The sequence below is a fragment of the Streptomyces sp. NPDC001219 genome (assembly GCF_053597915.1).
Window position 1 is genome coordinate 1 of record NZ_JBSFJF010000019.1, and the last position, 113,921, is coordinate 113,921.

Annotated in this window: 99 protein-coding genes and 3 pseudogenes (1 of these 102 running past the window's edge); 48 read left to right on the plus strand and 54 right to left on the minus strand. The window is 71.1% G+C overall.

Annotated elements, in window-relative coordinates:
* Positions 1-388, plus strand: a 388-nt coding sequence (locus ACWC9R_RS14810; protein ID WP_450731697.1) for an anthrone oxygenase family protein, incomplete at its 5' end; no start/stop codon positions are given.
* Positions 389-702: 314 nt separating this feature from the next.
* On the opposite strand, the gene ACWC9R_RS14815 is transcribed toward ACWC9R_RS14810, so the two are convergent.
* The 3 genes from ACWC9R_RS14815 to ACWC9R_RS14825 all read right to left on the minus strand — a co-directional run bounded on the left by ACWC9R_RS14815 (position 703) and on the right by ACWC9R_RS14825 (position 2,699).
* A complete protein-coding gene (locus ACWC9R_RS14815; RefSeq protein WP_450731699.1) occupies positions 703-1,287 on the minus strand; it encodes a hypothetical protein in 585 nt (194 codons plus the stop codon).
* Positions 1,284-1,661, minus strand: coding sequence for a PadR family transcriptional regulator (locus tag ACWC9R_RS14820; protein WP_450731701.1), 378 nt, complete (start codon positions 1,659-1,661; stop codon positions 1,284-1,286). The genes ACWC9R_RS14815 and ACWC9R_RS14820 overlap by 4 nt, the downstream gene beginning before the upstream one ends.
* A gap of 123 nt (positions 1,662-1,784) precedes the next feature.
* The gene (locus ACWC9R_RS14825) at positions 1,785-2,699 is read right to left on the minus strand and encodes a LysR substrate-binding domain-containing protein (RefSeq protein WP_450731703.1); all 915 of its coding nucleotides are present in this window, start codon (positions 2,697-2,699) and stop codon (positions 1,785-1,787) included.
* A gap of 182 nt (positions 2,700-2,881) precedes the next feature.
* On the opposite strand from ACWC9R_RS14825, the gene ACWC9R_RS14830 reads away from it, so the two are divergent.
* The 4 genes from ACWC9R_RS14830 (at position 2,882) to ACWC9R_RS14845 (ending at position 9,211) form a co-directional block, all read left to right on the plus strand.
* Positions 2,882-4,051 carry an NAD(P)/FAD-dependent oxidoreductase gene (locus ACWC9R_RS14830; protein ID WP_450731868.1) on the plus strand — a complete coding sequence of 390 codons (1,170 nt, stop codon included), beginning with the start codon at positions 2,882-2,884 and terminating at the stop codon, positions 4,049-4,051.
* A gap of 29 nt (positions 4,052-4,080) precedes the next feature.
* Positions 4,081-5,472, plus strand: a complete 1,392-nt coding sequence (gene hglS, locus ACWC9R_RS14835) for a 2-oxoadipate dioxygenase/decarboxylase (protein ID WP_450731704.1) — start codon at positions 4,081-4,083, stop codon at positions 5,470-5,472.
* 44 nt (positions 5,473-5,516) lie between these two features.
* Entirely contained in the window at positions 5,517-7,046 is a 1,530-nt protein-coding gene (gene amaB, locus ACWC9R_RS14840) for an L-piperidine-6-carboxylate dehydrogenase (RefSeq protein WP_450731706.1), read from the plus strand.
* A gap of 377 nt (positions 7,047-7,423) precedes the next feature.
* On the plus strand, positions 7,424-9,211 hold the full coding sequence (locus tag ACWC9R_RS14845) for a M28 family peptidase (protein ID WP_450731707.1): 1,788 nt from the start codon (positions 7,424-7,426) through the stop codon (positions 9,209-9,211).
* A 112-nt stretch (positions 9,212-9,323) separates the two neighbouring features.
* Here ACWC9R_RS14845 and ACWC9R_RS14850 read toward each other — a convergent pair whose 3' ends face one another.
* The 5 genes from ACWC9R_RS14850 to ACWC9R_RS14870 all read right to left on the minus strand — a co-directional run bounded on the left by ACWC9R_RS14850 (position 9,324) and on the right by ACWC9R_RS14870 (position 13,613).
* Entirely contained in the window at positions 9,324-9,650 is a 327-nt protein-coding gene (locus ACWC9R_RS14850; protein ID WP_450731709.1) for a hypothetical protein, read from the minus strand.
* Between the two features lie 170 nt (positions 9,651-9,820).
* Entirely contained in the window at positions 9,821-10,663 is an 843-nt protein-coding gene (locus ACWC9R_RS14855; protein ID WP_450731710.1) for a DUF1206 domain-containing protein, read from the minus strand.
* Positions 10,664-10,835: 172 nt separating this feature from the next.
* On the minus strand, positions 10,836-12,125 hold the full coding sequence (locus ACWC9R_RS14860) for a PP2C family protein-serine/threonine phosphatase (RefSeq protein ID WP_450731870.1): 1,290 nt from the start codon (positions 12,123-12,125) through the stop codon (positions 10,836-10,838).
* Positions 12,126-12,472: 347 nt separating this feature from the next.
* Complete coding sequence (locus ACWC9R_RS14865) at positions 12,473-13,366, minus strand: Vgb family protein (RefSeq protein WP_450731712.1); 894 nt, start codon at positions 13,364-13,366, stop codon at positions 12,473-12,475.
* A 97-nt stretch (positions 13,367-13,463) separates the two neighbouring features.
* Positions 13,464-13,613, minus strand: a complete 150-nt coding sequence (locus ACWC9R_RS14870; protein ID WP_450731714.1) for a hypothetical protein — start codon at positions 13,611-13,613, stop codon at positions 13,464-13,466.
* Positions 13,614-13,723: 110 nt separating this feature from the next.
* On the opposite strand from ACWC9R_RS14870, the gene ACWC9R_RS14875 reads away from it, so the two are divergent.
* Positions 13,724-14,581, plus strand: coding sequence for a SigB/SigF/SigG family RNA polymerase sigma factor (locus ACWC9R_RS14875; protein WP_450731872.1), 858 nt, complete (start codon positions 13,724-13,726; stop codon positions 14,579-14,581).
* Between the two features lie 41 nt (positions 14,582-14,622).
* Here ACWC9R_RS14875 and ACWC9R_RS14880 read toward each other — a convergent pair whose 3' ends face one another.
* The 3 genes from ACWC9R_RS14880 to ACWC9R_RS14890 all read right to left on the minus strand — a co-directional run bounded on the left by ACWC9R_RS14880 (position 14,623) and on the right by ACWC9R_RS14890 (position 17,214).
* Positions 14,623-14,949: a hypothetical protein gene (locus tag ACWC9R_RS14880; protein ID WP_450731716.1), complete on the minus strand. Its 327-nt coding sequence runs from the start codon at positions 14,947-14,949 to the stop codon at positions 14,623-14,625.
* Between the two features lie 167 nt (positions 14,950-15,116).
* A complete protein-coding gene (locus ACWC9R_RS14885) occupies positions 15,117-16,382 on the minus strand; it encodes a PP2C family protein-serine/threonine phosphatase (protein ID WP_450731717.1) in 1,266 nt (421 codons plus the stop codon).
* A 73-nt stretch (positions 16,383-16,455) separates the two neighbouring features.
* Positions 16,456-17,214 carry an IclR family transcriptional regulator gene (locus tag ACWC9R_RS14890; protein ID WP_450731719.1) on the minus strand — a complete coding sequence of 253 codons (759 nt, stop codon included), beginning with the start codon at positions 17,212-17,214 and terminating at the stop codon, positions 16,456-16,458.
* Positions 17,215-17,363: 149 nt separating this feature from the next.
* On the opposite strand from ACWC9R_RS14890, the gene ACWC9R_RS14895 reads away from it, so the two are divergent.
* A complete protein-coding gene (locus tag ACWC9R_RS14895) occupies positions 17,364-17,990 on the plus strand; it encodes an alpha-ketoglutarate-dependent dioxygenase AlkB (RefSeq protein WP_450731720.1) in 627 nt (208 codons plus the stop codon).
* A gap of 618 nt (positions 17,991-18,608) precedes the next feature.
* Here ACWC9R_RS14895 and ACWC9R_RS14900 read toward each other — a convergent pair.
* Complete coding sequence (locus tag ACWC9R_RS14900) at positions 18,609-19,373, minus strand: ankyrin repeat domain-containing protein (protein WP_450731722.1); 765 nt, start codon at positions 19,371-19,373, stop codon at positions 18,609-18,611.
* Between the two features lie 273 nt (positions 19,374-19,646).
* Between ACWC9R_RS14900 and ACWC9R_RS14905 the strand changes: the two genes are divergently transcribed.
* Positions 19,647-20,384: a VOC family protein gene (locus tag ACWC9R_RS14905; protein ID WP_450731723.1), complete on the plus strand. Its 738-nt coding sequence runs from the start codon at positions 19,647-19,649 to the stop codon at positions 20,382-20,384.
* 180 nt (positions 20,385-20,564) lie between these two features.
* Entirely contained in the window at positions 20,565-20,996 is a 432-nt protein-coding gene (locus tag ACWC9R_RS14910; RefSeq protein WP_450731724.1) for a hypothetical protein, read from the plus strand.
* 186 nt (positions 20,997-21,182) lie between these two features.
* On the opposite strand, the gene ACWC9R_RS14915 is transcribed toward ACWC9R_RS14910, so the two are convergent.
* The 3 genes from ACWC9R_RS14915 to ACWC9R_RS14925 form a co-directional block, all read right to left on the minus strand.
* Entirely contained in the window at positions 21,183-22,445 is a 1,263-nt protein-coding gene (locus ACWC9R_RS14915) for a glycosyltransferase (RefSeq protein WP_450731726.1), read from the minus strand.
* A 132-nt stretch (positions 22,446-22,577) separates the two neighbouring features.
* Positions 22,578-23,639, minus strand: a complete 1,062-nt coding sequence (locus tag ACWC9R_RS14920; RefSeq protein ID WP_450731728.1) for a class I SAM-dependent methyltransferase — start codon at positions 23,637-23,639, stop codon at positions 22,578-22,580.
* A gap of 232 nt (positions 23,640-23,871) precedes the next feature.
* Positions 23,872-24,951 (minus strand): acyltransferase family protein, encoded by a 1,080-nt coding sequence (locus tag ACWC9R_RS14925; protein WP_450731730.1) that lies wholly within the window; start codon positions 24,949-24,951, stop codon positions 23,872-23,874.
* Between the two features lie 552 nt (positions 24,952-25,503).
* On the opposite strand from ACWC9R_RS14925, the gene ACWC9R_RS14930 reads away from it, so the two are divergent.
* Both ACWC9R_RS14930 and murJ read left to right on the plus strand, forming a co-directional pair.
* Complete coding sequence (locus ACWC9R_RS14930) at positions 25,504-26,586, plus strand: S1 family peptidase (RefSeq protein ID WP_450731731.1); 1,083 nt, start codon at positions 25,504-25,506, stop codon at positions 26,584-26,586.
* A gap of 175 nt (positions 26,587-26,761) precedes the next feature.
* Positions 26,762-28,615: a murein biosynthesis integral membrane protein MurJ gene (murJ, locus tag ACWC9R_RS14935; RefSeq protein ID WP_450731733.1), complete on the plus strand. Its 1,854-nt coding sequence runs from the start codon at positions 26,762-26,764 to the stop codon at positions 28,613-28,615.
* Positions 28,616-28,660: 45 nt separating this feature from the next.
* Here the strand turns inward: murJ and ACWC9R_RS14940 are convergent, their stop codons facing one another.
* The gene (locus tag ACWC9R_RS14940) at positions 28,661-29,092 is read right to left on the minus strand and encodes a protein-tyrosine phosphatase family protein (RefSeq protein WP_450731735.1); all 432 of its coding nucleotides are present in this window, start codon (positions 29,090-29,092) and stop codon (positions 28,661-28,663) included.
* A gap of 454 nt (positions 29,093-29,546) precedes the next feature.
* Here ACWC9R_RS14940 and ACWC9R_RS14945 point away from each other — a divergent pair, with 454 nt between their 5' ends.
* From ACWC9R_RS14945 to ACWC9R_RS14965, 5 genes and pseudogenes are all read left to right on the plus strand, one after another.
* Entirely contained in the window at positions 29,547-30,221 is a 675-nt protein-coding gene (locus tag ACWC9R_RS14945) for a hypothetical protein (RefSeq protein WP_362607193.1), read from the plus strand.
* Between the two features lie 121 nt (positions 30,222-30,342).
* Entirely contained in the window at positions 30,343-31,095 is a 753-nt protein-coding gene (locus ACWC9R_RS14950) for an IPT/TIG domain-containing protein (RefSeq protein ID WP_450731737.1), read from the plus strand.
* A gap of 162 nt (positions 31,096-31,257) precedes the next feature.
* Positions 31,258-32,247, plus strand: a pseudogene (locus ACWC9R_RS14955) (IPT/TIG domain-containing protein); the annotation flags it as partial.
* Positions 32,248-32,292: 45 nt separating this feature from the next.
* Positions 32,293-33,327: an IPT/TIG domain-containing protein gene (locus ACWC9R_RS14960; protein WP_450731874.1), complete on the plus strand. Its 1,035-nt coding sequence runs from the start codon at positions 32,293-32,295 to the stop codon at positions 33,325-33,327.
* Between the two features lie 181 nt (positions 33,328-33,508).
* On the plus strand, positions 33,509-34,141 hold the full coding sequence (locus ACWC9R_RS14965) for a GNAT family N-acetyltransferase (protein ID WP_450731739.1): 633 nt from the start codon (positions 33,509-33,511) through the stop codon (positions 34,139-34,141).
* A gap of 33 nt (positions 34,142-34,174) precedes the next feature.
* Here the strand turns inward: ACWC9R_RS14965 and ACWC9R_RS14970 are convergent, their stop codons facing one another.
* Positions 34,175-35,332 carry a serine hydrolase domain-containing protein gene (locus ACWC9R_RS14970; protein ID WP_450731740.1) on the minus strand — a complete coding sequence of 386 codons (1,158 nt, stop codon included), beginning with the start codon at positions 35,330-35,332 and terminating at the stop codon, positions 34,175-34,177.
* Between the two features lie 294 nt (positions 35,333-35,626).
* Here ACWC9R_RS14970 and ACWC9R_RS14975 point away from each other — a divergent pair, with 294 nt between their 5' ends.
* From ACWC9R_RS14975 to ACWC9R_RS14985, 3 genes are all read left to right on the plus strand, one after another.
* The gene (locus tag ACWC9R_RS14975; RefSeq protein WP_450731742.1) at positions 35,627-36,190 is read left to right on the plus strand and encodes a GNAT family N-acetyltransferase; all 564 of its coding nucleotides are present in this window, start codon (positions 35,627-35,629) and stop codon (positions 36,188-36,190) included.
* Between the two features lie 183 nt (positions 36,191-36,373).
* Complete coding sequence (locus ACWC9R_RS14980) at positions 36,374-37,831, plus strand: MFS transporter (protein ID WP_450731744.1); 1,458 nt, start codon at positions 36,374-36,376, stop codon at positions 37,829-37,831.
* Between the two features lie 191 nt (positions 37,832-38,022).
* Positions 38,023-38,538, plus strand: a complete 516-nt coding sequence (locus tag ACWC9R_RS14985) for a hypothetical protein (protein WP_450731745.1) — start codon at positions 38,023-38,025, stop codon at positions 38,536-38,538.
* Positions 38,539-38,585: 47 nt separating this feature from the next.
* On the opposite strand, the gene ACWC9R_RS14990 is transcribed toward ACWC9R_RS14985, so the two are convergent.
* The 5 genes from ACWC9R_RS14990 to ACWC9R_RS15010 all read right to left on the minus strand — a co-directional run bounded on the left by ACWC9R_RS14990 (position 38,586) and on the right by ACWC9R_RS15010 (position 43,638).
* Positions 38,586-39,245, minus strand: a complete 660-nt coding sequence (locus tag ACWC9R_RS14990; RefSeq protein ID WP_450731747.1) for a hypothetical protein — start codon at positions 39,243-39,245, stop codon at positions 38,586-38,588.
* A gap of 152 nt (positions 39,246-39,397) precedes the next feature.
* A complete protein-coding gene (locus ACWC9R_RS14995; protein ID WP_450731749.1) occupies positions 39,398-40,777 on the minus strand; it encodes a SufS family cysteine desulfurase in 1,380 nt (459 codons plus the stop codon).
* Complete coding sequence (locus ACWC9R_RS15000; RefSeq protein ID WP_450731750.1) at positions 40,764-42,146, minus strand: family 2B encapsulin nanocompartment shell protein; 1,383 nt, start codon at positions 42,144-42,146, stop codon at positions 40,764-40,766. The genes ACWC9R_RS14995 and ACWC9R_RS15000 overlap by 14 nt, the downstream gene beginning before the upstream one ends.
* 445 nt (positions 42,147-42,591) lie before the next feature.
* A complete protein-coding gene (locus ACWC9R_RS15005; protein ID WP_450731752.1) occupies positions 42,592-42,894 on the minus strand; it encodes a hypothetical protein in 303 nt (100 codons plus the stop codon).
* Between the two features lie 138 nt (positions 42,895-43,032).
* Positions 43,033-43,638, minus strand: a complete 606-nt coding sequence (locus ACWC9R_RS15010) for a TetR/AcrR family transcriptional regulator (protein WP_450731754.1) — start codon at positions 43,636-43,638, stop codon at positions 43,033-43,035.
* A gap of 182 nt (positions 43,639-43,820) precedes the next feature.
* Here ACWC9R_RS15010 and ACWC9R_RS15015 point away from each other — a divergent pair, with 182 nt between their 5' ends.
* The 3 genes from ACWC9R_RS15015 (at position 43,821) to ACWC9R_RS15025 (ending at position 46,266) form a co-directional block, all read left to right on the plus strand.
* Positions 43,821-44,543 (plus strand): YqeB family protein, encoded by a 723-nt coding sequence (locus ACWC9R_RS15015; RefSeq protein WP_450731756.1) that lies wholly within the window; start codon positions 43,821-43,823, stop codon positions 44,541-44,543.
* A gap of 307 nt (positions 44,544-44,850) precedes the next feature.
* Complete coding sequence (locus ACWC9R_RS15020) at positions 44,851-45,696, plus strand: S1 family peptidase (RefSeq protein WP_450731757.1); 846 nt, start codon at positions 44,851-44,853, stop codon at positions 45,694-45,696.
* Positions 45,697-45,909: 213 nt separating this feature from the next.
* Complete coding sequence (locus ACWC9R_RS15025) at positions 45,910-46,266, plus strand: hypothetical protein (RefSeq protein ID WP_362611985.1); 357 nt, start codon at positions 45,910-45,912, stop codon at positions 46,264-46,266.
* Positions 46,267-46,366: 100 nt separating this feature from the next.
* Here the strand turns inward: ACWC9R_RS15025 and ACWC9R_RS15030 are convergent, their stop codons facing one another.
* Both ACWC9R_RS15030 and ACWC9R_RS15035 read right to left on the minus strand, forming a co-directional pair.
* Entirely contained in the window at positions 46,367-46,627 is a 261-nt protein-coding gene (locus tag ACWC9R_RS15030) for a DUF6480 family protein (protein ID WP_450731759.1), read from the minus strand.
* Positions 46,628-46,885: 258 nt separating this feature from the next.
* On the minus strand, positions 46,886-48,475 hold the full coding sequence (locus ACWC9R_RS15035) for a sensor histidine kinase (protein ID WP_450731761.1): 1,590 nt from the start codon (positions 48,473-48,475) through the stop codon (positions 46,886-46,888).
* 384 nt (positions 48,476-48,859) lie between these two features.
* On the opposite strand from ACWC9R_RS15035, the gene ACWC9R_RS15040 reads away from it, so the two are divergent.
* Positions 48,860-49,807 (plus strand): hypothetical protein, encoded by a 948-nt coding sequence (locus ACWC9R_RS15040; RefSeq protein WP_450731763.1) that lies wholly within the window; start codon positions 48,860-48,862, stop codon positions 49,805-49,807.
* A gap of 205 nt (positions 49,808-50,012) precedes the next feature.
* On the opposite strand, the gene ACWC9R_RS15045 is transcribed toward ACWC9R_RS15040, so the two are convergent.
* Entirely contained in the window at positions 50,013-50,396 is a 384-nt protein-coding gene (locus ACWC9R_RS15045) for a peptidase inhibitor family I36 protein (RefSeq protein ID WP_450731765.1), read from the minus strand.
* Positions 50,397-50,876: 480 nt separating this feature from the next.
* Complete coding sequence (locus ACWC9R_RS15050; RefSeq protein ID WP_450731766.1) at positions 50,877-51,263, minus strand: VOC family protein; 387 nt, start codon at positions 51,261-51,263, stop codon at positions 50,877-50,879.
* Between the two features lie 63 nt (positions 51,264-51,326).
* On the opposite strand from ACWC9R_RS15050, the gene ACWC9R_RS15055 reads away from it, so the two are divergent.
* On the plus strand, positions 51,327-52,292 hold the full coding sequence (locus ACWC9R_RS15055; protein ID WP_450731768.1) for a helix-turn-helix transcriptional regulator: 966 nt from the start codon (positions 51,327-51,329) through the stop codon (positions 52,290-52,292).
* Between the two features lie 160 nt (positions 52,293-52,452).
* On the opposite strand, the gene ACWC9R_RS15060 is transcribed toward ACWC9R_RS15055, so the two are convergent.
* Complete coding sequence (locus ACWC9R_RS15060) at positions 52,453-52,956, minus strand: NUDIX hydrolase (RefSeq protein WP_450731770.1); 504 nt, start codon at positions 52,954-52,956, stop codon at positions 52,453-52,455.
* A gap of 195 nt (positions 52,957-53,151) precedes the next feature.
* Between ACWC9R_RS15060 and ACWC9R_RS15065 the strand changes: the two genes are divergently transcribed.
* Positions 53,152-53,424, plus strand: coding sequence for a hypothetical protein (locus ACWC9R_RS15065; RefSeq protein WP_362611999.1), 273 nt, complete (start codon positions 53,152-53,154; stop codon positions 53,422-53,424).
* A gap of 121 nt (positions 53,425-53,545) precedes the next feature.
* Here the strand turns inward: ACWC9R_RS15065 and ACWC9R_RS15070 are convergent, their stop codons facing one another.
* Positions 53,546-55,075: a PepSY-associated TM helix domain-containing protein gene (locus ACWC9R_RS15070; RefSeq protein ID WP_450731772.1), complete on the minus strand. Its 1,530-nt coding sequence runs from the start codon at positions 55,073-55,075 to the stop codon at positions 53,546-53,548.
* 372 nt (positions 55,076-55,447) lie between these two features.
* Between ACWC9R_RS15070 and ACWC9R_RS15075 the strand changes: the two genes are divergently transcribed.
* The 8 genes from ACWC9R_RS15075 to ACWC9R_RS15110 all read left to right on the plus strand — a co-directional run bounded on the left by ACWC9R_RS15075 (position 55,448) and on the right by ACWC9R_RS15110 (position 72,710).
* Entirely contained in the window at positions 55,448-56,536 is a 1,089-nt protein-coding gene (locus tag ACWC9R_RS15075; protein WP_450731774.1) for a chitinase, read from the plus strand.
* Between the two features lie 499 nt (positions 56,537-57,035).
* The gene (locus ACWC9R_RS15080) at positions 57,036-66,668 is read left to right on the plus strand and encodes an Ig-like domain repeat protein (protein WP_450731775.1); all 9,633 of its coding nucleotides are present in this window, start codon (positions 57,036-57,038) and stop codon (positions 66,666-66,668) included.
* Between the two features lie 247 nt (positions 66,669-66,915).
* Positions 66,916-68,070 carry an NAD(P)/FAD-dependent oxidoreductase gene (locus tag ACWC9R_RS15085; protein WP_450731776.1) on the plus strand — a complete coding sequence of 385 codons (1,155 nt, stop codon included), beginning with the start codon at positions 66,916-66,918 and terminating at the stop codon, positions 68,068-68,070.
* Positions 68,071-68,097: 27 nt separating this feature from the next.
* Positions 68,098-68,412 (plus strand): (2Fe-2S)-binding protein, encoded by a 315-nt coding sequence (locus ACWC9R_RS15090; RefSeq protein ID WP_450731777.1) that lies wholly within the window; start codon positions 68,098-68,100, stop codon positions 68,410-68,412.
* Positions 68,393-69,856 carry an FAD-dependent oxidoreductase gene (locus ACWC9R_RS15095; RefSeq protein WP_450731779.1) on the plus strand — a complete coding sequence of 488 codons (1,464 nt, stop codon included), beginning with the start codon at positions 68,393-68,395 and terminating at the stop codon, positions 69,854-69,856. The genes ACWC9R_RS15090 and ACWC9R_RS15095 overlap by 20 nt, the downstream gene beginning before the upstream one ends.
* A gap of 72 nt (positions 69,857-69,928) precedes the next feature.
* Entirely contained in the window at positions 69,929-70,837 is a 909-nt protein-coding gene (locus tag ACWC9R_RS15100) for a dihydrodipicolinate synthase family protein (RefSeq protein WP_450731781.1), read from the plus strand.
* A gap of 31 nt (positions 70,838-70,868) precedes the next feature.
* Positions 70,869-71,873 (plus strand): proline racemase family protein, encoded by a 1,005-nt coding sequence (locus ACWC9R_RS15105; protein WP_450731875.1) that lies wholly within the window; start codon positions 70,869-70,871, stop codon positions 71,871-71,873.
* A gap of 150 nt (positions 71,874-72,023) precedes the next feature.
* Entirely contained in the window at positions 72,024-72,710 is a 687-nt protein-coding gene (locus ACWC9R_RS15110; protein ID WP_450731783.1) for a GntR family transcriptional regulator, read from the plus strand.
* 138 nt (positions 72,711-72,848) lie between these two features.
* Here ACWC9R_RS15110 and ACWC9R_RS15115 read toward each other — a convergent pair whose 3' ends face one another.
* Positions 72,849-73,178 carry a hypothetical protein gene (locus tag ACWC9R_RS15115; protein ID WP_450731785.1) on the minus strand — a complete coding sequence of 110 codons (330 nt, stop codon included), beginning with the start codon at positions 73,176-73,178 and terminating at the stop codon, positions 72,849-72,851.
* A 271-nt stretch (positions 73,179-73,449) separates the two neighbouring features.
* On the opposite strand from ACWC9R_RS15115, the gene ACWC9R_RS15120 reads away from it, so the two are divergent.
* Positions 73,450-73,626: a hypothetical protein gene (locus ACWC9R_RS15120; RefSeq protein WP_450731787.1), complete on the plus strand. Its 177-nt coding sequence runs from the start codon at positions 73,450-73,452 to the stop codon at positions 73,624-73,626.
* Positions 73,627-73,804: 178 nt separating this feature from the next.
* Here ACWC9R_RS15120 and ACWC9R_RS15125 read toward each other — a convergent pair whose 3' ends face one another.
* Positions 73,805-74,092: a hypothetical protein gene (locus ACWC9R_RS15125; protein WP_450731789.1), complete on the minus strand. Its 288-nt coding sequence runs from the start codon at positions 74,090-74,092 to the stop codon at positions 73,805-73,807.
* 280 nt (positions 74,093-74,372) lie between these two features.
* Here ACWC9R_RS15125 and ACWC9R_RS15130 point away from each other — a divergent pair, with 280 nt between their 5' ends.
* Positions 74,373-75,134, plus strand: coding sequence for a MerR family transcriptional regulator (locus ACWC9R_RS15130; RefSeq protein ID WP_450731791.1), 762 nt, complete (start codon positions 74,373-74,375; stop codon positions 75,132-75,134).
* 77 nt (positions 75,135-75,211) lie between these two features.
* Here ACWC9R_RS15130 and ACWC9R_RS15135 read toward each other — a convergent pair whose 3' ends face one another.
* Positions 75,212-76,324 (minus strand): alkene reductase, encoded by a 1,113-nt coding sequence (locus ACWC9R_RS15135; protein WP_450731793.1) that lies wholly within the window; start codon positions 76,322-76,324, stop codon positions 75,212-75,214.
* A 66-nt stretch (positions 76,325-76,390) separates the two neighbouring features.
* Here ACWC9R_RS15135 and ACWC9R_RS15140 point away from each other — a divergent pair, with 66 nt between their 5' ends.
* Positions 76,391-76,852 carry a MerR family transcriptional regulator gene (locus ACWC9R_RS15140; RefSeq protein ID WP_450731795.1) on the plus strand — a complete coding sequence of 154 codons (462 nt, stop codon included), beginning with the start codon at positions 76,391-76,393 and terminating at the stop codon, positions 76,850-76,852.
* Positions 76,853-76,921: 69 nt separating this feature from the next.
* Here the strand turns inward: ACWC9R_RS15140 and ACWC9R_RS15145 are convergent, their stop codons facing one another.
* On the minus strand, positions 76,922-77,401 hold the full coding sequence (locus tag ACWC9R_RS15145) for a hypothetical protein (RefSeq protein ID WP_450731796.1): 480 nt from the start codon (positions 77,399-77,401) through the stop codon (positions 76,922-76,924).
* Between the two features lie 106 nt (positions 77,402-77,507).
* Positions 77,508-78,122 carry a CGNR zinc finger domain-containing protein gene (locus ACWC9R_RS15150; RefSeq protein WP_450731798.1) on the minus strand — a complete coding sequence of 205 codons (615 nt, stop codon included), beginning with the start codon at positions 78,120-78,122 and terminating at the stop codon, positions 77,508-77,510.
* 188 nt (positions 78,123-78,310) lie between these two features.
* Between ACWC9R_RS15150 and ACWC9R_RS15155 the strand changes: the two genes are divergently transcribed.
* Entirely contained in the window at positions 78,311-79,243 is a 933-nt protein-coding gene (locus tag ACWC9R_RS15155; RefSeq protein WP_450731800.1) for an alpha/beta fold hydrolase, read from the plus strand.
* Positions 79,244-79,359: 116 nt separating this feature from the next.
* Positions 79,360-80,718: a flavin monoamine oxidase family protein gene (locus ACWC9R_RS15160; RefSeq protein ID WP_450731802.1), complete on the plus strand. Its 1,359-nt coding sequence runs from the start codon at positions 79,360-79,362 to the stop codon at positions 80,716-80,718.
* 63 nt (positions 80,719-80,781) lie between these two features.
* On the opposite strand, the gene ACWC9R_RS15165 is transcribed toward ACWC9R_RS15160, so the two are convergent.
* Positions 80,782-80,976 (minus strand): hypothetical protein, encoded by a 195-nt coding sequence (locus tag ACWC9R_RS15165; RefSeq protein ID WP_450731803.1) that lies wholly within the window; start codon positions 80,974-80,976, stop codon positions 80,782-80,784.
* 363 nt (positions 80,977-81,339) lie between these two features.
* On the opposite strand from ACWC9R_RS15165, the gene ACWC9R_RS15170 reads away from it, so the two are divergent.
* Entirely contained in the window at positions 81,340-82,470 is a 1,131-nt protein-coding gene (locus ACWC9R_RS15170; RefSeq protein ID WP_450731805.1) for a hypothetical protein, read from the plus strand.
* A gap of 189 nt (positions 82,471-82,659) precedes the next feature.
* Positions 82,660-83,091 carry a GNAT family N-acetyltransferase gene (locus ACWC9R_RS15175; protein WP_450731807.1) on the plus strand — a complete coding sequence of 144 codons (432 nt, stop codon included), beginning with the start codon at positions 82,660-82,662 and terminating at the stop codon, positions 83,089-83,091.
* A gap of 69 nt (positions 83,092-83,160) precedes the next feature.
* Here the strand turns inward: ACWC9R_RS15175 and ACWC9R_RS15180 are convergent, their stop codons facing one another.
* The 3 genes from ACWC9R_RS15180 to ACWC9R_RS15190 form a co-directional block, all read right to left on the minus strand.
* Positions 83,161-85,551: an ATP-binding cassette domain-containing protein gene (locus ACWC9R_RS15180; protein ID WP_450731809.1), complete on the minus strand. Its 2,391-nt coding sequence runs from the start codon at positions 85,549-85,551 to the stop codon at positions 83,161-83,163.
* A 239-nt stretch (positions 85,552-85,790) separates the two neighbouring features.
* Entirely contained in the window at positions 85,791-86,201 is a 411-nt protein-coding gene (locus tag ACWC9R_RS15185) for a VOC family protein (protein ID WP_450731810.1), read from the minus strand.
* A 10-nt stretch (positions 86,202-86,211) separates the two neighbouring features.
* The gene (locus ACWC9R_RS15190) at positions 86,212-86,586 is read right to left on the minus strand and encodes a helix-turn-helix transcriptional regulator (RefSeq protein WP_450731877.1); all 375 of its coding nucleotides are present in this window, start codon (positions 86,584-86,586) and stop codon (positions 86,212-86,214) included.
* Positions 86,587-86,910: 324 nt separating this feature from the next.
* Here ACWC9R_RS15190 and ACWC9R_RS15195 point away from each other — a divergent pair, with 324 nt between their 5' ends.
* Both ACWC9R_RS15195 and ACWC9R_RS15200 read left to right on the plus strand, forming a co-directional pair.
* A complete protein-coding gene (locus tag ACWC9R_RS15195; RefSeq protein WP_450731811.1) occupies positions 86,911-87,282 on the plus strand; it encodes a nuclear transport factor 2 family protein in 372 nt (123 codons plus the stop codon).
* Positions 87,283-87,581: 299 nt separating this feature from the next.
* A complete protein-coding gene (locus tag ACWC9R_RS15200) occupies positions 87,582-89,741 on the plus strand; it encodes a SpoIIE family protein phosphatase (RefSeq protein WP_450731813.1) in 2,160 nt (719 codons plus the stop codon).
* A 31-nt stretch (positions 89,742-89,772) separates the two neighbouring features.
* Here the strand turns inward: ACWC9R_RS15200 and ACWC9R_RS15205 are convergent, their stop codons facing one another.
* A complete protein-coding gene (locus tag ACWC9R_RS15205; protein WP_450731815.1) occupies positions 89,773-90,744 on the minus strand; it encodes a LysR family transcriptional regulator in 972 nt (323 codons plus the stop codon).
* A 105-nt stretch (positions 90,745-90,849) separates the two neighbouring features.
* Here ACWC9R_RS15205 and ACWC9R_RS15210 point away from each other — a divergent pair, with 105 nt between their 5' ends.
* Positions 90,850-91,755 carry an EamA family transporter gene (locus ACWC9R_RS15210; RefSeq protein WP_450731817.1) on the plus strand — a complete coding sequence of 302 codons (906 nt, stop codon included), beginning with the start codon at positions 90,850-90,852 and terminating at the stop codon, positions 91,753-91,755.
* A 214-nt stretch (positions 91,756-91,969) separates the two neighbouring features.
* On the opposite strand, the gene katG is transcribed toward ACWC9R_RS15210, so the two are convergent.
* Entirely contained in the window at positions 91,970-94,201 is a 2,232-nt protein-coding gene (gene katG, locus ACWC9R_RS15215) for a catalase/peroxidase HPI (RefSeq protein ID WP_450731818.1), read from the minus strand.
* Between the two features lie 869 nt (positions 94,202-95,070).
* On the opposite strand from katG, the gene ACWC9R_RS15220 reads away from it, so the two are divergent.
* Positions 95,071-95,487, plus strand: a complete 417-nt coding sequence (locus ACWC9R_RS15220) for a Fur family transcriptional regulator (protein ID WP_362613220.1) — start codon at positions 95,071-95,073, stop codon at positions 95,485-95,487.
* A 110-nt stretch (positions 95,488-95,597) separates the two neighbouring features.
* Here ACWC9R_RS15220 and ACWC9R_RS15225 read toward each other — a convergent pair whose 3' ends face one another.
* The 6 genes from ACWC9R_RS15225 to ACWC9R_RS15250 form a co-directional block, all read right to left on the minus strand.
* Positions 95,598-96,485, minus strand: a complete 888-nt coding sequence (locus ACWC9R_RS15225) for a DMT family transporter (RefSeq protein ID WP_450731820.1) — start codon at positions 96,483-96,485, stop codon at positions 95,598-95,600.
* Positions 96,486-96,594: 109 nt separating this feature from the next.
* The gene (locus tag ACWC9R_RS15230; protein ID WP_450731822.1) at positions 96,595-97,425 is read right to left on the minus strand and encodes a DUF998 domain-containing protein; all 831 of its coding nucleotides are present in this window, start codon (positions 97,423-97,425) and stop codon (positions 96,595-96,597) included.
* 333 nt (positions 97,426-97,758) lie between these two features.
* Entirely contained in the window at positions 97,759-99,084 is a 1,326-nt protein-coding gene (locus ACWC9R_RS15235) for an eCIS core domain-containing protein (protein ID WP_450731824.1), read from the minus strand.
* Positions 99,085-99,648: 564 nt separating this feature from the next.
* The gene (locus ACWC9R_RS15240) at positions 99,649-100,482 is read right to left on the minus strand and encodes a DUF429 domain-containing protein (RefSeq protein WP_450731826.1); all 834 of its coding nucleotides are present in this window, start codon (positions 100,480-100,482) and stop codon (positions 99,649-99,651) included.
* Between the two features lie 321 nt (positions 100,483-100,803).
* Complete coding sequence (locus tag ACWC9R_RS15245; protein WP_450731828.1) at positions 100,804-102,576, minus strand: hypothetical protein; 1,773 nt, start codon at positions 102,574-102,576, stop codon at positions 100,804-100,806.
* Positions 102,577-103,238: 662 nt separating this feature from the next.
* Entirely contained in the window at positions 103,239-104,864 is a 1,626-nt protein-coding gene (locus tag ACWC9R_RS15250) for a class I adenylate-forming enzyme family protein (RefSeq protein ID WP_450731830.1), read from the minus strand.
* A gap of 493 nt (positions 104,865-105,357) precedes the next feature.
* On the opposite strand from ACWC9R_RS15250, the gene ACWC9R_RS15255 reads away from it, so the two are divergent.
* Positions 105,358-105,900, plus strand: a complete 543-nt coding sequence (locus ACWC9R_RS15255) for a GNAT family N-acetyltransferase (protein ID WP_450731832.1) — start codon at positions 105,358-105,360, stop codon at positions 105,898-105,900.
* A 403-nt stretch (positions 105,901-106,303) separates the two neighbouring features.
* Here ACWC9R_RS15255 and ACWC9R_RS15260 read toward each other — a convergent pair whose 3' ends face one another.
* Positions 106,304-106,639, minus strand: coding sequence for an ArsR/SmtB family transcription factor (locus tag ACWC9R_RS15260; protein WP_450731833.1), 336 nt, complete (start codon positions 106,637-106,639; stop codon positions 106,304-106,306).
* 179 nt (positions 106,640-106,818) lie between these two features.
* Between ACWC9R_RS15260 and ACWC9R_RS15265 the strand changes: the two genes are divergently transcribed.
* On the plus strand, positions 106,819-107,883 hold the full coding sequence (locus tag ACWC9R_RS15265; protein WP_450731835.1) for an EamA family transporter: 1,065 nt from the start codon (positions 106,819-106,821) through the stop codon (positions 107,881-107,883).
* Here the strand turns inward: ACWC9R_RS15265 and ACWC9R_RS15270 are convergent.
* From ACWC9R_RS15270 to ACWC9R_RS15290, 5 genes are all read right to left on the minus strand, one after another.
* A complete protein-coding gene (locus ACWC9R_RS15270; protein ID WP_450731836.1) occupies positions 107,880-108,386 on the minus strand; it encodes a DinB family protein in 507 nt (168 codons plus the stop codon). The two genes, ACWC9R_RS15265 and ACWC9R_RS15270, sit on opposite strands and share 4 nt — an antisense overlap.
* Before the next feature lie 451 nt (positions 108,387-108,837).
* A complete protein-coding gene (locus ACWC9R_RS15275; protein WP_362610882.1) occupies positions 108,838-109,056 on the minus strand; it encodes an EF-hand domain-containing protein in 219 nt (72 codons plus the stop codon).
* 272 nt (positions 109,057-109,328) lie between these two features.
* Positions 109,329-110,291 carry a phosphotransferase family protein gene (locus ACWC9R_RS15280; protein WP_450731838.1) on the minus strand — a complete coding sequence of 321 codons (963 nt, stop codon included), beginning with the start codon at positions 110,289-110,291 and terminating at the stop codon, positions 109,329-109,331.
* Entirely contained in the window at positions 110,288-110,542 is a 255-nt protein-coding gene (locus tag ACWC9R_RS15285) for a hypothetical protein (RefSeq protein ID WP_450731840.1), read from the minus strand. Before ACWC9R_RS15285 ends, ACWC9R_RS15280 begins: the two co-directional genes overlap by 4 nt.
* Complete coding sequence (locus ACWC9R_RS15290; RefSeq protein ID WP_450731842.1) at positions 110,539-110,664, minus strand: hypothetical protein; 126 nt, start codon at positions 110,662-110,664, stop codon at positions 110,539-110,541. The genes ACWC9R_RS15285 and ACWC9R_RS15290 overlap by 4 nt, the downstream gene beginning before the upstream one ends.
* 351 nt (positions 110,665-111,015) lie before the next feature.
* On the opposite strand from ACWC9R_RS15290, the pseudogene ACWC9R_RS15295 reads away from it, so the two are divergent.
* Positions 111,016-112,103, plus strand: a pseudogene (locus ACWC9R_RS15295) (MerR family transcriptional regulator).
* A 97-nt stretch (positions 112,104-112,200) separates the two neighbouring features.
* On the opposite strand, the pseudogene ACWC9R_RS15300 reads toward ACWC9R_RS15295, so the two are convergent.
* Positions 112,201-112,330, minus strand: a pseudogene (locus tag ACWC9R_RS15300) (IS21-like element helper ATPase IstB); the annotation flags it as partial.
* A 45-nt stretch (positions 112,331-112,375) separates the two neighbouring features.
* On the opposite strand from ACWC9R_RS15300, the gene ACWC9R_RS15305 reads away from it, so the two are divergent.
* Positions 112,376-112,609 carry a hypothetical protein gene (locus ACWC9R_RS15305; protein ID WP_450731844.1) on the plus strand — a complete coding sequence of 78 codons (234 nt, stop codon included), beginning with the start codon at positions 112,376-112,378 and terminating at the stop codon, positions 112,607-112,609.
* A 38-nt stretch (positions 112,610-112,647) separates the two neighbouring features.
* Here ACWC9R_RS15305 and ACWC9R_RS15310 read toward each other — a convergent pair whose 3' ends face one another.
* Both ACWC9R_RS15310 and ACWC9R_RS15315 read right to left on the minus strand, forming a co-directional pair.
* The gene (locus tag ACWC9R_RS15310) at positions 112,648-112,890 is read right to left on the minus strand and encodes a hypothetical protein (protein ID WP_450731845.1); all 243 of its coding nucleotides are present in this window, start codon (positions 112,888-112,890) and stop codon (positions 112,648-112,650) included.
* Positions 112,891-113,259: 369 nt separating this feature from the next.
* Positions 113,260-113,921, minus strand: the 3' portion of a protein-coding gene (locus ACWC9R_RS15315) for a vWA domain-containing protein (RefSeq protein WP_450731847.1). The gene runs 379 nt beyond the window's last position; the window shows 662 of its 1,041 coding nt (coding positions 380-1,041); its start codon lies beyond the right edge, outside the window — the gene reads right to left on this strand; it ends in the stop codon at positions 113,260-113,262.

Below are 113,921 nucleotides of genomic sequence, written 5' to 3' on the forward strand. Positions count from 1 at the left end.
CGGGGCCGTGATGCCGGTCTGGTACCTCACCTCGCTCATCCTCGTCGCGGTCTGGGCCATCGCCGGGTGGCACCACCACGGCACCGGCCTCGTCGTCACCGCCGGCGCGCTGCTGATCCTCAGCGTGATCATGTCGATCCTGCTGCTCGTCCCGATCAACAACCGGGGCAAGACATGCACCCCGGACAACCGGCCCGCCGACTGGAAGCAGCAGATGAACCGCTGGGACCGCCTCCACCACGTCCGCGTCGCCGTCATCATCGCCGCCTTCACCCTGCTGGTCGCCGCCGTCACGAGCGGAGAACCCGCTCATCGATCACGACCCGACACTCGCCCAGGGCGTTTCGGTTGGATCGTCCGGTCGCCGGCGCCGGGTGCCGTTGGCTGACGCGCAGTGGGTGCGGACTGAGCCGTTGTAGCCGGATCAGATGGCTCGCCAAATACGTGGTGGTGCACGGAACGTCGGCGGTAGGGGCCGGCCCGGACGGGCGAGCTTTCGTCAGGTGTGGCCAAGCGATTCAGCTGTGGAGGTGTCCCAGCGGTACGACGACGAGCCACGCGGTGATGAGGCGGAGACCGTCGCGTTCCTGGCCAAGCTCGCAGGGCAACAGAACGCCCTGGAACTCGCAGTGGGAACCGGCCGGGTCGCGTTGCCCCTCATGCGGGTGGGGGTACGGGCAGGCGGGAGTTTGACGACAGGTCCTAGTCGACGCCGGGCGCGGTGCTCTTCCTGCCCCGCGCATCGGCGACGGCGTACGGCAGTCCGGGAAGGAGCAGCACCGGGGCCGCCCACAGTGGCATGGTGAACAGTGCCCCGTCGCCACCCAGCCACAGGGAGAGCAGCACGGCGGCCAGGCCGGCGGCGAGGGCGACCGCCAGGTTCCTGCCGAGCCCCAGGCTGCCGCGCCGTAGCTCCCAGGCGACCGTGACCGCTGCGAGGACGGCCCAGAAGGCGACATCGTCCACGCGCACGACCCGTTCGGTGGTCCACCGGAGCAGGCACGTGATCAGTACCAGGCAGCCGATCACGAAGCAGACCATCGCCGCTGTGCGGAGCAGCCGGCGGGCGAACGGAGTGCGGGCCCGCGCCCAGGACGCGGCGAACTCCTTGACGTCGTCGCCCACGACGTCCTGGGGTGTGCGGCCTGCGGCCGCCGCGTCCTCCAGATGGGCGGAGAGTTCGTCGAGCATCTCCCGGACAGATCCGTCGTCGATGCCGCGGTACTCCCAGTTGCTGCGGCAGATCGCGAGTATCTGCTGGCTCGTCATGGTGCGCTGGTCCGTCATGGTGCGCTTTCCCCCGTGGATTCGGTGGCGTCCAGAATCCGCCCCACACGCCCGCTGAAGGCGTGCCACACGGCCCGGCCGCTCGCCAGTTCGGCACGTCCCGCTTCGGTCAGGCGGTAGTACTTGCGTGGGGCGCCACCGCTGGCCGACGGGGCGCGGTACGAGGAGATGACCCCTTCCCGCTCCAGCCGGGCGAGCAACGGATAGATACTGCCTTCGCTCACGAGATCGAGCCCGTTGTCGGCGAGTGCCGCCACGAACTCGAAGCCGTAGCACGGCCGTTCGGCGATCAGCGACAGCAGGCACAGATCGAGCACCCCGCGCAGCAGCTGACTACGACGCTGGTCACCGATGGCGGGCAGCCCCTTTGTCATGCGGTACAAGATAGTCAGGCATTGCCATGCGCCGCAAGATACTTGTGGCGCATGGCAATGAGTGCCTCCGAGGCTCAGGTACTCGCGGTAGGTCCGACTCCGGAACGGCCGGCCCGGACAGTCCTAGTCGGCCGGGGCGTTCCGCGCCCCGGACACCGCCCGCAGTACGTCGACCAGAGCCGTCACCGTGGGCCGGTGCTCGACGGAGGAGCGGAACATCACCACGATGTGCCGCTCGATCCGTTCCCGCAGCCGCACCACGTCCAGTCGGGAAGCCCGCAGGCCGAGCATCAGGTCCGTCACCGGGCTCACCCCGATCCCGGCCTCGACCAGTGCCAGGGTGGCCGCGGTGTCGGTGACCTCGTGCTGCACTCGCGGCTCGACGCCCGCCCTTCGGCAGGCGGTGCGGACCGCGCGCCCGTAGTAGCTGTCGGCCGACGGCAGAATCCAGCCGAGATCCTGGGTGTCCGCCAGGCTGGTCACCTCACGGCCCGCCATCGATCCGGCGGGCACCGCCAGCGAGAACCGCTCGCGGTACAGCCGCCGCACCCGCAGGGCGGGCTCACGCGGAATCGGCACGTCCGGGTAGTCCAGGCCGAGCGCCAGGTCCACCGCGCCGGACGCGACGGCGTCGTGCACCTCGTCGACATCCATGTCGCGGCTCTGCACCGTGAGCCCGGGATGGGCCCGCCGGGCCTCCTGCAGCGCCGGCGGCAGCAGCTCGGCGGCCGCCGTGGCGAACAGCCCCACCTGGAGGACGCCGGAGATCTCGTGCCGGGTGCGCTCCAGGGCCTCGACGGCCTCCGCCTCCGTGGACAGAATCCGCTCCGCGTGCCGCGACAGGGTCCGGCCGGCATCAGTCAGCTCCACCCGCCGCCCGACCCGCCGCAGCAGCTCCATGCCCGCGGCCTTCTCCAGCGCGGCGATCTGCTGCGAGACCCCGCCGGGCGTGTATCCCAGGGCCTGGGCCGCCGCGGTGATCGTGCCGCGCCGGGTCAGTTCCACCAGGGACCGCAGCTGGGCACTCGTCCAATCCATATAGAGATCCTAATAGATCAGACGCAGTAACTGTTCGTAGACGTCAACGGTCGGAGTCCTGCACGATGACGGGCAGCTAGCTGATCAGCTCTTCTCGCCATGCACTGACAGCCCAGCCCCGGTGCCGGACAGACGCCCACCGGCACCGGACCGGGCCCTCGGAAGGGATCGGCCTCTTGTCCATGTCATCCACCTCCCGTACCGTCCCGCCCACGGCCGACGTGGTGATCGTCGGCGGCGGTGTGATGGGCACCAGCATCGCGTTCCACCTGGCCGAGGCTGGGGTGCACAACATCGTCGTCGTCGAACGCGGTGAGCTGGGCAGCGGCAGCTCGGGCAAGCCGATCGGCGGTGTGCGGGCGCAGTTCTCCGACCCGCTCAACATCGCCCTGGGCAGCCGGAGTCTGCGCGCCTGGCAGGACTTCCCCCAGCGGCCCGGCGCCGACGTCCGGCTGGACGGCGTCGGCTATCTCTTCCTGCTGACCAGCGACCGGCAGGCCGCGGACTTCGAGAGCAGCGTCCACCTCCAGAACGAGCTGGGCGTCCCCAGCCGCATGATCGGCCCCCGCGAGGCACAGCAGCTGTGTCCCTACCTCAGCACCGACGGGCTGGTGGCCGCCGCCTACTCACCGACCGACGGCCACGCCCGGCCCGGACTCGCGGTCCAGGGCTATGCGCGCGCCGCCGCGCGGGCGGGCGTGGTCCTCGCCCCGCACACCACCGTCACCGGCCTCGACACCACCGGTGACCGGGTCACCGCCGTCCACACCGACCACGGCCGGATCACCTGCTCCACGGTCATCTGCGCCGCGGGCGCCTGGTCCGCACGGATCGGCGAGATGGCGGGCGTCCACCTCCCGGTGCGCCCGGTGCGCCGCCAGCTCGCCTTCACGGCGCCGCTCACCCCGGCCGCCCCGCGCATCCCCTTCACCATCGACTTCGCCTCCACGGCCTACTTCCACAACAGCGACGACGGCCTGCTCTTCGGCCTCGCCGACCCCGGCCAGGCCGACGGCTTCGACACCACCTGGACACCGGACTGGCTCCCGCTCTTCCGCGCCGCCGTCCGCCGCCGGGCCCCCGCCCTCGCCGGCATGGAGACCACCGACGGCTGGGCCGGACTGTACGAGGTCACCCCCGACCACAACGCGCTGATCGGACGCTCCGGCACACTGCCCAACTTCCTGTACGCCACCGGGTTCTCCGGCCACGGCTTCCTCCAGGCCCCCGCGGTCGGCGAGATCATGCGCGACCTCCACCTCGGCCGCGCCCCGTTCGTGGACGTCACCCCGCTCAGCGCCGACCGGTTCACGACCGGTGCCGACATCCGCCCCGAAGCACACGTGGTGTGAGTTCCCCCGACCGAAAGGCAGACCCGTCGATGTTCAGCCAGTGGCAACTGCGCGCCGCCTTCGCGCGGCGGCTCTCCGAGATGTACGGGCGGGAGGTGCCCGCCTACACCACGCTCGTGGACGTCTCCCGCGAGGTCAACGAGGACGTGCTGCGCGAGCAGGGCGCCGACGCCGAACGCCTCGGCTCCATCAGCCGGGTGACCGCGGAACGGCACGGCGCCATCCGGGTCGGCACACCCCGCGAACTCGAACAGGTCGCCCGCGTCTTCGGCGCCCTGGGCATGCACCCGGTCGGCTTCTACGACCTGCGGGAGGCCGCCGCCAGCGCGGTCCCCGTCGTGTCGACCGCCTTCCGTCCCGTCGACGGCGGGGAGCTGGCCCGGAACCCGTTCCGCGTCTTCACCTCCATGCTGACCCCGGCGGACCCCCGGTTCTTCGACCCCGAACTCCGTGCCCGGCTGGAGGACTTCCTCGCCGGACGCCAGCTGTTCCCCCCGGAGCTGCTGGCCCTCGCCGACCGCGCGGAGGACGCCGGGGAACTGTCCGACACCGACGCCGAACGGTTCCTGCACCTCGCCGTGCAGGCCTTCGAACTCTCCCCGGAGCCCGTCGACAAGGCCTGGTACGAAACCCTGGAACGGGTCTCCGCCGTCGCCGCTGACATCGGCGGCGTGCGCAGCACCCACATCAACCACCTCACCCCCCGCGTCCTCGACATCGACGCGCTCTACCGGCGGATGACCGAGCGCGGCATCGAGATGATCGACACCATTCAGGGGCCGCCCCGGTGGCAGGGCCCCGACGTCCTGCTGCGCCAGACCTCGTTCCGTGCGCTCGCCGAGCCGCGGGCCCTGCGCACCCCGGACGGCAGCGTGATCAGCGGCGCCCTGCGGGTGCGCTTCGGTGAGGTCGAGGCCCGCGGGATCGCCCTCACCCGCCAGGGCCGGGCCCGCTACGACGCGTTGCTCGCCCGGGTCGACGAACGCGCCGCCCGCGACCCGCAGGCCGACCGGGCCGACGTCGCCCGCGCCCTGTGGGCGGAGGCCTTCCCCGACACCGAGCGCGCCCTCGCCGCCCAGGGCCTGGCGCACTTCACCTACCACGTCGCGTCCGACCGCCCGGCCGACGGCAGCCGCCCGCCCGCCGGCCTCGACGCCCTGCTGGAACAGGGCTGGGTCCGGGCCGAACCCGTCGTCTACGAGGACTTCCTGCCGCGCTCCGCGGCCGGCATCTTCCAGTCCAACCTCAGCGACGAAGGCGCCAGGCACCACGACCGCACCGGCATCGCCTACGACAGCGCATGGCTCTCCGGCGCCATCGGCCGTGAGGTCCTGGACCCCTTCGACCTCTACGAGGAGCAGCAGAACCGCTCCCTCGGGCGGGTCGCCGGGGAACTCGCCCTGGACGGCCTGCCCGGCTGACCCGGCCGATCCGTCACCCCACCCCTCCCCACCCAAGGAGCATCATGACCGCCACCGCCCTCCCCACCACCGAGGACCTGCGCACCCGCGCCCTCGCCGCGCTCGGCCGCGTCGGCGTCACCGTCCCGGAAGGCGAGGACTTCCACGCCCGCAGCCCCATCACCGGGGAAGACCTCCTCGGCCTGCGGGCCGCCACCGCCGCCGACACCGAGGACGCCCTCGCCGCCTCCCGCGAGGCCTTCCTGACCTGGCGCACCACCCCGGCGCCCCGCCGCGGCGAACTCGTCCGGCGCCTGGGGGAGTTGCTGCGTGAGCACAAGAGCGAGCTGGCCGACCTCATCACCATCGAAGCGGGCAAGATCCGCTCCGAGGCGCTCGGCGAGGTCCAGGAAATGATCGACATCTGCGACTTCGCGGTGGGCCTGTCCCGCCAGCTCTACGGGCGCACGATCGCCTCCGAGCGCCCCGGGCACCGCCTCGCCGAGACCTGGCACCCGCTCGGGGTGGTCGGGGTGATCTCGGCCTTCAACTTCCCCGCCGCCGTCTGGTCGTGGAACACCGCCGTGGCCCTGGCCTGCGGCGACACCGTGATCTGGAAGCCCTCCGAGCTGACCCCGCTGATCTCGCTGGCCTGCGACCGGTTGCTGGACCGGGCCGCCGAGGAGACCGGTGCCCCGCGCGAGGTGCACCGCCTGCTGCTGGGCGACCGCGCCGTCGGCGAGAAGCTGGTGGACGACCCCCGGGTCGCGCTGGTCAGCGCCACCGGCTCGACCCGCATGGGTCGCGAGGTCGGCCCCCGCGTCGCCGCCCGCTTCGGCCGCACCCTGCTGGAACTCGGCGGCAACAACGCCGCCGTCGTCGCCCCCTCCGCCGACCTCGACCTCGCCGTCCAGGGCATCGTCTTCGCCGCGGCCGGCACCGCCGGGCAGCGCTGCACCACCCTGCGCCGCCTCATCGTCCACCAGGACATCGCCGACACCCTCCTCACCCGGCTGACCGCCGCGTACCGGAAGCTCCCCATCGGCGACCCCTTCGACGAGAACACCCTCGTCGGCCCCCTCATCACCCCGCAGGCCCTGGACACCATGCAGGACGCCCTCACCCGCGCCCAGTCGGAGGGCGGCAAGATCCTGGCCGGCGGCAACCGGCGCCTCACCGACGCCGCGCCCCGCGCCGGCTACGTCGAGCCGGTCATCGTCCGCGTCGACGAACAGACCGACGTCGTCCGCGAGGAGACCTTCGCCCCGATCCTGTACGTGCAGACCTACGAGACCCTGGAGGAGGCCATCGCCCTGCACAACGACGTCCCGCAGGGCCTCTCGTCCAGCATCTTCACCCGGGACCAGCAGGAGGCCGAACTCTTCCTGTCGGCTGAGGGCTCCGACTGCGGTATCGCCAACGTCAACATCGGCACCTCCGGCGCCGAGATCGGCGGCGCCTTCGGCGGGGAGAAGGAGACCGGCGGCGGCCGCGAGTCCGGCTCCGACGCCTGGCGCGCCTACATGCGCTCCGCCACCAACACCATCAACTACTCCAGCCGGCTCGCCCTCGCCCAGAACGTCAGCTTCCTTTAGGCACCGGCCGCTTGACGGCCCGCCGTCCGCATGAGCGGAACCCGTGCCCCCGCCCCGCTTCCGAGCAGGGGCGGGGGTTCGCCGTGTGCGCCGGAGGCCGGGCCGGCAGGGTCCGGCAGCGGCAACAGACGCCGGGAAGTGCCCGGATATCGGGCGCCGGCTGCCGTTTTCCGTCAAACACCGCTCCGTGCGGGGACATCCGTTGACGCCGGGGGTGCCGCGTGTGATGGTACGGCGGCTTGGGTCATGGACATGTCTTCTCCTGTCGCGCACCAGCCCCACCTGGTCGGCACCGGCCGGACGACACAAGGCGCTGCCACGGCCCGGCGCTCCACCAGAACCTCCGTCGGTAGCACTCCCTACCCCCTCAAGGAGCCATGGTGTTTCGAAGATTCGCGGTGGCCGGGATATCCCTCGCCGCCACCCTCGGAGCGGCCGCCCTGGCCGTAGCTCCCCCGGCCGCGGCCACCTCCCGGAACCACCCGACCGCGATCTCGGCCGACCGGGCCGCGAGCGCCGCGCCCGGTGCGGCGGCCCGCGGCCTCGCCGCCGCCCCGGACATCGATGTGGCCAAGGTCCAGGCACATCTCACCGAGCTGAACAACATCGCCACCCGCAACGGCGGCAACCGCAAGTCCAGCGGACAGGGCTACCGGGACTCCGTCGCCTACGCCAAGAGCAAGCTCCAGGCGGCCGGTTACACCGTCACCGAGCAGCCCTGCACCTCCGGCTGTGCCACCGGAGCCGGCCCCAACCTGATCGCCGAATGGCCGCAGGGCGACGCGAGCAAGGTCTATATGTTCGGCTCCCACCTCGACAGCGTCGGCGCCGGACCGGGCATCAACGACAACGGCTCCGGCTCGGCCGCGCTGCTGGAGACCGCGCTCACCCTCGCGGAGCAGCACCCCACCATGGCCTCCCGGGCCCGCTTCGCCTGGTGGACGGACGAGGAGCAGGGCCTCAACGGCTCCGACTTCTACGTCGGTTCGCTCTCCTCCGCCGAGCGGTCGAAGATCAAGGCGTACTACAACTTCGACATGATCGCCTCGACCAACGGCGGCTACTTCATCAACCACGTCACCTCCGCCGCGGCCCAGCCGATGAAGGCGTACTGGGACTCCCTCGGCCTCCAGCCCGAGGAGAACACCGAGGGCGCCGGCCGCTCCGACGACTACTCCTTCGAGCGGGCCGGCATCCCCACCTCCGGATACGCGATGGGCGCCAGCGCCCGGAAGACCTCGGCACAGGCGGCCAAGTGGGGCGGCACCGCCAACCGCGCCTACGACCCCTGCTACCACCAGTCCTGCGACACCACCAGCAACATCAACGTCACCGGACTGAACCGCGCCGTCGACGGCATCGCCGCCACCCTCTGGCAGGTCGCGGTCGGCGACTCCACCCCGGCGAACGACTTCTCGCTGGCCACCAGCCCGGCCGCCGGCAGCGTCGACCCGGGCGCCTCGGCCACCGCCACCGTCTCCACGGCGACCACCAGCGGATCAGCGCAGACCGTGAAGCTGTCGGCCACGGGCGCCCCGGCCGGAGTGACGGTGTCCTTCAACCCGGCCTCGGTGACCTCCGGCAGCAGCTCCACCATGACCGTCGCCACGACCTCCGGCGTGGCACCCGGCACCTACCCCCTCACGATCACCGGCACCGGGTCCGTCACCCACAGCGCGACCTACACCCTGACCGTCAAGGGGTCCGGCGGCTGCACCGGCCAACAGCTCCTGGCCAACGGCGGATTCGAGAGCGGCACCACACCCTGGACGGGTGACACCGGGGCCATCGGCGCCCACGCCGGCCAGTCCGCCCACAGCGGCAGCCGGTTCGCCTGGCTCGGCGGCTACGGTTCCTCCGCCTCCGACACCCTCAGCCAGACGGTGACCGTGCCCGAGGGTTGCGGCAAGGCCACCCTGTCCTACTGGCTGCACATCGACACCGACGAGAACGGGCGCGTCGCTTACGACACTTTCAAGGTCAAGGTGGGCAACACCACCCTGACCACCCTCTCCAACACCGACGCCGCCGGCGGCTACACCCAGCGCAGCGTGGACCTGAGCCCCTACATCGGCCAGCGCATCACCCTCACCTTCACCGCCACCGAGGACAGCAGCCTGCAGACCAGCTTCGTCGTCGACGACGCGACGCTCCAGACCGGCTGACCTGACGGCGCCGGAGGAGCGGGCTCTGTCGTGCCCCGCTCCTCCGGCGCCTCCGCACGTCTGCTGACTGTCCGCCACCGCGGGCGGGGCCGGCCCGTCCCGGCCGAGCGGGTCAGGCGGCAGTCTCGTCCGTCGGGAAGCAGGCGGCGGTGTGGTGGCCCCGCTCGCCGGTGGCCGTCCAGCCGCCGGTGCCGTGGTCCGGGTCGGTGAGGGCGAAGCCGTTCTCGCGTAGTTGCCCGCGGAGCGCGTCGGCGGGGAAGCCGGTGCCGTCGGGGGTGTCCTCGACGGGCCACAGCGTGACGAGCAGCGCCTCGGTGTCACCCCGTTCGGGCTCGCGGTCGAGGCTGGCGATCTCCAGGTGCCAGCGGCCGTTCCGGACGAAGGCCTCCGCGCGGAACGCGGCTCGCACCGTCCCGGCGTTCTCATGGGTCTCGGTCATACGGGGTGAACTCCTGTCGTGGGGCAAGGTGTCGTGGGGCAGGGGAGCGGTCGGTGTGCTGCGACGCTCTGGTGGGCGGTGGGCGGTGGGCGGTGGGCGGTGGGCGATGGGCGATGGGCGATGGGCCGTGGACGGCCGCGGAGCTGCGCCGTCGGCGGGGCGGGGCGCCGTCACATCGTGCGCCACCTGGCCATCGTGAACGAGAAGAGGCCGAACAGGGCGAGTCCCGTGGCGGTCGCGGCGAGCAGCCAGGGACCGGCCGAGGTGTCCGTGAAGGAGCGGAGCGTGTCATCCATGCCCTTGGCCCGATCGGGGTCGTAGGTCACCGCGGCCTTGACGACGAACACCCCGGCGACCGCGAACACCCCACCGCGGGCGAGGCCACCGGTGATACCGAGCACATCGACACCGCGCCGCTGCCGGGCCGACATGCCGCTCCGGTCGAGATGCTTGTGGAACTTCCGGAGGGCGGCGCGCACCGCGATCCAGGCCCCGGCGGCGGCGATGCCCACCCCCGCCGCCGCCACCAGCCAGGGGCCGCCGGGCAGGCCCAGCGCCTGGGCCGTGGCATCCCGGGACTGCTGGTCGCCGGCCCCGCTGCCGCTGCTCTTCTCCCCTGCGGCGAAGGACATGACGGAGAACGCCACCACGGCGTAGAACACGGCACGGGCGAACGACAGCAGCCGCGTACCGGCCTTGTGCCCGTCGGGCCCGGCCGCTCCGAAGCCCGCCTCGGACAGGCGCCACAGCGCCATGCCCGCCAGGCCCAGGCCGAGTGCCCAGATCAGCACGCCGCCGAACGGCCGGGCGGCGATCTCCGCCAGCGCCCCGCCCCGATCGGCCTGCTTGCCGGAGTCACCGAACGCGATCCGCAGCGCCAGCACCCCCACGAGCAGGTAGATCACGCCCCGCGCCACGAAACCACCACGGGCCGCGATCCGGACCGCCGAGCTGCGGGCGGCACGGCGGGCCGTGGCCCGTCCGGTGAGGGGTACCGCGGTGGTCGGGTGCATGGGGTGCCTCCAGAGGCTCTTCCGGTGCCGTCGAGGGTGCACACCGTTTGCCCCTGGCCAAGGAACGGAAACCACCGGGCCCGCCGCCCCCGGTCGCGCTGCGCGCCCCGGCTCGCCGTGACTCCGCACCGCCACGACGACGCCCCGGCGTCTGGCCCCGGGCACGGACGCCTCATCGGGCCTCCGTGTCGGGAGCCGCCCAGGCGGTGGGCAGAGCCGTGGCGGGAGTGGTGTGTTCGGGGAGACCGGCGAGGGCCTCGACACGGGCGGGGCGGTAGGGGGTGGGACCGCTCCATTCGAGCAGCAGCACGGTGGCGTCGTCCTCCAGCCGCCCGTCGTGGTACGCGAGATGACGGCGGATCAGCCGGCGCAGCGTCTCGGGCACGGGCAGTCCGTCGGCATGGTGCTGGAGGAGGAAGTCGGCGAAGCTCTCCAGGCCGAATTCCTGTCCGGTGTGGTCCCGGGCCTCGGTGATGCCGTCGGTGTAGAGCAACAGCCGGTCGCCGGGCTCCAGTTGGTCCCGGCAGAGCGTCGGCGGCACACCCAGGTCGGTGCCCATGGGAGGGGCGGGCGAGCAGGACAGGGTCAGGGCCGTGCGCCCGTTGCGGATGATGACCGGTGGCGGGTGTCCGAGGCTGGTCCAGGTCAGCACCCCGGTGCCGGCGTTGAGTTCGGCCAGGAGGCCGGTGGCGAAGCGGTGCGAGCCGAACTGCTCCACGAGGGCCCGCTCCACGGCCCCGGCGATCTCCAGGATGCCGCAGTCCCGCCGACGGTGGTTACGGCTGGCGGCGAGCGCGAGGTTCGCGGTCAGTCCGGCGGCCGTGTCGTGGCCCATGGCGTCGAAGAGCGCCAGGTGCACGGTCTCCTCGGCGATGGCGTAGTCGAAGACATCGCCGCTGACCTCGTAGGCGGGCTCCATCACCGCACTGATCAGCACCCGGTCGGTGGCGAAGGTCCGGGGCGGCATGACCCGCCACTCCATCTCGGCTGCCACGTTCATCCGCCGGCGCCGCACCAGCCGGGCGTACGTGTCGCTGCCCCCTCGCTTGCTGACCACCATCAAGGCGATGAGTCCGCCGAGGTTGCGCAGGTCCTGGGCCGCCTGGGCGTCCATCTCCGTGTCCGGGGCGCCGGTGGCGCGCAGCACCCCCAGCCGTTCGGTGCCGTCGAGCATCGGCACCCACCACTGGCCGCTCTCGGAAGTGGTGCCCGCGACGATGCCCCCGGTCTGGAATGCCCGGCCGGCGAGCGTGCCTTCCACCCGCACCACGTCCGGCGCCGGTTCCTGTCCTCCTTCGGGTCCGGTCGCCCGGCCCCGGAGCCGGCACAGGATCACCTGTTGGAGATCGGCGAGGTAGATCTGCACATCCAGCCAGCCGACCTTGGCCGCGTGCTTGGCGACCAGGTCCGGGATCTGCTCCAGGGTGACCACATGGCTCGCGGCGACAAGGTCACCCAGCATCCGCCCCCGGGCGGCTGGACTGCTCATGGCGGCACCTTTCCTCGGGCGTGGGCCCACCGGGCCGTCCGCCCGTGGGCTGTCCCTTAGCGACACCGCCGGCTGCCCTGCGGCCAGGGGCGATGCCCGTGCTGTCGATACCCGTGCTGTCGATACCTGTGCTGTCGATGGTGACACCCGGACGGAGCCCGCCGACAGCGACACCGCGGTGCGACACATGAGTGACCCCTCTGCGTGGCGGACGGTGGCCCTGAGTGACGGAACGCGGCATGGCGGAGAGCCGGCCCGCTCGCGAGCGATGCCCCTGAAACGCCGGCCGGGCCACCCCTGAAGCGTCAGCCAGGCCACCGCTACAGCGCCAGCCGGGCCACCGCCCCGATCTCCAGCGCCACGTAGAGGGCGCCGTCCGGCCCGAAGGCCAGACCGTGCGGTTCGGACGAGGCGACCGGCAGCTCGTGCTCCTCGATGCGGCCGTCGGGGGATATGCAGCCGATGCGGTTGGCTCCCCACTCGGTGAACCAGCAGTCACCCTGCGGTCCGGCGACGATCGCATGGGGCCGGGACGCCGGGTCCGGGAGGGGGAACTCATCGATCCGGCCGTCGATGGTGATCCGGCCGATCTGGCCGGCCCCTATCTCCACGAACCAGAGGGCGCCGTCCCCGCCGCAGGTGATGCCGACCGGTGCGGCGTTCGCGGTGGGGAGGGGGTGGAGGGTGATCTCGCCGTCGAAGCCGATGCGACCGATCGCATGGCCTTGATTGAGCGTGAACCACAGGGCGTCATCGGGACCGGTGGTGATCCCGGAGGGGAAGGCGCCACTGACCGGCAGTGGATACTCCGTCACCTGGCCGTCCGTGCCGATCCGGCCGATCCGGTCGCTGTGCAGCTGGGTGAACCACAGCGCGCCATCGGGGGCGGAGACGATACCGAAGGGGCCACTGCCCGGGGTGGGGAGCGGAAGCGAGGTTGCCTGGCCGGTCACGGTGATCCGTCCGATCCGGTGGTCCCGGTTTCGGGTGAACCACAGCGCACCGTCGGGCCCCGAGGTGATCACCGACGGTCCGCAGTTCGTGGAGTCGAGTGTGTAGTGGTCGAGTTGACCGTCCGGCGTGAGGCGGGCGATCTGCCCGGTGTGGACCAGGGTGCACCACAGGGCGCCATCGGGGCCGGTGGTGAGGGCGTACGGACCCGCGTCGGCATCGGAGACAGGGATCTGCCGGAACGCGGCGGAGCGTGGGGTCATTGCCGGGGAGGCTCCTTCGGTGGAGGAGGGGGGCGGGGCGAGCCCACCCGCGAGCCGCTATCGCTACATTAGTTGCATTAATGATGCTGTCATGGCGTCACCGCAGAAGCAAGAAGTTTTCTGCCGCGTCCTCCGCCTCCGCCTCCGCCTCCGCCTCCGCCTCCGTCTCCACCCCCGCCACCGCCTCCGTCTCCACCCCCGCCACCGGCCCATCAACAGCGCGCACTCCGCCGTCAGTTGCACCCATGAGAACCACCGGACATGCATGTGACACCGACGGGTAGGGGACCGTGCGACGGGGGCTCAGCAACAGGCAGGAGCCAGAGCATGAGGAGCAACAGCACCATGGCGGCGGGAATGGAGCCGGAGACCATGTCGAAGGTGTGTGCCGTTCCGGAGCCGACGGTGCTGCCGCGCGTCCCGGCTCCGCAACGCGTCGCCCCCGCCGACGCCCGCGAGTTGTCCAAGCTCTTCCTCCAGCGGCTGGAGGAGGTGGAGGAGGGCACGCAGGAGTACCAGTACGTGCGGAACACCCTCATCGAGATGAACCTCTCCCTGGTGCGCTACGTCGCCCGCCGCTTCTCCAGCCGCAGGGAGTCCATGGAGGACGTCCTGCAGGTCGGGACGATCGGCCTGATCAAGGCGATCGACCGCTACGACCCGTCCCGTGACGTGGAGTTCACGACACTGGCGGTCCCGTACATCCAGGGTGAGATCAAGCGGTTCTTCCGCGACACCACCTGGTCGGTGCGGGTTCCGCGGCGCCTTCAGGAGCTCCGGATCGACCTCTCCCGGGCCCGGGAGGAGCTGGAGGGGCAGGGCAGCCACGAGCCGTCCGTCGCGGAGCTGGCCGACCATCTCGGTATGACGGAGGACGAGGTGGCGGAGGGCCTGGTGGCCTGCAACGGCTACGACAGCGACTCCATCGACCGGCCCATCCAGGCCGGTGGCGGCGGCAAGCAGGAGACCGGACTCGTCGCCGACCTCATCGGCACCGAGGACCCCGCCCTCGCCCTGGCCGAGGACGTCCAGGCCCTCAAGCCCCACCTGGCCAAGCTGGAGGACCGTGACCGCACCCTCCTCCAGCTGCGCTTCGGGGCGGAGATGACACAGGCCGAGATCGGCGAGGAACTCGGCCTCTCCCAGATGCATGTCTCCCGCCTGCTGACCCGCGCCTGCACCACCCTGCGCAAGGGGCTGCTCGCCGAGGGATAGGGCGGCCCGCAGCGCCGATGGCGCAGCGGCTGCCCCCGTACTCAGCCCGCCTGGCTGCTGTCCTTCAGGCTGCCCCAGCCGTGCCAGCGGTCGATCTCGATCCACGCGCTGAAGCGACGGCGGTCCCGCTGCGGGTAGGGCTTGCCGAGGTAGTGCCGCGCCAGCCGGTCGATGTCGGCGAGTTCGTCGTCCTCGCGCAGGTCGGCGACGCGGCCGAGCAGGCTGAGGTGGGTGTACCAGTTGCCCTCGTCCAGCACGGTGCCCAGCAGGGCTACTGCCGCATCGGGAAGCGGTGGTTTCGCCTTCCGAGGTGCCCTCCACTGCGCCGCCGTCCGCAGGCCGGGACGTCCGGCGTGAACGATATGCACGACATGATCGACACGGACGACTGTACTCAGGCCTCCCACACGCTTCCTGCTGATCGGGGCGACCGTGGCAGACGCGCTGCCGGCCGCCTCCCCACCGCGGTTGACCAGCCCCCACGCTCCCGAGGGCGACTCGCACGGCAAAGCCTCCGCCCCGGTGACCCGTCGTCCTACTCCGCGGCCACCGGGCTGGACGGGCACAGGCCGGCCGGCTCGTCGAGGCCGTCCGGTGCCGCCGGGGCGACGGCCGGCTTGCGGAGCAGGAGCATCGCGGCGTCGTCATGGAGCTCTCCGCCCACATGCGTGAGCAGATCCTCATGGAGCGCGGCGAGGGTGCGCGACGGCTCCTCCGAGAGGTGCCGCGCCAGCCGTTCCCGCAGGGGATAGAACTCCCGCTGGTGGTCGCGGGCCTCCGTCACACCATCGGTGTAGAAGAGCAGCTGGTTCCCGTCGGTCAGCGTTACCTCCTGGAGTCCCGGGGCCTCCCCGGCGAGGGACCGCAGACCGAGCGGCGGGGCCGGCCGGGCGGGTTCCACGGGCAGCACGCCCGACTCCTGGACCAGCAGCGGTGCGGCATGCCCGCAGTTGACCAGCTCCATCCGGTCGGCTTCGGGGTATCCGGCGATCACCGCGGTGACGAAGTCGTCCGGGCCGAGGTTGCGGGCCAGGCTCCGTTCGATGCGGTGGACGACATCGAGGAGGTCCGGCTCGTCGTAGGCCGCCTCCCGGAAGACGCCCAGGACCAGGGCGGCGACCCCGACCGCCGGCAGCCCCTTGCCGCGTACGTCGCCGACGATCAGCCGGATGCCGAAAGGGGTGGGCACCAGCGCGTAGAGGTCACCGCCGATGCGTGCCTCGGCCGCGGCGGCGCTGTAGTGGACCGCCGCCTGGAAATGCCCCACGGTCGCGGGCACCGGCTTGAGGAAGGCGTGCTGGGCGGCCTCGGCGACCGAGCGGACCGCGGCCAGCACCTGTTCCCGGCGTCTGCGCAGGGCGCCGGCCAGACTGCTGGCCAAGGTCACGGCGGTCAGCGCGGACAGGACGATCGCCAGCTCACGATCCGGCGTGCCGGCGTGCACCCCGATGGCCGTGCCCAGCCCCACGGCCAGAGCGCCGATACGCAGCACACCCCACGGCCCACTGGTGGCGGCGGCCAGTGCGGGGCCGACGGCGAGCAGCGGCAGCCAGCTCATCCCGGTGCCGTCCGTCAGGGCCAGGCACGCGACGGCGGCGGTGAGCAGAAGCGGCACCGCGGCGGCGAAGTGCCGGAGGACGCCCGCACCGCCCGACGGAGCGTCGCCCCGGGCCCGGAGGGGGTGCCGGGCGGTCATCCGCAGAGCGGAGAGGCGATGCGCACGCGGCGACTGCGGCCGGTGGGCGTGGTGATGGATTCGGGCTGGGCGCATGTCCTCGTCCACCGCTCGCTTCCTACTCATGACACGTACGTGCCTAAATGTCCGTTTCATCTAGGAAACGGGGAGCGGGGCGGCGGCCGCAAGGAGCGGAATTTCAGATAGTGAGCGACAGTCCCCTGGTCACCCGGCCCGCTGCCGGGATCAGCCGGTTCCGGATCTCGTCGACACGGGCGACCCGGTCCGCCCGGAGTGACACACCGAGGGAGCCGAGCATCTCCCCGCTGTACACCGGCACCGCGACACAGAACGTCCCGAGCGCGTACTCCTCCATGTCCGTCACCGCCGGCGCCAGCGGTGACGTGCCCAGTCGCCGGAGGAGTTCGGTGCGGCCGGTGATGGTGCGCGGGGTGAGATCCGCGAGCGGGTGCAGTGAGAGGTAGTCGTCGCGGTCCTTGTCGTCCATCTCGCGCAGTACGCACTTGCCCAGCGCGGTGGCGTGCCCGGCGTCCTCGAACCCCACCCAGAGGTCCACCCGCGGCGCCCGGGGGCCGTCGACGATCTCGACGACCCGGATCTCGCCGTCCTCGTAGAAGGTCAGGTAGGCGGCCGCCGAGAGGTCGTCCCGCAGTGCCGCGAGCGCGGGCCGGATGCGGCTCAGCAGCGCCTGGCTCCGTCCTCCGGAGTGCAGCGTGGTCAGCTTCTCGCCCAGGACGAAACCGCCGTCGCCCAGCTTCCGGATGTACCCGTCGTGCGCCAGCGTGCGCAGCAGGTGATACGTGGTGGCAAGGGGCAGCCCCGTCTCCCGCGCCAGCTGCTTCGCCGGGGCACCGCCCTCGTGGGCGCCGACGGCCTCCATCAGCCGGAAGGCCCGCTGCACGGAAGCGATGAGAGTGGGGCCCTCTCCGTTGCCCATACGTTCAGCCTGCCCCCGCCGCCCCGGCCGGGCAAGGCCTGCACCCCGGTGAGTGCTTCGCCCGGCGAGACGTCTCCCCTCGCACCTCTCACCGCTCTCACCGTCCACACGTCAGAACACATATTCGATTCCGGGCGTACCCTGGCGGCATGGCCACGCACCTCCAGGGCTCGCTCTTCGACCAGACCGACGAGGTCCGGCTCGGTCCGCTGCGCGGGATACGCCGGTCCGCGCTCGGTGACGGGGCCTGGATCGATCTGCTGCCCGGGTGGCTGAGCGGCGCCGACGCCCTCTTCGAGCGGCTCGCCGCGGAGGTCCCCTGGCAGGCCGAGCGACGGCGGATGTATGAGCAGGTGGTGGACGTGCCGCGGCTGCTGGCCTTCTACCAGGCCGATGACGCGCTGCCGCACCCCGTCCTGGACGAGGCCAGGAACGCGCTCTCCGCCCACTACGCCACCGAACTCGGCGAACCGTTCACCACGGCCGGCCTCTGCTACTACCGGGACGGCCACGACAGCGTGGCCTGGCACGGCGACCGGATCGGCCGCGGCAGGCGGGAGGACACGATGGTCGCGATCCTGTCCGTGGGGGCGCCGCGCGATCTGCTGCTGCGCCCGCGGCGCGGCGGCAGCTCCGTACGGCACCCGCTCGGGCACGGCGATCTGCTCGTGATGGGCGGCTCCTGCCAGCGGACCTGGGAGCACGCGATCCCCAAGACCACCCGGGCGACGGGGCCGCGGATCAGCGTTCAGTTCCGGCCGCACGGCGTGCACTGAACACGGCCGCGACGGCCCGGCCGCGCAGCGCGGAGCCCCCGAACCGCAAGCGGCTCGGGGGCCCGGCAACTACTGGTGCGCCGTGATCAGTGTCTGTGGCACACGAGGTGGCCGCGGTGCCAGGTTCGGGTCCAGTGGCCCGGGTGGCGGTGACCGTCGCGGTCGCGCCAGCCCGGGTGCCAGACCCGGACCCAGTGACCGTGAACCATGTGACAGTGGCCCCGGTCCACGTGCCTCGTGGGCGAGTGGTCGCCGGGGTGCGACGGCGTGGCCGAGGCGGCTCCCGCCGAGGAGAAGGCGGCACCTCCGGCGAGGGCCAGTGTGGCGGCGCCGAGAGCGAAGGCGCGCTTGAACCCGTCAATCATTTCGGATCATGCCTTTCTGCGTTGCCGTGATGTGGGCTGCCCCGCCGTTGGCCGGGCAGGAATGACCATGCACCTGTGGCGCTCACTCCATCCCGGCAACGCCCATGGTTTTACACAATGCAGACAGAAGCCCGAGAAAAGCAGAAATCCTATGAATAGGGCCGAGGTTCGCTAAACCGCAGGATGCGGGCAGGTACCGGTCGTCCCGGCCGGGGCGTGCGAGGAATCCGGTGCGCCCCCGGGCCGGGCCGCCTCACTCCCGCGTGTTCTCCTCCAGCAGGGCCACGATCGCGGCGTGCCCCGTCTCCAGGTGGTATTCGGCGCCCGCCCTCCCGTCCGGCGCGCAGATGATGAGCTCGACCAGTTCGGTGCCCTCGGGGCGCGGGCTGCGGCGTACCTCGCACCGGGCGTCCGGGGCGGCGCCCAGCCTCCGGCGCAGCTCGCTCTCGATGTCCTTGCCGCTCTCGGCGTGGGCCAGGTGCCAGGCCGTCCGACCCTCCGCATCCGTGAGCCGCGGATCGGCGCCATGGCGCAACAGGGCCCGCACCACCGCGATCGACCCCCGCTCGGCCGCCGCCATCAACGGAGTGCGGCGGGGATGGCCCATGTCCGGGTCGGCCCCGCCGTCCAGCAGGAGCTGGGCGGTCCGGTGGTGGCCATTGGAGGCCGCCCACAGCAAGGCGGTGGACGAAGTGCCGTCGTCCTCCCTCAGGTTGGGGTCGGCGCCGTGTTCGAGCAGTGCGCGCACCGTCTCGTCATGGCCCCAGCAGGCCGCCGCACACAGGGGCAGCCCCTCACTTCCCGGTTCGCCCCTGCTCTCCGTATCGGGCGCGGCGCCCGCCTCGAGCAGCCGCCGCACGATGTCCGACCGCCCCGAGACCGCGGCCAGGTACAACGGCGTCTCCCCGTCGGAGTCCGGCGCGGACGGCGAGGCACCCTGCCGCAACAGCGCCGCCACCGTGTCCACCCGGTCCTCGTGAATGGCGGAGATCAATTGCAGGGTCAATGCCTCGGTCATGCAGGGTCCTTCCTCGGGAAAGCAGGCTTCGGCGCAGCGTAGGACGACCCCGTCCGAGGACGCGGCGGTCATGGCGCGCCTGGCGACGGCGGGCCGGGCGGGGCGGCGTGGCTCATCCGCGGCTCAGGAAGAGCCGACCCAGGCGGTGATGGCGGAGAACGTGGCGTCCCCCGGGAGCGCCGGCCGGCCAGGACGCTGGTGCCGCCATGCACCCAGCAGGACGAGCCGGAATTCGCATGCCTGCCCGATGAGAGATCACCTAGGGTGTGCGGAATGACGCTGCAACTTGTTCAGGTGAACTTCAAGGCCCGGGACGACTCGGCGCTCGGCCGGTTCTGGGCGGAGGCGCTCGGCTGGGATGTTTCCAGCGAAGGGCCCGGCGTCACCAACCTGGTACCCGTGGGCTTCGACTGGCCGGACCCGTCCGCCGTCTGCATCGATCTCGTCCGCGTCCCGGACCCGGAGACGGTGAAGTACCGCGTGCACCTCGAACTCGCCACCACCTCCGACGCCCATCAGGCGGAGTTGGTCGCACGCCTGAAGGAACTCGGGGCGACGCCCGCCGAGGGGGGCCAGGGCGGCGTGCCGTGGACGGTGATGGCCGACCCGGAAGGCAACGTGTTCAGCGTCCTGGAGCCCCGGGAGCTGTACCGGGACACCGGGCCGATGGCCGCCGTGGTCGTCGAGTGCGCCGACCCACGGGCCATGGTCGGGTTCTGGAGCGAGGCGATCGACTGGACCGTCCACGAACTGACCGACGACCGCGCCCTGTTGCGCTCCGTCAAGGGCGTCGGTCCGTACCTGGAGTTCCGCCGTACGCCCGACGAGGAGGTCGTGTGGAACCGCATCCACCTCGACGTGATGTCCGACCCCGTCGACGATCAGGCCAAGGAGGTCGCCCGGCTCGAAGGCCTCGGCGCGACACGGGCGGACGTGGGTCAGGGTGACGTCTCCTGGGTGGTCCTGGCCGACCCGGCGGGCAACGAGTTCTGCGTCCTCGGCCGCGGCTGACGCGGAACTCCGCCCGCGCCCACCGCATCCGCCGCCCCGCTCTCCCCTCACCGAGGCCGAACTGCGCGGTATCCGCACCCCGTTGCTCGTGCTGCGGCTCCAGCCGAGCCCACTCCTGATCCGGCAAATCCGCCGATCAGGGCGTGTCTCGGAAGTGAATGGTGCACATAGGGTGTCGACATGTCGCTGAGCCACATAGTCCTGTTGTCCGGTCGTTCGATCGAGCTCACCGAGCTGCGGATGTCTTCGACCTACGGGGGGATGCTGGAGGGCTATCCGTGCAAGCGCATGAACGACTTGATGGTCAGCGGTCTCCAGCAGCGGGCCGAACGCGCATTTTCTTCCACGCCGGTTCATCTCGTTCAGCCCACCCGCGCGTTCCCGGACCAGACTGCCGGCGCCTTCGGCCCTGTTGAGGTGCTGCCTTCCGTGGCTTGCATCGGTGTCTTCGGCTCGACAGCGGTCGACCCTGAGCTCGAACCCGTGCTGCACCGTTCCGCTCTCGTCGTGGCCTGGTTCCAGCCGGCCCCGGTTGTCCCGTCGGGCGAAGACGCTGATCTTGCGCTTCGTAGCATGCACTGGGAGGAACTGGCCCAGGATGAGGAGCTTTAGCGATGCGTGCTGGTCACAGCTGCTCATTGACGGCTGTCACGAGGAGGGTGGCCTCATGGTCGGTACACGGCCCATAGCCTGTCCGGCGGATGTTGCCGGACAGGAATCCGTGCGGCCAAGCGGGCCGAGACCGGGTTCCCGTCCGGTCGTCGCCGTCCCCCTCGGACCCGTAGAGAGCAACTTCCGTCACCGACCCGCCAGTTGCTCCACAGCCGTCAGGACCCGGCCGGCGCCGTCCTCCGCCCCGAGCAAGGTGGCGACCTGTCGGGCGCGGTGGCGGTAGCGGGGGTCGTGTACGGCCTTTCGGAGGGCTTCCGCCAGGTTCTCCGCGGTGAGTCGCCGGAAGGGGAGCCGTCCCGGGCTGACGCGGAGTGCGGTGAGGCGCGAGGCCCAGAAGGGCTGGTCCAGCATCATCGGTACCGGGACCGCCGGTACGCCCGCGCGCAGACCGGCTGCTGTGGTGCCGGCCCCCGCGTGATGCACGACGGCCGCCATCCGCGGGAACAGCCAGGCGTGCGGCACCTCGCCGACGGTCAGTACCTCGTCCCCGTCCACCGACAGGCCGGAGTCCACAGGAAGGCCGGACCGGCCCGCCTGGATGATGCCGCGTACTCCGGCGAGCTTCAGGGCGCGCGCCACCAGGCGTCCGAGCCGCTCCGGGTCGGTGGGCTCCATACTGCCGAACCCCACGTACACCGGTGGCGGACCGGAGTGCAGGAAGTCCGCGAGCCGGGGCTCCGGCGTCCAGTCGGCGGCGTCCGACGGCCACCAGTAGCCCGCCACGTCCATGCCCCGCCGCCAGTCGAGGGGGCGGGGGACCACCACCGGGCTGAAGCCGTGCTGGACCGGCCAGGTGGCCTGACGCCGTTCGAGGACGGCCTGCGGTACGCCCAGTTGGCGTTGCAGATGGCGCACGCCGGGGGCGAAAGCGCGGGCCAGCAGGGACTCGGCGCACCGTGCCGCGGCCCGGTTGGCGAACGGCCCCATCGACGGCATGTCGAAGATGACCGGCGGGAACTCCCGGGTGGGCGCGAGCGGTTGGAGGAAGACGCCCAGGCAGGGCAGCCTCAGCCCCGTCGCCGCCACGAGACCCAGCGGGGCCAGGCTGCTGGACAGCAGCACGACTTCCGGCCCCGACGCACAGGCCTCCGCCACCGCGTCCGCCATCTCCGGTGCCAACTCCCGTGCCAGCTTTATCTGTTCGACCTTGGAGAGACCGGCCCCGGCGGCCTTTCCCGGCCGGTTGTCCTGTGGGGCGGCCGCCGCTGCGGTGGCGTAGCGGTCGAGTGGAAGCGGACGGAAGCCGAGGCCGCTGCGGCGGACCATCTCGGCCGAGCGTGCGTGGGTGGCCACCACCACCCGGTGTCCGGCTTGCCGCAGCCGGGCACCGAGGCCAGTGTAGGGGGCCACGTCCCCGTGCGAACCCGCGGTAGCGATGAGGATGTGCATGGTCGGCAGTGTTCCGTTCCCTGAGTTCCGGCGATTCCGACCGCGCGGGGCTTCACCCGGGTGGGCTAGCCACCGCGGCGCCCCGGAGCCGGAAACGCTTGTGGTCGTGCGCCGTTGTGCAGACCGGCGCGGTCAGTCCCGGCGTGCGATCACCCGGTAGGCGTTGGACAGCCGGGTGCGCCGGGTGAGGGGCGCCAGCAGGATGTCGAGCCCGAAGAGGACGAGCAGGGCGGGCGCGGCGGCCAGCAGGGACAGCCCGCGGACCCAGCGGCTGACCGCTCCGGGCTTCCTGGGCAGCCAGGGCAGGTCCTCGCCCGGCAGCACGGAGTTGAGCACGTTCACGGCGGCGGAGGTCAGATCGGTGGGGATGTGGGGTTCCCGCCGGTCGGTGGCCTCCACGGTGAAGCCCTGCTCGGTCAGTGCGGCGCAGAGGTTGTCCAGCGGGATGAGGTGCAGGTGCTGGGGCTGGAGCCACGGCCCCCACCAGCGGCCCAGCAGCCGCGCGGCGGCGGACTGGGGGTCGGGGACCTCGATCAGGAGGTGCCCGCCCGGCCGGAGCGCCGTGTGCGCGGCGGCCAACTCCTGCCGTGGCGCCAGCGTGTGCTCCAGATAGTGGTACATGCTCACCACGTCGTACTGGCAGGTGAACTGGCCCGCCAGACCGGCGAAGGAGCCCCGGTAGGCACGGGAGATGCGCCCGTTGCGTGCGCCGATGTCGACGCCCTCGCCCCAGTCGAGCCCGTGGAATTCGGTCCGCGGGTGGATGCGCTGGGCCTCGGCGCAGAAGTGGCCGTGGCCGGTGCCCACGTCCAGCCAGCGTGCGGGGCGGCCGAACGGGAGCAGGGCCCGCGCGCGGGTCCGGTAGAGCTTGACCGCGAGGGGGGAGGCGGCCATCCGCGCCATCGTCGCCTCGCCCAGCCCGTCGTAGCAGTCGCGGTAGTAGAAATCCAGGCCGTCCGCGCTCAGCCGCGGGTTCTGGAAGACGTGCCCGCAGTTGCGGCACTGGTCGAGGACGAAGCTTCCCGGTTTGCGCTGGGGATGGTTGGTGGTGCGCAGCCGCCGGCGCAGGCGGGCGGAGTCGCACCACGGGCAGGTGGTGCGCTCCGGATCGAAGAACCGCTCCAGCCCGTGCGCCAACTCCTCCTGATAGCGGGGTCTGTGGGCGGCGATCCGCGCGCTTCGCTTGTTCGTCACGGGGAACTCCTCTCTCAGTTGTCGTCCTGGTGGCGCGGGCGTGGCCGTCGGATGTGGCGGTGCACGCGATACGCGAGGCCGGCCCTCCGCGGCCGCACCGCGAACCGGCCGAGCCGGACCAGCGGGCTGTGGCACGCGACGGCGGGCCGGGACGTCGTCGCGATCGCGCACCGTGGCGGGAAGGCCCCGCGCGGCGGCTGCGCCCGCCGCCGGCCCGGGCAGTGTCCGGCGCTCATGAGGCCGCGGCCGCACGGGCCCGGGCGCGGGCGCGCGAGGTGGAGAAGCGGCGCACACAGGGCCGCTCCACCCCGGCGTGCAGCAGCCACGACACCAGCAGGACGAACGGCAGGCCGAGCAGCACCACATCGAGGTTGCTCCAGCCGTGGCCTCTCAGCCCCAGGTACAGCAGCCCCAGCACCAGGAAGTGGACCAGGTACATGGCGTAGGAGAGTTCGCCGAGGAACACCACCGGCCGGGTGCGCAGCACCGAGCGCCGGTCGCGCAGATCCAGCTCCGCGGTCGCGTACACCAGCATGACGAGCGGGGCCACGGTCGACGCCGCGTACAGGAAGCGCTGCGGCAGTATCTCGGGGTTGATGACGACCGCGCCGATCACACCCAGCGCGGCCGGGATGACGCCGATCCGCGGAATCCGCAGACCGGACGCGGCGATCCGCGCCGCGATCATGCCGAGGACGAACTCGGGCAGCCGGGTGACCGGCAGCATGTACAGGAACCAGTACTCGGGGAACGACGCCCCGTCCGGGTTGACCACGAGCGCGCAGAACACCGGCCACGACCAGACCACCGCGAGCGCCGTTGCCGCGCCGATCAGCAGCCCGCGCGGCGACAGCCGTTTGATCCAGGGCAGCATGACGGGGAAGAGCAGGTAGAAGAAGACCTCGGCCGCGAGGGACCAGGAAACGGGGTTGCCCGCGGAGACGAAGAGATGGCTCGGCACCCAGGTGTGCACCAGGAAGAGGCTGGAGAGCCCGGCCGCGATCCCGGCCCCGCCGGTGAACGTCGACGCACCGGCACCGATGAGCGCGGCGATGATCACGCACCAGATGACGATGTGGTTGGGAAAGATCTTGACGGCCCGCCGCCGCCAGAAGGCGCGTGCGGTGTCGTCCGGGCGGGCGGAGTGCGTCAGCACATAGCCGCTCAGAATGAAGAAGAGCGACACCGCGCTGCCGCCCACCCACACTTCGGGCCCGAGGTTCTTGGCGAGATCCGGGTCGATCATGAGCATGCTGTGCGTATAGAGCACCGCGACCGCGGCGGCGAAGCGCAGACCGGTCAGTGAGGACAACCGCTTGGGGACGGGAGACGTACCGTGCGCGGCCGGGGGATGTGCGCCGCGTTGACCGCCAACGGTGTGTCCCGGCACGGCGGTTGGCTCGGAAGACGGACCGGAGAGATGGTGCACGAGAGGCCTCCTGCGGGGGAACGCCCGGGCCCGTGGCACCACTGATTGACGGATGGCTGCGCCGGTGGGTCGCCCGGGAACGGATGGGAAGGACTGGCTCCTTGCCCCGTGCGGAGGAATGGGCGGCCCGTCGCGCGGATAGCACGATTGACCCACCGTGGCACGCCCCCTGCATAGGGCGGTGAACCGATTTCACTCATACGGTCCAGCGCTCGGCGAGCCCGCCGAAACCGCCGCCGTACAGGTGATTCCCGCGGACCCGTGGCCGGGCGGGTGTGGTGCGCGGAGGGGGCAGGAATAGATACGTCCGCGCCGCGATGTCAGGCCCCCGGGCCGCGGGCGGTGCCGACAGCCCCTCCAGGTGGGGCAGGCGACGAAGCAACCGCATCCGGGCCCGACACCCTCGCCCGGTCCGACCCCACCCGAGGTCCCGAGTTGAAGCACACCCGCGTACCGATGTCCCGCACCGTCCGCACCGGTGCCGGTCTGATGGCGGCCCTGACCGCCGCCACCCTCACCCTGCAGACCGCCGATGCCGCCCCCGCCAAGGCGGCCCCCGACCCCCCGACGGCGAGCGCCGCCGGACAGCGCGCCAAGGGCATCAGCTCCACCCTCGGCGCCGACGGAGCCGGCGCCTACTACGACGCCGCGCGCCACACACTCGTCGTCAACGTGACCACCGAGAACGCCGCGGCCAAGGCACGGGCGGCCGGTGCCGAGGCCAGGGTCGTCAAGCACTCGCTCGCCTCCCTGGACGCCGCCCGCGCCACCCTCAAGAAGCAGGCCACCATCCCCGGCACCTCCTGGGGAATGGACCCCAGGACCAACCAGGTGGTCATCACCGCCGACCGCACGGTCCGGGGCGACAAGCTGGAGCGGCTCAAGCGGGTCGCCGCTTCGCTCGGTGACCGGGCCACCGTCCGGCAGTCGGCGGGCACCCTCCGGCCGCTGATCGCCGGCGGCGACGCCATCTGGGGGACCGCGGCGCGCTGCTCGCTCGCCTTCAACGTCACCAAGGGCGGACAGCCGTACTTCCTGACCGCGGGGCACTGCACCAACGCCGTACGGAGCTGGTCCGCGACACAGGGGGGCGACGAGATCGCGGTGACGGAGGCCGGGACCTTCCCCGGTGACGACTTCGGGATCGTGAAGTACACGGCCGCCGGCGTCACCCACCCCGGCGCGGTGGACCTCTACAACGGCAGCATGCAGGCCATTACCCGGGCGGGCGACCCGATCGTGGGCCAGAAGGTGCGGCGCAGCGGCGGCTCCACACACGTACGGGACGGTGACGTGGTCGCGCTCGACGTGACCGCCAACTACCAGGAGGGACCGGTCGACGGTCTGATCCAGACCACCGTGTGCGCGGAGGCCGGGGACAGCGGCGGCTCGCTCTTCGAGGGGGACACCGCCCTCGGCATCACCTCGGGCGGCAGGGGCGACTGCTCCTCGGGGGGTATGACGTACTACCAGCCCGTGCGCGAGGCCCTTGAGAAGACCGGAGCGCAGATCGACTGACCAGCTGTTCCTCCGGAGTGCACGACGGCTTCCGGAACCACGCCGCCCCAGAGCGTCCCAACTCCGCCCCTGCGCAGGCCGCATGAGGTGACCCCACCCGGTCAGTGAAAGAGTGTCCCGTCGAGCGAGAACGGGGCCCTTTCACGGGCCGGGGGCGGGACAAGGTGGGGACGTCATGAACGCGCAGGGGCAGGGGAACGACGGCCGGGAGGCGGGGGGCCGGCTCCTTCCGGATGACACGGTCCCGCTGCGGCCACGGCTGGGGAAGCAGGACCCGACCGAGCCGGGCGGGGCGCACGACGGCCCGGTGGCGGACGGAGGGCCGCCCGCAGCGGGGCCCCCGGCCCCCTCCGGTGAGCCGATACCCGAGCCGATACCCGAGCCGAAGCGCGGCGGCGCCTCGGGCCTGCTCAGGTCCAGTGCCGTCATGGCGGCGGGCACCCTCGTCTCCCGGGCCACCGGATTCCTCCGCACCCTCGTCATGGCCGCGGCGCTCGGCGTCGGCACCCTCAACGACTCCTACCAGGTCGCCAACGTCCTGCCCGCGATGATCTACTTCCTGGTCGGCGGCGGGGCGCTGAACGCCGTCTTCGTACCGCAGCTCGTGCGGGCCATGAAGGAGGACGAGGACGGTGGCGAGGCGTACGCCAACCGTCTGATCACCCTGGTCCTGGTGGTGCTGGCGGGCGTCACGGTGCTCTGTGTGCTGGCGGCTCCGCTGCTGGTGCACATGATGTCGCCGGGGATCGCCGCCGACCCGCGGCGGATGGCCGTCACCGTGGCCTTCGCCCGCTACTGCCTGCCCACCATGTTCTTCATGGGCGCCCACCTGGTGCTCGGACAGATCCTCAACGCCCGGGGCCGCTTCGGCGCGATGATGTGGACCCCGGTCCTCAACAACATCGTGATCATCGCGACGTTCGGGGCCTTCATCTGGGCCTTCGGCGGCATCACCGAGTCCGGCGTCAGCTCCTCCACCATCACCCCCGAAGGGGTACGGCTGCTCGGCCTCGGCACCCTCCTGGGCCTCGCCGTACAGGCGCTGGCGATGCTGCCCGGCTTGCGCGACGCTCGGTTCGCCCTCCGCCCGCAGTTCGACTTCCGCGGCCACGGTCTCGGCAGAGCCATGGGCCTGGCCAAATGGACGCTGCTCTTCGTGCTCGCCAACCAGCTCGGCCAGACCGTCGTCATCCAACTGGCCACGGAGGCCGGGTCCCTCGCCGAAGACGCCGGGCACACCGGCGCCGGCATCACCGCCTACAACTACGCCCAGCTGCTGTGGCAGATGCCGCAGGCCATCATCACCGTGTCGGTCATGACCGCGGTGCTGCCCCGGATGTCCCGCGCGGTCCAGGACGGGGACGCGACAGCGCTCCGCGAGGACATCTCCCACGGCCTGCGGACCTCCGCCGTCGCCATCGTGCCCTGCGCGTTCGCCTTCCTGGCGCTGGGCGTGCCGATGGCCACCCTGCTCTACGCCGGCAGCGACGCCGAGGGCGCCCGCGGCATCGGCTGGATGCTCATGGCGTTCGGCCCGGGGCTCATTCCCTACTCGGTGCAGTACGTCGTGCTGCGCGGCTTCTACGCCTACGAGGACACCAGGACCCCGTTCTTCAACACCGTCATCGTCGCCGCGGTGAACGCCGCCGCGTCCGGGGCGTGTTTCCTCCTCCTCCCGCCGCGTTGGGCCGTCGCCGGTATGGCCGCCTCCTACGGACTGGCCTACGCGGTCGGGGTCGGCACCGCCTGGCGCCGGCTGCGCAAGCGGCTGGGCGGTGACCTGGACGGGGCACGCGTCCTGCGGACCTATGCCCGGCTCATCGCCGCCGCGCTCCCCGCGGCACTGGCCGGCGGCGGTGTGGCCTACGCGGTCACCCGCGCCCTCGGCAGCGGCCTCCTGGGCTCCGGTGTGACGCTGCTGGCCGGCGGCGGTGTCCTGCTCGGTGTCTTCGCGCTCCTGGCGCACTGGATGAAGGTGACGGAAATCGGCGCCATGGTCGGCATGGTCCGCGGACGCCTCGGCCGCTGAGCGCGGACGGGCAGCCGGGCCGGTGCGCCCGACGGGCCGTCGCCGTCAGCCGGTGAAGCGGCGGACGTAGCGCTTCTGCCAGGGGGTTTCGACGGCCCGCGGATGGTAGGTGCGGCGTACGAAGTCCACTGCCTCGCCGGCCGGTACGCCGTCCAGCACCGCCAGACAGGCCAGCGCGGTGCCGGTCCGGCCGCGGCCACCGGCGCAGGCGAACTCGACACGTTCGGCCTCAGCGCGCTCCCAGGCCGTGCGGAGCACTTCCCGGGCCCGGTCAGGGCTGCTGGGCAGCCGGAAGTCGGGCCAGCGCAGCCAGACGGACTCCCAGGGGACCTCGGGCGGCTGCTTTCCGAGGAGATGGACGGCGAGGTCCGGCGCCGGGCCCGCCGGCAGCGGTCGGCTCAGGCCCCGGCCCCGGACCAGGCGACCGGAAGGAAGCCGCAGGGCCCCGGCATCGCTGGCGTTCCAGGTGTGGGTCATCCACTCACCGTAGTCGTCCGCCCGATCAAATACGGTCCTTTCAGTGGCAGTTGACGACATCCGTCGGCCCGGGACGGCCGGGTGGCCGGGTATGCGGCGCTCGGCGTATCAGGGGTGGCGCCGGGCGGCGGCGCCGGTGTTCTGCGACGTCGCGGATGCGCGCTCTGCCATTCGAGTGAGTGGGTGGCACGGCCCTTGCAGGCGCGCTCGCCCCGGTGGGTAACTGGTCATATTCCAATCCGGTGGGCTGCCCATTCCTCTCGGGGGAGTGGCAACTGGCCTGCCGTTCTGTCCGATTGAGCGTGCAGGCAGTGATGCAGCCCTGGCATCGCGGCAGGCGCGTCTCCCACGTCTGAGGAAGTGCATTCACCATCCGGTGCCCGCTCATGGGGACCGGCTGGTGCGGTAGCTCACGTCACCTCTTTCTGGGGGCGTCATGCGAACTGTCCGCACGTTGCGATCCATCCTCGGGATCTGTGCGCTGACCTTGGGAATGACCGCGGCACTGGCCGCGGCCCCGACCACGGCACACGCGCAGACCCCGGTGCTGTGCAGTGAGAACGCGCTGGTGAACGCGATCAACGCGGCCAATGCGGCCGGCGGGGACACCCTGGCCCTCGTCCCGTTCTGCACCATCCAGCTCACCAGTGCTCACGGCAGCTCGCCCCACGGGCCGGTGGGACTGCCGCCGATCACCACCCCGATCACCATGGTGGGGCTGGGAGTCACCATCACCCGTGCCTCCAACGCGCCGGCCTTCCGGATCATGCAGGTCGAGGGTGCGGCGAACGTGCCCGGCACCAACGGCCAGTTGAGTGCGGTGGGCATCACCCTCCGCGGCGGCAGCGCGGTGTCTCCCTATCCGGGAGGCGGCCTCTCGAACCTGGGCGGCACGGTCTCGCTGCTCTCCAGCGCCGTCACCGGCAACACCGCCGTCGCCGGGGGCGGACTCTACAACGACAACGGCAGCATCACGCTGACCACCAGCTCCGTGACCGGTAACCAGGCGACCTCCAGCGGGGGCGGCATCTACGTCAACTCCGGTGGTGTGTCGCTGCTGGGCACGGCGGTGCGCAACAACACCCCGGACAACTGTGCTCCGTCAGGCAGCGTCATGGGCTGCACCTGACGGTCCGGCCGAGGTCTCGGCCGACTGCTCCATCACGCAACCCCCCGACCGGCGACGGCGAACTGCCCTCCGGTCGTGGTTCAGCACCCCCTCTCACACACCTCATCAAAGGAGCATCACCATGCCCATCTCCCCCAACCAGGGATCGACCGGCGGCGGGACCACGGTCACCATCACCGGTACCAACCTCGGCGGAGCCACCGCCGTGAAGTTCGGCACCAAGAACGCCACCATCACCGCCAACACCCCCACCTCGGTCACCGTGACGTCGCCCTCCGGCTCGGGCACCGTACCGGTGACGGTGACCACACCCGGCGGTACCAGCAACCCGCTGCAGTTCTTCTACGTCGGCGCGCCGTTCAAGTCCACCCTGTCGCCGGTGAGTGGTGTCACGGCGGGCGGTAACACCGTCACCATCACAGGGACCGGACTGAGCTCCGCGACCTCGGTGTCGTTCGGCGGCACCACCGCGACCCCGACCGTGGTCAACGACGGTCAGCTGACCGTCACCGTTCCGGCGGGCGCGGCGGCGGGACCGGTCGGCGTCTCCGTCACCACGGCCGGCGGTACCAACAACGGCTTCTCGTACACCTACATCGACGCGCCCACGATCGGCACGCTGAACCCCAACTCGGGTCCGGCGAGTGGCGGCACGGTGGTGACCATCACCGGCACCAACCTCAGCACCACCCAGTCGGTCGCCTTCGGCGCCACGCTCGCACCGTTCTCCGTCATCAGTGACACCAGCCTCTCGGTCGTCACCCCGCCCACACCCGACGGTGCTCCGGGGCCTGCCGACGTCACCGTGACCACCAGTGGTGGCGCCGCCCTCGCCGCCGGTGCCTTCACCTACCTCGCCGGACCCGGTATCTGACCGGACCCCGAGCCGCCGCCGCCTGGTCCCGCGACCAGGCGGCGGCGGACCACCCGCCCGGGCAGGGGCCTTTCCCTGCCCGGGCCCTCTCCCCTCCCATGACGAGCCTCGGCCCGGCGCTACTGCTCAGGGCCGGCCGGGGCCCAATGCCCACGAAGGACCATGGCCGTGAATCGCTCCGCACACTCGCCCGCCCTCTCCGCCGCACTGTCCCTGGCCGCCAGCCCCACCGTCACCTCCGTGTCCCCCAACTCGGGTTCCACCGCGGGTGGCACGACGGTGACGGTGACCGGAACCGGCTTCACCGGCGCGACCGCCGTCCGCTTCGGCGCCACGCCGTCCCCGTCCTTCACCGTCAACTCCGACACCCAGATCACCGCCACCAGCCCGGTCGGCAGCGGCACGGTGCAGGTGACCGTGACCACCCCCAGCGGCACCAGCAACCAGTTCGTCACCTTCTCCTACGTCACCGCGCCTGTTCCGGTGTTGTCGTCGGTGAGTCCGAATTCGGGGCCGGCGTCGGGTGGGACGGTGGTGACGTTGTCGGGTTCGGGTTTCTCGGGTGCGACGGCGGTGCGGTTTGGTTCGGTGTCGGCTGCGTTTACGGTGAATTCGAGTTCGCAGATTACGGCGACGGCGCCGGCGGGTTCGGGGACTGTGCAGGTGACGGTGGTGACGCCGGGTGGTACGAGTAATGGTGTGGCGTTCACGTATGTGTCGGTGCCTGTTCCGGTGTTGTCGTCGGTGAGTCCGAATTCGGGGCCGGCGTCGGGTGGGACGGTGGTGACGTTGTCGGGTTCGGGTTTCTCGGGTGCGACGGCGGTGCGGTTTGGTTCGGTGTCGGCTGCGTTTACGGTGAATTCGAGTTCGCAGATTACGGCGACGGCGCCGGCGGGTTCGGGGACTGTGCAGGTGACGGTGGTGACGCCGGGTGGTACGAGTAATGGTGTGGCGTTCACGTATGTGTCGGTGCCTGTTCCGGTGTTGTCGTCGGTGAGTCCGAATTCGGGGCCGGCGTCGGGTGGGACGGTGGTGACGTTGTCGGGTTCGGGATTCTCGGGTGCGACGGCGGTGCGGTTCGGCTCGGTGTCGGCTGCGTTTACGGTGAATTCGAGTTCGCAGATTACGGCCACCGCGCCACCGGGTACGGGGACCGTGCAGGTGACGGTGGTGACACCGGGCGGTACGAGCAACGGCGTGGCGTTCACCTATGTCTCGGTGCCCGCCCCGGTCCTGACCTCGACGGTCCCCAACTCCGGTCCGACCGCGGGCGGGACGACCGTCACCCTCACCGGCACGGGACTGGCCACCACCACCGACGTACGGTTCGGCAGCACACCCGCGACCTCCTTCACCGTCGTCTCCGACACCCACATCACCGCCGTCGCCCCGGCCGGCACCGGCACCGTACAGATCACCGTCACGACGCCGAGCGGTACCAGCAACGGCCTCCCCTACACCTATGCCGGGGCCCCCACGCTGACCGGCATCAGCCCCAACTCCGGTCCGACCGCGGGCGGCAACACCGTCATCCTCACCGGCACCAATCTCACCGGGGCCACTTCGGTCACCTTCGGCGGCACCCCGGCGACCTCCGTGACGGTGATCTCCCCGACGCAGATCACCGCCGTGGTCCCGGCGGCCACCGCCGGGCCGGTCGATGTCACCGTCACCACCCCGGGCGGCACCAGCACCCTCCCGAAGGCCTACTTCTACGTCAGCGCCCCGGTCCTCGCCGCGGTCTTCCCGCTCTCCGGTCCGCTCGGGGGCGGGAACACCGTCACCCTCACCGGCACCCACCTCGTCGAGGCCACCGCGGTGCGCTTCGGGTCCACCCCCGCCACCTCGTTCACCGTGGTGTCGGACACCCAGATCACCGCCGTGGTCCCGGCGGGGGCCGCCGGACCGGTGGGGGTCACCGTCACCACGGTCGGCGGGACGAGCAACCCGGTCTCCTACACCTACCTGGCGGCGCCCACCATCACGACGCTCGCTCCGACCCAGGGCCCCACCTCCGGCGGCACCACCGTCACCCTCACCGGCACCAACTTCGCCCAGACCACCACGGTGCTCTTCGGCGGCGTGCCCACCGGGTTCACCGTCGTCTCCGACACCCATCTCGTCGCCGACGTCCTCGCCGGTCCCGCCGGTCCGGTCAACGTCACCGTCACCACCCCCGGCGGCACCAGCGCCCCGCAGGTCTACACCCGCGTCGCGTCCCCCGGCATCTGAGACGACCGCGGCACCGACAGTCCTTCTCCCACCGGCCGCAGAGACACCGGGCCGGCGGTGCGCCCTCTCCTCGCCTTCCCGTAGGCGGGTTCCGAGGGCGCACCGGAAAGGGGATGCTGCCCCACCGGACGATCACGTAATGTGCCCTCCCGTTGTGTGACACTTACTTCGGGAGGGTTCGATGATTCCGGAACTGGTCAGGACCTGGGTATCCGGCTGGGCCGTATCGCGGCGCACACCGAGGCCGGCCGAGCTGCCCTGGGGGCTGTACATCGAGGTGGGGCGGCCGGGCCAGGTGGGGCGCCATGTCCTGCCGGAGGCCCGTGAGTCCGCGGTGCGGGAGGCCGCCGCCTCGGTCACCGTGCCGCACACCTGGCTCAAGGTGCCCAGGGAGCCTGCCGAGGTCAACCGCTGGCTCCCCGCGGGCTGGGTGGTGGACAAGGAGGAGACCGGCCACCTGATGGCCACGGACCTGCGGGTCACGACCCCCACCGTGCCCGCGGGCCACACCGCGGACGTGACGACGCGCGACGGCGTCACCTACGTCCAAGTCCGCGACACCGCAGGGGAATTGGCGGCGAAGGGCCAGATGGCCGTCCTCGGACAGGCCGCCGTCATCGACTGCGTCACCACCGAGGCGGCCTATCGCCGTCGCGGCCTGGGCGCCTTCGTGATGCGGACCCTCGCCGATCACGCCGTGTCCGAAGGAGCGGCCCTCGGGGTGCTCGGCGCGACCGACGAGGGACGGGCGCTGTACGAAACGCTGGACTGGAAGGCGTACGCGCCGCTGGCGGCGTGCATCTACCGGCCGTAGCGGCGGCACCTTGACCGCGTGGGCCGAGGCCCCTCACCCCTCGGCCGCGCACCGCCAGAAGTCGCGCACCAGGGCGGGCGGTGTCGGGGCGGCCAGCTCCAACTGGCTGAGCAGGATGGTGACGGTGCCGGTGGACGGGGTGAGGTGCGCCGCCGTTCCGGTGCCGCCGATCCAGCCGTAGCGTCCCGGCACGTTCCACGGCTCGACGGCCTCGATGTCGACCGAGCCGCCGAAACCCCAGCCCTGGCCCTCCAGGAACAGCCTGCCGGCCTCGCGCTGGGCGGGTGTCAGCTGGTCGGTGGTCATCTGCCGCACCGAACCGGCCGACAACAACGGGCGGCCGTCGACGCTCCCGCCGGCGAGCAGCATCCGGGCGAAGGCGTGCCAGTCATCGACGGTCGAGACCAGGCCCCCGGCTCCGGACGGGAACGCCGGACGGCGGCTCCACTGCCCGTCGGGAGCGTCGACCAGCTCCAGGCCGTCCGCGGCACCGGCGGCGGCCCGGTAGTAGCTGGTGAACCGGTCGCGCTTGCCGGGCGGCACCTCGAACCCGGTGTCCACCATGCCGAGCGGCTCGAACAGCCGCTCCGCGAGGAACTCGGGCAGCGGACGGCCGGCGACCCTGGCGATCAGCACGCCCTGGATGTCGGAGCAGGTGTTGTACAGCCAGCCGTCGCCCGGCTGGTGCAGCAGCGGAATGCGGGACAACGCCGCCATCCAGGGGTCCGGTGCCGCGACCAGCTGCGGCTGCGGCGGTCCCTGTTTCAGCTCGCTGAACAGCGGCGCGACGGCCGGCAGGGAGAAGTCGGCCGGGAAGCCGTAGCCGGCCCGCGAGGTGAGGAGATCGGCCACGGTGATCGGCCGGGCGGCGGGGACCACGTCGTCCACCGGTGCGTCCGGGGTGCGGACGACAACGGGCGACGCCAGCTCCGGCAGCCAGGGCGCCACCGGGTCGTCCAGCGCGATCCGGCCGTCCTCGACCAGCATCATCACCGCCGCGGCGACGACGGGTTTGGTGAGCGAGGCGATCCGGAAGATCGATTCCCTGGCCATGGGCGACGTGCCGTCGGTGTCCACCGAGCCGACGGCCCGGACCTCGGTCCGGTCGCCGCGCGCCACCAGGCCCACCGCCCCAGGTGCCGCCCCGGCGCCGAGGTGCCTCTCCAGGGTGTCGTGCAATGCGTCGGTCATGCCTGCCACCTTCCCGAGTGTGCGGTCGGAACCAAGACTCCCGGCCCGGCGGGCATTCATCGGTCTGTGACCGCCGAGCCCGACCCGATCGGCCGACACCCGCCTGCGCCCCGTACGTCACCGCGCCCGGCAAAGGGGCAGGCGGGGGGCCGTCGAGGCGGACCCGTGTGGGACCATTCCGGGCGCGGTGCACGAGCGAGCTTCGCCGCCGGCGCCGCTCGTGCCGCCGCGGGCGGCAGGAGAGCCGCGCTGGAGAGCCGGCGCGTACACGTCGGGTCGGGCAGGGAGAACTGGGTGTTTGCGATACCGCTGGGTGATGACGGTGCCGAGCTGCGGCCGCTGGAGCCGTGGCATGCCGGGGAGTTCCTCGCGCACATGGACCGGGGCCGCGAGTACATCGGCCGGTTCGTCTCCATGCCGGACCGTGTCACCGACCTCGCGTCCGCCACCTCGCTCCTCCAGTTGTACGCGGACAAGGCCGCGGCCGACACCGGACGTTTCTACGGCATCTGGAGCGACGGTGTGCTCATCGGCGGCGTCCTGTTCCGGACCTTCGACGTCACGTTCGGCACCTGCGAGGTCGGCTGCTGGCTGGAGGAGTCGGCGGTCGGGCGCGGGCTGATCACGCGCGCGATCCGGGTGCTCATCGACTGGGCCGTCGATCAGCGGGGGATACACCGCGTGGAGTGGATCGCGGCCGCCGGGAACACCCCCAGCATCAAGGTCGCCGAGCGGCTCGGCATGGTGCGCGAAGGAGTGCAGCGGGAGAGCTACCCGTACCGGGGCGTGCGCCACGACATGGAGGTCTGGTCGGTGCTGGCCCCCGAGTGGCGCCGGCAGCGGGAGGCCGGTCGCTGACCACGAAGGGCGACTGCGCACGAGGGCCGGCTGCTCACGAGGGTCCGCTGATTGCGGGGAGCGCCGCTCCCGGACGTCCTGGGGTTGAACCCCGGGGTGAGGGTTCGCCGCCCAACAGCCCCGCACCATGGGCCAGTTGCGGTACAAAGCCTCCGGTCCGGCTTCAATGGAACGCTGGAAGTCATGACTGCCGACAACAGCGAACTACCCGGCCCCAGGCTCACTCCCGACCCCGACCCCGGCCCCGACACCGCTGCCACCGCCGCCCCGCCCCGCTGGCGGGAGCTTCTGGGACCCGAGCACCGTGGCGCCGCACTCGTGCTGGCCGCCGGTGTGCTCGTCGGTGCCGTCAACATCTACCTGGCGTCGAGCCTGTTGCCCACCGCGGTGGCCGAGATCGGCGGCGAGAGCCTCTACGCGTGGAACATGACGCTCTACCTCGTCGCCATGGTCATCGCGACGATGCTCGTCAGCCGGTGCCTCGCACGAGCGGGCGATGCCGGTGCCTACCTCACCGGGTTCGCCGTGTTCCTGGTGGGCTCGCTGGCCTGTGCGGTGAGTCCGACGATGCCGGTGCTGCTGGTGGGCCGCTGCCTCCAGGGACTCGGCGCCGGACTGCTGTCCGGACTGGGGTTCGCCGTCATCCGGTCCGCCCTGCCACGCCGGCTCTGGACCCGCGGCAACGCGCTGATGTCGGCGATGTACGGCGTCGGAAACTTCGCCGGTCCGGCGCTCGGCGGCCTGTTCGCCCAGTTCGGCTCCTGGCGGGTGGCGTTCGTCCTGATGGCGGCGGTCGCGGCGGTGTGCGGCGCGGCCGTACCCCGGGTGCTGCCCCGAGGCGAACGAGGCGGCGTGGCGGCTCCGGTCCCGGTCGTGTCGCTGGTGCTGGTCACGGCCGCCACCACGGCGGTCAGTGTGTCGGGAATCCTGTCCGACACCCGGGCGCGGGCGGCCGGCATCGCGGCGGCGCTGCTGCTGGTCGTCGGATTCGCCGCCCATGAACGGCGGAGCGAGCGACGGGTCTTCCCCGGCGCGACCTACCGGGCGGGTTCCGCGCTGAGGTGGGTCTACCTGACGCTCGGGCTGCTCGCCTTCGGTGTCGCCGTCGAGTCCTTCGTCCCGCTGTTCGGCCAACGGCTGGCCGGGCTGCCGCCACTAGCCGCCGGCTTCCTCGGCGCCGCCCTCTCCCTCGGATGGTCGCTGACCCAGATCGGCAGCTCCTCGGCGGTACGGGAGCGCACCGTGCGCCGACTGCGCACCCTCGGCCCGGTGGTGCTCGCGCTCGGCCTCCTCGTCCTGGGGCTGCTGCAGCGCGCACCCGCCTCGCTCTGGTGGGTGGTCAGTTGGGTGCCGGTGCTGGGCGTCGCCGGTGCGGGTATCGGGATGGCCTACCCCCACCTGTCCGTGGCCGCGATGACGGCCGCCAAGGACCCGGAGGAGGGACGGCAGGCCGCCGCGGCGATCGCGACCGTGACGACGATGTCCACCGCGTTCGGCACGGCGGTCGCCGGGGTGCTGGTCAGCCTGGGTGGACGCTCGATGCTCGACTCGGCACGGTGGCTGCTGTTCGGCTTCGCCGCCCTCTGCGCCCTCGGCGCCTTCACCGCGCGCGCCGCTGACCGCCCGGGGCACCCCGGATGAGGCCAACCACCGCCCCAGTCGCAATGTCCCCCGTAGCCGCGAACGACGCCGACGGCCGCATATGGGCAATATGCCTGCGCCCGCCGTCCCGATGCGCCATCATGTCGCCAACGCGCCGGGCTTCCGGTCGGTCACTGAGAGGTGCCGGCGCATCAGGTACGCCCCAACGGGCGCTACACAGGGGGAATTTCATGAGGACTGTTCAGCGAACCCTGCTCTCCGGAGCGCTGACCGGCGTGCTGGCGCTGACCATGGCGGTGGGCACCGCCGGCGCCGCCACACCGGCCGACAAGGGACCTGACACCGCGACCGGAAGCACCACCCTCCGCACGGTGGACGTCCGCAGCGGTGACGTGATCACCTGCAAGGTCACCACACACCTCCCGCACTACTCCCACCACGCCCACGCCGACAACCGGCACATGGTGAACGTCACCGCCGACGTCAAGTGCACCAAGCCGGTCGCCCAACTCGCCCTCCGCGTAGGCCTGTACAAGAACGGAACGCTCTACAAGCAGAGCGGCGCCAAGGTCAACCGCGGCCGGAACAAGGTGAGCCAGAACGCCGCGCGCCGCTGCGTCAAGCGGCAGAAGTACACCGGCTACTCCGTCGGCGTGGTCACCTTCCCGCCCGGGTACACCCCGCACACCAAGCAGGTGACGCACACCAGCGCGACCGTCCGCATCAACGCCTGCAAGAAGCGCTGACCCCGCGGGACGGACAGACGCCCGACCTGCCGTGAGAGGCGACCGGCTCAACCGAGCCGGTCGCCGAGCGCCGCCGGAAGAACCTCCAGCTCCGGTGCGCCCGCCAGTTGCTCCGCCAGTCGCGCCGAGCAGCCGATATAGGTGGAGCTGAGATCCACGTCCGTGGCGACGCACCAGGCCCGGTCCCGGGGCCACCACAGGTTCGGCGACTGCGGAAAGAAGACCCCGGCGCTCCGGTCTCCCATGGCCGTCGCCGCCTCGACCGGCCCCTCGTAGAGCGCGTAGGCGCGGCCGCTCAACCGCACCTTCGGCCCGCTGTCATCGGACCAGCCCCACCCTTCCCAGAGGCCGAAGAAGCACTCCTGCGGAGTCTCCGTCCCCGCGGCCAGCACCGCGCACAGCGCCGTCAGCACATGCTCGGGCAGCGAACCCTCCCACGGCGGTTCCTCACCCGGGCCGGCCACCTCCTCGAAACGCGCCAGAGGATGCAGCGCGCGCCCCGACCGCTGTGCGACCTCCGCCCACCGCTCGAACCGGCCGTCCGACGGCTCGCTGGGGTGCAGCAGCCGTACGTACGCCTCGAACCCGGCCGGCAGCAGGGCATGGACACCGCTGTCGAACCCGCCGACGCTCTCCTCGATCCAGCGGGCCGACGCGACATCATCGACCCGCCGCGGCGGCTGTACCTCGTCCGGTGACCCCGTCATGGTCGGTTCCCCCTCCTGTGCGGCCTTGCGCCCAGTATGAACCGTGCACAGGGCCGGCGGGGCGTTGTCCACAGGCCGCGAGGGAACGAGGAGACGCCCGCGCCGACGCCGCCGACCGGGAGCCGGTCGGCGGCGTCGTACGGACGGGAACGTCAGGTGGCCTGCTGCAACTGCTGCAGGGAGGCCACCAGCTTGTCCACCTCCTCGGACGTGTTGTAGAGCGCGAGCGAGGCACGGGCCGCGCTCGCCAGGCCGTAGTGGGCCAGCGCCGGCTGGGCACAGTGGTGCCCGGCCCGGATGGCGATGCCGTCACGGTCCAGCCACGCGGCGATCTCCGACGGGTCGTGGCCGGCGAGGGTGAAGGTCAGCACGGCGATCCGGTCGGGCGCCGAGCCCACCAGCTCCAGTCCCGGAACCGTGGCCAGGGCTTGCTGCGCATACCCCATCAGCGAGGTCTCGTACGCGGCGATGGCATCGCGGTCGAAGGAGGTCAGCCAGTTCAGCGCGGCCAGCAGACCGACCACACCGGAGATGTGTCCGGTACCGGCCTCCAGGAGGTGAGGGACGGGGGCATAGGTGGTACGGGTGAAGTCGACCGAATCGATCATGTTGCCGCCGCCCTGCCACGGCGCCATGTCCCGCAGGATCTCCGGCTTGGCGTACAGCGCGCCGATGCCCGTGGGGGCGAACAGCTTGTGGCCGGAGAACACATAGAAGTCGGCGTCCAGGTCCTGCACGTCGACGGGGAAGTGCGCCACCGCCTGCGCCCCGTCCACCAGCACCTTGGCCCCGTAGCGATGGGCGAGTGCGGTCATCTCGCGCACCGGCGGGACGGTGCCGAGCACGTTCGACGCCTGGCTCAGCGCGACGAGCTGGGTGCGCATGGAGAGCAGGTCGTCGTACGCGGTGAGGTCGATCTGCCCGTCCGGTCCCAGTGGTACGGGGACCACCCGGGCCCGGGTCTGCTGGGCGATCAACTGCCAGGGGACGATGTTGGAATGGTGCTCCAGCACCGGCACCAGGATGTCGTCCCCGGGGCCGAGGTTGGCCCGGCCCCAGCTCTGGGCGACGAGGTTGATGGCCTCGGTGGTGCCGCGTACGAAGACGATGTCGTCCGGTGACGGCGCCCCCAGGAACTGGGCGACCGCCGACCGGCCCGCCTCGTACGCCTCGGTGGCCTCCCGGGCCATGGTGTGCGCACCGCGGTGGATGTTGGAGTTGGCCGATCCGTAGAAGCCGGCCAGTGCCTCGATGACCTGGCGCGGTTTCTGGGTGGTGGCCCCGTTGTCCAGCCAGACCAGCGGGTGCCCGTTCACCGTCCGGTGCAGGATCGGGACATCGCGTCGCGCCAACTCCGGTGAGAAGGCGGCCGTCTGTCCGGGGAGTCCGGTGAACCGTGTGGGGTGGCCGTCCGGGGCGGACAGGTCCGTGGGCGGAGTCGTGGCCGGATCGGGCGACACCAGACCGTCGCCGAGGGGCTGGGGAGTCGGTGCCCCGGGCCACAGACTCCGGACAACGTCAGGAGTAGTCATGGTAGTTGGAGACCTCGACGTTCTGGAGCACGGCGACCGCGTCCTCGACCAGCACCGCCGTATTGAAGTACGCCGTCATCAGGTAGGACGTGATGCCCTTCTGGTCGACGCCCATGTTCCGCATCGACAGCCCGGGCTCCACCTCGTCCTCGACCTTCGCGGGACGCAGACCCACCACGCCCTGCTCGGCCTCGCCCACCCGCATCAGCAGGATCTCGGTGGTGCCGATGCCGGCACTGCCGGAGAACCGGACCTTGTCCGACGGGAGCAACGGGACACCACGCCAGCTCAGCAGCGGGCTGCCGAACCGGGTGTCGATGACCGGGGGCACCCCCCGGCGCGTACACTCCCGGCCGAACGCCGCGATCGCCCTGGGGTGCGCGAGGAAGAATCCGGGCTGCTTCCAGACCCGGGTCAGCAGCTCGTCCAGGTCGTCGGGGGTGGGGGACCCGGTGCGTGCCTGGACCCGCTGCCCGGGAGCCACATTGTTGAAGAGACCGAACTCCGGGTGGTTGAGCAGCGCGGCCTCCTGCCGCTCACGCAGTGCGTGCGCCGTGAGGTTGGACTGCGCCCGGATCTGGTCGATGGGCCCGTTGTAGAGGTCGGAGACCCGGGTGTGCACACGCAGCACGGTCTGGGCCAGGCTCATGTGGTACTCGCGGGGCGTGTCCTCGTAGTCGACGAACGTCGCGGGCAGGTCGGGCTCACCGACATGCCCGGAACTGAGATCGACGGGCACCTCGGCGCCCGGCAGGACACCGTCCGCCGAGAGGTACGCGTCCATCGCACCCCGCACCGCCGTGTCGCGCTCGCACAGCCCCTCCAGCACGCTGCGCTCGACGCAGAGCGCCACACCGGGGGTGAGCGCCCGGACGCGGTAGGGGAGAGGTTCGGAACGGGTCCAGGCGTCGAGGTCGAAGAACTGCCCGTCGCCGATCACTTCGAGTACCGCGTCCTCGCCGTAGCGGCCGCTCACCCGCTTCTCGGCGCGGCCCTGGGCGATCACCCACAGCTTGTCGTGCGCGTCGCCGTCCTGGGCCAGCAGCTGCCCGGCCTCGAAGTTGACCTCGGTGAAGGAGCCCGCCAGTTCGGAGAGCAGGGCGTCATCGGCGTCCCGGAGGTACGGCAGCTCCCGCAGGTCTCCAGGGATGACACGGGGCGAACCGCCGTCGTGGTGGATGCTGATGCGGTCGTCCCCGAGGACATAGGTACGCCGGCGGTTGACGCGGAAGACACCGGCTTCCACGTCCACCCAGGGCAGGGCCCGCAGGAGGTAGCGCGGGGTGATGCCGCGCATCTTCGGGCTGGTCTTGGTAGTGGTCGCGAGCTGCCGTGCCGCATCCGGGCTGAGACTAGTCTGGTCGTTCACAGGACCTCCTCGCCGACGTGCGTGCCGGTCGGCCGGAACACGGCCGACCGGGACGCGGGAAGTCTGATCGTCGGGTCGCTGTCCGCCACCCGCAACCAGTGGTCCGCCGGCGTACGGCCGGAAACGCTCGCTGCACTGATTACGCAGTCTCGAATACCTGCGCGACTACCTGGAGTTCCGGCGCTGCCACCATACGTAGTAATCTCGCGAAGATCGATTGCGCCGGTGTCCTGACCCGTCGTATGACATCACCCGACGCCCGATTTGCGACGCGATTTACTCTCATAACGGTGCTTTGTGTTCCCTAAAGGCGGCCTTATGACGCCGCCTCATGGGGCTCCGTCGGTCCCCGCGAAGCGCAACTCCGTCAATACGCAAGGGCGTTGTGCACGGGTGCCGGTGGACGGGTGAGGGGTGTCGGCTCGCGGCTCTCGCGTCGCCGTCGTCACACCAGTCCGGCCTGCGACTTGCTGAACAGCACGCCCTTCGAATAGAAGAACACCGCGTTGCTGCTGCCGTCGGCGCCGTAGCAGGTCCAGGTGGTCGGGTAGTCGTGGGCGCGGTCGGATTCGCTGTTCTGCCGACAGGTGTTGGTGTAGGCGAAGAGGCTCTTCTCCTTGCTGCCTGCCTTGATCTTCCGGTATTCGGCGAGGGTCAGCGGGTCGGCGGTGGCGGCGCTGCCTTCGTAGGCGCAGGCGATCACGACGAAGCTGAGGATGCAGCCGCCGGCTATCGCACTCTTTTTCACGGGTGGGTCGTCCTTTGTGGCGGGGTGGGGGATCGGCCGGGCAAGTGTTTGTCGCTGAGTGGTAGTTCGCGGTTCGTCGTTCGTTCGTCCTTCGTCGTGGGGGGGCGGGCCGTCATCCCGTGGCGGCGTCCCCGCTGCTCATGCGGCTCGCTCACCGCGCAGGAATCGCTGCAGAATGAGGAGCAGGGTGGGCAGTTGCCCGGCCGGGTCGAAGGACGGCTCGGTGGTGGCGCTGGTGTACATCGAGGCGATGAGGGCCATGACCCACGAGGCGGTGTCGCGCGGGTCGAGCTCGGGGTCGATCTGACCGGCCGCGGCGGCCCTGGTGAGCAGTTCCGTGATCACCGCGTGCTCGTCGGCGCTGTCCTGGCTCAGGAGTTCCGCGAGTTCGGGGTCGCGGTGTGCCTGGAGCATGGCCTCCATCACCAGCGGCGGGGCCATGGGTTCCGCGGCGGGGGAGGCCAGGAAGCGTACGACGTCCAGGAGGGCGGTCCACGGGTCGGCGTCGGCCGTCGCCCGGCTCAGCCGCTCGGCCTTCTCGTCCTTGTCGTCCTGGAGGAGGGCGATGAAGATCGCGCGCTTGTTGGGGAAGTAGTGGAACACGTTCCCCGAACTCATTCCGGCGGCCTTGCAGATCTGCGCCGTCGTGGTGCGCTCGAAGCCCTGCGTGGCGAACAGCTCGGACGCGGCGTTCACGATGTGCTGACGCCGCGCTGCATGTTTCGCCGGATCGATCGTCCTCATGGCATCACCTTATGGCCGACGGTGCTCGGCCTGACCGAGTGCTCTCGCGCATCCCTCAATATTAGACCGAGCACTCGGTTTATAATGAGCCGCTGCTCCTGCACCTCACTGCTCCTGCACCTCACCGCGCCGGCCCCCGCCGGCCGCCGCGGGGCAGGCAACCCCTGAAGGGCGACACACTCATGAAAGACCGGCTCGCGCACCACCACTCGACGGGCACCCCCACGGTGCTGAAGCAACCGGCCTGGATGGCGGCGCTGGTTCACCTCGTTCTCGTGCTGTTAGGGGCCGGAGCCGGCTGGCTGGTCACGGTCCTGGTGGAGTGGCTGGTGACGCTGCCCTGGGCGCCGATGCAAGGACCGGCCAGGCTCCTGACCTCGGTGCCGGAGCCCTGGCTCACGGTCGGTCTGCTCTCCGCCGGAGCGCTGCTGGGGCTGATCGTGGCCCTCATCGCGCGATACGAGGAGCTCTCCGTCACCGTCTCGAACGAGCGGATCACCCTTACCCGGAAGGCCGAAGACCAGGAGTTCGCGCGGGACCGCATCCAGCAGGCGTTCCTGGACGGCAAGCAACTCGTGCTGCTCGGCGCGGAGAACGACGAACTCGCCCGGGAGGCCTGCGACCTGGATGCCCGGCGCGTCGCCGACGCCTTCCGGACGCACGGCTACACCTGGGTGGACGAGGACCCCTGCAAGGACGACTTCCGGCGCTGGGTGTCGGACATGCCGGGACTGCCCACCGGAGCCGACGCCCTGCTCAAGGCCCGTGCCCGGCTGCTCGACAAGACGAGCGCAGGCTCCACCGGTGAACTCATGGAACTGCGCGCAGAGTTGGCCAGGCTCGGGGTCGTGGTGCGGGACGAGAAGAGGTGCCAGTACTGGCGGTTGAGCGGGCGGCGGGGGTGAGTCGGTGATGAGGGTGAGGGGCGAGGAGCGTGCGGTGGCCCCTACGGGGCAACCACGCCTCCCATCTGCGGCTTCGCGTCGGCTCCGGGGCCCCACGCGGCGCTGCGCGCCCGCGACCCCGACGGCGGCTCAGGGGGAGTTCAACCCGGAGTATGACCTCTGACGCGACCACGGTCTGATTACTCCCGCCGCCCCTCACCGTTACCTTCGACTCGTATCGGTCGAGACGGCGTAGGAGAGACGGGGGAGAGAAGTGAGCGGGGGAGAACAGCTGCGAACGCTGCGGTGTGGCGGTCGCAGGAAGCGGATGGGGACGGTGCTCGCCGCCGTCGTGGCCGGTGTGGCCGGTGTGGCCCTGAGTGTGAGCACGGCCGGCGCCGTGCATGCCATGTCCGGGGGTACGCAGCTGCCGCAGCGGGACGCAGCCCCGTGGCTGGCGACGCTGGCGGTGAAGGGGGATGCTCCGCTGCTGCAACGAGCCTCGTGCGGCGGTGCGCTCATCGCTCCGGACCGCGTCCTGACGGCGGCACACTGCCTCGACGGACAGGACGCTCGGCGTGCCGAGGTCCACATCGGGTCCTCGGTCCTGTCACGGGACCCCGGCACCGTACGCGACATCCGCAGCGTCACCACTCATCCCCGCTACCAGCTGCTGCCCTCCCCGGCGGACCCCGACAACGCCGCGCTCTCCTCGGCCGCCTACGACATGGCGGAAATACGGCTCAGCGCCCCGGTTCGAGGCGTCAGGCCGCTCCCCCTCGCGCACCACCGGCCGCTCCCCGGCACCGCCGTATCGATCTTCAGCCACGGCACCACGGCCGCACCGGACCCCTCCCGGCCGGGCAAGGAGGTCCGCGGTGACGTACTCCGCCGCGGCGACCTCACCGTCCGCACCCATGCGCAGTGCGCGGCCCAGACACCCGCCATAGTCGACGAGGCCTCGGTCCTGTGCGCCCGGGACGCCGCCGACGGCGGCACGACCATGTGTTTCGGGGACAGTGGCAGCCCCCTCGTCATATGGGGACGTCGCGGCCCTGAACTGGCCGGTGTGTTCAGCTTCGCCGGCGAGACGGCCGGCAAGGTCTGTGGCCAGGCCGCCGATGCCGCGTTCGCCGACGTCCCGGCGCTCATAGCCGGGGTGAGGCGCTCATAGCGGGGGTGGGCTGACGCCGCGCGGCTGACGGCGCGGCGGACGGTGCGACAGCCTGCGGGGTAGTGGAACGACGCCATGGACCGGGCTCGGCCGGCCCGGAGTCGGTACAGGTGTGTTGTTCAGAAAATGGGTGTTCGGCGAAGACTGCTGCGCGGTGCGGGGATTCTGCCGATCTGCTGCCTGCGGCCTCGGCCGGTCGCTACGGTGACGGGCATGGATTCCAGCGACGCGTCTGGCGCCGATGAGTGGCCCCTGCCTCCTCCATGGATGTGGAGCTGCCAGAAGTGCACCGAGCTGTACAAGGCGATGAAGCGGGCCCCCGAGGCGGTGGACGCCGCACGGAAGGCAGGGGAGCCGGGGGTGGACTACGACCCCCTCGACACGGTGGTGTCCACCCAGATCCGGCTTGCCCGGCACATCGCCACCCAGCACGCTGCGGACGTCCCCGCCCTCGACCCGTCATGCGACAGATGCACCTGGGACCAGCAGCGGGAGATTCCACCCGTACTCGTCCTGGAACACCGTGCGCGTCACGTCTTCGCCCCGCCGAGCATCGCCGGTCTGCTGTAGCGCTTGCGGCACCCGCCGAGGGCGGAGTGCGGAGCGCGGAGGGTGTGGGCGATAGCGCGCCGACACCGGCGATGCCTCGAAGGCCCTGCGTGACCGAGAGCTACAGCGCGACGGTCACCGCGTAGGCGATGAAGAACGCCGCGCAGAGTACGACGAGGATGCCGAGGATGATGACCGGGCCTTTGGACCAGCCGCGCGTCTGTTTGTCGCGGGGCCCGGTTTCCGCCCCTGTGCTGCCCTCGGCCGCAGGCGTCTCCTCGGGCGGCACCCCGCCGCCGGGCCCGAGGCCGGGCGCACCGCGATCTGGTTCCGGATGTTGAGTACCCATAAGAGAAGCTTGCCCGATATCGACCGAATCCATCAGCGGAGAGCGGCAGGGCTTCGGCCAAGCGGGCGCGGGGACGCGTGGTCGTGCGGACGTGTGGTCGTGCCCGACCCCGGCTTCGGTCCTCTGCGGAGGGGGTGCCAGCCCGCGTGGTAGCGGCGGGCACCCCTCCCGCAGGAACCACCTCGCGTGGCGGCCCCGTCGTGGAGCGGCGCTCCGTAAACGGCAGCGCTCTGAGAGAGGCGGGCGGCCTCCGCGAAGGGAGATGGTCCCCTCTGTGAAGGGAGCCGACGCTCAGGGAAGGGGCACGGTGGCCGTGATCCGGAAGCCGCCGTTTTCCAGGGCCCCGGCCTCGAAGGTGCCGCCGAGCACGGTCACCCGCTCGCCCAGCCCCACCAGACCGTGGCCGCCGCTCGGCAGCAGGCTGGGCACGGGCCCGTTCGGGGCCTCGTTCTCCACGATCACCCGCACAGCGTCCTTCTGGTATCGCACCTCCACCCGGGCCGGTACCTTCCCCGCGTGCTTGTGGGCATTGGTCAGGCCTTCCTGGATCACCCGGTACAGGGTGGGCTGGACCGTGGAGTCCGTGGCCGGCGGTTCGCCGATGATGTCGAACGCGATCTCCATGCCGGCCGCCCGGGACTCCTCCACCAGGGTCGCGAGGTCCTCCGGCGTCGGCTGCGGAGAGAGCGGAACCTGCTGCTCCGCGTCATTCAGGCGCAACACCCCGAGCACCTGGCGCAGCTCGTTCAGCGCCTGCCGGCCCATGTCCCCGATCAGCTTGCCGGTGTCCGCGGCCACTCCCTGGCCGCCCGCTCCGGCCTCCAGGGCCCCGGCGTGGACCACCATCAGGCTCACCCGGTGGGAGACCACATCGTGCATCTCCCGCGCGATGCGGGTCCGCTCCTCCATCCGGGCCTGTGAAGCCAGCAGATGCTGCTCCCGTTCCAGCCGGTCCGCCCGGTCCTGGAGGGTCACCACCAGACTCCGCTTGGCTCCCCGGTACATGCCGAACAACACCGGCACCACTACGGAAGGCACCACGAGGAAGACCGTGTAGGGCACGAACTGCTCGGCCTCGAAGCCCGTGGCGAACGCGGTCCACCCGATGAGGACCACGGCCGCCGCGCCCGAACCGAGGAGGAGGTTGCGCCGCGACGACCCGTACTTCGCCAGCGCGTAGAGGCTCACGGGGAGGATGCTGAAGGACGGCAGTACGAGGGGGAGGAGAACCACCGCGACCGCGGCGAGCGTGTCCGGATAGCGCCGTCGCCAGATCAGCGCCGCCCCCTGCGCCATGACGAGCACGACGAGGACCGCTGGTGGCACCAGCAGCGGATCGTTCTCCGGGCCGTTCAGGCCGCTGACCAGCGCGATCGGGTTCGCCAGCGGGAAGAGCAGGACGAGCAGGACGTCGAACAGCATCGCGCTCCGGTGCTCCCACCACCAGGGCTGCCGCGGAGTTCTCGGGTAGAGGCCGAGCAGGACGGGCACTACAACGGCGGTCAGGCCGGCGAGCGCGAGGAGCACCGGAAGCTGGGCGAAGTTCCCCCCGTGGTGCGGGACGTACTGCCGCAGATGCAGGACGGCGACGCCCACCACGAGCGCCAGGCCGGCCGGAGCGGCGACGAACACCGTACGCAGCCGTGGGGTGTGCCGGGCCAGCGAGTAGAACGCCACCATCGTGGCCAGGACGGAGCCGGTGCCCAGGACGAGCCCGCCGGTGATGACCGCGGCCACCACCACGGGGAAACGGCGCCGCAGCACCAGCAGCAGCGCGGCCACGACCGTGACCCAGGTCTCCCAGCCCTGCGGGAGCAGGCTGTGCAGATGCCCGTCGGGGAAGGCGGAGCGGAACTGTGCGTCGAACCACGCACAGCCCATGGCTATCAGAACGTCCAGGGCGGTCGCGCCCCACGGACGCCACCACGAGGGAAGCGCAGGAAGCCGGAACAGCGGGCCCGGAGCGGACGGCGCCCGATCCGGAAGTGGAGCGGGCGCGGTGGCGGAACCGGCAACCTCAGCGGGCATAGGGGAAACCAAACGGACGTGCGGGCAATTCCCGGTATGTTACGTCGACTCCGCCGGACCGGAGCCTCCTGAGAACGTCTTCCTGGCGGACCCGGAGCCGACGCCCGCCGTGGTGCCGTGGTCGCTGTCGTGCTGTTCAGGGCCTTATCGCCGAGTGTGGCCGTGCGGTGAACGGCACCGTTGGCCGTACGACCACGGCCCGCCCCCCCGGTCGCCCACCCCGACTACAGTCCCAGGATGATGCGGCGTGCGAACCTCACCTCTCCTCCCGATGGCACCTGGTCCGGTCTGTCGCTGGAGGTCCAGGGACGCCCCAGGCCGGACCTGTGCCTGCTGACCGCACCGCCGCACCGGTTGCTGCTGGCCCAGGGAGGCGCACCGGTACTGCTCGGCGTGGTGGACCCGCCCGCCCATGGAGTGGACTTCTACCGCACGGGCCACTACCGGTCCCCCGTGCCGCCGCTGCGGGCGTCCACGGCGCGCGCCTACGGAGGGTCCACCGAGCGGTGGGCCCATCGCTTCGCGGATCTGCTGGCCACGTCGCCCGGGACGCCCCTGCACGACGGCCGCTGGGTGCTGTCCCCCGACCCCCGGCTGCGCCACTGGAACCATGCCCGCCGCACACCCGCCGAGTACTGGAGCTCGATGCTCATAGAGGGCCACCCGGACGGCTATGTCGACTGGTACGTCCACAACGGTTCGTTCGAGATCTTCCCGCTGCGGCCCATGCCGGACGCCGGCGACAGCCGGGTCAAGGCCTACCGGAAGCAGGCCCTGGACGGGACTCTGCCGCCCGTGCTGCTCTGGTGGGTCAGCGGTCTGGACTGCCCTCTCATCCTGGACGGCCATGCCCGCCTCGCCGCGGCCATCGCCGAGTCGACCCAGCCGGCACTGCTGGAACTCCACCGGACCGTCCCCGAGGACGAGGCGCACACCGCGACACACCACGCGGTTTCGGCGTACGAGACCGAACTGACCCGCTTCGCCGAGCTGCGCGCCCTTCACGGGCCCGGCGTCCCCGACGGCGCCGAGTTCGCCGGACCGATACTGAGCCGCCGACTCCACGAAGCGCGCACCGGACACCGCCCCACCTGGGCCTGGCCGCTGCCCGGCGGCACAGAGGAATGGGAACGCATCGCCCGGGAGCACACCGCCGGGCGCTGGCACCTCGACGAACGGCCGTGACCTGACCTGACCTGACCTGGCGACGCTGTTCGCTCTCGCCGTCCCCTCCGCCGCGCTGTCCCGGGGGCGCAGTGGCAGACGTCCTCCCCCGCACCCGCGAGGGAGGACGACCGGTCAACCGGGCCCGTACCACTCCGTTCCGCGCGATCCCTTCAACAAGAGCTCACGGCAACGGACTTGGGCCTACCACCGAGGCGATCCGCTCCTACTGAGGCTTGAAGGAACGGATTTGGTAGCTGCCCTGCAAGTTGCCGCCGGCGTGCGCGGGGGTGGAGCCGACACGGGCGTGATAGTTGGTCTGGGTGTAGTACTGCACACGGTGCCCGGTGTTGTTCCAGACGGAGCGCACGTTCTGTCCTCGCTGGATGAAGGAGCAGTCGTCGGCGGTGTTGGCCTTACTGGCCTGCGACCACTGGCAGCGGGTTCCGCCACCGTTCCAGTCGCTGTAGATGCAGAAGTACCCGGAGCTGCAGTTGTAGGCGGCCAGGCCGGTGCCTTGCGTGGGGATCGCGTGGGCGGTGGGAGCGGCACTGAAGGCGGCGGCGGCCAGGGCGGTAGCGGCGAGGGCGAACGAGTGAAGGCGGCGCATGGCAAAGCTCCTTGTCCTGGTGAGGATGGGAACAGTCATGCCGCTGTGGACCGGCTGAGAAGGATCGTGTGCAGGGGGAGGGCCACGGCTACGGGTGGCATGGGCGGGGTCGGCCTGCGAGGTGCCGGCGGGCGGCCTGACGAATCGCCACCAGTATGGTCCGCGCCCGTGGCCGCCCTGAGAGCATTTCTGGCCGGACCAACAGCGGTTGGAGCGCGGCAGCGTATGAACCGGGCGTACGCCGCGCGCTGCGCTCCGACGCCTCGTGGCACAACGTCCGGAACCGCGTACGCAACCCGCTCGGCGGGTCGACCGTGTGCGTACCTCGGCTGAGACTGGGTCGGCCCCGTCGCACCTCTGACAGCGTGGGCGCGGGCAAGGCGTGGAGCAACCGGAGAATCCGCGACTACCCGCGCCGGCGTGGTACCCGGCATGCCCTGTCCGGGTGCGTGGTCGTGGTCATGGGCTTGTGGGTTGTGCTCAGACCAGGGTGGAGATGCAGAACGGGTGGCCTGCGGGGTCCAGCAGGACGCGCCACCGGTCGGGGTCCGGCTGGAACTCGGGTTTGACGGCACCCAGGGCGAGCAGCCGGGCCTGGGCGGCGTCCAAGTCGTCGACGCCCAGCTCGATGTGGGCCTGCTTTTCCTGGGATGGGGCCGGCCAGGTGGGACGGCGGTAGTCGGTCAACCGGTTGAACCCCAGTCCGGCTCCGGCCTCTTGGCCGAGCAGGACGAAGTGGTCAGTGGAGAAGACGATGGGCAGGCCGAGGGCCTCGCCGTAGAAGCGGGCCAGTTCGGCGGGGTCCGGGCAGTCGAAGGTGACAGCCGAGTAGCGGAACGTGGGTGCGGAGGTGTTCGCCGTGTTCATGGGGCAGACGTTAGGGCGGGACCAGGACAGGTTCCGTCCTGGTCCTGTGGAACACTCCAGAATGTGATCACCGCATCCGCCCGCCTGCTGCGACTGGTCTCCTTGCTGGCCGCCCGTCCGTCGTGGACCTGCGGCGAACTGGCCGACCGGATGGCGGTGACCGACCGCACGGTGCGGCGGGACATCGCCAAGCTCCGGGACCTCGGCTACACCGTCGAGTCCGACCCCGGCCCATGGGGCGGCTATCGCCTCCGTGCCGGAGCCCGGGTTCCTCCGCTGATCCTCGATGACGAAGAAGCACTCGCCGTGGCTGTCGGGCTGCGCGAGGCCGCCCTCAGCGGCGCTCTCGGCGGCGACCAGGCCGCTCTGTCGGCCCTGTTGAAACTGCGGCAGGTTCTGCCGCGGCGGATCGCGGACCGGCTGGGCGAGATGGACGACACCTTCGTCCACACGCCCAGACACGGCGGACCGCAGATCTCGGCCGGCATGCTGCTGGAACTGGCGGCCGCTTGCCGCCGGGGCGAGCGTGCCCGGCTCTCGTACCGCGACTGGGAAGGGAGAGCCACGGTCCGGGAAGTCGACCCGTACCGCCTCGTCCACACCGAACGCCGGTGGTATTTCGTCGCCCGGGACGTCACACAAGCCCAGTGGCGGACCTTCCGGGCCGACCGGGTCGACCGACTACAGCCAACGGGGCACCCGAGGGAACTCATCGACCCACCCGACCCGGCGCTGCTCGTCTCCCGCTCCGTCGCGACCGGCCCCTACCCGCTCCATGCCACGATCCGCCTCCCGGTGCCCATGGACGAAGCACTGCGGCTGATCCCCTCGTCAGTCGGTTCCCACCGTCCCGAAGGCCCCGACGCCACGCTCGTCGACATCGGCGGTCCCGACGCAGAGGGGCTCGCCGGATACCTCCTCAGCCTGGCCACACCACTGCAAGTCCTGTCGCCGGACGCCGTACGGCAAGCCCTGCTACGCCGTGCCCAGGAACTCTGCGAGGGCAACGCGAACGGTCAGGCCGGGTAGCGACGTTGCAGGAGAACGGGCACCGAGACCGGGGTGTGGACCATGACCGCGTTCGGGAAGGTGGCGGTCAGACGGTCTGAGTCCGTCAGGCGCCGGCGTACGGTTCCTGGCTCCGCCACCACGACGGACACAGCTGGAGGAGGCCCCCGCGCCAGCGGCCTCAGTCCTGGCCGTAGTGGTCCCGTAGCGCCCTGGCGATGAGGTCGTGGACGAGGAAGGTGGCGGGGGCCCGGTTTTCCTTGAGGCGGGGGAGGTCGTGGGGGCCGAACCAGTCGTAGGCGGTGTGCTGGGGCCGTTCCAGGCGGGGGTGGTCCAGGTCGCCGTCGACTTCGACGAGGTAGTCGGCCTCCCGTCGTGTTCCGCCGCCGTCGTCACCGGTCCAGGTGCTGACATCGAGCAGCTGTCGCACCCGGCGCAGGTGCCAGCCGGTCTCCTCGGTGATTTCCCGGGCGAGGGTGTCCAGCAGGGATTCGCCGGCCTCGACATGTCCGCCGACGATGTCCCAGCAGTCCGGGAAGAGGCGGCGGCCGGGGCCGCGCTTCTGGGCGAAGGCCTTGTTGTCCTGGTTCAGGATGACCGCTCCGACCACCCATACCTCGCCGTCGGCGGGGGAGGGGAACTCCACACCGTTGTCCACGACCACGTCGCGCTGTTCGTTCGGCATGGGCTCACGGTAGGACCATGGCCCGTCACACGGCGGCCGGCGGCTCGAATGCGACGGCCGGTGCTCCGCGCGCGACCTGCGGGGATGCGTCGCGTGGCGGGTACCGGCGCGGGGACTCCGTCAGCCGGGCGGTGTTCGTCGCCAGGGGCGTCGTGTGGTTTGCGAGCCGGGTGTGGCGCGGGGCACCCTTGCGGCATGTCATACGTAAGGCTTGAGGCCTGGATCGGTGGAGAGTGGCTGGAGGTCGACGCGGTGAGCGTCACCGTGATGGACTCCGCGCTGACCCTCTCCTTTGAGCATCAGCGAACCGAGTCCGGGTACCGGAGCCTGATCTGGGAGCCCCTGGAGAAGTTCCTCCGGGAGTACCGCGACGAGCCGCTCGTCGTCGTCCCCCTGGGGCGCAATCTGCCGGTGATGTTCGGTCCCGGTGCGGCAGGGCCCTTCCGGCTGGCGGAGATGCGGGACTGACCGTGCCGTCGGCCGCTGCGGCCGGCGCCGGTCCGGCAGCGACGGATTCTTCGGGTCCGTCGCTGCCGGCTTCGTCCGGGGCGCCGCTACCGGCTCCCCGGCGGTCGCCGTGTGCGCAGCGTCAGCCGGCGGAGGCGGCGGATGCGCGGCGACGGCGTGCGAGGGCGCCGACGGCGAGGTCCACGGCCAGGAAGGCGATCAGTGAGATGCCGAGCAGGGGCACCAGCCAGCCCACCGCTCCTACGGCGAGTACGAGCGGAAGGAGCAGGGGCAGCGGCACCTGACGCCAGGCGCCGCGCGGAATCGGACGCCCGAAGGAGAGCGTGCGGTCGCGGGTGGGGCGGCGCTGCCACCACATCCGGTAGCCCCAGAGGATCAGGAAAACCAGGGCCAGGGCGAGGGCGGCCAGTGCGAGCTGGTTGGCCAGGCCGAACAGGGTGCCCGTGTGCAGGTCGATGCCGTAGCGGGTGAGCTTGGCCAGGACGGGGTAGTCGGCGAAACGCGAGACGTCGGTGACCTTTCCCGTGGCCGGGTCGACGGCGATGGCGTCCTGCTTCTCGGGCCAGCTGCGCTGTATCTGCTTCACGGCATAGGCGGTGCCCTGCTCCGTCGGCAGGCTGATCTCCACGGGGTTGGAGAGCCCCTGGGCACGGGCGGTCCGGAGGACCTTGTCGATGCCCACATCCGACGGAGTGGAGCCGCCCGACGGGTCGCCCTTCCTCTCCCCCTTCTCCGGCATACCGGGCATTCCGGCCATCCCCGAGGGGCCGCCGTGTCCGGCGTGATCCTCCGCCACGGCGGTCGAGACGGTCGGGGTCGCCTGTCCCAGGGCCTCCCGGAGGTCGCCGATGTTCGCCCCGGCGTACGCGGACCAGGTCAGACCGGTCGCGGAGAGGAAGACCAGACCGACCGAGGCCCAGAGGCCGACCGCACCGTGCCAGGACAGGGTCCGGCGGCGGCCGGTGGCGGTGCGGTCCGGCAGCGCCAGGGCCTTCAGCGCGCGGTTCCGGCGCCGACGGCCGATCCACAGCGCGAGTCCGCCCCCGGCGACCACCCACAGCCAGCTGGCGGCCAGTTCGCTGTAGAGCCGGCCGCTCTCGCCCAGGTGCAGATCGCGGTGGAGTGAGTCCAGCCAGGTGCGCAGGGGCAGCGCGCCCCCGGAGCCGTAAGTCTCCAGCGCCCCACGGACGTTGCCGGTGTACGGGTCGACGAAGACGGCGAGCTGGTGGTCGGCGGTCACGCCCGGTGTGCCGGAGAGCAGGACCCGGGTGGTGTCCCCGGGCCGCGGAGCCGGACGTACGGCGGCGACCTTGCCCTCGGGGTGGGCCTTACGGGCGTCGGCGATCTGCTGCGACAGCGGCAGCTCGGCCTTGCCGACCGGCGCGCTCAGCTCGTGCGCGTAGACGATCTTCTCCGCCTGGAAGGAGCAGGCGTACAGCAGCCCGGTGACCGCGGCGACGAGCAGGAAGGGCGCGATCAGCACCCCGGCGTAGAAGTGGAGGCGCAGGACGAGCGGACGGAGCGCGGCCCACCCGGTACGGCCGGTCGCCCGTTCGTCCCCCGCGCCGGTGGTGTCGGGGGAGTCCGGTGCGCCAGGGGAGTCCGGCGCGTCCGGTGAGTCGCTCGGGGCGAGTCGTTGTTCAGTGGGCACGCGGGGCTCCCGGCTCGTAGGTGAGGTGGCCCGGCCCACTGCCGGTGCCGCTCAGGGAGTCGGACGGACCGGTGCCGGAGTTCCCGGGCGTGCGGTGTGAGCTGTCCCATACCTGCCGGGCCGTGAGTCCACCCACCCTGCGGGGTACCCGCACCGGGTGGCACGATGGCGGTCATGACAAACGGGCCGGGCTTACGCGCTGACGGGCTGACGTCGCGTGTGCGGTGCGGGCTGCCCACCAGGGGCTTCCTCCCACACCTGCCGCCCGAACTCCCCGGACCGGCCCGCGAGAGACGAGATGCCCCGCAGGTGTCGCCCTCGTGCCACAGGTCCGCGCAGCACGGCCCACCCCCCACCGCTGGAGGCAGCCCGATGATGAACCACGCAGCAGTGCACGCTCCTCGGAGCAGCCGCAGGAGGAAGCCGGCCGCCCTCGCGGCGGCGACGGCCCTGACAGCGGTGTCGCTGCTCGCCGGCTGTTCGTCCGAGGAGCCGGAGAAGCCCCAGCGCCCGGCGCCGGCTGACCCCTCCCCACAGCAGAGCAGCCACCCACCCAAGCCGAAGCCCAAGCCGGAGGGCGCCGGTTTCGCGCCCTACGTCGACACCTCGCTCAGGCCCTCCTTCGACCTTCTCCAGGGCGCGGAGGAGACCGGCGTGAAGGAGTACAACCTGGCGTTCGTCTCCCCGGGAGGCGGCTGTGTGCCCAAGTGGGGCGGCAGGCAGCCGCTCGGCGCCAACCCCGTGGCGCAGCAGGCGGAGGCACTGCGGGGAGAGGGCGGCGACGTCCGGGTCTCCTTCGGCGGCCAGAGCGGCAACGAACTCGCCCGGGTCTGCGGCTCGGTGGACAAGCTGGTGGCCGCCTACCGCAAGGTCATCGACGCCTACGGCCTGACGAAGGTCGACTTCGACATCGAGGGCCCCGCGCTGACCGACACCAAGGCCAACCACCTCCGCGCCCAGGCCATCGCCCGGCTTCAGCAGCGCGGCAAGCTGGACGTCTCCTACACCCTCCCGGTGCTCCCCTCCGGCATGAACCGGCATGCCGTCGCGGTGCTGAAGGAGGCCAGGAAGAACGGCGCCCGGATATCCACCGTGAACGTCATGGCCATGGACTACGGCACCTACTACGACGGTGACATGGGCAAGTACGCCGTCTCGGCCGCCACCGCCACCCAGAAGCAGATCAAGGGCGCGCTGGGCATCCGGGACGAGGCCGAGGCGTGGAAGAGCGTCTCCGTCACCCCGATGATCGGCGTCAACGACGTCAAGGGCGAGGTCTTCCGGCCCGACGACGCGGCCGAACTCAGGAAGTTCGCCAAGGAGAAGGGGCTCGGCCGGCTGTCGATGTGGTCGATGACCCGCGACAAGCCCTGCCCGGGAGGCGCGAACATCAAGGCACAGGCGACCTGTTCGAGCATCGACAAGAAGACGAACGAGTTCGTGCGCGCCTTCGCGGGCTGACCGGGGAGGACCGGCGGGCGGACCGGGCACCGCCGCACCGAGGGGGCGTCGCAGTGAGCGTTCTCCGTGGTGCGCCGGTGACCGGGACGCGCTCGCCCGTACGGGTGAGCTGCCTTCCGCTGCGTTGCCTGCGCCTCACCGGGATGGGTTACTGAATCCGTCCGATTCCGGTGGGCCGCCCATCCTTTCCGGGGGAGTGGAAGGCGTCTTGCCCGTTTCGGAGCATCGTGTGAGCACGCTGCCGTCCGAGCGCTCTCCCGTTGGGGATGTGCAGGACCGGCCATGTCGGCGCGCGTCACGCGGGCGTCTCATGGTGCGGCGGGCCCGCGAGCTGGTCTGGAGCCGTCATGCCTGCTGCCCGCGCTGTGCACCCCGTCCGCGTCACCGTTCCTCGACGGGTGGCCCCGAGAGACCGTTACGCCTCCCTCCCGCCACTGCCCCGCGACGAACGCCCCGTTGGCCCGGCCACCGGGACCATGACGCCGGCGGTGACACCGTCATGCTGACTCCGGAGAACCCCTGCGGGCTCGTCATCCTCACTGACCGCCACGGCAACTGCGTCGCCGTCATCGACCCGCTCTCCCACGAGGCGGTCCCCACCCTCAGCGCGCCGGTCCCCCTGGCGGCGCGCGGCGGTCCCGACGGCCTGGTCGTCTGCACCGTGGCCGACGGCGCCGAGCTGCCGCCACCGAGCGGCAGCGGCCCTCTTCTGGGCGCCCTCGCCGAGGTATACAACAGGACGCCCTACGCGCCGAGTTGGGGACGCTCCGACGCCGGCTCGCCCAGCACACTGGCGGAGCGCAACCGGTTCTCCGGGGTCTTCCCCGACCAGGGCTCCTACAGCGGCGGCACCCTGGTGACCATCATCGGGCGCAACTTCACCGGCGCCACGGCCGTGACCTTCGGTTCGCGCCGGGCGGCGAGCTTCACCGTCCTCGACGCCAACACCATCATCGCGGTGACCCCCTCGGGCAACGGATCGGTCCCCGTCACCGTCACCACCCCCGGCGGAACCGCCAGGGTCGGCTCCTTCTTCTACATCCCCTGGCCCAGCCTGACCGGCATCGCGCCGGCCACCGGACCGGTCGGCGGCGGCAACACCGTCCTCCTCACCGGCGCCGGTCTGAGCACCGCGCTGCTGGTCCGCTTCGGCGACGCCGTCGCCTTCCCCACGGCGCTCTCCGACCGGCAGGTCAGCGTCACCGTTCCGCCCGCCGCGGGCCCCGGCACCGTCCCCGTCCAGATCACCACCATCGGCGGAGTGAGCAACCGACTGCTCTACACCTACGCGGTGGTGGCCAACGTCACCGGCATCAGCCCCGACACCGGGCCGATCGCGGGCGGCACCACCGTCGTCCTGACCGGCAGCGGCCTCGCCCGCGTCAGCGGCGTCACCATCGGCGGCGTGCCCGTACGGTCCTTCCGCGCCTACTCCGACAACCTGCTCGTCGTGGTGACCCCCGCGGGCGTCCCCGGCCCCGCCGACATCGTCGTCACCACCCCCGGGGGCAGCGTCACGCTCCCCAACGCCTTCGGCTACAAGGCGCCCTCGACGATGACCGTCAGCTCCGCGCCGGACCCCTCCCTCGTCGGCCAACCCGTCACCTTCACCGCGGAGTTGGCGGGGGTACCGCCCACGACGGGTACGCCGTCCGGCACCGTCGTCTTCGCCTTCGGCGACGGCACGGCCCAGGTGACGGCCACCCTGACGAACGGCACGGCCACCGTCGACCACGCCTACACCGGCCCCTCGGCCACCGGCTACGCCGTCACCGCCACCTACAGCGGCGACGTCCTCTTCATGGCCACCACCGGGACGGACACCCAGACCGTCGAAGCGGCGCCGACCACCACCACGGTGACCCACGGGCCCGACCCGTCCCTGGCCGGGCAGCCGGTCACCCTTGTCGCACGGGTGGCCCCCACCCCGCCGGGCGCCGGAGCGCCGACGGGCACCGTGACGTTCGACTTCGGCGACGGCACCACCCCCCTCACCCTGCCGACGGCGGGCGGCTCCGCGACCGTGGACCACACCTATGCCGCCGCCGAGACGCCGTACACGGTCACCGCCACCTACAGCGGCGACGACAACTTCCTCCCCTCCACGGGGACGGAGAGCCAGACCGTGCAGCAGGCGGCGACGACCACCGTGGTGGGCCTCGCGCCGAACCCCTCCGTGGCCGGCGAGCCGGTGACCGTGACCGCCACGGTCACCGCGGTCCCGCCCGGCGCAGCCGTACCGACGGGAACCGTCACCGTCGACTTCGGCGACGGCAGCGCGCCCGTCACCAGCCCCCTCACCGGCGGCACCGCCACCACCAGCCATGTCTACGCCGGTACGGCGGACAGTCCGTACACGGTCACCGCCACCTACAGCGGCGACGGCAACCTAGAACCCTCCACGGGGACCGGCAGCCAGTCGGTGGGACCGAGCACGTCGTCGACGACGGTGGTCTCCGCGCCGGATGCCTCCAGGGTGGGGGAGTCGGTGACGTTCAGCGCGACGGTCACCGCGCTCGCGCCGGGGGCGGGCACCCCGACCGGTACGGTCGCCTTCGACTTCGGGGACGGCAGCGCGCCCGTCACCACCCCCCTCGCCGGCGGCACCGCCACCACCGGACACGTCTACACCGACGCGGCCGAGACGCCGTACACGGTCACCGCCACGTACAACGGTGACGCGGATTTCACGACCTCCCTCGGTACCGACACCCAGACCGTGCAGCCGGCCGACACCACCACCGACGTGCTCTCCGCGCCCGACCCCTCGACGGTGGGGGAACAGGTGACGTTCAGCGCGACGGTCACCGCGCTCGCGCCGGGGGCGGGCACCCCGACCGGTACGGTCACCTTCGACTTCGGCGACGGCACGCCCCCGGTCACCGCGTCCCTCACCGACGGCACCGCCGAACTCACCCACGCCTACAGCGACGCGGCCGAGACGCCGTACACGGTCACCGCCACGTACAACGGTGACGCGGATTTCACGACCTCGCTCGGCACCGACACCCAGACCGTGCAGCCGGCCGACACCACCACCGAGGTGCTCTCCGCGCCCGACCCCTCCACCGTGGGGCAGTTGACCACCTTCGTCGCGCAGATCTCGCCCGAGGCCCCGGCGTCCGGAGCGCCGACGGGCACCGTGACCTTCGCGTTCGGCGACGGCACCCCGCCCGTCACGGCCCCCGTCGAAGGCGGCACGGCGACGGTCACCCACGCCAATCCGGAGGTGGCGGAGAGCCCGTACACGGTCGCCGCGACCTACAGCGGCGACGACAACTTCAACCCCTCCGCGGGGACCGACAGCCAGTCGGTGGCCCCGGCGGTGCCCATGACGACGGTGGCGTCCTCGCCGGCCCCCTCGGTCACCGGCGAGACGGTCACCTTCACCGCGACCGTCGCCGCCGCACCACCGGCCGCCGGCACCCCGACCGGTACGGTCACCGTCGACTTCGGCGACGGCACCGCCCCCGTCACCGCCCCGCTCACCGACGGCACCGCCGTCCTCACCCACGCCTACACCAGCGCGCCCCTCAGCCCGTTCCCGGTCACCGTGACCTACAGCGGTGACGCCAACTTCACCCAGTCCGTCGGCACGGGCACGCACAGCGTCGAGCAGGCCGCGACCACCACCACGGTCACCGCCGCACCCGACCCGTCCGTGACGGGGGAGTCGGTGACCGTCACCGTGAGCCCCACCGCGCCCGCCTCGGGCACCCCGACCGGGCCGGTCACCTTCGACTTCGGCGACGGATCTCCGGTCCTCACCGCCCAGTTGGTGAACGGCACGGTGACCGTCACCCACCCCTACACCAGCGTCTCCGGCAGCCCCTACACGATCACCGCGGTCTACCTCGGTGACGCCAACTACGCCGCGTCCGAGGACACCGTCGTCCATGCCGTCGCCCCGGCCGAGACCGTCACCGCGGTGACCTCCTCGCGGGTGCCCTCCGCGGTGGGCGAGAGCGTGACACTGATCGCGCGGGTGACTCCGGTGCCGCCGGGCGCCGGCACCCCGACGGGGACGGTCACCGTCGACTTCGGTGACGGCACCGCCCCCGCCACCGCACCGGTCTCGCATGGCGTGGCCACGGTCACGCACCCCTACACCAGCACCGCCGGCAGCCCGTACACCGTCACCGCGGCCTACAGCGGGGACACCGACTTCGCCGCCTCCACCGGGACGTACGCCCAGGGCGTGGAGACCAGTGTCTCGGTCACCTCGACGACGGTGAACTCCGCTCCGGACCCGTCCGTCGTCGGCGACGCGGTGACCGTCACCGCGACCGTGGTGGCCGTGCCACCCGCCTCGGGCACCCCGACCGGCACGGTCACCTTCGACTTCGGTGACGGCACCACGCCCGTCACGGCCCCGCTCACGGGCGGCACGGCGACGGCCACCCACACCTTCACCGCGGCCGCCGATCCCGCCACGATCACCGCGGTCTACGGCGGGGACGGCAACTTCGCGGGCTCGGCCGGCCTCGACACCCAGACGGTCGACCAGGCGGCCACCTCGACGGCGCTGAACTCCGCGCCGGACCCGTCCGTGACCGGCCAGAACGTCACCTTCACCGCGACCGTCACCGCAGTGGACGCGGGCGCCGGCACCCCGACGGGGACGGTCACCTTCGACTTCGGTGACGGCACCCCGACGGTCCGGGCGCCCCTCACCGACGGCACGGCGACCGCCGTGCACGCCTACCCGCACCCCGCCGGCAGCCCCTTCCCGGTCACCGCCGTCTACAACGGTGAGGCGAGCTTCCTGCCGTCCACGGACACCGACACCCAGACCGTGAACCAGGCGACCGTGTCCGTCACCGTCCTGTCGTCGGCGGAGCCCTCCGCCGTCGGCCAGCCGGTGACCCTGACCGCGAACGTCTCGGCGGACGCCCCGGGTGCGGGCACCCCGACCGGCACCGTCACCTTCGACTTCGGCGACGGGACCACACCCGTCACCGCCACCGTCGTGGCCGGCACGGTCACGGTCACCCATGCGTACACCACCACGGCCGGCAGCCCGTACAGCCTCTCGGCCACCTACAGCGGTGACGCGGACTTCAGCCCCGCCACGGGCACCGGCTCCCAGACCCTGTACGCGGCCTCGACCACCACCACGGTGACCTCCGGGCCCGAACCGGCGGTGGTGGGGCAGCCGGTGACCGTGAGCGCGACGGTCGCACCGGTCCCGCCGGGCGCCGGCACCCCGACCGGTACGGTCACCGTCGACTTCGGCGATGCGACCACTCCCGTCACGGCCACTCTGGCCGGCGGAGCCGCCCTGCTCACCCACATCTACACCAGCAGCCTCCACAGCCCGTACACGATCACCGTCACCTACGGCGGCGGCGCCGACTTCACCGACTCGGTGGCCACGACCACCCAGTCCGTGCTGCAGGCCGCGACGACCACCACCGTGACCTCCGCGCCGGACCCGTCCGTGGTCGGCCAGCCGGTCGTCTTCACCGCGGCCGTCGCCGCGGCGGAACCGGGCAGCGGCTCACCGACCGGAACGGTGACCTTCGACTTCGGCGACGGGACCGACCCGGCCGCGGTACCGGTCGTGGCCGGCGTGGCGACGGCCGTGCACGCCTACACCAGCCCGTCCGGCAGCCCCTACACCCCCACCGCCACCTACGGCGGGGACACCGACTTCACCGGGTCCAGCGGCAGCACCACACAGGCCGTCGGCCGGGCCGTGTCCACGCTGGTGGTCACCTCACTGCCCGAACCGGCGGTGTCCGGCCAGCCGGTGACGGTCACCGCGACCCTCTCGGCCGCCGCGCCGGGCAACGGGACCCCGACCGGCACCGTCACCTTCGACTTCGGTGACGGCACGCCGCCCACCACGGTGCCGGTCACGGCCGGCGTGGCCACGGCGACGCACACCTGGTCCGGTGCGTCCGGCAGCCCCTACACGGTCACCGTCGACTACAGCGGGGACGCCAACTTCACGCCCTTCACCGGGACCGGCACCCAGACCGTCGCCCTGGCCGCGACCTCCACCACCGTGAGCGGACTGCTGGAACCCTCGGTCGCCGGCCAACTGGTGGACCTCACCGCGACGGTCTCCGCCGTCGCGCCGGGAGCCGGCACCCCGACCGGCACCGTCACCTTCGACTTCGGCGACGGGACCCCGCCCCTCACCGCACCCGTGACGGACGGCACCGCCACCCTCACCCACGCCTGGACGAGCACCTCCGGCAGCCCGTACACCGTCACGGCCGCCTACAGCGGGGACGCCGACTTCAGCCCCTCCACCGGGACCGGCACCCAGACCGTCGCCCCCGCCACGACCACCACCACCGTCAGCGGACTGCCGGAGCCCTCGGTCACCGGCCAGCCGGTGACCTTCTTCGCGCGGGTGGTGTGCGACGCCCCGGGGGACGGTGTGCCGACCGGCACGGTGACCTTCGACTTCGGTGACGGCACGCCACCCGTCACCGTCTCCGCGGCGGGCGGTGTGGCGAGCGCCGCACACGCCTACACGAGCGCCTCGGGCAGTCCGTACACGGTCCACGCCATCTACAACGGCGACGAGGAGTGCACCGCCTCCGTGGGGACCGCAGACCACGTCGTACAGCGGGCGTTGTCGGCGACCGTGCTCACCCCCCTGCCCGATCCCTCGGTCACCGGGCAGCCGGTGGACGTCACGGCGACGGTCTCCGCGGCCGCGCCCGGCGCGGGCACCCCGACCGGTACGGTCACCTTCGACTTCGGTGACGGCACCCCGCCCGTGACGGCAACCCTGACGGACGGCACCGCCACCCTCACCCACGCCTGGACGACCACCTCCGGCAGCCCGTACGCCCTCACCGCCGACTACAGCGGGGACGAGGCCTTCACCCCCTCCACGGGCACCGGCACCCAGACCGTCACCCCGGCCGCGAGCACCACCGTCGTGACCACCTCGCCCGACCCCTCGGTCACCGGGCAGCCGGTGGACGTCACGGCGACGGTCTCCGCTGCCGCGCCCGGCGCGGGCACCCCGACGGGGACGGTCACCTTCGACTTCGGTGACGGCACCCCCTCCGTCAGCGCCACGGTCTCCGCCGGCGTGGCCACGGTGACGCACATCTGGACCGGGGCCTCACCCGGCCCGTACACCGTCACGGCCGACTACAGCGGGGACACCGACTTCAGCTTCTCCACGGGCACCGACACCCACGCCGTCGGCCCGGCCTCCTCCTCCCTGTCCCTGTTCTCCTCCCCGGACCCCTCCGTGGCCGGGCAGTTGGTCACCTTCACCGCCCGGGTCGCCGCCGTCCCCCCGGGCGCGGGCACCCCGACCGGCACGGTCACCTTCGACTTCGGCGACGGCACCCCGCCCGTCAGCGCTCCGGTCTCCTCCGAGGCGGCGACCGTGACGCACGCCTACACCAGCACGACGGGAAGCCCCTACACGGTCACCGCCACCTACAGCGGTGACGACGACTTCGCCCCCGTCACCCTCACCGGCGTCCACACGGTGGCGGCCAGCGCCGCGACCACGTCGACGACCGTGAGCTCCTCCCCGGACCCCTCGGTGACCGGCCAGCCGGTGACCTTCACCGCGACCGTGGCCCCGACCCCGCCCGGCGCCGGTGTGCCCACCGGAACGGTCGCCTTCACCTTCGGCGACGGGACGGCCGCCATCACAACACCGCTCTCCGGCGGAGTGGCGACCGTGACGCATGCCTACACCACCGCCTCGGGCAGCCCCCACACGGTGACCGCGAACTACAGCGGGGACGTCAACTTCAGCTCCTCCTCGGGCACCGACACCCAGACGGTCGCTCCGGCGACGACACTGACCACGGTGGCCACCGCGCCGGACCCGTCCGTGGTCGGCCAGCCGGTGACCCTCACCGCGACCGTGACACCGGTCGCGCCGGGAGCGGGCGTGCCGACCGGCGCGGTCACGTTCGACTTCGGTGACGACACCCCGTCCACCGTGACCTCGCTCTCCGGCGGCGTGGCCAGGATCACCCACACCTACACGAGCGCGGGCGGGCCCTACCCGGTGACCGCGCACTATGACGGGGACGTCAGCTACTCCGCGTCGAGTGGGAGCGATACGCAGACGGTCGGCAAGGCGGCGACGACGACGGCGGTGGTGTCGTCGCCTGATCCCACGGTGGTGGGTCAGTTGACGACGGTGACGGCGTCGGTGGCGTCGGTGGCGCCGGGGGCGGGTGCGCCGTCGGGGACGGTCACCTTCGACTTCGGGGACGGCACTCCGGCTCTCACGGCACCGGTCATCGACGGTCTGGTGATGGTGACGCACGCGTACCCGAGCACCTCGGGCAGTCCGTTCGCGATCACGGGCACCTACAACGGGGACGCCAACTTCACCGCGTCGAGCGGGAGTGACACACAGACGGTGGGGCGGGCGGCGACGACGGCGGTGGTGTCGTCGCCCGATCCCACGGTGGTGGGTCAGTTGACGACGGTGACGGCGTCGGTGGCGTCGGTGGCGCCGGGGGCGGGTGCGCCGTCGGGGACGGTCACCTTCGACTTCGGGGACGGCACTCCGACCCTCACGGCACCGGTCACCGACGGGCGGGTGATGGTGACGCACTCCTACGGGAACACCACGGGCAGTCCGTTCGTCCTCACCGCCACCTACGACGGCGACGCCAACTTCACCTCGTCGAGCGGCACCGACACCCAGACCGTCGGCAAGGCGGCCACCATGACGACGGTGACCTCCTCGCCCGATCCCACGGTGGTCGGACAGTCCACCACGATCACGGCCTCCGTCACCTCCGTCGCACCCGGTGTCGCGACCCCCACCGGGACGGTCACCTTCAGCTTCGGCGACGGCACCAGCTCCACCACGACCGCGCTCGCCGACGGCACCGCGACCGTCACCCACACCTACGCCACCAGGTCCGGCAGCCCCTTCCCCGTCACGGCGACCTACAACGGGGAGAGCGGCTTCATGTCGTCGAGCGGGAGTGACACGCAGACGGTGGGGCGGGCGGCGACGACGACGGCGGTGGTGTCGTCGCCGGACCCGTCGGTGGCGGGGCAGTCGGTGACGCTGACCGCGACGGTTTCCCCGGTGGCGCCGGGGGCGGGCACTCCCACGGGGACGGTCACCTTCAGCTTCGGGGACGGCACCGGTGCCGCCACCGCGACCCTCTCCGGCGGCACGGCGACCGTGACACATCCGTTCAACAGCACCTCCGGCAGCCCGTACACCGTCACCGCGACCTACAACGGCGACGTCAGCTTCACCTCGTCGAGCGGGAGTGACACGCAGACGGTGGGGCGGGCGGCGACGACGACGGCGGTGGTGTCGTCCCCGGACCCGTCGGTGGCGGGGCAGTCGGTGACGCTGACCGCGACGGTTTCCACGGCGGCGCCGGGTGCCGGTACTCCCACCGGGACGGTCACCTTCACTTTCGGCGACGGGACCGGCGCCGGCACCGCGACCCTCTCCGGCGGCATCGCGACCCTCACCCACACCTATGCCACCAGGGCCGGCAGCCCCTTCCCGATCACGGCCGTCTACAACGGGGACGCCAACTTCTCGGCCTCCACCGGCACCGACACCCAGACCCTCACCAAGACGTCGACCACCACCACGGTGACCTCGACCCCCGACCCCTCGGTGTCCGGCGGGACGGTGACCCTCCGGGCGACCGTCTCCTCCGGCGCCGGAGCGCCGACCGGGACGGTCACCTTCAGCTTCGGGGACGGCACCGCCACCGCCACCGCCAACCTCTCCGGCGGCGTCGCCACCGTCACCCACGCCTACACGACCACCACCGGCAGCCCGTTCACCGTCACGGCCACCTACAGCGGGGACGCCAGCTTCTCCGGCTCCACCGGGACCGACACCCAGACCGTCACCCGGAGCGGGACCACCACCACCGTGGTCTCCGCGCCCAACCCGTCGACGACGGGGGACAGGGTCACGGTCACCGCGACCGTGGTTCCCAACGCCCCCGGAACGGGCACACCCACCGGGACCGTCACCCTCGCCATCTCGGGACGCACCCCGCTGACCGTGCCGCTCGTCGGCGGCACGGCCAGCGCGAGCTTCAACCCGATGCCCAAGGGAAGCCACGCCGTCATCGGCAACTACAACGGCGACGTCAGCTTCGCGCCGTCCGTCGGAACCGGTGTCCAGGTGGTGTCCTGACGGAGCGGTGCCCCGGGTCCCCTGTGCGGGACTCGGGGCACCGCTGTGTCCGGGCCCGGGGCGGGCAGCACCGGACGACCGCCGCAAGGGCTTCCGGGAACCGCCGGCCGTTGGCGCATCCAGGCCTTACCCGGGCCCGGGGAGTGGTGAAGAATCCGGAACCGGCAACAGAGGGCGGCGCCGGGGGAGTTGGGCGGGATCACCCCGCACCCTTGGCACCGTAAGTGCAATGTGAAATATTACTGAAGTGCTGACGAGAAGAACCTCGGATGTCATCGTCGTCGGAGCGGGCGTCGTCGGCGCGGCCTGCGCCTACTACGCGGCCCGTGCCGGACTCACCGTCACCGTGCTCGACCGGGGCCCCGTCGCGGGCGGCACCACGGGCGCCGGTGAGGGCAACCTGCTGGTCTCCGACAAGGAACCCGGACCCGAACTCGCACTCGCCCTGCTGTCCACCGCGTTGTGGCGGGACCTCGCGGAACTGCTCCCGCCACGCATCGAGTACGAGGCCAAGGGCGGCCTCGTGGTCGCCTCCGACGAGCCCGGGATGCACGCCCTGCGCGCCTTCGCCGCCGGACAGGACAAGGCCGGAGTGCGGGCGGAGGAGATCCCCGGGGACCGGCTGCGGGAGCTGGAGCCGCATCTGACTCCCGGTCTGGCAGGGGGCTTTCACTATCCGCAGGACGCCCAGGTGATGCCGGCCCTGGCCGCCGCCCACCTGCTGCGCGCGGGCGGCGACCGGGTCCGCCTGCGGCTCGGCGAGGAGGTCACCGGCCTGCTGACCACGGCCGGCGGCGCGGTGCGGGGGGTGCGTACGGCGGCCGGCGAGGCGTATGCCCCGTACGTGGTCAACGCGGCCGGCACCTGGGGCGGCGAGTTCGCCCGGCTCGCCGGTGTCGGCCTTCCGGTGCTGCCCCGCCGCGGCTTCGTGCTCGTCACGGAACCACTGCCGCGGGTGGTGCGGCGCAAGGTGTACGCGGCCGACTACGTCGCCGACGTCGCCAGCGGCTCGGCGGCGCTGCAGACCTCGGCCGTGGTCGAGGGCACCGCGGCCGGCCCCGTGCTGATCGGCGCCAGCCGGGAACGGGTCGGCTTCGACCGGGTGCTGTCGGCCGAGGCGCTGCGTCGCCTGGCCGCCCAGGCCACCGCGCTGTTCCCGGTCCTGGCCGGGGTCCGCGCGCTGCGGACGTATGCCGGATTCCGCCCCTACTTGCCCGACCATCTGCCGGCCATCGGCCCCGACCGGCGGGTGCCCGGCCTGCTGCACGCCTGCGGCCACGAAGGCGCGGGGATCGGCCTCGCCCCGGCCACCGGGCTGCTCCTCGCCCGGCTCATGACCGGGGAGGAACCACCCCTGGACACGGGCCCGTTCGACCCCGCCCGCTTCGAGACCGCCGTCTGACCCGTCCACCACGAGAGGAGGCCCGCCGTGGCCCGTACCCCCGTCGAACTGGCAGGGGCGCACCCCGCCGCGCCGTTCGAGATCACCCTGGACGGCCGCCCGGTCCCCGCGCTGCCCGGCCAGTCCGTCGCCGCGGCCCTGTGGTCCGCCGGCATCCTCGCCTGGCGCACCACCCGCACCACCGGCCGCCCCAGGGGCGCCTTCTGCGGCATCGGGCAGTGCCACGACTGCCTGGCCACCATCAACGGGGAGCCCAACCGCCGGGCCTGTCTGGTGCCCGCCCGCCCCGGCGACGCGATCCGCACCCAGGAGGGACACGGCCATGCCCGCCTCGGTGTCTGACCCGTACGACCTCGCGGTGATCGGAGCGGGCCCCGCCGGTCTCGCCGGGGCCGTCACGGCTGCCGAACTCGGACTCTCCGTGGCCCTGTTGGACGCCGCACCGCAGACCGGCGGCCAGTTCTACCGGCATCCGGCGCCGGCTCTGGGCGCGGCCCGGCCCGAGGCGCTGCACCACGACTGGCGGGCGTTCACCACGCTCCGGGGGCGCCTGGAGCGCAGCGACGTCCAGCACCTCGCCGGGCACCATGTCTGGGCCGTCACCAAGGAGGACGACGGCCCGTGGGTGGTACACGCCGCCACCGGCGCCGACGGAACCGCGGAACATCCGGCCCGGGTACGGGCCCGCACGGTCCTGCTCGCGACCGGCGCGTACGAACGCCAACTCCCCGTACCCGGCTGGACGTTGCCGGGGGTCCTGGGAGCCGGGGGAGCGCAGGCCATGCTCAAGTCCGGGCTGGTGCTGCCCGGCAGGCGCATCGTCGTCGCGGGCAGCGGCCCCCTGCTGCTCGCGGTCGCCACCTCGCTGGCCGCGGCCGGCGCCCGCATCCCCGCCGTCATCGAGGCATCCGGCTACCGGGGCTACGCACGGCATCCCCGCGCGCTCGCCGCCAACCCGCGCAAACTCGCCGAGGCGACGGTCCACGGGGCCGCTCTGCTGCGGCACCGGATACCCCTGCGCACCCACAGCGCGGTCACCGAGGTGCACGGCACCGACCGGGTCGCCGCCGTCACCGTCACCCGGCTCGACCGCGACTGGCGGCCCGTACCGGGCACCGCCCGGCGGATCACCTGCGACGCGCTCGCGATCGGACACGGCCTCGTCCCGCAGATCGAACTCGCCACCACACTCGGCTGCGCCACCCGCCCCACCACGGACGGCACCACCGCCCTGGCCCTGAACGGCCTGCAGGAGACCTCGGTACGCGGGATCTGGGCGGCAGGGGAGACCGGGGGCGTGGGCGGCGCCCAACTCGCCGTTACGGAAGGCGAGCTGGCCGGAATCGCGGTGGCCGCCCGACTCCACGGATACCGCGCTCCCGCACGGCGCATACGTGAGCTGCGCCGCCGACGGGACCGGATGCGGGCCTTCGCCGAGGCGATGGCCGCTCGTCACGCACCGGCGGCGGGCTGGACGGACTGGCTCACCGACGACACGGAGGTCTGCCGCTGCGAGGAGGTGACCGCCGGCGAGATCCGCGAGGCCGTCACCGGACTCGGCGCCCGCGACGCACGCACCGTCAAACTCCTCACCCGGGCCGGTATGGGCTGGTGCCAGGGGCGGATGTGCGGGACGGCCACCTCCTGCCTCGCGGCAGACGGCGGAGCCGTGCAGCCACCCGCCGAACGCCGCCCGTTCGCGGTCCCCGTCCCGCTCTCGGCGCTCGCCGCGCCCGACGCACCGACCGGGAGCCGGCCGGACACCACCCCGGCCGCCGACGACTGACCCACGCGCCGCCCCTCGTGGGCGCCACACCCCACCGACAGGAATCCACCCGCCACAGAAGGGTTCACCGGCATGACCGCCCACACCTGGAACGCCACCCGCCCCTGGCGCGGCATCATGGTCGCCACCGCACTGCCCCTGCGCGACGACCTGTCCGTCGACCACGACGCCTACGCCCGGCACGTCCGCTGGCTGATCGAGCAGGGCTGCGACGGTGTCGTCCCGAACGGCTCGCTCGGCGAGTACCAGACCCTCACCGACGACGAGCGGGCCCGCGTGGTGCGGACCGCGGTCGAAGCGGCCGGTGACGGCGCGCGGGTCATGCCCGGCGTAGCCGCCTACGGCAGCGCCGAGGCCCGGCGCTGGGCCGAGCAGGCGGGCGAGGCGGGCTGCGGCTCGGTCCTGCTGCTGCCCCCGAACGCCTACCGCGCCGACGAACCGGCCGTCCGCGCCCACTACACCGAGGTCGCCAGGGCGGGGCTGCCCGTCGTCGCGTACAACAACCCCCTCGACACCAAGGTGGACCTGACCCCCGCGCTGCTGGCCCGGCTGCACCAGGAAGCCGGCATCGTCGCGGTCAAGGAGTTCTCCGGCGACGTACGGCGCGCCTACGAGATCGCCGAACTCGCCCCGGAACTCGACCTGTTGATCGGCGCCGACGACGTGCTGCTGGAACTCGCCGTGGCCGGTGCCGTCGGCTGGATCGCCGGCTACCCCAACGCCTTCCCGGCCACCTGCGCCGAGCTCTACCGCGCCGCCGTCGCCGGTGACCTGTCCACCGCGCGGCCGCTCTACCGGTCCCTGCACCCGCTGCTGCGCTGGGACTCGAAGACGGAGTTCGTCCAGTGCATCAAGCTGTCCATGGACCTCGCCGGCCGCCACGGCGGCCCCGCCCGCCCGCCGCGCTCCCCGCTCACCGGGGAGACCGAGGCCGAAGTCCGGGCCGCCACCGAGAAGGCCCTGGCCGCCGGCCACCACTGACCGCGGCCGTCCCGCAGCGAAAGGACCGATGGTGCGTACGCGTCATGTCTTCCACGCCGTCGACTCGCACACCGAGGGCATGCCCACCCGTGTGATCACCGGTGGCGTCGGGGTGATACCCGGAGCCACCATGGCCGAGCGCAGACTCCACTTCATCGACCACCTCGACCACCTCAGGACCCTCCTGATGTACGAGCCGCGCGGGCACTCCGCCATGAGCGGCGCCATCCTCCAGCCGCCCACCCGCGCCGACGCCGACTACGGCGTCCTCTACATCGAGGTATCCGGCCTGCTGCCGATGTGCGGACACGGCACCATCGGGGTGGCCACCGTCCTCGTCGAGTCGGGCATGGTGCCGGTGACCGAACCGGTCACCCCCGTCCGGCTCGACACCCCCGCCGGCCTGGTCGCCGTCGACGTCCACGTCGCGGACGGCGCCGCGACCTCGGTCACCCTCACCAACGTGCCCGCCTTCTGCGCCGGCCTGGACCGCACCGTCGAGGTCCCCGGCTACGGGAAGGTCACCTACGACCTCGCCTTCGGCGGCAACTTCTACGCCTTCGTGGACCTCGACGCACTGGCCCTGCCGTTCGACCGGGCCCGCCAGGACGACCTGCTGGCCGCCGGACTGGCCGTCATGGCGGCGATCAACGCGTCACCGGACCGGCCGGTCCACCCCGAGCGGCCGGAGATCGCCGGGGTCAAACATGTCTACCTGGCCGCTCCCGGCTCGGACGCCCACCACTCGCGGCATGCGATGGCCATCCACCCGGGCTGGTTCGACCGCTCGCCGTGCGGCACCGGCACCTCGGCGCGGATGGCGCAGCTGCACGCCCGCGGTGAACTGCCCCTGGACCGCGACTTCGTCAACGAGTCCTTCATCGGCACCCGCTTCACCGGCCGGCTCGTCGCCGAGACCGAGGTCGGCGGGCTGCCCGCGGTGGTCCCCACCGTCACCGGCCGGGCCTGGATCACCGGCACCGCCCAGTACTTCCTCGACCCGGACGACCCGTTCCCCGCAGGCTTCCTCCTCTGACCACCGCCGTCCCGTCCGCCCGCCGGGTGAAGGGGTCCGCGCCACACGGGAGTTCCGCACCAGGAGCCGCCCGCACGCCCTGCCACCCGCGGAAACAATGTGAAATTGTATGCTGGCGATCCGCTCCGCCATGAAGGGATCACCACCGCTATGGGGCACCTGAAGCACCGCGATCTCAACGCCACCCGGGAGCGGTTGCGCGACCAGGTCGCCCACGCCCTGCGGGCCGCCCTGATCTCCGGTGAGCTGCGGCCGGGCGAGGTGTACTCGGCGCCGGTCCTGGCCGAGGACTTCGGGATCTCGGCCACGCCCGTACGCGAGGCGATGCTCGACCTGGCGCGCGAGGGCCTGGTCGAGCCCGTCCGCAACAAGGGCTTCCGGGTCACCGAGGTCAATGAGCGCGACCTCGACCAGTACACCGAGATCCGCGCACTCATCGAGATCCCCATGATCGGCCGGATCACCCGCACCGCCACCCGCGAGCAACTGGAGGCGCTGCGGCCGGTCGCCGGCGAGATCGTGCGCGCCGCGCGCGACCACGACCTCATCGGCTACCTGGAGGCCGACCGGCAGTTCCACCTCGAACTCCTCGGCCTCAGCGGCAACGAGCGCCTCGTCGAGACCGTCAGCGATCTGCGCAAGCGCTCGCGTCTGTACGGCCTGACCGCCCTCGACGAGCGGGGCGAACTCATCCCCTCGGCCGAGGAACACTTCGCACTCCTCGACCTGATGCTGGCGGGCGACGCGAAGGGCGCCGAGAAGTGCATGGCCAAGCACCTGGGCCATGTCCGCTCACTCTGGGCCAGGAGCGGTACCAAGGAGAAGTCCGGCAAGTAGACGGCCGGGGGGAAGGGGGGCGAAGAACGAGGGGCTGCGGGCAGCACCGCCCCTGTACCCCTTGGACGGCCATCTGCACCGTCGCCGCGCGCACCCCTGACGACTCCGGACCGCCCGTCCAGCGCGCGGACCGCCGCGCTATCGGGGCGGGGGACCGGCCAGCCCGTCCAGGATGGTGTTGTACCGGTCACCGAAGTCGATGCGGGTGATGTCCTCGTAGCGGCAGGACGACGGGTCCACGGCCCAGCGGGCTCGCGGATTGACTTCCAGCAGCCGAAGCCGCTTCTTCCCGAAGCGCACCGGTGCCCCGATGTACACCACGCCGGGGTCCAGATCCTCTTCGAAGACGGCCAGCAGGCGGTAGTGCCTGCCGACCGACTCCGCCAAGGACCGGGCGTCGGTCAGCGCGAGGGCGCCACGCGGCTCGGGCGGAGGCCAGGGACCGTGCCGCTGGAGCCAACGCACCATCAGATCGCGGGCCCCTCGCCGTATGCCTTCACCCGTGCCTCCATGCTCCTCCCGGGCCGGTCCGCGCACCATGGAATTTCGCACCGGCGGCCATGGGGGCGCCCCCCAATGACGTGCACTTGGGTTGTCACAACAACGTGTCTGACAGGGGCTGTTGGTGCCCGGACCGCGACCAGATGCTCAAATGTGGCTCAGAAATGGCCCCGATCTACCTTCCTGCGGGCGGTAGTTCGTACACTCGTAGTGTCGAACACTACGAGCAGGAGGACCGATGAAATCCACTCTCAGTCGCCTGGCCTCCCGCATCATGTCGTTCATGCTGCGCGGGCGCCGGCCTCGACTCGACCACCCCGACGCGCACCGGGCCGCCGGGCCCGACCAGCACGCGGGACTGATCAACCACTACACGCCCTCTGCGGTCCCGACAAGCGGCCTGGGAGTTCGCTGACCACGGGCGCCCGGGGCGGCTCCTGGTAAGGCGCCGCCCCGGACAGCCCATCCGCGGGCGCGCCGGATTGTCGGCGCGCCCGCGTTCGCGTCCACATGCGCGTCGAAGCAGCGTGCTTCCGCGCTCAAGCCTGCGCCCGGGGCTCCGGCCTGCTGGGCTACCGCACCAGGCAACGGTGTCAGGCGCCTTCCCGTTCGTTCGTCTCCTTGCGGGCTGCGGCCCGGGTGCGACGGCGGCCGAGCAGGGCGCATCCCACCGTCACCAGGCCGATGGCGATGACCTTGGAGACTCCGTAGTAGCCGGACGCCGGCTCCTCCGGGGTGCCCGGCAGCCGGAGAAAGAACCACACTGCCCCGACGCCACCGAGAACGATCAGTGCGACAGCCCTCCATGGCCCGAGGTCCTCCCACCAGACTCCCGGGAGGTGACCCCGCTCGTCGTTCTGCTCGATGTCCTTGTCGGCCATGGTCTGTTCTCCTGGGCATGTGGTGACGGTCGTCGCGGGGGAGGAGCCGCGGGCCCGGCGCGCCAGGTTCACCGGCCAACGTTCCCTGCGGAGCCGACATCCTGTCACCCCGCTGGTTGCCGGATGTGAGGTTCGGAGATCGATGGGCCTGGACGCCGCCAGAGCCCATGAGCGTGCTGAGATCTTGGCATCGGACTTGAAGTTGTCGCTGCGGCAGCTTCTACCGTCCTGAACAGGGCCGGAGCGGCCGGCCCGGTGATGTACCTGCGAGGAGGCGGCGATGGCCTGGCCGATTGCGGAGGTCGCCCGGATGTCGGGGGTGACGGCCCGGACACTGCGGCACTACGACGAGATCGGGTTGCTGCCACCGGCCCGGATCGGCACCAACGGCCACCGCTACTACGAGGAGCGCGAGTTGCTGCGGTTGCAGCAGATCCTCGTGCTGCGGGCGCTGGGCCTGGGGCTGCCCGAGATCGGCCGGGTCCTGGCCGAGCAGGTCGACGAGCTGGAGGCCCTGCGCGGCCACCACCGCCGACTGCTCGCCGAACGCGACCGGCTTGACGCCCTGGCCGGCACCGTCTCCCGCACGATCACCCAACTGGAACGGTCCAGGAAGGACGGTAGCCCCATGACCAGCATCAACCGACCGGAGAACCTCTTCGAGGGCGTACAGCCCGCCCAGTACGGGGAGAGCCTGCGTGACTTCCCGGAGCTGGCGGGTGACATCGCGCGGCACGTCTCGACGATGAGCGAGGCGGAGATCGAGGCCGGGCACCGCAAGCGCACGGCGCAGATGATCCGCCTGGCCGAACTGCTGGCCGCCGGGACGCCCACCGACGCCGAACCGGTGCAGGCGGAGATCGATGCCCAGTATCGCGGGCTCGCCGAATTCCGGGAGGTCTCCGCCGAGGAGTATCGCGCGATCGGGCGTTCCTGCGTGGACAACGAGCAGTGGCGCGCGGCATACGAGGCGATCGCGCCGGGCCTGGCCGAGTATCAGCGCGACGCCATCGACGCGTACGCCGGGTCGCGGCTGAGCTGAGGCGCCCCCCGGGCCGCCGCCGCGGCAACGGCCCAGGCGGCGGTCCGTATTGGTGGGGAAGATGCGAGCGGGGACCCTTACGGCTCCCTGCTCGCGCCCAGCACCGGATAGTCGGTGTACCCGGTCTCCCCGCCGACGTACATCATGTGCCGGTCGCGTACCGGATTGAGCGGTGCGCCGATACGCAGCCGTTCGACCAGGTCGGGGTTGGCGAGGAAGGCGCGGCCCAGGGAGATCAGGTCGGCTCCCGAGGCCAGCAGCCGCTCGCCCGCGCGCTTGCCGCCGTCGGCGGGCAGTGGCGTTCCCCGGCCGAGTGCCGGGTTGGCGATCAGCGTGCCCGGCCAGGACGCGCGGATGCGGTGGAAGAGGGGCTGGCCCGGGTCGGCGAACGCCAGGTGCAGATAGGCCAGGCCGGTGGGTGCCAGTGCCTCGATGAGCGTCGGGTAGAGCGCTTCGGTGTCGCCCTCGTCGATGCCGTTGATGGTGTTTCCGGGGGAGATGCGCAGGCCCACCCGGTCGGGCCCGATGGCTTCGGCGACCGCCTGGGTCACCTCGACCGCGAACCGTATGCGGTCGCTCGGCGGACCGCCGTAGCCGTCGGCGCGGTGGTTGGTGTTCCGCGACAGGAACTGGTGCAGGAGATGACCGTTGGCGGCATGCACCTCCACTCCGGAGAACCCGGCGTCGATGGCGTTGCGGGCGGCGGTGGCGAAGTCGGCCACGGTGGAGTGGATGTTATCGAGGCTCATCTCCCTTGGGATGACGGCGTCTTGGCGCCCAGTGGGCGTGTGCAGGGTCTCCGGGAGCGGGACCGGCGAGGGCGCGACCGGCGCCAGGCCGCTGGTGTCGGGATGGCCGACCCGGCCGCCGTGCTGGAGTTGCAGGTACATCCGGCCACCCGCGGCCCGCACCGCCTCGGTGACACGCCGCCAGCCGGCCACCTGCCGCTCGTTGTGGATCGCGGGGATGTGGGGATAGGTCTGCCCCACGGCGTTCGGGGTGGCGGCCTCGGCGATGATCAGCCCCGCGGAGGCGCGTTGTGCGTAGTAGGTGGCCATGATCGGCTGCGGGACGCCGTCGGCGCCGGCGCGGTTGCGGGTCAACGGCGCCATCACCAGGCGGTTGGGCAGCCGCAGGGCGCCGAGGCGGGCAGGTTCGAAGAGGCGGGAGACCGCCGGTGGGTGCGTCATGCCGGTACGGTAGAAGTTGACATCAGTGTCAGATTCAAGTCCGGTGGCGGTACCCGGGGGTGGGGAATGCGGATCGGTGAACTGGCCCGGCGCAGCGGCGTGAGCGAGCGTTCTCTGCGCTATTACGAGACACACGGGCTGCTGACCGCCGAGCGCACTCCCGGTGGCCATCGCCACTACGGCGAGTGGGCGGTGGACCGGGTCATCCGCATCCAGGCGCTCTACGCCGCGGGGCTGAACAGCGCCAAGATCGCGCAGCTGCTGCCGTGCATGAGGGACGCGGACGGCGGCCCGTCCGCCCTCGCCACCCCGCGATTGCTCACCGAACTCACCGCGGAACGCGACCGCATCGACCGAACGATCGCCGACCTGCTCCGCTCCCGCGACGTCCTGGACGAAGCCATCACGACGGCCGCGGGCCGTCCCGCCGCCCCGCCCGCCGCCGTTCCCGCAGGCTCCCGCACCGACACCCCAGGGGCACAGGGCGGACGGCCGTCTGATCAGACCGAGGTCAGACACACTCCCTGAGAGAACCGCAACAGGAGAGCGAGCCTGGCGTCACCCCGAGACGGAACCGGTCGCGGGCACCCTCCGGACCTACAGGGCGGCCGGGTTCCTGGCGAACGCGGCCAGGTTGCGCGGGCACCGCATGCGTTCGCTGTGGTCCGGGCCGTGCTGCGCCTCGTCCTCCGCGTACTCCGTGGGGTCCCAGTCGTCCGCTTCCTGGAGTTCGTACATGAGGGCCATGAGATCGTCCCCGATCTGGAACGGGCCGTCGTCCCACGGATGCGCGTCATGTGTGCAGCCGTCCTCGCGCTGCTGGAAGGCGGTGTGCGCCGCCGTCAGCGCGTTCTCCGCACGGCGGACGAGGTCCGGGCGCTCGTCACACCACTCCATCCACGGGCCCACGGCAGCGACACCGAGTATCCAGTAGGCGGTGGCGTCACTGTCCAGGTCGGTCTCCAGCTGGCTGATGGAGAGTTCGACGGTCGCCCACGGGTCCCCGGTCGGGTAGCCGCCGATGACGTTCTCGATGTGGCTGGTGAACTCGGTGAGGTCTTTCCATGATCCAAACACGTGGTGACTGACGAGGGGGACCCCGGGAAGGTTCCCTCAGCCAGCCGCTCGCTCAGCCGGCGGCGCTCTGCTTACCGCGGCACCGCTCACCCAGCCGTGCCCCCGGTTAGGCTCCGCCCCTGGCCGCCTTCAGATTGGCCTTCTTCATCTTGTTGCCGCAGGTGGCCATGGAGCACCACCGCCGCCGTCGGCCGCGACTGGTGTCCACGAACAGCCCCCCGCAGGTGCTCTGCTCACAGCGCTTGATCTCGCCGTCGTGGTGGCCGCCGAGGGTCGCGACGGCGTCCAGGGCGACGACGGCGAGCGCGGCCCGCGCGGGGTCGGACTCCGGCAGCTGCCACCTGGCCTGCCCGCCGGTGAGGACGAGCCGTGCCCGGTGACGCGCGCTCCAGCGGTTGAGCAGCTCCTCATCGGCGGGTTCCGGCACGCTGCCGGAGGCGAGGGCGGTGCCGGCCCGGTGGATCGCCTCGCGCAGGGCGCGCGCGTCCCGGAGGAGGGTGTCGGAGACCGGCATATCCGCCGCACCGCCCAGCCCGTTGGCGGTCAGCCAGGCCCGCAGTCGCTCGGGGGTGCCGATCCGTTCCACCGGCTCGGTACGCCGTTCCCCGAGCGTGGCGACGAAGCGGAACGCGAGGATCTCGTTACCGAGGCGGAAACCCTCCGAGCCGCGGGGCCCGGCGGCAGAGGCGGGAGTGGCGCCGACAGTGGATGAACCGGTCATGGTGGTTCAGCGTAGACGCTCCACCTCCGGGATTCCACCGCTTGCCGTCGCACTTGACGCGCCCTGCTTGAACCATCTTAATGGGTTCATGCGAACCGTTTAAAACGGTTCGCTGGTGAGTGAAGGGCGTGCCGCCCCGCCACTCGCGCCGCTCCACCGACCCCCACCCCACCGCAAGGAGAACGCGCATGACCGAGACAACCGTCCGGCCCGTCCGGCCGCTCACCGGTTTCGGCACCGTGAGCGGCGTCCCCCGGCTCCCGGAAGGCTTCACGGACCTCTTCGACAGCACCCTCGTCCGCGTCGGAGAGGTGGAGCTGCACACCGTCCAGGGCGGCGCCGGGCGGCCCCTCCTCCTCGTCGGCGGCTGGCCGCAGAACTGGTACGCATGGCGCCTGGTCATGCCGCGCCTGGCCGAGCACTTCCGCGTGATCGCGGTCGATCCCCGCGGAGTCGGACCGTCCGACAAACCCCGCGGCGGATACGACACCGGCACCGTCGCGGCCGAACTCGTCGCCCTCATGCGGGCGCTCGGCCACGAACGCTTCGCCATGGTGGGACACGACGTCGGCATGTGGATCGGCTACGCCCTCGCCGCGGACCATCGCGACGCGCTCGAACGCCTCGCCCTGCTCGACGCCACCCTCCCCGGCCTCGCGCCCGACATCCCGCTCTTCGGTACCGAGGCACAGAACGACCTGCTGTGGCACTTCGCCTTCAACCGCAAGCGGTCCGTCAACGAAGAGCTCGTCCGGGGCCGTGAGCACGTCTACTACGGCGACCAGTTCCGCCAGAAAACCGCACGTCCGCTGCCGCCCTCCGCCGTCGACTTCTACGTCGAAAGCCTCGCCCGCGACCCCGAAGCCCTCCGCGCCAGCTTCGAGTACTACCGGGCCACCGACGACAACATCGCCCAGAACCGTCGACGGGGACGCCATCCGCTGACCCTGCCCGTCCTGAGTGTCGCCGGCGACCGGGGGCAGGGTGAGCGCCTCGCCGCCCTCCTCGCCCCCGTGACCGAACGGCTCGACAGCGCCGTCCTGCCCGACTGCGGCCACTACGTTCCCGAGGAGCAGCCCGACGCCCTCCTGGCACACCTCCTGCCCTTCCTGCACGACTGACGCCCCTTCGCCGGACCGGGCACGACTCACCCGACCGGACGACTGCGCCGCCCGGCCGAAGCACTCACCGGGCGCCGCGCGCCCCGGCAGGCGAGGCTGCACTGTGGAGGTGGGTCATGGAGCAGCTGACAGCGGATGTGTGCGTCGTGGGCGCCGGATTCGCGGGACTGGCGGCCGCACGGCAGCTGGCCGAGGCCGGGCGTTCGGTCGTCGTACTCGAAGCCAGGGACCGGGTGGGCGGGCGCGTCTGGAACCGGGAGCTGCCCGACGGCACCGTGGTCTCCGCGGGTGGCACCTGGCTGGGCAAGGGGCAGGACCGGATGTTCCAGCTCTGCCGCGAGCTGGGGCTGGCGGTCTACCCGCAGTACGACGACGGCGATCACCTGCTGCGCCTCGACGGCCGCAACCACCGTCACCGCGGCATCCCCAAGGCCGGACCGGCGGCACTCGCCACCCTGGGAATGGCTTTCCTCCGCCTGAACCTGATGGCACGGCGACTCCCGCTGGACGCCCCCTGGGAGGCGCGGCGCGCACGGGCCTGGGATGCCCGCACGCTGGGGCAGTGGCTCTCCCGTCCGCTCAACGTGCCCTCGTCCACCGCCCACACCCTCCTCAAGTCGACGATGAACCTGCTGTTCTGCGCCGACCCGGCGGAAGTCTCCCTCCTGGGCGCGTTCGTTCTGGCGCGCGGCGGCGGAGGAAGTGGCATCGGTTACTACACCGACAGCCGGAAGACGGAATCCCACCTCGTGGACGGCGGAGCCCCCGAACTGGCCCGGCGGATGGCCGCGCGCCTCGGCACGGCGGTACACCTGTCCAGCCCGGCCCGCCGGATCGTCCGGAACACCACCGATGTGGAGGTCAGGTCCGATGCGCTCGCCGTACGGGCACGACGGGTCATCGTGGCCACCCCACCCGTGCTCGCCGGCCGCATCGCCTTCGATCCGCCGCTGCCCGCCGCCCACAGCCATCTGCGGCAACGCGTGGTACCCGGGGCGATCATCCGGGTGCACACGCAGTACCCGGAGCCTTTCTGGCGGGGCCAGCGGCTGTCGGGCCAGACACTGGCGCCCGGGTCGCCCGTCCCGATCACCATCGACCAGACCCCGCGCTCGGGCGAACCGGGCGTGCTGAGCAGCTACGCCTTCGGGGCCGGGGCCGTACGGCTGGGCCGCCTGCATCCCAAGGAGCGGCGGGAGCTCTGGCTGGACGCGCTCGCCGAGCGCTTCGGCCCGGAGGCGCGCCACCCCACCGCATACCTGGAGACCGACTGGTCCGAACAACCCTGGTCACTGGGCGGGATGGTGGCCCACTTCCCGCCGGGCGCGCTGACCAACTACGGCAGTGCGCTGCGCGAGCCCGTGGGCCGCATCCACTGGGCGGGCACGGAGTCGGCGACCCTGATGCACGGCCTGATGGAGGGCGCGGTGCGCTCCGGCGAACGAGCCGCCCGTGAGGTCATGGCCGTCAGCTGAATCGCGGTTCCCTCAGCGTCCATAACTACCCGCCTGTGACGGGGAGTTCCTTATCGAGAGCGCCTAATCGCCACTGCCGCTGGTGCTGTTGGTGTTCCGGCGCTTCCGCTTCCTGGCGTCGTGCAGCACCTCGCCCGCGGCCCGCGTCACGGTCGCCACGACGCGCACCCAGCGGGGGCCGCCGCGCTCCGCCCACACCACACATACGCACCCGCCGATGGCGAGCGCCAGAACGCCGAGCAGTATCAGAATGGCCATGTTCCCCCATGCCTGCGTGATCAGTGCCTGCGCGGCCTGTGCCTGTGTGGCCCGTGCCCGCGTACCCATGCCTGGGTGCAGCCCCAAGATCCTCTCAGGTGCGGCGAGAGGCAAGTGCCGGACCCTTCGGGCGGCACACCTCCCAGCCCTCTTCCGGACCCGGACACTCCTGAGGGACTTTCCGGCCATTGGCTGACGGAATCGCCGCAAAGGGACATGAGTGCGGTAGGAAAGGTGCCGGTCCGCGGAACACCCCGGCGCCCCCGCTCCTTCAGGGTGCCCGCCTGCTCCATCCACCGTCGACGGGACGCTCCCGTGCTGCCCGCCGACCGGATCTTCCGATTCCCGGAAACGGAGACACCCATGCGAAGACGGATACGTGCCGCTGCGGCGGTATGCGCGACCGCGTTCCTCACGCCGCTGCTGACGGCGAGCCCGGCGGCGGCCGCGTCGGTCCGGCCCGCCGACGGCGCCCGTAAGCCCGCGGACTGCCGGCCCGCCCTCCAGGTCCTGGCCTCCCTGCCCGGTTCGGGAGGCAGCGAGGTCAGGGGACTCGGGCCGAAGGACCTGGCGGTGGGCGCCTCGCGCGGCCTGCCCGCGTACTGGACCGGCACCCGGGTCCATCGCGTACCGCTGCCCGCCGGATTCACCGGCGGGACAGTGGCGGCCGTCAACGCGAAGGGGCTGATGGTCGGTTCGCTGCGCGGCGAGGGCAAGACCGCCGCCTTCAGCTTCCGTGCCGGGGCGCGCATGGTGACCCTGCTGCCGGAAGGCGCCCACGCGGCGGACGTCAACGACCAGGGGCTGATCGTCGGCGACGCGGTCAAGAGCGGCAAGCTGGTCGGCCTCGTCTGGGACGGCGCACGGATTCACCGCCGGCTCGCGCCGCCCGCCGGATACTCGCTCACCTCGGTGACCGCCCTCAACAACGCCGGGCAGATCGCCGGTTCCGGCGAGGCCGTCAAGGACGAGGAGTCATGGTCCGCGGGCCTCTTCTGGCCGGCCAGGAGCGGCGCCCCGGCCGTACCCCTCCAGCGGTTCTGGCCCTCGGGAGTGCCCTACGACTTCTGGTACCCGCGGGACATCGACCGCGCCGGACGGATCGTCGGCACCCACGACTACACCCGGCTGGACACCCTGACGCCCACCCAATGGCTCCCGCCGTACACGGTCGAGACCCAACCGGGGCTGCTCGGGGAGCGCACCAGCGGCACCTTCCAGGCCATCAGCCCCACCACCAACGTGAGTGTCGGCACCGCCCTCGACAGTCACATGGTCGGGCCCTTCCCGCCCGAGACGGCGCCCCCGCCGCAGGCCCAGATATGGCCCGGCACCGGCCCCCTGCTGGCACTGCCCCGGCTCTCCCTGGAGGGCGCCTCCGAGGCGCACGCCGTCAGCGATGACCAGCGCGTGGGCGGGTCCGCGGCCGACGCCAGGTCGACGCCCCGTGCCGTCATCTGGACCTGCGCCCTGCGACAGGCGTACCGCCCCTGACGACCCGGCCACCCGTCACCACCGACGCGACTGTCCGGTTCCTTGTGTGACATCCCGGGGTGCCCGGTCGGCAACCCGCGCCGCGCCGAGCGCCCCGGTCCGACGGTCCGCGAACTCCGTGCCGCAGCAGCCCGGTCCGGGGCCGAAACCGCTCGCGGCGCGGCTACCGCCGGATCTACCCTCATGAACATGATCACTCGAAGGGAAGACGGCTACGAGGTCGACACCGACCCGGACCGTCTCGACGTCGGCCTGGTGCACCACTGGCTCTCGACCGACGCGTTCTGGGCCCTGGGCCGCAGCCGTGAAACGGTCGAGCAGTCCATCAGCGGGTCGCTCAACTTCGGCCTCTACGACGACAGCGGTGCTCAGGTCGCGTACGCACGGGTCGTCACGGACCGGGCGACCTTCGCCTGGCTCTGCGATGTCTACGTCGCCCCCACCCACCGCGGCAGGGGACTCGGCACCTGGCTCGCCGAGGCGGTCCGCGACCGCCTGGCCCCCTACCGCCTCAAGCGGACACTGCTGTCCACCCGCGACGCCCACGAGGTCTACGCCAAGGTCGGGTTCGTCCCCGTACCCGACCCACAGCACCTCATGATCATGAAGTCCGCGACCTGACGCCCCTTGCCGGGCGGCGGGCGCCGAAGCACCCCGCCCGTACCGGTCTCGCTGGCGTGCAGGCCCCGGTCAGGCACCGACGTAGGCCGCGAGGTGCTCGCCGGTGAGAGTCGAGCGGGCGGCGACCAGGTCGGCGGGAGTGCCCTCGAAGACGACCCGGCCGCCGTCGTGGCCGGCGCCGGGACCCAGGTCGATGATCCAGTCGGCGTGCGCCATGACCGCAGGGTGGTGCTCCACGACGATGACCGACTTGCCGGAGTCGACGAGCTGGTCGAGCAGGCCGAGCAGCTGCGCGACATCGGCGAGATGGAGGCCGGCGGTCGGCTCGTCGAGGACGTAGACGCCGCCCTTCTCCGCCATGTGCGTCGCCAGCTTGAGACGCTGCCGTTCGCCGCCGGACAGCGTGGTGAGCGGCTGGCCGAGGCTGAGGTAGCCGAGCCCGACGGCGTCCAGCCGCTGCAGGATGCGGTGCGCCGCCGGCGTGCGCGCCTCGCCGTCACCGAAGAACTCCTCGGCCTCGGCGACCGACATCGCCAGCACCTCGCTGATGTCACGGCCGCCGAAGTGGTGGTCGAGCACCGCTGCCTGGAACCGCTTCCCGTCACACTCCTCGCAGGTGGTGGCGACGCCGGCCATCATCGCCAGATCGGTGAAGGTGACCCCGGCGCCGTTGCACGTGGCACAGGCGCCCTCGGAGTTCGCGCTGAACAGCCCCGGCTTCACCCCGTTGGCCTTCGCGAACGCCTTGCGGATCGGGTCGAGCAGCCCGGTGTACGTCGCCGGATTACTCCGCCGCGAACCACGGATCGGACTCTGATCGACCGACACCACACCCGCACCGGCCGGGATCGACCCGTGCACCAGCGAACTCTTGCCGGAGCCGGCGACACCGGTGACCACGGTGAGCACCCCGAGCGGGATGTCGACATCGACCTCGCGCAGGTTGTGCGCCGTCGCCCCGCGGATCTCCAGCGCGCCGGCCGGCTTCCGCACCGACTCCCTGAGGGCGGCCCGGTCGTCGAGATGGCGGCCGGTGACGGTGCCGCCGGACCGCAGGCCCTCGACGGTGCCCTCGAAGCAGACCGTGCCGCCCGCCGTACCGGCGCCCGGACCGAGGTCGACGACATGGTCGGCGATCGCGATCGTCTGCGGCTTGTGCTCCACGACGAGCACCGTGTTGCCCTTGTCCCGCAGCCGCAGCAGCAGTTCGTTCATCCGCTGGATGTCATGGGGGTGCAGGCCCGCGGTGGGCTCGTCGAAGACATAGGTGGTGTCGGTGAGCGAGGAGCCGAGGTGACGGATCATCTTGACGCGCTGTGCCTCGCCGCCCGAGAGCGTGCCCGACGAGCGGTCCAGCGACAGATAGCCGAGGCCGATCTCCACGAACGAGTCGAGGCTCCGCCGCAGCGCGGTGAGCAGCGGCGCCACCGACGGCTCGGCGAGGCCACCGACCCACGCGGCCAGGTCACTGATCTGCATCGCACAGACGTCGGCGATGCTGACCCCGTCGATCCGCGACGACCTGGCCCCCTCACTGAGCCGGGTGCCGTCGCACTCGGGGCAGGTGGTGAAGGTGACCGCCCGCTCCACGAACGCCCGGATGTGCGGCTGCATCGCCTCCTTGTCCTTGGACAGGAACGACTTCTGGATCTTGGGGATCAGCCCCTCGTAGGTGAGGTTCACACCCTCGACCTTCACCTTGGTCGGCTCCCGGTAGAGGAAGTCCTGCATCTCCCTCTTGGTGTACTTGCGGATCGGTTTGTCGGGGTCGAGCAGGCCCGACTCGGCATAGACCCGCACGGTCCAGAAGCTGTCCGACTTCCAGCCGGGGATGGTGAACGCGCCCTCGGCGAGCGACTTGGAATCGTCGTAGAGCTGGGTCAGGTCGATGTCGGAGACGGTGCCCCGGCCCTCGCAGCGCGGACACATGCCGCCGGTGCGGGAGAAGGTCGCCTTCACCGTCCTCTTCGCACCACGCTCCACAGTGATCGCACCGCTCGCCCGGACCGAGGGGACATTGAAGGCGTACGCGCTGGGCGCGCCGATGTGCGGCTGCCCGAGCCGGCTGAAGAGGATGCGCAGCATGGCGTTGGCATCGGTCGCGGTGCCGACCGTGGAGCGGGTGTCGGCACCCATCCGCTGCTGGTCGACGATGATCGCGGTCGTCAGCCCCTCGAGCACATCGACCTCGGGCCGCGCCAGCGTCGGCATGAAGCCCTGCACGAAGGCGCTGTAGGTCTCATTGATCAGCCGCTGCGACTCCGCGGCGATGGTGTTGAACACCAGCGAGCTCTTGCCCGACCCGGAGACACCGGTGAACACCGTCAGCCGGCGCTTCGGCAGCTCGATGCTGACGTCCTTGAGGTTGTTCACCCGCGCACCGTGCACGCGGATCAGATCGTGGCGGTCGGCGACGTGCGGCGCGGGCGACTGCGAGTCCGGTCTCGGGGCCATGCTCATCCTGTCTCCCTCTGTTGCACGGGGCCGCCCACACGGTCCCCCGTCGGGTGTCGCCCGGCGCGATCTGACCAGCCTCGCACAGGGCGCCTGATTCGCCCCCGCCCCGGCCAGTCGCACTCCGGGCCGCGACGGCGCGGTCCGGGGCGTCGGGCGACGGCGGGGGAGTGCGCTGGAAGCAGCGCCCGGGGACGCGGTTCACGACACCGCCCGTGCGGCTCATGGCCGAGACCCCGGACGGCTCAGCGCAGCTCCTGGATGCGGAGCAGGTTGCCCGCGGGGTCACGTACGGCGCAGTCGCGCACGCCGTACGGCTGCTCGGTGGGCTCCTGGACGATCTCGGTGTCGCCGGCCTGCAGCCGCGCGAAGGTGCCGTCGAGATCGGCGGTCGCCAGGAGCACCCGGGCGTAGGTGCCCTTGGCCATCATCTCGGCGATGATGCGGCGCTCGTCGTCGGTGATGCCGGGGTCGGCGGCCGGCGGCTCCAGGACGAGGGAGGTGCCGGGCTGGTCGGGAGGCCCGACCGTGAGCCAGCGCATCCCCTGGTACCCGACGTCGTTGCGGACCTCGAACCCGAGGAGGTCGCGGTAGAAGGCGAGCGAGGCGTCCGGGTCGGTGTGCGGGAGGAAGCTCGCGTGAATGCTGATGTCCATGGCCGACACGCTAGGCGCGGCCCGGGGGCCGCGCTTCTCGATTCCTGACCGGTCTGGTCACCTGTTTCGCGACACACGACGGCATCCCCGCCGTCGCCCGCGTCACCTCGCGCCGGTAGACGCTGGGCGGCACACCGACCAGCTCGGTGAAGCGGCTGCTGAAGGTGCCCAGCGACGAGCAGCCGACCGCGAAGCAGACCTCGGTCACGCTGAGGTCCCCGCGGCGCAGCAGCGCCATCGCCCGCTCGATACGCCGGGTCATCAGGTACCCGTACGGCGACTCACCGTAGGCCCGCCGGAACTGCCGGCTGAAGTGCCCGGCTGACATGTTCACGCTGCGGGCGAGCGCCTCGACGTCCAGGGGCTGCGCGTACTCCCGGTCCATCCGGTCGCGGACGCGGCGCAGCAGGGCGAGGTCGCGCAGATACTGCGCCGCGGCGGCATGAGTGGTCACGTACGCGAGCGTGCCATGACGCACCGGCGTTGCCCAGCGCTGCCGACGTTCGGGAGCCGGTCCGCGTCCGTCGCCGCCTCTGGCCTGCGGGAACGCCACATCTCCGGGAATCGGCGCCCGGTGCGGATTACCTCGCAGGTAATCGACACCCGAGATACCGGCTGTGAGCATCAGGGAGCTTCCTGGCGACACCATCCGACGACTCGGACGGCGCGCCGGGTACCCGACCCGTTTCACTCAGGAAAGGTAAGTGCCTTGACCAACATCGCCGATGTCGTGGACCGGTACACCGAGGTGTGGAACGAGGTGGATGCCGACCGCCGCCAGAAGGCCGTCGGCGAACTCTGGGCGAGCGACGGCTACTACGCCAACGCGACCGACGAGTACCGCGGCCACCGCCAGATCCACGAGGCCATCCACGAGGCGTACGAGGACTTCGTCGAGAAGGGATTCGCCTTCACGATCCACAACTACGAGGTGAACCACGACTCCGTCCGCCTCACCTGGCACATGGTGCCCGCCGGCGGCGGTGATGTCGCGGCCGTCGGCACGGAGTTCATCCTCCTCGGCCCGGACGGCCTCATCCGGAGCGACCACCAGTTCATGGACGTGGACCCGACCCGGTAAGACGCCGAAGTAGAGGCGAAGAAGCGCTCTGACCTGCACAGATATCCCATGGGTAAGCAGGGCTGCACGTCGCGCAAGGCCGAGGGCGGTGCCTTCGAAGAGTAAGCACAGGCACCGCCCTCGGCTCCAGTGCTCATCGGCTCGCAGTGCCGCCCCATGTGATGAGGTGAGCGACCGGACACGGAGCGACGACTTCGGAGGCCGGTGAGACCCTTGAATGACGGGACTCCGACGCTCAGGGAAGCCGAGCGCGCCGGGCCCGGCAGGTAGTGCCTCTCACGGACGAGGGTGCAGTCTCCATGGATACCTCCGACAGCGCAGGTGCAGCGGGCCGCGGCCCGGGGCCCTCCGACGAGTGGTGGCATGCGACCCCGCCGATGCTGGAGCGCATCCTTGCCCTGTCGCCGGCCGGCATGGCCGTGCTGGACCGGGACCTGCGCTTCGTCTGGGTCAACGAGGCTCTGGAGCGCCTGGGCGGCGTCCCCCGTGACCAGCGGTTGGGCAAGCGCCTGCGGGACGTGCTGCCCCTCCTGGACTTCAGGCTGGATGTCGAGGGGATCGAGTCGCTCACCCGGGACGTGCTCGATACCGGCCGGCCCCTGGTCGACCACCTCCTGCGCGGCGGGACGAAGGCACACCCACACCGGCCGCACGCCTACTCGCTGTCCGTCTTCCGGCTCCACAGCGCCACGAACCGGGTGCTGGGCGTGTCCTTCATCGTCCTCGACGTCACCGACCGCTGGCGGGCCCGGGAGCGGCTCGCCCTGCTGAACGAGGTCGGAGCGCAGACCGGCAGCACCTTGGACGTCATGGACACCGCGCAGACCCTCGCCGACATCAGCGTGCCGCGGCTGGCCGACTTCGTCGCCGTCGACCTCCTGGAGTCGGTGATACGCGGCGACACCCCGCGTTCCGGGGCTCACCTCCATCCGCCGCAGATGCGCCGTGCGGGCCAGCAGTCGATCCACGAAGGCGTTCCCGAGTCGGTCGCGGCGACCGGGCAGGCCGTCGACTTCCACCCTCACTCACCCGAAATGCAGTGCATGCTCGACGGGCAGTCCCGCCTGGAGGCCATGCCGGGTGCCTCCACCATCAGCTGGTTCGAGACAGACCCCGCCCGAGCCGCGAAGATCCAGGAATTCGGCTTCTGCTCCCTGATACTCGTCCCGATCCTCGCCCTCGGCGATGTCCTGGGCGTCGTCAGATTCATCCGCTGGCAGCTGCGCGATCCCTTCGAGCAGGACGACCTGCTCCTCGCCGAAGAAGTAGTGGCCCGCGCGGCGGTGAGCATCGACAACGCCCGCCGCTACACCCGGCAGCACAGCACCGCGCTGGCCCTGCAGCGCAGCCTGCTCCCGCGCAGTCTCACCGGCGGCAGCACCCTCGACGTCGCCTGGCGCTACCTGCCGGCCCATGCCTCCGACGGCGCGGGCGGCGACTGGTGCGACGTGATACCCCTGTCCGGCGCCCGGGTGGCCATGGTCGTCGGAGACGTCGTGGGCCACGGGATCGACGCCGCAGCCACCATGGGACGGCTGCGCACCACCGTGCGCACCCTGGCGGACATGGACCTCCCTCCGGACGAGTTGCTGGCCCACCTCGACGACCTGGTTCTGCGCCTGATCGACGAGGAACAGACCGCCGACCCGTCACTGAGCCCCGCCGCGCTCGGCGCCACCTGCCTGTACGCCGTCTACGACCCGGCCACCCGCAAGTGCACCATGTCGCGCGCCGGCCATCCCCCTGCCGCGGTCATCACCCCGGACGGCTCGGTGACCTTCCCCGACCTGCCCGCCGGGCCTCCGCTCGGCCTGGGCGCCCTGCCCTTCGAATCCGCCGAACTCGACATCGCCGACAGCAGCATCCTCGCCCTGTACACCGACGGCCTGATAGAGACCCGCGACCAGGACATGGACCGGGGCCTCACCCGGCTGCGCACCGCACTGGCCTCCCCCGGGAAGCGGCTCGACGAACTCTGCGGAACCGTCCTGAACGACGTGCTCACCGGCGGCCCCGACGACGACGTCGCCCTGCTCCTCGCCCGCACCCACGCCCTCGGCGAGGACCAGGTGGCCACCTGGGAGCTGACGTCCGACCCGACAGTCGTCGCAGACGCCCGCACGCTGACCGCGGACCGCCTCACCGCCTGGGGGCTGGACAGTCTGATCTTCCCCTTCGAGCTGATCGTCAGCGAACTCGTCACCAACGCCGTCCGCTACGGCAACGGACACATCCGGCTGCGCCTGATCCGCCAGGACGCGCTCATCTGCGAAGTCTCCGACGTCAGCAGCAGCTCCCCCCGCATGCGCCACGCACGGACCACCGACGAGGGCGGCCGCGGCCTCTTCCTCGTAGCGCAGCTGGCCAGCCGCTGGGGCACCCGATACACGACCGACGGCAAGATCGTCTGGGCAGAGGAACACCTCCCGGCGAACGACGCTCACTATCAGGCGGCTTGACCTCCCGCCGAAAGGGCCCCGGCCGTATTCGTTAAATCCCGGCATTCGGCGCGGAGTTCAACCGGTATTCCTGTGGCCTATCGGGGCTGTCGGCCGGAATCCGCTCCGCTCCCACCCAGTGCCGGCGCAATGCCGCCAATGCGGCGTGAAGAGCCGGTCGACGGTCGGCCTGCGAGCGCCAGATGGCCGAAAGCCGACGGGTGGGTGCGGGCTGCATCGGGACGACTCGGACGGTGGGCGGCAGGGTGCCGCGACCGAGTCGGGGCAGCATCGTGATGCCCAACCCCGCGGCCAGGAGCGCCACTTGGGACTCGTATTCCTCGATCTGATAGGCAATGTCCGGCTCGACACCGAGGCCGGCGAAGGAACGCACCAGCCACTCATGGCACATGGCCCCGGTGCCCTGCCCGATCCACCGCTCTTCCCGCAGGTCGTGCGGGTACACCACGTCCCGGTCGGCGAGTGGGTGCCCGGCGGGCAGGGCGACGTCGGCGATGTCCTCGCCCAGCGCGGCGACCGACAGTGACGCGGGCAGCGTCAGCGGGGTGTTGTGCCAGTCGTGCACCACCGCGAGATCCGCCTCCCCCCGTACGACAAGGCTGATGGCGCGGTTGGGGTCGGCCTCCACCAGCCTGCAGTCCAGCGCGTGGTGGCGGGTGGCGAGGCCGGCGAGGGCGGCGGCGGCGAAGCCACGGCAGGCCGTGGGAAACGCGGCGAGCATCAGCCGCCCGGTGGGTTGGTCGCGCTGTTCCTCCAGGCGTGAGCGAGTCCGCTCCAGCACCGTCACGACCTCGTCCGTCGCCTCCGCGAGCAGCCAGGCCGCGGGCGTGAGCTCCACCTTGCCGCCCTGCCGGTCGAGCAGTTGGGAGCCGGCCTCGCGCTCCAGCTTGGTGATCTGCTGGGAGACGGCGGACGGCGTGTAGCCCAGCGCGGCGGCCGCACCCGTCACCGAGCCGTGGGTGGCCACGGCACGCAGGGCGCGCAGGCGGTTGAGGTCGAACATGAAGCGATGCTAATCCCCCACCTTCAGAAACATTCGCTGGTCCTTACGGACAGCGACTGTTGTGATGGAGCGTCCCGAAGCAGCACGTTCCCAGGAGTCATTGGCATGAAGCCCGCACACGTTGCCTTGGCGGTGGTCGTCGCCGCCGTATGGGGCGTGAACTTCGTTGTGATCGACGTCGGGCTGCGCGACTTTCCGCCGCTTCTCTTCTCCGCGGTGCGCTTTCTCCTGGCCGCGTTCCCCGCGGTCTTCTTCGTCGGGCGGCCAAGGGTCGCCTGGCGCTGGGTCATCGCGGTCGGCATCTCGCTCGGCATCATGAAATTCGGGATGCTGTTCATCGGTATGCACGCGGGGCTTCCCCCCGGGCTGGCCTCCCTGGTGCTCCAGGGCCAGGCGGTGTTCACCGTGCTCTTCGCGGCGGTGCTGCTGAAGGAGCGCGCCAGGCGGGTGCAGATCGTCGGCATGGCTATCGCCTCGGCGGGCATCGTCCTGGCCGGTCTGGACTCGACGGTCGGCACCCTGGCCGGGTTCCTGCTGGTCGTGGGCGCGGCGGCGTGCTGGGGCCTGTCCAACACCGCGATGCGGAAGGCCGGTCCGCCGGACACCTTCCGCTTCATGGTCTGGGTGAGCGTCGTGCCGCCGATCCCGCTCGCGCTGCTGTCCGTGCCCTTCGAAGGCTGGGACGCGGACCTGCGCGCGCTGCAGCATCTGAACCTCACCGGAGTGGGCGCCGCGCTCTATGTGGCGTGGGGCGCGACCCTGTTCGGATTCGCCGCCTGGGGGTATCTCCTGCGGACGTACAACGCGCCGACCGTTGCCCCGTTCTCGTTGCTCGTCCCGATATTCGGCCTGGCCGCCGCCTGGATTTTCCAGGGCGAGCGTATGACCGCAGTGACTTTCTGTGCCACGGCACTTGTCATCGCGGGCATCGCGGTGGGAATGGTGCGTCGTCCGAAGAGACCCGTGGTGCCGGAGAGCGATGAAACGGCCGTTACGGCTGCCGCGCTCTGAGGTCCCGAACCGACGGAACGTCAGCAGTCCGGGAAGGCCGCCCGGCGGTCGTCTCGTAGCGAGTGGTGATCCCGCGCCCCTGCTTCACGCGATGCACCCTCGACGGGCCGTGGGTGTCATCGGTGACACACGTCCGGGCCGACCGGTGCACACCGGCCGGCCCGGACGCCGTCGTCAGACGAGGTCATGCGACGTCAGACAACAACGGACAGCCTCAGACGAGGTCGAACCGGTCCAGGTTCATCACCTTGTCCCACGCCGCCACGAAGTCGTGGACGAACTTCTTCTTCGCGTCGTCGCTGGCGTAGACCTCGGCGAGGGCACGCAGCTCGGAGTTCGAGCCGAAGACGAGGTCGGCACGGGTGCCGGTCCACTTCACCTCGCCGGTGGTGGCGTCCCGGCCCTCGAAGGTGTCCGAGCCCTCGGACGTCGCCTGCCACGTCGTGCCCAGGTCGAGCAGGTTGACGAAGAAGTCGTTGGTCAGGGTCCCCGGGGTCGTGGTGAGGACCCCGCGCGACGACTGCTGGTGGTTGGCGTCCAGCACCCGCAGGCCGCCGACGAGGACGGTCATCTCGGGGGCGCTGAGCGTGAGGAGGTTGGCCTTGTCGAGCAGGAGGTGCTCGGCGGGCAGGCGGTTGCCCTTGCTGACGTAGTTGCGGAAGCCGTCGGCGGTCGGCTCCAGGGCGGCGAACGACTCCACGTCAGTGTCCTCCTGGGCCGCGTCGGCGCGACCAGGGGTGAAGGGCACCTCGATGTCGACACCGGCGTTCTTGGCGGCCTGCTCGACGGCCGCGCCGCCCGCGAGGACGATCAGGTCGGCGAGGGAGACCTGCTTGTCGCCGGTCTGCGAGGCGTTGAAGGACTGCTGGATGCCTTCCAGGGCACGCAGGACCGTCGCCAGCTGGTCGGGGTTGTTGACCTCCCAGCCGTTCTGCGGCTGGAGGCGGATGCGCGCCCCGTTGGCGCCGCCGCGCTTGTCACTGCCGCGGAACGTCGAGGCCGAAGCCCATGCCGCGGAGACCAGCTGGGACACCGGCAGGTCCAGGCCGAGGATCTGGCTCTTGAGGGAGGCGATGTCCCCGGCATTGACGAGCTGGTGCGTCACCGCGGGCACCGGGTCCTGCCACAGCAGCTTCTCGGCGGGGACCTCAGGGCCGAGGTAGCGCACGGTCGGGCCCATGTCGCGGTGGGTCAGCTTGTACCAGGCGCGGGCGAAGGCGTCCGCGAAGGCCTCGGGGTCGTCCCGGAAGCGACGCGAGATCTGCTCGTAGGCCGGGTCGATGCGCAGCGCGAGGTCGGTGGTCAGCATCGTGGGGGCGTGGCTCTTCGACGCGTCGTGGGCGTCGGGGACGGTGCCCGCTCCGGCGCCGTCCTTCGGCCGCCACTGGTGCGCGCCGGCGGGGCTCTTGAACAGCTCCCACTCGTAGCCGAAGAGGATCTCGAAGAAGCTGTTGTCCCAGGTCGTCGGGGTGTTCGTCCAGATGCCCTCGAGGCCGCTGGTGATGGTGTCGCCGCCCTTGCCGGTGCCGTAGGCGTTCCTCCAGCCCAGGCCCTGCTCCTCGAACGTGGCGGCCTCCGGGTCGGGACCGACGTTGTCCGCCGGGCCCGCTCCGTGGGTCTTGCCGAAGGTGTGGCCGCCGGCGACGAGCGCGACCGTCTCCTCGTCGTTCATCGCCATCCGGCGGAACGTCTCACGGATGTCACGGGCCGCGGCGAGCGGGTCCGGGGTGCCGTTCGGGCCCTCCGGGTTGACGTAGATCAGACCCATCTGCACCGCGCCGAGCGGGTTCTCCAGCTCCCGGTCACCGGTGTAGCGCTGGTCGTCGAGCCAGGTGGTCTCGGGGCCCCAGTAGACGTCCTCCTCCGGCTCCCAGACGTCCTCACGGCCGCCACCGAAACCGAAGGTCTTGAAGCCCATCGTCTCCAGCGCGACGTTGCCGGCCAGGACCATCAGGTCGGCCCAGGACAGGCTCTGGCCGTACTTCTTCTTGACCGGCCACAGCAGCCGGCGGGCCTTGTCGAGGTTGGCGTTGTCCGGCCAGCTGTTCAGCGGGGCGAAGCGCTGCTGACCGGCCCCGGCACCGCCGCGGCCGTCGCTGATCCGGTAGGTGCCCGCGCTGTGCCACGCCATCCGGATGATGAACGGGCCGTAGTGACCGAAGTCCGCCGGCCACCAGTCCTGCGAGGTGGTCAGTACCTCGCCGATGTCCCGTTTCACGGTCGGAAGGTCAAGGCCCTTGAACGCCTCGGCATAGTCGAACTCCTCGCCCAGCGGATTGGCCACGGCGGGGTTCTTGGCAAGGATCTTGAGATTGAGCCGCTCCGGCCACCACTGGCGGTTACCGCCGCCCTGGGTCGGGTGCGCGGCACGCCCGTGAGCGACCGGGCAGCCACCCGCGTTTTCGGGCTTGGGGTCCGTGACAACTGCATCGTGGTTCTCAGACATGGGAATCCTTCCGAACTGGGCGGATCACTGTTCTCAGAAACTGCGGGCGGTCAACAGCCGGGGCAGAGGCCCCGGAAGATGTCCTCGGCCTCGTCGAGCAGGAAGCCGTGGCGGTGGTATGAGTCAGACGGGGCTCCACGCCGGCCACGCGGCCGGCGTCGGAGACGACGCGGCACGACCGGCACATGGTGTGGTGGTGGCTGTCATGGACGCGTCCCGGTCTCCCGGACCGGGCGGCCGCAGAGCCGGCCGGCCAGGTATCAGGATGGTCCCCGCCGAGGTGAGCGCCCGGAGGCTCCCACGCAGGGCATGAGCGGTTCGGTAAGGGGCAGTGCGCTCGGTACGCCGGGGTACGGCACGAGCGGGTGGGAGGGCGGTCGTACGCGCGGCCTGCACGGCACGCCAGGGCATGGCATCAGCGGACTGGCCGTCGGCGATACGCAGGTTATACGCGGCACAGGCAGATCGAAGGGAGCGAGAGGGGCTGCGGCCGCGCCCGCGGCGAACACCCTCCGCCATCGACCGGACGCCCTGTGGCATCAAAGCGGCAGTCATCAAGGCACGGACGTCGTCCACCCGGCCGACGCGCTCGCGGTGGGAGTGGGCAAGGGCCGCGAGCAGAACCTGCTCCTGGCGCAGGGCCGGGCCGCCGACACCCGCCTGCTCGCCTGTCTGATGATCCGCGACCAGGGCACCGGATGCGGTGGTGAGCGGACCCGTCTCCTGAACCGTCACGGCATCGTCCCTGCTGTCGTCCTGTCCCTTGGCTGCCGCCAGAACCGATCCTACGATGGACGAAATCCAAGTCAATACAACAGCCAGACCCGTACGGATTCATTCGACGGACGATGCACGGTGAGGTGGTGGGCATGAGTGACCTGCTGGCCCGGCTTCGCGGACGTGGCTGGCGGATGACCGCCCAGCGCCGGGTGGTCGCCGAGGTGCTCGACGGCGAACACATCCACCTCACCGCGGACGAGGTCCTCGCCCGCGCCGCGGCACGACTACCGGAGATCTCCCGCGCGACCGTCTACAACACCCTCGGCGAACTGGTCGCGCTCGGCGAGGTGACCGAGGTGGCCACCGACAGCCGCGCCAAACGCTACGACCCCAACGCCCACCGCCCCCACCAGCACCTCCTCTGCTCACACTGCGGCACCATCCGCGACGTCCACCCCGACGGCGACCCCCTGGCCGACCTGCCCGACTCCGAGCGCTTCGGCTTCACCGTCTCCGAGGCAGAGGTGACGTATCGGGGGCTGTGCCCTGATTGCGCTGGTGCTTGAGCCGGTCCGCGGGGGCCGGCCCGTGGTCGTGCCCGCGTTCGCCGAGCCGCCGCATGTATTCCCGGCGAGGAGCGTCGACGTAGACCACCAGGCTGTATCAGTCGGCGAGTTCAGGGTGGGGGAGTGGTACCAGTGTCGGTGTCGGTGTCGGTGTCGGTGTCGAGCTTGGCGAGGGTGAGTGTGCCCCAGGTGATGAGGGCTGCTCCGGCGAGTTCTGGGATGAGCCAGGTTCCGGTGCGGATGTGTTCTCCGTAGACGAGGATGCCGAAGGCCACGCTGACCAGTCCTTCGCCGAGGGTGAGGGCGGGTTGGGAGGCGATGAGGGGGCCGGATTCCATGGCGTTGGCCAGCAGGAAGAGGGCGTAGGCGCCGGTTGCGAGGAAGGCGTAGGTCTGCCAGCTGGTGAGGAAGGCGACCGCGCCGTGCTGGTCGAAGGTGTGGGTCGCGGATTTCATGAGGGTGGCGGTCAGGGCGTAGCCGATGGCGGACGCGGAGCCGAACAGGGCGGCTCGTGCCTTTCCCCGTGGTTGGCGGAGGGCGGCCAGCACACACAGGGAGGTGACCAGTGCGGTGGCCAGCAGGGTCAGGACCCATGTGCGGGCGGGGACTTCGAGGTTGCTGCCTGTTGGCGCGGCTGCGACGAGGGTGAGGGCGAGTCCGCCGGCGACGGTGACCGAGGCGGTCCAGCCGGCTGGGGGCAGCCGCCGCCGGGAGAGCATGCAGGCGATCAGGAGGGTGAGGGGCAGTTCGGTGACCAGGATGGGCTGGACCAGGGACAACGGTCCGTAGGTGAGGGCGAGGGCCTGGCATGCGGCGGCCACGACGATGACGGCGATCCCGCCGAGCCAGGCGGGGTGGTGCAGGAGGTGCCGGACCAGCCGGGTGCTGAAGGCGTCGCCCGGGGGGACGCTGCGTGCTCCGGTGCGCTGGAGCACTGTTCCGGTGGCGTTGCCGAGGGCTGCCAGGAGTGCAAAGAGTGCGGAGAGCACGGTTGCCACGGGCGCCCTCCGGTCGGCGCGTCGGATACCGACCGCCACGGTGGCAGAGGAGCCGGGCGCGCCGCGAGCGCACCACCGCGCGGGGGAGAGCGTCACACGAACAGCGGGATCATTCCCTTGGCCGGGGTCTCATCTGCCGCACCTTCAGGAGCCACCTCCCGGGGAGCCGTTCGGCGTGACGAGGCCTCGGGGAGGGCGCCGTATCCGGCCCTTCCCGTAGCCGCCGCTCCAGGTGTCGTTCACCGTGACGGGAGCCGCCTGGGCTTGCCGTCGCCTCGGGGGGTGTCAGTTCCGTGGCGAGCAGCGCGAACCACACGCCCACCAGCAGCAGGTGTGCCCGCTGCGGGACGCCGTGCCAGCCCGGGTGGCCGAGCAGGGGGCCGACGGTACTGACCGCGGTCGTCATCGCGGCGGTCAGCACCCGTACGCCCCAGCGGCGGATCAGAGGGAGGCGAGGGTGGCCGACCGCGCTCGCCACGGAAAAGAAGACCATGGAGGCGAAGAGGAAGAGGTGGGCCAGTGCGCTGGTGGCGGTGTGCCAGGGGTGTACGGCATCGCAGCCCCACTCCACGGAGGGCGCGCAGCGCATGGGCAGCATGACGTCGCCCCAGGACGACATGCCCAGGGCCAGGACCGAGGCCCAGCCGGCGCGGGCCCAGCGTCCACCGGGGCAGCGGCGGCCTGCGAGGAGTGCTGCCACCATCACGAGCGCCGCGCAGGCGGCCTCGATGCTGCCGAACAGCACGCGGAAGGGCTGGTCGGCCGCGTAGAGCTCGCTGACGTAGGAGTGCCTCGGGTCCAGCCCGGTGGGCAGGACGAGCTCGAGGACCCAGCTGTTGTACAGCACCGCTGCTGCCGCCAGCATGAGCGCGGCCCGGCCTTCCCGTGACGCGCTGCGCTGCCCGAGGCGTACGCGGGCGGGGCTGGTGACGTGGGGCACGGAGTGTCCTGTTCGTGTGGTGTCGCGTGTGACGCACCCACCATTCACCATTTACCGCCCAGCATGGGGCATTCCGAGCTGTGCGCCGAGCGTGGCCCGACTGGCCCGACCGGGCTTGCGGCACCCGATGGGCTTGGCTGCGCGCCTCGGTCGGCCCTGTCTCTGCCACTCACCACAGGGAGACAGGGCCGCCGCGCACCCTTCCGTTCACACGCCGCCCTTCACCCTGGTGGTCGGCCTTTCAGAGTTTGTGCAGCGCCTCGGCCTCGCGGCGTCCCGGTGTCCTCGGTACGCCGGCCCGTTGCCGGGCCGTCAGGACGGCGTCGTCGGCCGTCAGTCGGAGGTCTTCTTCCACTTGTCGCCCAGTCGCTCCCAGCGTTCGATGTCGGGTGGGGAGAGGATGGCGCCGCCGTATTGGGTCTGGTGGAGGTGCTGGGCTTCCCGGAGTTTGTCGGCGACGGCGTTCCAGTCGACGGTGGAGCGGTTGGCCAGGCTGAGTGCCTCGTTGAGTTCGTTCGAGCGTGGTGTCATGGCGCCGGACGGGGTGTGGTTGAAGTCGGTGCCGGAGCCCGGGTCGCCGCGGCGCATCTCGCTGAGCGGGCCCATCTCCAGGTTCGCTGGCATGTTGTGGAACGCCTTCTTGTCCCCGGCCGTGGAACGCAGGTACTCCTTGACCTCCTTGAGGAAGTCGAACAGCGGTTGTGCCGCGGCCCGGTCCTGTTCGGCCGCCCTGAGGATGTCGTTGAGCGTGTTGCGGGAGATCTTGTGATGGAGGGTGGTGTTGTCGCCCCAGTGCGGATGGTCTTGGCGCATCTGCTTGTGTGCCGCCGTCACCGCGCTCGCCGCCCAGTCGCTGCTGCCGCCGCCCGTGCCCGAGTAGCCCGCCTCGTGCTTGGTGTTGCCCATCGCCTCGACGAATTCGACCACCATCTGCGGGTCGTTCTTGATGTCGGCCAGCGTGAAGAGGTCTTCGGTGGGGTTGACCCCGATCTGCTCCAGGATGTACTCCTGCTCGTTCGGCCGCTTCGCCTTGAACTCCTCACTGATTCCGGAGAAGTACTCGACGATCTGCTCGAACTCGCTCTTGGCCGGGGCCTGGGAGGGGGCGGCCGTGTCGGATTCCTGCGCGGCCTTCTTGCCCTTCTTCGGTTTGGCCATGCGCTGCACCGAGGCCCCGGCTGCCGGGTGGGTCGAGCGCTGCGCCGTCTCCGCCCCACTCGCTCCGCTCGCCGCGTGCGCTGTGCTCGTCGGGTCCTGCGTCGTGGCCTGGTGGGTGTGTGCCCCGCCCCGCATCACCTCGTCCGCCGTGCGCTCGGCCGACTTCTCAAAGCGGTCGGCGGGGTCGCTGACGCGCAGCCCGCCACCGGTCTCGGTGCCGGCCACCTGCCCACCACGCTGCTGCCTGACGTGCTCCAGCTCGTGGGCGAGGGTCTTCTTGGCGATGCCCGCGCGGAAGACGATGTGGTTGGTCGCCGTGGTGTACGCCTCGGCCCCGACCGCGTCGGCCGAGCGGCGGGCGGCGGCGCCGGTGTGGACCGTGACGTCGGAGAAGTCCTCGCCCCCGAAGCGGGTTTCCATCTCCCGCTGCAGAGAGGGCGCCAGACGACTCCCCGCGGACCGCACCACCGAGCCCACCTCATCGGCGGCACTCCGCTGCACCGCGCACTCCTGCCCCGCATGCTCGGCGTGCCCTGCATGCTCCGCATGTTCGGCGTGTGCGTCCGCAGGTCCGGCGGCGGCCCGCTGCTCCTCAACGAGGCGCGCTGCTGCCGCGTTCCCGGCGCTTCGCTGCACGGCCGCGAGCGCCTCAGGAGACAACGCCCCGCCCCGGGGGCCCGCCGGGGACGCCGTCTGCCGCTGTGCGTCGGGCGCACGACGCTGGCCGGGGGGCTTTTCGGTTGTTTTCCTGGCGCGCACGAGGACCTCCTTCAGGGTTTCTGCATGCCTATCCCCGCGCCGGTTCGGCCGGAAGGTCCGTAGGGGCAACCCCGGGGGCACGACCTGGTGTCCCGGCGCCCACGCCCCATGCCCCGCCTCGGGGGCGGGCGCCCGCATAGCCGGCCGACGCACCAGGCCTTCTGTGAGGTCGTGCGGACCTGCGCCGTGGACCCGCTCCCGCACTGGTCAGCGGTTGTTCGCAGAGGCCACGTGACGAGGGAAGGGCACCGATCACGACCAGAACACCATGCACGCCGCACCGCTGAACGGCCGTGTCCCTTCGGTTCAGCTCGCCCCGCGGCGCATCTGCTCCGGGCGGGCAGGCGCGATGATGGTGGGAGCAGATCCGAGGGGTAGGAGGCTGTCCGCTCCCAGGACTTGGCAGCGCGCCGGTCCATGCCGGGACCACAGTGCGGCTGTCCATGCACAGAGCAGTGCGTCGATGAGGTCTTCGCGATGCTTGTAGTCGGCTGCAACCTGAGGTGAGGGCTCGTTCAGTAGCCGGCGGGACACCGCGTGGGAGGAGAGCAGGAGGGGTGGATCGGCGGTGGCCAGGCCCGCCATACGCACGATCAGCCTGTCGCACTCCTCCGCCCGGACCGCTCGCCACTGCGCCGTCGGCACTCGCGTGGGCCGGCGCTTGTAGGCGGGGCGTTCCTGGTCGTAACCCAGCTCGGACGCGCCGACCAAGGTCGTATACGGGTAGCACTCGGAGACCACCTTCCCGCCCGTCGGCGGTCCGCCCCTGCCGTCGTCGTAGGTCCAGCCGGACTCCTGCAGCAACGCCCTCAACAGCACTCCGGCCCGGCGGGGAGAGTTCTGGTTGGTGCTGTTCGCGCTCACCTTCCACCGGCCGTACCGCTGACCGACTTCCCGCTCACACGGCCGCTGGCCGACCGGATTGTCGACGACCAGTGGCGCGTCGACAAAGGTCAGGGCCGATCTGCCAGCGGTCGCCTTGGCAAGCCACGCCATCGTCTCTTCGAGCCCCGAGGTCCAGCCGCAGTCAACCACCACGCCGCGACCGTCGATGGCGGCCACGCCGGTCTCGTTGGGCTTGGCTCGGGCTCCGCCCTGCGCCCAGGCGAGGTCGATGCCGATGAACCGCTCAATCCCCATGCCTCGGTAGTACCAGAGAACCGACCACTGACATGGCCAGGTCCCCTACTTCGCCGATCGGGGCCGTCACAGGTGAGGACAGACGTTCACGGTGCGTAGCGCGCACCGCTATTGCGCGGTGGCACCCGTGGGCTGAAGACAGACCCAGCCCCCTTGGGACAGCATCGCGCCGAGCATGCGCCCGGAGGTCCCGTAGCAACGGGTTCGCGGGCAGGAGCGGCGCGAAGTCCTCAGCTCGTCCCGCAGCCGTGCAACGGTGCGCACTCGAAGGACAACAAGGACAACGCGGAGCCCGCATTGGCCAACTGGCTCGATCCAGGCCTACTGGGCATCGCAGGCCGTGGCCTCGGAGCCAGCCGGTTCCGTAGACCTCGTGCCCGTACTCTCGCCCTTCCTGCCCGCCTCGATGGGGGTGTGGCGCCGCCGTTGCAGCTCATCGCGTTCCACGTCCGGGATCGTCATCGACTCGGCAAGCACAGCGGCAAGCGCGTCCACCTGAGTGGTGCCGATGTCAGCGTGGAAGAGCCACCGGATGTTCTCGTCACGCGTGATGAGGTCGATCGCCAGGCGCTCGCCTCCGCCCTGTGTGGTGGCTGCCCGGACGTATCGCACCCGGTCAATCGGAATGTCCTGACGGATCTCGCCTTGTTCGAGGAACGCGTTCGTCCTGGCCGTGATGATGCGGCGATCCGTCACGGCGACCAGTGTCTTTGCCGCCGCCTTGTCCCTCGCTGCCGCCAACTTCTCCTTCGCTCCGCTGAAGAGCGCAGAAAGGGGACCGAGCGCGTCGAGCTGATCGGTGAAGCCCAGGACACGTAGGGCCTCACCATCCTTGAGGAACCATCGCAGGACCCGAAGGTACGGATCGAGATCCAGCGAATTGGGTGCGCAGACGACGTCCGGAGCATCGAGCGGAGGCACCGGCGGATGGAGAGCATCGGCGAGAGGCTCGATTGCCTCCAGGAGCCGGGCGGAGGTTTGGCGGGCTGCCATCGAGTCCCGCCGCTTCCCCGGGAGTGACAGTGTGTCGCGTCCGGGGAGCTCGGCGATGATGCGTAGTTCCCGTGTCAGAGAGTCGACGAGGCTCGTCGTCTCGGCGAGAGCGGAGTCGAGTTCCTTGCCGGTGTCGCGCGCAATGGCGTCGACGAGCCGGGCCTCGTCGGCGTCTTCGGGGCCGGCGGTTCTCGCCCGCGCGGCGTGGAGCGCCTGATATCCGGTCCATGCCTTGACGGAGGACAGCAGGGCGTTCGCGTCGAAGACGATTGCCTCGGCGTTCGTCTCGAGATACTCACGGCGGCCATGAGTGTCGCCCCGATGGATCTGCAGGATGTGCCTGTCGACGTTCAGCCGGTACAGGTCAAGCTGCTTACGCAGTTCCGCCTTCTTGGTCGCGATGGTGTCCCACAGCGACGTCGGGACCGATCCGATCTCTCGCGCCTGGTCAACGACCTGATCGACGGTGGCCACAAGCGCCGTCAGCTCCGCCCACTGCCCGTGGCGGATCGTCGTGAGTACCTGGCTTGTCAGCGCGATGTTGGTCCTGACAAGGCCTGTGACCTCACTCAGCTGCATCTGCAGGGCGACCATGGCCAGCGCCGGCCCGATCGCCGCCGCGGTCTGCGCCGCGCTTACCGCAGTCACCGGGATGAAGCGGCCCTGAGCAACGAGGCGGCCACTGGAGGAGAACACCGCTCCGAGGTTCGCGCCATCCTTGACCGCGAACGTTCCACCGGCCTTCAGCAGGGCCTGTGTCGCGTCGCTGATCCTGTACAGCCCCTGCACACTGGCGAACGCGTTTCCGAGGTTGCCGGCCACGGTCGCCGTGTTTCCGATCGAGGCGAGGACTGCGGAGAGCTCCTTGCGGTCGGTGGCCGGCACGAGCCCCAAGTCGACCACATCGAGCTTGAGTTCCGCCGGGACCTCACCGAAGACGACAGCAATCCCTGGGAGTACCTCCGCCAGGACCATCGATGCCGTCGTTGAATCGACGTCCGAGTGGGGCGTCGGATCGTTCATGACAGGCGAGTCGGCGGTATCACGCTGGCCGTCTTCCTCAGGCTCGGCAGTCTCCATCGAGTCCGAAGAGTCCTGCATGCGATCTCCATTTCGCAGGGGCGCGCAACGGCCTGACGTCGTCGGCGTTCACTGCGAAAGTCTATGGCTCGAAGCGTTGCGGAGGGGCCCGAATCCGCCGGGCTGATCCCGGACTGGCCGCCATTCGCCGGCGGCTTCCACTCGGTGATCGTCTCGACTGTTCGCCCGTGATGTCGTCAGTGTTGCCCGCTCGCGGCCCCGTGCCCCGGCCGTACTTGAGCCAGCCGTCCTTCCGACCCGCGAGTCCCAGTTCCTTCGCCTGTCCCCGAAACCCACTACATGCCTGTGCCCCGGTAAAGAACCGCGGCGCAGGCATGCCGTGTATCGGCTGGCGGAGGCTCCACTGAGACCTGATCGTCACAGCACCACCGCCTCGCCGAGCCGGGCGTGGGACCCGAGTGCCCTCCGAACGCCGAGTTACCGGTGAGCCGTGAGCCCCAAGGCCCGACCGGCAACTCGTGAACGCCTTCGCCTGCGACCTCCCCGCCCCCGAGAGGGCCGGGCCCCAGAGGACAGCAGCGCCGCACTTCCGCCCTCTCTCAGGGGAATGGGCGGCCGGCAGCCGAGGTGCGTGCCACAAAGACAACGTCTTCCCGACGCCACTTGACCCCGCATCGGCCGGGTTGCTCCACAACAGCGAGCGTGCTCCCCATCAACGGAGCCTACGGAGTGCCCACGGCCCCGCTCGTCCACGCGGCGCGCAGTGCCTTCTTGTCCACCTTGCCGACCTTGGTCGTCGGCAGCTGGTCCAGCAGCACCGTCTTCCAGGGCGTGTACAACTCTCCCAACTCGGCGGTCACCGCCGCGCTGACCGCCTCCGGGTCGACGCCGGCGCCGCCCTCGGCCGTGGCCAGGAAGATCTGTACGGCCTCCCCGTACTCCTCGTCCGGCACCCCCAGCGCCGCCGCGTTGCGCACACCGGGCAGCGTGAGCAGGAAGTCCTCCAGAACCCGGGAGTAGACGTTGTCGCTGGTGCTGCCGGTGACGATGATGTCCTTGGCCCGGTCGACGAGATAGAGGTATCCCTCAGCGTCGAGATAGCCCATGTCGCCGGTGCGCAGCCAGCCGTCCTGCAGCGCCGCCGCGGTGCGCTCCGGGTCCTCGTAGTAGCCGAGCATCACCGTCTCACCACGGACACACACCTCGCCGACCTGCCTGACGGGCAGTGCCTCCGTGCTGTCTTCAGCACGGATCTCGATCTCGACGTCGGATATCGCGCGACCGCAGCTGCGCCAGAGCTCGGGGCGCCCGGCTCCCTCCGAGGCGAGATCCGCGCCGAACGCGGTGATACCGAGCGCCTCCGACTGCCCGTAGCCCTGGCTGAGCACGGGCCCGAACACCTCGACCGCCTGCTGCAGCCGACTGGGTGACGTGGCCGCGCCGCCGACGACGATCCGCCGGAGGGCGGGCAGGGCGCCCGGCTCGCACTCCGGGTGGTCGAGAACCGCGTACAGCATGGGCGGTACGAACATGGTGGCGGTGATCCGCTCCTCGCGCAGCACCGTCAGCGCCGCGCCCGCTTCGAACTCGGGCAGCACGACGAGGGTGGACCCCGTCACCAGAGCCTGGAGCGAGGTGAGGTGGCCGCTGCCGTGCGTGAGCAGTGTGGCGGCGAGCACCCTGTCCGTGCCCTGGTCCATGGCCGGGAAGAACGCGGAACCGGAGTTCTCCGGGTCGTCTTCCACCAGGTCCACCAGCATGTCGTAGAGCCGGTGGCTGTGCGCGGCGAGCTTGGGGCGGCCCAGGGTTCCGCCGGTGTAGAGGACGGTGACGGCTTCGTCCGCACCCGGGGCGGGCACGCCGTCGGGGCGCACGTCCGGGCACTCGGCCGCCACGGCCAGCAGGTCTGTGCACTGCTGCTCACAGGGCCCGAGGCTGAGCAGTACGGGGGAGTGGACGCTGCGGCCGGCCGCGTCGGCGGCCCGTTGCGCGAAGAGCGGGTCGGTGACCACGGCGCGCGCCCGGGACTGCTCGACCAGCGCGGCGAGCTCGCCGGGCCCCGGCTCGGGCGGCAGGAACACGACGCGGCAGCCGATGAGATGGACGGCGAGCTGCACCAGGACGGAGTCCACACGGTTGGCCAGGAACAGCCCCACTCCGTCGCCGGGCGCGAGCCCCTGCCCGCGCAGCGCATGCCCCAACCTGAACAGCTGCCGCCGAGCCTCCCCCCTGGTCAGCCGCTGCGCTCCCTGGACGAGCGCCTCGGCGTCCTCATCCTTGTTCCAGTGCTCCAGAATGCGGTCCAAATAGGTCCGCAGCTCAGATGTTTCCTGTGCGTTAACAATCACCAACACATCCAAACATGCTGCTCAGAAGCCATGTCCTGACGGGGGCCACCTTCGGCCACCAGCTGGCGGAGTATCATGCCCATGCCCACGCCGTGATGAAAGGTGGGTATGCGCAGGTCAGTTGAACGCTTGGGAGAGCGCCCGTAACGCCCGTCATCATGGCGGGAAAACGCTCCCCGTCGTGTGGCCCAGCAGTCCGGCCTTCGCACGGAGACCGACGGGCCGACGCGCGACGCGAACCACGGGCCGCTGCCCTGCGGGGTGTGCCCTACCCATGACCGGAATCGTCCCTAGGACGGGACTGATTCGTCATCAGTGGCCTTCTCCAAGCCCATTGATCACGAGTCAAGAAACGCGCTAGTTGCGTTGTGACCGTATAGGTTCGACGAGTTGGTGGTCGGATACGGAGTGACGGATTCGCGAGTAATGGTTGTGGCAGGATGCCGGGATGGTCTCCAGATCGCCCATCCCGGCAGTCGTTCCCGCAGGCCGGATGGCCAAGATGAACCAGCCGGTGCTCGGCCTTCCAAACGGCCTGGAGCTGCGTCCCTGGCGCCTCTCTGACGCCGATGTCTTGGTGACTGCTAGCCAAGATCCCGGGGTGCGCCAGTGGAACCGCCTTACGGTGGAGACGCCGCAGGACGCGAGCCGACGGATTGAACGCATGCACGAGCGGTGGCGGGCCGAACTGAGCGCGATCTGGGGCATCGCGCGATCAGAGGGCGAAGTCCTGGGACTGATCGGATGGAGCGACTTCGACCTCGCCGGCGGCAGCGCCGAAATCGTCTACTGGCTCCTCCCCTCAGCTCGCGGGGGCGGCGTGGTGGCCGAGGCCACGAAACGCGTCAGCGAGTGGGCCCTGAACGACCTCGGCCTGCATCGCCTGCGGCTGTGTCACTCGGTGGCCAACCCGGCATCCTGCCGGGTAGCGGACAAGGCCGGATACTCCCTCGAAGGCACCATGCGCAGCGCACTCCTGCACGCGGACGGATGGCACGACGAGCACCTGCACGCCCTGGTCCAGGGCGATATCTGATCCTCCGCCATACGTCAGGCCGCTGCCTGGAGTGGGCGGCTGCCCTAGCGGATGCCGCTCTCGCTGCGGAGTCTTGGTGCGCTGGTAGGTAACCCCGCGGCGCAATAGCAGGCAGCGCAGGGCCTCGCGGCCGATCTGTCCGGACAGTCGACGTTGCGCCGCAGGTGGTCGACGGATGGCACGTGGGAGAGGATTCTGCGGGCTGGCTATCCAGGCCGACGTCGACGTGGAAGGGCGGATCGTTCTGGAGCACGGTGAGCGTGGACTCCACCTCCCGTCGGCCCATCAGCACGCTGCAGGCACCCGCTCCCGCGCACCGCGCTTCCAGGCCGAAATGGTCGGCCGGGACGAAGCTCCTCCCGGCCTGACGCTGAGACGGGGCATGCGGCCCACCGGACAGGCTCTAGTCGGCACGGAGGGCCAGGTCGAGGAGGCCAGGAAAGCGAGTGTCGAACTCTTCGCGGCGCAGGCGGTTGAGCCGTTTGGTGCCCTGGTCGCGCTGTTCGACGAGGCCGGCGTCGCGCAGGACGGAGAAGTGGTGGCTCTTGGCGGCTCTGCCGACGGATACGTCGAAGTTGCTGCAGCTGAGCGTCCAGTCGGGGTGGTCCGCCAGAGTGCGGATCAGATGCATGCGCACCGGGTCCGCGAGCGCGGACAGGGCGGTGAGCAGGGGGACGTCGTCGGGGTGGGTGTGCACGGGGGCCGGTCGGTGTCCTGCGGCTCCAGCCTGCTCCGGCATCCCTCAGCCCCCTCCGCGGCCCGCACTTGCTTGCTGAATGTTCGATCCCCATCATACATTGCTCATGTTCGATTCCGGCTGAACATCCCCCGTTGGGCCGACAGTTGACGTCGTCGGCCGCCTACAAGAACCCCGGCCCGGGCAGCGCCAAGCCCGGGCCCCGAACCGCGGACGGAGAAATGCAGCAGCAAAGAAGTGCGCCCCGAGGATTCTCCGCCGTCGCGGGCAAGGTGCCCGCGCCCTGTCTCGTACTGGCCGGAGTGAGCGGGATTCAGTTCGGAGCGGCCCTCGCCCCCAGCGCCTATCCCCAGGCAGGGGCCGCGGGCGTGGTGTTCCTGCGCCTTCTCATCGCCGGCCTGATCCTCTGCGTGCTGTGGCGCCCGAGGCGCCAAGCGCTCCAGTCGACCGAGGGAGCCTGGAAGACCGTACTCGCCGCCGGAACGCTGCTCGCCGGACACCACATCGCCTTCTTCGAAGCCGTCAACCACATCCCGCTCGGGATCGTCGCCACGATCGAATTCCTCGGCCCCTTCGCCCTCGCCCTCGCAGGCTCACGCCGCGCGCTCGACCTGCTCCCCGCGTGCCTGGCCGCAGGAGGCGTACTCCTGCTCAGCGGCGGAGGCAGTACCTCTCTGCCCGCGGTCGGCCTTGTCCTGGCCGCAGTGGCGGCCTGCTGCTGGGCCGGATACATTCTGGTCTCCGCCCGCATGGCCACCCGCCTCAGCGGCGGCCAGGGCTTGGCCGTAGCCCTCGTGTGGGCGGCGCTGCTCAGTGCCCCCTACGGCATCGCGCATGCCGGCTCCGGCCTGCTCGACCCGCACGTCCTGTGGGTGGCGGCCGTCGTGGCAGTGGTATCCAGCGTGCTGCCGTACTCGCTCAACCTGGAAGCACTGCGCCGGATTCCACCGCGCGTCTTCGGCGTACTGACGAGCCTGGAGCCGGCCGCAGGCGCTCTGTTCGGCCTGCTCGTCCTCGGTCAGCGCCTCGGCCGGTCCCAGTGGCTCGGGATCGCCGCAGTCGCCTGCGCCTCCGTCGCCGCCACCTTTCTGGGTTCCGGAAAGCGCAGGATCTCACGCGTCCGGGCAACGAGCGGCTCCCGCACTGAGGAGGGATCTGCGCGGACCGGGGCCGCCGTGCCGAGGGCGCCCGGTGAGGCGACAATTCATTCCCCTGACCGGTCATCCGGCACCGTCGCAGAGGTTCAGGTCTCCAGTCCGCGGCGTGATCCAGACGACAGGTGCTAGTCGCCGGTCGTGCCGTCGAGCATCTCGCGCAGGATGTCCAGGTGGCCGTTGTGGCGGGCTGTCTCCTCGGTGAGGTGGAGGAGAATCCAGCGCAGGTCGACGTGGAGGCCGTTGCGGACGGCTCGCTGGGCCTGCTTGTCCAGGCTATTTCCGGCGACCAGTTCGCGGTAGCGGGCGCTCTGTTCGGCGTACTCGTCGAGCAACTGCGTGAGCGGGAAGTCGACGGCGATACGCATCTCGCGGTCGGGGTCCTCCTCGGTCCAGGGGCCCCGGTCTTCCTCGCCGAGGAAGACCACCTGGAACCAGTAGTACTCGACCCAGCGGAGGTGGTTGATCACTCCGCTCATGGTCATCAGCGGTGAGCCCGGCAGGAGCGCCTTGCGCGCGTTCTCCGCAGAGACACCCTCGCACTTGGCTCGGGCGGTGTCACGTGTGTAGTCGAGAAACGTGGTGAGCTGGCTGCGCTCGTCCCACGCGGTCGGCGTGTCGTCGATTCTGGTCATCGAGCGAAGCGTCCCCGATCACCGCGACGGTGTCGAGGCATTTATCGACGGCGGTAGGCCGGTGTGCCGGGGCCGACGACGAAGCCGAGGGTTCGCAGTAACCCTCGTGACGATCGGGCCACCTCACCCGCCGTGCCACCTCACCCGCCTTGCGCATGGCGGTCACGGAGAGGGGGACGCGACGGCCGCCGGTGAGGTTCCCGTTCCCCGCGCGGGCGCCCGGTGGGCGAGCCCTGGGGAGATGACGCCCGTCCGGGCTCTTCCCCTACCGGTGTGCTCGCCCACCACCCGGCTTAGCGCGCTTCACGGCTACGGGGCACTCCAGAACTCCGAGGCGAAACCACGGCTGTTGTCATGCCGTGCCCCACAACCGCCGCAGCGGACATCGGCCCGACCCGCGCACCGCTCATCCCGCATCCCACGGCACAGACACCTGCCGGACCCGGCAGCGTCAGCCCTTCATGGCTGCCCAGAACTCCTCGAAGGACATCTGGCGGTCGCCATCGGTGTCGAGCGAGTCGATCAGCTCCTGGGCCTGCGACTCGGTGATCTCCGAGCCTTCCAGTTCCGCTACGACCTTGCGGTATTCGTCCGCGGTGACCCGGCCGTCCCCGTCCACGTCGTAACGCTCGAAGACCTTCCGCGCCGCCGTCTCCATGATGTCTGCCATGTGCTCCACCTTTCTGCGATCTTCACTGATGGGCCCAGGCTATCCGCCCGCCTGAGCACCCCGGACGTCGCCCGGCCTGACAACTGCTGCAGACCGAGCCTTCCCGAGGCCCGTGACTCGATTGCCGTTCGATTCGAAGGCGTGGCAGAGCTGTCGGCCGGGAGCCAGCCCGTACTGGCGGGGCCGGTGCGGGTGTGCGATCGGCTCCGCTCCCGGACATGGCAGCCCGGCCAGGTACTCGCTCCCGTGTCCGCGCCCCGGGCCGCTCTGGTTCAGCCCAGCGTGTCCATCAGGGCGGTGACATACGCGTCCAGCCGCTCTTCCACCACGCGCTTCGTCAGATCGGTCCTTCCTGCCTCCCGCCATGGCTGCGCCACCTGCTGCACTTCCTCTGAGCACGCCAGCCCGTCCCGCACCCGCCAGTACAGCCGCTCGCGCGCGGCCGCGGCCAGTACACCGCCGGCCTCCTCGTACGCCTCGGAGAACCGCAGACCCCATGACGGGCCGTGCAGTAGCGCGAGGTTGGTCGAGCAGTGCGCCACGTCGAGATCTGCCGGGCCCCAGGAGGCCGCTGCCCAGTCGACGACCCCGGTGATCCGGGCATCTGCCGGCCTTCGGGGCGGCACGTCGAACAGCACATTGCCGGGCTGAAAATCCCGGTGCAGGAACCGCCCTTCATAGGGCGGCGCCGGCTTGCGGATCAGGTCGATCGCCGCGGCCCATGCCACCGCGTCGGCGCCCTTCGGAGTGACGACAGTGTCGGCGGTCGTCAACGTCGCATACTCCCGGGGCCGCTTGGCGGGTCGGAAAGCGTGGATCGCCACGAGTTGACGGGCCAGCAGAGGGACGCGCGTCTCCACTCCCTCATCGTTGAGGACTGGCCGGCCTGCCAGATGTGTCATCAGGAGCGACGGATACTCGCAATGCGCGGCGGTCGGATCAACCGCGACCAGCCCAGGAGCCGGCACGCCGGTCCCCGCGAGCTGGGTCAGAGCGCCGGCCTCCCTGTTCAGCGAGTCCTCGGCGTGCTCCACATGGAACGGGTCGACGAAGGTCCGCAGCACCAGGGCACGGGTACCTCCATGGCGCGTGCCGATGGTCAGCCTCCGCATTTCGGCAGTGATGCCGCCGTGGAGTGCGTCGGCTCTGACGATCCGTTCGCCGACCTCCAGGTGCCGGCTCACCCAAGCCAGTGTTAACGGTCGTACTGCCGCCGCCTCATCGTGGTTGGTCACTGGGCCATTTCAACATCCGGACGGCAGCATGCGCAGAAGCTTTCCCTGGAGGTGATGGCGACACGGCTCTGCTCCACTCGCAGCTGCTGGAGGCACTGTTCAGGTCTTCGTACCAAGCCGTGGTCGCGGTGTGGAATCTCCCCATTCGGCGGATTCCGGCATTGATCGCGGGTGGTCTTCTTGATGCGGTTCAGTGCGCCTTCTGTTCCCGTGCCGCCGGAGCCGCAGTGCAGGGTGAGGTCGGCGGTCACGGATCGACGTCGTCCATGCCGTCCATGCCGTCCATGTCGTCGATGGCGTCGAACACGAGCGAGTCACAGAACGTCGTGTCGGCCTGCATCGCCAGAACGGCCACTGGTCTTCGCGGTTTCACGCGAGGGACGCCGAGCGCAGAGCTGGCGGAACGTCACCTCTGGTGGTGAAGTGGCTAGCGGTACGCCGTCTCACACAGAGCTGAACACCCGCAATCAAATACCGCGGTGACGGTCCGCGCTCGATCCCCAAGAGCAGTGGCAGAGCCGACTCTTGATGTCACTTGGACGCTGCGGGCCACTCCGTCAGGTTCCAGGCCCCCTTCTGAACCAGGCCATCGCTCTGGCTTGCGGGAGTCGCCCCGGACCGCTGCTTCGTGTTCGGTCTTGGTGCCGTGAGTGCGGCCCTTGACCCTCACGTGGCGTCAGGCGGCACAGTGAGTGGCGTGGACGATCACTGGACCGTAGGACGCGTGGCCGAGCTGGCCGGTGTGAGCGTCCGCACGCTGCATCACCATGACGAGATCGGGCTCGTTCGGCCGTCGGCGCGGACCGCGGCCGGGTACCGGGACTATTCGGCGGACGACGTGGAGCGGCTGCGGGAGGTGCTGGCCTATCGACGGCTGGGTTTTGGGCTGCGGGAGGTTGCGGAACTGGTCGGCGACCCGTCCACCGACGCGGTCGCGCACCTGCGCCGGCTGCGTGGCCTGTTACTGGAGCGGCGTGATCGCGCTGACGCCATGGTGTCGGCCATCGACAGGGAACTCGAGGCGCGAGCGAAGGGAGTGAAGGTGACGCCGGAGGAGCAACTGGAGATGCTCGGTGCACGGCTGTACGACGCGATCGGCGGTGCTTACACCGCGACACGGCGTACCGAGCCACGGATCGCCGCGCAGATCTGGGACGCGCTCGGCGACGCGCAGACGGTGCTGAACGTCGGGGCCGGCACCGTCTCCTACGAGCCTGCCGATCGCGATGTGACCGCGGTGGAGCCATCGGCGGTCATGCGGGGACAGCGGCCTGTCGGCTCGGCGCCGTGCGTGGCCGCCGCCGCGGAGAGCCTGCCGTTCGAGGACCACTCCTTCGACGTCGCGATGGCCGTCTCCACCGTTCACCACTGGGGAGACCCACTAGCGGGGCTGCGCGAGATGCGGCGCGTAGCCCGACGTGTAGTGGTCCTCACGTTCGGCGCCGACGAGCCCGGATGGCCGGACCGGTTCTGGCTTACCCGCGACTACCTGCCCGAGTTCGCTGCCGTCCTCGCGGACTTCCCCTCGCTTGCGGGGATGGTCGACGCGATCGGCGCCCGTGCTGAGCAGGTGCCCATCCCGTGGGACTGCGCTGACGGCCTGTTCGAGGCGTACTGGCGCCGACCGGGGGGTATCTGGAGGAACACGTGCGCCGTGCGATGTCGGTGTGGACGAGGGTCGGGCCGCAGGCCGAGCAGCGGGCGGTGCGAAGCCTCAGCGACGACCTCGACTCCGGCCGGTGGGCCAAGCGCAACAGCGACCTCGCCGACCTCGACGCGGCAGATCTCGGCCTCCGTCTTCTCATAGCTTGAGTCGCGTCGCAGGGGCCGTGTCATGGCGGCCTCTGGATGGTCTGCTGGGCTGGCCGGTTGTCAGGCGGCTCCTCCTGTGCGGCGCCCGGCCAGCTGGGGCCTGGGCTTGTTCGGCTTGGGCCTTGGTGTGGGGCGAGGCCGTAGGGCTCGGTGCCGGTCTGGATGATGGCACCGTTGAAGGTCAGCCGGTCGAGGATGGTCGCGCAGGGTCGGGGATCGGTGAGTGTGTGGACTTCGTCCCCGCCACCGCGAACCGTTTCAAGCCAGGAGTCATGTACTTGCTCGACGGCGGCCTTCTGGGAACGGCCGAGGAGGCCGCCATCAGACTTCCCGCGGAAGAGCTCATCGACTACCGCTTTGTGCCTCCCGCGGACCTTCCTGACTGCATCGGCGGCCTGCTGCTACGCCGTGTGCAGGCCGGCCTCGACGCCCACCGAACCGGCATCCCGGCCGAGCTCGAAGACGGTCATCAGCCCACCGGAGATGCGGCCGCGAGCGACGCCTGATGCACAGGGCTGACGTTGCCTGATCGACCGGACAAGTCCTAGTCGTCGATGCACTTGGGGTACTTCGAGCCCCGGTAGCAGTCGTGGTAGTCGTACTTGCTGACCCGGAACTTCTTCGCCTTGCCCTCCTTCACGGGATCGACGACCAGGTAGAACTTCTTCCCGTCCTTGCTCTTGTCGGTGACCCGGCCCTCGGGGCCGTGGCCGAAGTCCTGCGCGCACCCGGCGAGCGCGAGGGTGCAGGCTGCCGCGAGGGTGGGGATGAGGATGAGGCGACGCATGTCGTGCTCCGATCAAACTTTGAGACCAGGGCAGTCTAGGAGACCGAATGCCCGACAGGGCAGGCAGGGCCGCTCCCTTCCGCGAACGAGCAGGCTCGACGAGAACGCCCTGGGACCTGCCGCTCAAAGGTCACAAATCGCTGGTCACGGCGTCCTGACTGCACATCCTTTGACGCTACGTCAGCCAACTAGGTGTTCAGAATCTCGAAGCCCACCTCCCCACCAGCCGTCATCGACGCCGACACCCCCGCCGTCGTGATCGCCGCCGTCCAGCCTTGCCAGGCAACCAGCACAACGCACACCCGGGCGTCCCGTCGCCCGACCTGCGCGGGAAGGCCCCGCCGGCCGGCCGGCGGGGCCTTCACGGCGTCAGACCATCAGCAGGAGGCGCGTGTGCGGTACCAGCTTCCGGTTCACGCTGGTGCTCTGTACAAAGATCGTGAAGTCGTCGTTGTGGTCCGGCTTGACGCGGACTTCGCTGTCGGGCAGGCCGAGCAGGGCTCGGGCCTCCGGCCCTGTGTATACCCGGTCCGTCTTCTTCTCCAGTACCGCAATCTGCTTTCGTGCCTGGATTTTCTCCGACTTACTCAGCTGATAGAAGGCGCAGCCCGTACGGAATGTGTGCCCGCATTCGATGACCCAGTTCCGGATCGTCGCTTCGCGAGCCACCGCAATCAGCTGGTACTCGGACGGATTCGCCGGGGTGAGGCCGGCAGCCTCTATGGTGTCGCGGTTGACTGCATCGGCACCGGTAGAGAAAACCGCCCGTGATCCCCGGATGCCCTTGGTGCGCCCCACCATGAATTTCTCGGTTGCCTGCTGGATGACCTGCCCGGCCTCCTCCAGGCCCTGTGTGCTGGTGGCATCCCAGATAGCGATGTTGTCCTTCGGGAAACCGCACTGCATGGCCTCGCGCTTCCCCATCTGGTCCGGCACGAGGACCGCGAGTGTCCAGTTGTCCTCCTGCGTCTCGACCATCTTGGCCACGGCCTGCACCAGATCACGCGGCTCCCCGGCAGGGACATCCGGGC

Coding starts and splice junctions, on each gene's coding strand:
- ACWC9R_RS14875 (WP_450731872.1), top strand. CDS start 13,724: ATGGAGCCGGAGACCATGTCGAAGGTGTGTGCCGTTCCGGAGCCGACG.
- ACWC9R_RS15245 (WP_450731828.1), bottom strand. CDS start 102,576: ATGCAGGACTCTTCGGACTCGATGGAGACTGCCGAGCCTGAGGAAGAC.
- ACWC9R_RS14915 (WP_450731726.1), bottom strand. CDS start 22,445: ATGCACATCCTCATCGCTACCGCGGGTTCGCACGGGGACGTGGCCCCC.
- ACWC9R_RS14940 (WP_450731735.1), bottom strand. CDS start 29,092: ATGACCCACACCTGGAACGCCAGCGATGCCGGGGCCCTGCGGCTTCCT.
- ACWC9R_RS15175 (WP_450731807.1), top strand. CDS start 82,660: ATGATCACTCGAAGGGAAGACGGCTACGAGGTCGACACCGACCCGGAC.
- ACWC9R_RS14825 (WP_450731703.1), bottom strand. CDS start 2,699: ATGGATTGGACGAGTGCCCAGCTGCGGTCCCTGGTGGAACTGACCCGG.
- ACWC9R_RS14830 (WP_450731868.1), top strand. CDS start 2,882: ATGTCATCCACCTCCCGTACCGTCCCGCCCACGGCCGACGTGGTGATC.
- ACWC9R_RS14910 (WP_450731724.1), top strand. CDS start 20,565: ATGTCGCTGAGCCACATAGTCCTGTTGTCCGGTCGTTCGATCGAGCTC.
- ACWC9R_RS15205 (WP_450731815.1), bottom strand. CDS start 90,744: ATGTTCGACCTCAACCGCCTGCGCGCCCTGCGTGCCGTGGCCACCCAC.
- ACWC9R_RS15190 (WP_450731877.1), bottom strand. CDS start 86,586: ATGGACCGGGAGTACGCGCAGCCCCTGGACGTCGAGGCGCTCGCCCGC.
- ACWC9R_RS14900 (WP_450731722.1), bottom strand. CDS start 19,373: ATGACCGAGGCATTGACCCTGCAATTGATCTCCGCCATTCACGAGGAC.
- ACWC9R_RS15200 (WP_450731813.1), top strand. CDS start 87,582: ATGGATACCTCCGACAGCGCAGGTGCAGCGGGCCGCGGCCCGGGGCCC.
- ACWC9R_RS15220 (WP_362613220.1), top strand. CDS start 95,071: ATGAGTGACCTGCTGGCCCGGCTTCGCGGACGTGGCTGGCGGATGACC.
- ACWC9R_RS15095 (WP_450731779.1), top strand. CDS start 68,393: ATGCCCGCCTCGGTGTCTGACCCGTACGACCTCGCGGTGATCGGAGCG.
- ACWC9R_RS14985 (WP_450731745.1), top strand. CDS start 38,023: ATGAGGACTGTTCAGCGAACCCTGCTCTCCGGAGCGCTGACCGGCGTG.
- ACWC9R_RS14990 (WP_450731747.1), bottom strand. CDS start 39,245: ATGACGGGGTCACCGGACGAGGTACAGCCGCCGCGGCGGGTCGATGAT.
- ACWC9R_RS15045 (WP_450731765.1), bottom strand. CDS start 50,396: ATGCGCCGCCTTCACTCGTTCGCCCTCGCCGCTACCGCCCTGGCCGCC.
- ACWC9R_RS15240 (WP_450731826.1), bottom strand. CDS start 100,482: ATGGGGATTGAGCGGTTCATCGGCATCGACCTCGCCTGGGCGCAGGGC.
- ACWC9R_RS14980 (WP_450731744.1), top strand. CDS start 36,374: ATGACTGCCGACAACAGCGAACTACCCGGCCCCAGGCTCACTCCCGAC.
- ACWC9R_RS15120 (WP_450731787.1), top strand. CDS start 73,450: ATGAAATCCACTCTCAGTCGCCTGGCCTCCCGCATCATGTCGTTCATG.
- ACWC9R_RS15025 (WP_362611985.1), top strand. CDS start 45,910: ATGGATTCCAGCGACGCGTCTGGCGCCGATGAGTGGCCCCTGCCTCCT.
- ACWC9R_RS15075 (WP_450731774.1), top strand. CDS start 55,448: ATGATGAACCACGCAGCAGTGCACGCTCCTCGGAGCAGCCGCAGGAGG.
- ACWC9R_RS15305 (WP_450731844.1), top strand. CDS start 112,376: ATGTACTTGCTCGACGGCGGCCTTCTGGGAACGGCCGAGGAGGCCGCC.
- ACWC9R_RS14950 (WP_450731737.1), top strand. CDS start 30,343: ATGCCCATCTCCCCCAACCAGGGATCGACCGGCGGCGGGACCACGGTC.
- ACWC9R_RS15060 (WP_450731770.1), bottom strand. CDS start 52,956: ATGCCGAACGAACAGCGCGACGTGGTCGTGGACAACGGTGTGGAGTTC.
- ACWC9R_RS14860 (WP_450731870.1), bottom strand. CDS start 12,125: ATGCTGGGTGACCTTGTCGCCGCGAGCCATGTGGTCACCCTGGAGCAG.
- ACWC9R_RS15125 (WP_450731789.1), bottom strand. CDS start 74,092: ATGGCCGACAAGGACATCGAGCAGAACGACGAGCGGGGTCACCTCCCG.
- ACWC9R_RS14865 (WP_450731712.1), bottom strand. CDS start 13,366: ATGACCCCACGCTCCGCCGCGTTCCGGCAGATCCCTGTCTCCGATGCC.
- katG (WP_450731818.1), bottom strand. CDS start 94,201: ATGTCTGAGAACCACGATGCAGTTGTCACGGACCCCAAGCCCGAAAAC.
- ACWC9R_RS15270 (WP_450731836.1), bottom strand. CDS start 108,386: ATGACCAGAATCGACGACACGCCGACCGCGTGGGACGAGCGCAGCCAG.
- ACWC9R_RS14970 (WP_450731740.1), bottom strand. CDS start 35,332: ATGACCGACGCATTGCACGACACCCTGGAGAGGCACCTCGGCGCCGGG.
- ACWC9R_RS14820 (WP_450731701.1), bottom strand. CDS start 1,661: ATGACAAAGGGGCTGCCCGCCATCGGTGACCAGCGTCGTAGTCAGCTG.
- ACWC9R_RS15030 (WP_450731759.1), bottom strand. CDS start 46,627: ATGGATTCGGTCGATATCGGGCAAGCTTCTCTTATGGGTACTCAACAT.
- ACWC9R_RS15035 (WP_450731761.1), bottom strand. CDS start 48,475: ATGGGCTGTGCGTGGTTCGACGCACAGTTCCGCTCCGCCTTCCCCGAC.
- ACWC9R_RS15255 (WP_450731832.1), top strand. CDS start 105,358: ATGGCCAAGATGAACCAGCCGGTGCTCGGCCTTCCAAACGGCCTGGAG.
- ACWC9R_RS14850 (WP_450731709.1), bottom strand. CDS start 9,650: ATGACCGAGACCCATGAGAACGCCGGGACGGTGCGAGCCGCGTTCCGC.
- ACWC9R_RS14815 (WP_450731699.1), bottom strand. CDS start 1,287: ATGACGGACCAGCGCACCATGACGAGCCAGCAGATACTCGCGATCTGC.
- ACWC9R_RS15180 (WP_450731809.1), bottom strand. CDS start 85,551: ATGAGCATGGCCCCGAGACCGGACTCGCAGTCGCCCGCGCCGCACGTC.
- ACWC9R_RS15310 (WP_450731845.1), bottom strand. CDS start 112,890: ATGCGTCGCCTCATCCTCATCCCCACCCTCGCGGCAGCCTGCACCCTC.
- ACWC9R_RS15160 (WP_450731802.1), top strand. CDS start 79,360: ATGGAGCAGCTGACAGCGGATGTGTGCGTCGTGGGCGCCGGATTCGCG.
- ACWC9R_RS15050 (WP_450731766.1), bottom strand. CDS start 51,263: ATGAACACGGCGAACACCTCCGCACCCACGTTCCGCTACTCGGCTGTC.
- ACWC9R_RS15020 (WP_450731757.1), top strand. CDS start 44,851: ATGGGGACGGTGCTCGCCGCCGTCGTGGCCGGTGTGGCCGGTGTGGCC.
- hglS (WP_450731704.1), top strand. CDS start 4,081: ATGTTCAGCCAGTGGCAACTGCGCGCCGCCTTCGCGCGGCGGCTCTCC.
- ACWC9R_RS15150 (WP_450731798.1), bottom strand. CDS start 78,122: ATGACCGGTTCATCCACTGTCGGCGCCACTCCCGCCTCTGCCGCCGGG.
- ACWC9R_RS15040 (WP_450731763.1), top strand. CDS start 48,860: ATGATGCGGCGTGCGAACCTCACCTCTCCTCCCGATGGCACCTGGTCC.
- ACWC9R_RS15210 (WP_450731817.1), top strand. CDS start 90,850: ATGAAGCCCGCACACGTTGCCTTGGCGGTGGTCGTCGCCGCCGTATGG.
- ACWC9R_RS15110 (WP_450731783.1), top strand. CDS start 72,024: ATGGGGCACCTGAAGCACCGCGATCTCAACGCCACCCGGGAGCGGTTG.
- ACWC9R_RS14855 (WP_450731710.1), bottom strand. CDS start 10,663: ATGCACCCGACCACCGCGGTACCCCTCACCGGACGGGCCACGGCCCGC.
- ACWC9R_RS15140 (WP_450731795.1), top strand. CDS start 76,391: ATGCGGATCGGTGAACTGGCCCGGCGCAGCGGCGTGAGCGAGCGTTCT.
- ACWC9R_RS14995 (WP_450731749.1), bottom strand. CDS start 40,777: ATGACTACTCCTGACGTTGTCCGGAGTCTGTGGCCCGGGGCACCGACT.
- ACWC9R_RS15165 (WP_450731803.1), bottom strand. CDS start 80,976: ATGGCCATTCTGATACTGCTCGGCGTTCTGGCGCTCGCCATCGGCGGG.
- ACWC9R_RS15080 (WP_450731775.1), top strand. CDS start 57,036: ATGCTGACTCCGGAGAACCCCTGCGGGCTCGTCATCCTCACTGACCGC.
- ACWC9R_RS15115 (WP_450731785.1), bottom strand. CDS start 73,178: ATGGTGCGTTGGCTCCAGCGGCACGGTCCCTGGCCTCCGCCCGAGCCG.
- ACWC9R_RS15130 (WP_450731791.1), top strand. CDS start 74,373: ATGGCCTGGCCGATTGCGGAGGTCGCCCGGATGTCGGGGGTGACGGCC.
- ACWC9R_RS14890 (WP_450731719.1), bottom strand. CDS start 17,214: ATGGGCAACGGAGAGGGCCCCACTCTCATCGCTTCCGTGCAGCGGGCC.
- ACWC9R_RS14885 (WP_450731717.1), bottom strand. CDS start 16,382: ATGAGTAGGAAGCGAGCGGTGGACGAGGACATGCGCCCAGCCCGAATC.
- amaB (WP_450731706.1), top strand. CDS start 5,517: ATGACCGCCACCGCCCTCCCCACCACCGAGGACCTGCGCACCCGCGCC.
- ACWC9R_RS15135 (WP_450731793.1), bottom strand. CDS start 76,324: ATGACGCACCCACCGGCGGTCTCCCGCCTCTTCGAACCTGCCCGCCTC.
- ACWC9R_RS15265 (WP_450731835.1), top strand. CDS start 106,819: ATGCAGCAGCAAAGAAGTGCGCCCCGAGGATTCTCCGCCGTCGCGGGC.
- ACWC9R_RS15155 (WP_450731800.1), top strand. CDS start 78,311: ATGACCGAGACAACCGTCCGGCCCGTCCGGCCGCTCACCGGTTTCGGC.
- ACWC9R_RS15275 (WP_362610882.1), bottom strand. CDS start 109,056: ATGGCAGACATCATGGAGACGGCGGCGCGGAAGGTCTTCGAGCGTTAC.
- murJ (WP_450731733.1), top strand. CDS start 26,762: ATGAACGCGCAGGGGCAGGGGAACGACGGCCGGGAGGCGGGGGGCCGG.
- ACWC9R_RS15100 (WP_450731781.1), top strand. CDS start 69,929: ATGACCGCCCACACCTGGAACGCCACCCGCCCCTGGCGCGGCATCATG.
- ACWC9R_RS15065 (WP_362611999.1), top strand. CDS start 53,152: ATGTCATACGTAAGGCTTGAGGCCTGGATCGGTGGAGAGTGGCTGGAG.
- ACWC9R_RS15260 (WP_450731833.1), bottom strand. CDS start 106,639: ATGCCGGAGCAGGCTGGAGCCGCAGGACACCGACCGGCCCCCGTGCAC.
- ACWC9R_RS15010 (WP_450731754.1), bottom strand. CDS start 43,638: ATGAGGACGATCGATCCGGCGAAACATGCAGCGCGGCGTCAGCACATC.
- ACWC9R_RS15185 (WP_450731810.1), bottom strand. CDS start 86,201: ATGGACATCAGCATTCACGCGAGCTTCCTCCCGCACACCGACCCGGAC.
- ACWC9R_RS15015 (WP_450731756.1), top strand. CDS start 43,821: ATGAAAGACCGGCTCGCGCACCACCACTCGACGGGCACCCCCACGGTG.
- ACWC9R_RS14965 (WP_450731739.1), top strand. CDS start 33,509: ATGATTCCGGAACTGGTCAGGACCTGGGTATCCGGCTGGGCCGTATCG.
- ACWC9R_RS15170 (WP_450731805.1), top strand. CDS start 81,340: ATGCGAAGACGGATACGTGCCGCTGCGGCGGTATGCGCGACCGCGTTC.
- ACWC9R_RS14845 (WP_450731707.1), top strand. CDS start 7,424: ATGGTGTTTCGAAGATTCGCGGTGGCCGGGATATCCCTCGCCGCCACC.
- ACWC9R_RS14870 (WP_450731714.1), bottom strand. CDS start 13,613: ATGGGTGCAACTGACGGCGGAGTGCGCGCTGTTGATGGGCCGGTGGCG.
- ACWC9R_RS14905 (WP_450731723.1), top strand. CDS start 19,647: ATGACGCTGCAACTTGTTCAGGTGAACTTCAAGGCCCGGGACGACTCG.
- ACWC9R_RS14895 (WP_450731720.1), top strand. CDS start 17,364: ATGGCCACGCACCTCCAGGGCTCGCTCTTCGACCAGACCGACGAGGTC.